Origin of the sequence: Streptomyces antnestii (genome assembly GCF_004005495.1) — a bacterium.
GTDB lineage: Bacteria > Actinomycetota > Actinomycetes > Streptomycetales > Streptomycetaceae > Streptomyces > Streptomyces antnestii.
In genome coordinates this window covers 171809-282888 of record NZ_RZYA01000006.1, presented here as the reverse complement: position 1 = coordinate 282888, position 111080 = coordinate 171809, and the positions used below count along the sequence as shown (strand labels likewise).

Genomic DNA, 111080 nt, shown 5'->3' with positions numbered 1-111080 from the left:
GCCGAGGGGGCCGTGGGCGTCCACGGCCTGGTCGAGGGTCGGCCCGGCGAGGAACTCGGTGGCGATCCACGGGCGCCCGCCCTCGGTCTGCGCCCCCAGTACCGCGGCGATACCCGGACTCCGGACGGCTTGCGCGGCCTGTGCCTCACGGATGAAACGCTGAGCCAGGTGGGTGTCATGGGCGAGTTCCGGGCGCAGCACCTTCACGGCCGCGAGCGTCCCGGCGTCGTCCTGGCCGACGTAGACCTTGCCCATACCGCCCTCGCCCAGGACGCCGAGCAGACGGTACGGGCCGAGGCGGACGGGGTCGCCGGTGCCGAGGGGTTTCATGAGAGCTGGCTTTCTGGGCGGGGGTGTTATGGGCTTCAAGAGATTTATGTGCTGGTCATGCGAGTGGGTACGCGGCCACGTAATTGTTGGCGACCGCGATGACGATGCCGTTCTGCTCGTCACCGAAGAACTGTTCGCCGGACGTGACATACGTCCGTGCGGCGGTGTGTGAGGCGAGGCTGACGGCTCGGAGCGTCACCCCGTTCTTGTAGTACGCGAACCGGGCGCCGATGACGGGACGGCAAGTCACGAAGGCGTTGCCCGGGGTGTCGCTCTTCTCCGCCCATCGCTGCTTTCCGCTGCGCGGGTCGACGGCGACCAGGCCGGCCCCGTCCACGACCGCGTACAGGACCCCGGATTTGAGGGTCGGAGGGCTGTAGGTCTCTCCGTACCCATGGGTCGGCCTGGAGGACCAGACCTGCCGGCCGTCACTCAGGCGCAGGGCCCGCAGCTGCCCGGCGCCCAGATAGACGTGCGACGTGTCCGCCGAGATGCCTTCACGTACGGTCTCGGGGTCGTCGACGGAATAGGGTGCTTCCCAACTCACGGCACCCGTACGGGTGTTGTGTAGTACGACGCGTACCGCACCCTCCTCGCGCTCCTGGAGCGTGATCAGGCGGTTGCCGACGACCCTCGCCGCGAGGAAGTGCAGTCGATTGCTGTCGTTGCGTCGCGACGGCAGAGGCCGCGTCCACAAGGTCTTCCCGGTGCGGCCGTCAACGGCCCGCAGGGTCCACTTCTGGCTCGCCCGGAACTCTCCCGCGCCGCTGGGCGGGTCCGCGCCGTCCCCGACGGCCAGGTAGAGGACCTCGTCGGCGACGCAGAGGAGCTGGTTGCCCCTGAGGCTGCCGTTGCTGTCGGAGAGGCGGGCGACGGTGGCGAGGGTTCCGCCGCTGTCACTGTTGACGCTGTGAATTGCGAGTGGTGGATGCTTCTGGTCCACGTCCGGATTGGGTTCCTCGATTCGGTAGACCTTGCCGTTGGCCACGGCGTACTGCCAACTGCCCGCTCCGCTGATGACACCCCACTTCGCGGCTCCGGTGCGCGGTGCCAGCCCCGCGAGGCCTCCTTGGTCCATCAGGACGGTGCCCGGAACAGGGTGGGGGACGAGCGGGCCTAGCTCATGCTGGCGGTTGCGGTCCGAAACCTTCCACAGGGGCGCGAGCCCCGTCGTTCGTTTGGCGCTCGCACCGTTGTCGGCATACTCGCCCTGACCTCCGGGGCCGGCTCCCGCCCCGGACTGGTCACGCCAGTACCAGAACCCTCCTGCTGCCGCGGCGACGCCTGCTGCCACACCACCCCCGAGGGCGAAGAGTCGGCGTCGCGAGACGGGGGTCGGCTTCGCCGGTGCCGGTGGACGTGAGCCCTCGGCCGGTGCCGGTGGAGGTGAGCCCTCGGTCGGCGCCGCCATCCGCTGTGCCGTCACCGCCCACACCTCACTCGCCCGCCGCCCGATCTCCGAGAGGACGGCGTCCGGCAGGTGGTCGGCGAACTCGCCGCTCCCGTCGTGCAGTTGGGACGCGATCTCGGATGTCGTGGGGCGTAGTCCGGGGTCCTTGGCCAGGCAGCGGGCCAGCAGGGGGGTGAGCGCCGGAGGTACGTCGCCGAGGTCCGGCTCGCCGTACCGCACCCGGTACAGCAGGTCCGCCGGCTGGCCCTGGCCGAACGGGCCGTGGCCCGTCGCCGCGAAGACCAGGACGCCCGCGAGTGCGAAGACGTCGCCGGCCGCGTCGTGCTCCTGCCCGGTCGCCTGCTCGGGGGACATGAAGGCGGGCGTGCCGACGGCGGCGCCGGTCCGGGTGAGCCGGGCGTCCCCGATCGCCCGCGCGATACCGAAGTCGATGACCTTCGGCCCGTACGCGGTGACCATGATGTTGGACGGCTTGAGGTCGCGGTGGACGACATCGGAGTGGTGCAGCTGACCGAGGGCGTTGGCGAGCGCGGCCCCAAGAGCCCGGACCGACGCCTCCGGCAGGGGACCGTTCCACTGGACGGCGTCGTCGAGCGGCGGCCCGAAAACGTACTCGGTGGCGAGCCACGGCGTCTCGGCATGCGGATCGGCATCCACGACCTGGGCTCCGTACCGGCCGCCGATGACCCGTGCGGCATCGACCTCGAGACGGAAGCGGGTTCGCGAGTCGGGATCGGCGGCGATGCGTGCGTGCATGGTCTTGAGCGCGACGGTACGGCCGCGGGCCGTGCGCCCGAGATAGACGGTGCCCATGCCGCCGCTGCCGAGGCGAGCCAGGAGCCGGTACGGGCCGAGGGCGACGGGATCGTCGTGCGTGAGAGGGGAGGGCATGTGGTCGCTGTCAGTCCTGGGTGCGGGCGGCCGGGGCGATCGGGCCGGGTTCGGCGGTGCGGGCGGCCGGGGCGAGAGAGTCGGGCTCCGCGGAGAGCAGCGCCGCCGACTGATGGGCGATGGCGGCGATGACGCGCGCCGGCAGCCAGCCGGGCCCCAGGAGGGCGGCGGCGCGTGACGCGGTCTGGGTGGCGACGGGCGAGGTGGACGCGGGGCTGAACGACTCCTGCAATTCCGCTAGTTGAGGGCGATCGCCCGGATCGCGGGCGAGACACCTCCCGATGACGGACCGCAGCGCGGGCGGCAGCTCCTCCCGTTCCGGTGCGGTGGTGCCGGTGGCGGCGTACGCGAGGGTCGCGCCCAACGCGTATACGTCGCCCATCGGGCGTGGCCGCCCGCCCGAGGCCTGCTCCGGCGGGAGGCTGCCCGGGTCGAGCCCGGGAAGACCAGTACGCGCGGTGCCGTCGGGAGCGGCAGCCCGCACGGCTCCGAAGCAGGTGAGGCGGGGGCCGTCGACGGCCAGGAGAACGGCGGCGGGGGAGACGCCCGCGTGCGTCAGGTTCTGACCGTGCGAGATGGCGAGCGTCTCGGCGAGAGCGGCACCGAGGGCGCGAACAGTGCGCTCGGGGAGCGGGCCGCCGTGCACGGCCAGCGCGGTGGGCAGCGGCAGCGCGGGGAGGTAGGGGCGGGCGTGCCATGGGGCTTCGCCGGGCCGTGCCAGGTCCGTGGCGGGGTAGGCCCACGGACCCAGGAGGTACCGGGAGGCGTCGGCTTCCACCATGAAGCGTTGGGGATCGGCTCCGGCGAGCGGAACGCTGACGAGCACCGTCCGGTCACCATCGGGGCCGCGGGCGATGTAGCGGGTTTCGGGGACGGGGACGGGGGCGGGAACGGGGAGGCGGGAGGCGGGGACATCGAGGCGGGTGATCACGGCATACGGACCCGTACCCCGAGGGGCCCGACTCTCGCTCGTCACCCCTACCTCTGGCGTGCGCATCTGCAACTGCCCCCCGTCCGTCTTAGCTGCCCGGCGAGACTACTAGAGAGGTTGGGAGGGGGTGGGTGGGCTGTGTGGCACTGCATGCCCGTCAGGGAAGTGTGACGCGCGGGCATGAGTTCCCTCGGCAGTGCGAAGCGCCTTTCACCCCGCACCCTTCAAGGACCCGAGCGACCCCAGCCCGGCCGGTGACGGCGGTTAGCAGGGATCGTGTCCAATCGTGATGGCAACGTGAAGGTACGGCACCGAGTACGTGCCGACCGTCACCAGGGTGCGCTGGCACCGGCTGGTTTCGGCCTGTTGTTGGTTGGCAAGGCATCGGTTCCTGAGCGCATTGCTAGGTTCGTCGATGGTGCGCCCGAACTAACAACGTATGCACGGGGGAAGGTCTCGCATGGCGTGGGAAGAGTGGGAGCAGCTGAAGGCCCAAGCGGTCGAGAAGCGCTCGACCGGGATGCAGTTGAACCAGTTGGCAGACCCGGGTGGTGGTGGGGCCGGGAACGAGCAGGGCGACCTTCGCGTGAATCAGACAGATCTTGCCGCAGTCGGGGACGCGGCGTATCGCCTGTACGGAGGACTCGATCACTATGGCGATCACGCCCGCATCGCATCCATGGCTGCCGCAGGAGGCCTGAAGTCGGAAGGCTTTGAGGTCGGTGAGGGTCTCGATCACGTGGCCGAGCGCTGGGTGGACCAGGTGCAGTCCCTTCTCGATGCGTGTGCGCACATCTCCAACCATCTGGATTACACGAAGGGTGCGCACGCAAAGGACGAGGTGTACATCGGGGGCACGATCAGCAGCATCTCCGTGTTGAACAAGGGATTCGACGACAGGGCGGGGCACTGATGGATCTCGACGCCCTGCGATTCGCTAACTTCTCCAAGTTCGGTGAGGCTGTTACCGATTGGGAGGAGATGGTTAAGAAGCTCAAGGACCTCCAGGAGGACGCTGAGCAGGACCTCAAGAAGAAGGCAGTCAAAGCTCGTTGGGCCGGCGTAAATGCTGGAGTGACCCGCGAGTTCATCGCTAAGACAGCGGCAGAGTTCGCCGATGCCCACACCCAGGCAGACACCATCGCGAAGATCCTCAAGGACACGCACGGTGAACTGAAGCGTTTCTCTGAGCAGCTCAATGATGCCGTTCATCGTGGAGCGAAAAAGAACCTGACGGTGACAGACACAGGTGGCGGCACATTTCGCGTGGAGATGAACATCCATCCCGACCGTGCCGGCAAGGGAACAGAAGTTCCTCACCACAGCCAGCAAGATGTGACCGACTTCAGGGATGAGATCGCCGGAATCCTGAGTAATGCCACCCAGTCCGACAAGTCGGCCAAAGAAGTCCTGAAGGCAATCGTTGATGCGGTCAAATACGGCTTCTCCGACGCCAATTATCCTGATAGGGATCACGCTGCTCAGGCTCTCAAGGATGCCGAGGCGATGGCCAACATGGCCAAGCATCCGAAGGACATGTCACTCGATGACATCGCCAAGTTCAACGGATACTTGAAGAAGTACCACGACGACCCCCTGTTCTCAGAGCGCCTCGCAACTCAGCTCGGCGCCAAGAAGACGCTTCAGTTCTGGACCGATGTAACGGATAAATTTGCAGGGGCTAGGGGTGCCGATCTCGACCAGTTGAAGAGCCTTCAAAAGAATATGAGCATGACTCTGGCCACCGCATCCTTCTCGGACTCGGGGGATATGCAGGACTGGAAGAAGAATATTCTCAAGGAGACTAATACTAATTTTTTGGTCGACCCCACAGATCCAAATAGGAGTCCGCGTGGGGCTCTCGGTGCTCAAGTTATGAGTAGCTTGATGCGTCAAGGGCAATTCGACACTGAATTCCTCGATGAATACCGTGCCAAGCTGTTCAAGGCGGACTTGGGGGCTGGCTCGTCGAGCACAAAGGAGCTCTGGGAAACCGGGAACCAAAGTGTGGATCTCGTCTTCGGTAAAGGTGACGGCCGGGACCCCCTGAATGGCCTGTTCGATGCGCTCTCTCATAACCCTGAGGCAGCAGTCAATGCGTTCCAGTCCAAGTCGGACCTCAACCACATGCTGGGCACCAGCAAGTACACAGACCGGGGAACGTCGCTGGGGCACGCTTTGGAGGCTGCAGTGACGGGAGTTGCTGCTGGCGATGAGACTCATGCTGCCCTTCCGCACAGCAAGGCGCAGGTTGAGATCATGCGGAACGTCATGCACGCCGTTGCCGATCCAGGGCGTGGGGTCCTCGATTCAGGAGGTGGGAGCCTGGTTGGCGAGGCAATCGGAGAGAGCTTCGGGCACATGGCAGCCTCATACATGCCAGAAATCAGCCGGGCGTTGGGTGGCCCCAGTGCTGAGAATGTCTTCCTCTCGACGAGCACGGATCCCACAGGCCTGGAGCGGACGGATGTGACTCGTTTCTTGACGGAGGTGGCTCACGACGCAAATGGCAGGGCCGCTATCCGATACGGCGAGACCATTTATACGGGAAGCCTTCTTGACGCCCATCTGGCCAATCCTTCACTGTTCGACGGGACTCGGCAGCAAGTCCTTAGTGATATCAGTCAGAATGCAGGGATCATTGAGGGAATCGTCGGTCATTCCGTGGCAGATGCGGATATCGGCAGCGCTCAAGATGCAGAGAAGGCTGAGAACGACGCTACTAAACAGCAGGGGGAGTTCTTTAAGGCCGTCCTGTCCGCGGGCGTTGGAGTCGGGTCTGTCGCGTTGGTTCCTGCAACGCCTGCAGGTGCATTGGCGGGAGCTATTGGGGGCGGATTCTTCGGGGGAGTTTCCAGTATGGCTGTCGACCGAATCTTTGATGGTCGAGAACTAGATTCAGCTACTGATCAAGCCCTTTATCGAACAGGCCAGGAACTCAACAAGACGCAGGACTCCGTCAACCAGCAGACTCAGTGGTCGGTTGAAGATGCGATGAAGCGACACCATGTGCAGTTGCCGAAAGACGGCACTATGGATTTCGTTCGAAACGCGGTCAATCATGGCTGGAGTGAAAGTGACAGGATCATGGAAGACGCGGAGAAGCGCCCTACCGCATGAATGAGGTCAGGAATAAATTCGTCGTGAAGAAGAGTTCGAGGGATTTCGTGATTGGCGTGGTGATTGTCTGCGGGTTGGCAATTGGTGGCCTGGTCGGTTATCAGCAAATATTCACCAAGGGTCTCGACAGGCTTCCGGATGAGGTGTGCGATGGGGCGGTCGATCGAGAGGTTGCGGCCCAAGTGCTACCGGATGCCCGTTCGGCAAGCGAAGACGGCAGCGTGACGGGAACGGGGGAGAACTTGTTCTTCGGTTGCCGTGTGGACACAACTGGCCACTCGCTCGTCTCAGGAGAAGTGAAGGTTCAAGCTGTGTCCGCAAAGAGCTGGAGCAACTTCTATGAGGGTTACGGTGGGGCAGAAGAGGGTAAGGCGCTACAAGTCGGCGTCGGTGAAGTGCGGGCGCTCTCGAAAACCCGCATAGCCTCCATCTATGCTCCCTGCGCACCGCGTGGTGTGAAGGCGTCCACTGCCAGGCAGCCCTATGCCCTGATTGCGGAGGTGAGGGTGCTAGGGGAGAGTCGAGTCAAGGGTGCGGCCCTGCGTCAGGATCTAACAAACTTCGCTTACCAGCTCACGCAGCATGCTTACAAGGTTGGCGAGTGTCAAGATGCCTTGACATTCCCCAAAGAAATTCCTAGCTACCCATCGGGTGCAAAGGGGTAGCGTTTCTCGGGTCGTGAAATCTGAAGGTAAGGCGAGCTCTGAGTTTGTTTTCATCCGACTGCAAATAAGGATTCTGGAAGGCTCAGTGCGGCACGGAGTCAGAGGTCGGTCTCGTGTCATTCATACCGGGGTAGACCCTCGGACGAGATGGTCCAGTCGGCGATCGTGACGTCTTCGCCGTAGACGAAGTCCTTACGCGTTGCGTAGCGCGGGCCCTGCGGGGTCGGGTGGATGTCTGTCAGGGCGGAGCCGGTGCCCGTCCGTGGGTCGAAGATGACGTAGACCGGGATACCCATCGTCGGGTAGTCCCGCATCTTGCCTACCCAGTCGTTGTCGGGGTTCGAGCGGGAGACAATTTCGACGGCGGCCAGAAGCGTGCGCGGGTCGAATGCGCCCTCGCCCTCCATGTCCGCTTCCGCGATCACCATGACGTCCGGGTGGCGCATGATGCCTTGCGGCGCGTCCTCCACATCCGGCGTGCCGGTGTGGGCGACCAGGTCGTCAGGCAGCACCTTGTCCAGGCGCTTCCGGATGCGCAGCGCGGTCAACTCGTGTGACTTCGCCGGCGACATCATGTCGTGGACGATCCCCTCTTTGGTGATCTCGAACTTGCCGGGGAGGGTGTCGTCCATCGCCTGAACGAACTCCCGCATCGTCCGGTAGGGGTGGTTTGCCGCGCGCGCGTTGCCGGGGGCAGGAGTCATGAGTTTCATGCTAGGCCGCTTCCTGTGTGGCGTCCTGGCACGAGCGGCACTTCCCCGCGGTGGCGGAGCGGAAGGCTCGGTCGCAGCCGTTGCAGTTTTGGAGGGGGGCCGGGCGGGGTGGGGGCGGGGGTGTAGGAGTGCTTGGGGGGAGGGGTGGGGGGAGTAGTTCTGTCAGGCGGTGGGACAGGAGGGCCGCTGGGTTGCGGAGGGGGTCCGTTGGGAGGCCCGCCGTCAGGGTTCGGCGGATTGCTTCCAAGGGGATGCCTCGGTCCAGCCATGTCGTCAGCGCGGGGGCCAGGCGGTGTACGTCGCGTGTTGAGAGTAGGAGGCGGGGGTCGTGGCGGCGTAGGTCTGTGAGGAGCGTTGCGGCCGGGCCCGTGGGGGCGGGGGCGGGGGTAGGCCGTGGTGGTGGGGGAGGCTGAGGGGTTGCCTGAGGCCTTCGGGGTGCTGGTGGCTCCGGCTGTGCGCAGGCAGCCGTCATCGCTGGTGGGTTGTTGTATGACGTCGTGTGCGTGACTACTCGGCCTGACGGGAGGCGTTCGCGGGTTCGGGCCAGGTAGCCGTGTGCTTCAAGTTCGCGTAACGCCGCCGCGATGCGGACCTCGCCCTCCGGGAAGCGGGACGCCAGGGACTTGATCGTCACGCTGGCGCCGGCTGGGCGCGACTGGATGTGCGCCGCGAGCCCGATCGCCGTGAGCGACAGATTGCGGTGCTGCGTCAGGTGGTTGCCGACGACCGTGTAGCGGTTGGCGTGGCGGCGGTTGACGTGGCGGATGCCGCCGGCGGGGGTCTTGTCCGGGGGAACGCCCGGCTTGGCGCACGGGGGCGCGTTAAGCTGCTGATCAGCCATCGGGAAGGGTTTCGCTTCCTTGGTGGTCAGGCCCTCGCCTTGGGATGCCAGTCCCTGCGGGGGCCGTTCTGTTTATTAGGTTGTTGTGGGTGAGCGTGGGGTGTGAACCCCGTGTAATGCAAGCTGAGTTGGGTGTGATCACTCGTGTGAGTGAGGGACCGGTTTTCGACGGTGTTCCGATTCCGCGGATTGGTGCGGGCGCCGGCGGCGTGCTGATGTGCACGCACGACGGTGGAGTCGACCGAGACCGTCAGGTCAACCCGCCCCATGACGGCTGACGGCACTCGGCGCGCGGCCTGTGAGCCAGACGGCGATCCGCTTCTGCAGCTCCTTGTCGGCGCGGGGATAGTCCCAATGTGCGTACCACTCCAGGTACTTCAGGATGTTCTCAGAGCGGGCCGGGTGGGCCACCGTAATCACGTCGACACCGATCTCGCCCGTTGAGCAGCTGATGTACACGCTGCTGTCGAGCGCCATCATCCCGAAGCCCGGGTGGCCTGCACGTATGCCGAGGAACGCCGATGCCGCGCCCCGGCCCATGATGTCCCAGCGGTCCAGGAGCCGGACCCGGGTCCAGACCGCCGGTGCGGCACGGGGGCCATAGCCCTGGTTCTGCTTATGCAGGACGGCTTGGTGCGTGTGGGCGCCGTGAGGAAGCAGGACGAGGAACTCGCGCCGGTGGTCGAGAAGGCCCGAGGAGACCGCCAGGTCGTACCAGTCCTCGTTGAGACGCTCGACGAGCCGTGGGGTTTTGTACCGGTGGGAGAAGCCGCCGACAATGTCCTCGCGTCCGTATCCGAAGACGAACGGCATCGTGCCGTCCGGCACGGCGTCCGGGATCACCTCGAGGCCGGCCCGCCGCAGCGGCCGGTACACCTTGCGCTCGCGCTCCTGGATACCCACCGGTCAGTGTTCTACCAGGGCTAGCGCGCCAAGAATCCCCCGGTCCGGCGCTTCCTCGTTTCCCGACCTCCCGGATCAGGCTGGTTCAGACCGGTTCAGACCGGTTCAGGATCAGCCGCATGATCGGCCGGACAGGCCCTAGTCGGGCTGCCGTCGGGCGGCGACGGGGGTTGGGGGAGGTTGGGGTGGGTTCTCTACCAGGGCTCTTGGTCTTTGATCGCGGGGGCGGCCGGGTATTCGTGCACCGCGTCGTGGATTCCTCGATGCGGACAGACTCATTTCGATACGTCCAATTCCGCCCAGACTGTTTTGGTCGGGGGCGGGCCCAAAGTCGTGCCCCAGCCGTCCGCCAGTGCGTCGATGAGGAGTAGGCCCCGGCCCGATGTGGCTGCCTCCGCGGGTGGGGATTGCGGGGTGCCTGGTGGCTGGACGTCACCCCTCGTGTCCGTCACCTCGATACGGAGGGTGTTCGCTTCCGTCAGCCTGAGCGTCAGGCGGAAGTCCCGGCCCTGTACGCGTCCGTGCGTGATCGCGTTGTTCGCCAGTTCCGCTGCAAGGTGTTCTGCTGTCTCGAACGGGCGTTGCCAGTCCATGAGTTGCTGCACTGTCAGGCGGCGCGCCAGGCGGGCGCCTCTGGGTGTTGCGGACAGGCGGATCGTGAAGGTGAGTTCGTCAGTCATGTCACTTAGCGTGGTCGTGTGTACGTACGCTGACTAGTGACGAGGCCGGTACTCTCCGTGGCTGTCCAGTCTCTGTACAGGGCTGTACCGGGTGTACCCGTGACCGGTGGGGATGGGGCGCGTATGAACGCGGAGTGGGCGGATCACGCGGAATCTGCGGAATCTGCGGAATCTGCGGAAAACGGGGGCGAGTCGGGGTGGGACGTCGATCCCGACGACGATGCGGGGGCCGTCGTAGAGGCGGTGGGGCGGCAGCTCAAGTTGTGGCGTGAGGCTGCGGGGATGCGGCCGGCCGAGTTCGGGGCGGCGGTCGGGTACGGCGAGAATCTCGTCTACGAGATCGAGCGTGGCGCCCGCATTCCGCGGCCCGAATTTCTGGAACGGGCGGACCAAGTCCTCGGTGCGGGCGGCAAGATCGCGGCGATGAAGGCCGACGTTGCCGAGGTGAGGTACCCGAAGAAGGTTCGGGAGTTGGCGAGGTTGGAGGCGAAGTCCGTCGAGCTGTCTCTGTACAGCAACCACAACATCCATGGGCTGTTGCAGACGGAGGAGTTCGCTCGGGCGTTGTTGCAGACCAGGAGGCCGACGTTGTCGGTGGATGAGCTGGAGCGGGCCGTGGCTGCACGCGTCGCGCGCCAGTCGATCTACGAGCGTTCACCAGGCCCTGAGATGAGCTTTGTCCAGGAGGAGGTCACGCTGCGCCGCCCGATTGGTGGTGCCGCTGTCATGCGTCGGCAGCTCGAACGACTGCTGAGTGTCGGTCAGTTGGCGAACGTCGCGGTCCAGGTGATGCCGACCAGCCATGCGAGTCACCCCGGAACGGGCGGGATGATCGAGGTGTTGAAGTTCGAGGACGGATCGGGAGTGGGGCGTTCCGACGGGGCATTCAACGGGCGTCCTGTTTCCGAACCGAGGCAACTCCGGATTCTCGATCTGCGCTATGGCATCATCCGGGCCGAGGCTCTCACGCCACAGGAGTCACTCGCATTCATCGAGCAAGTGCTGGGGGAGACATGATCCGAACCAAGGTCTTGGCCAGGGATGCCGGGGAGCTGGTCTGGTTCAAGAGCAGCTACAGCAGCAGTAGTGAACCCAGCGACTGTGTCGAAGTTGCCACGACGTCGGTAGCCGTCCACATTCGCGACTCCAAGGCACCTCAAAGGCCGTACCTCGCCGTGTCCTCGGCGGCCTGGTCCGTCTTTGTCGCTGCTCGGTGACCCTTACGCGTAGTGGTACCGCATGCACGTACCTTCGGCGCGGATGACGGGCTTGTTCGTGTAGTAGTCCGGGGCGAGCGTGAGTTGTGTGCCGTGGGCATCGGTCGTGCTGATGCCGGGGAGGCCGGCTTGGGGTGCGATGTCCCTTACCGTGCGGCCCTGCTCCTTCCAGTCCGCCTTGAGGTTCGCGAGTGCTGTGAGGTAGCCGTCGCGGTCGTCGAACTCGACGCCCCACGTGTAGATCGGCTGGTCCCGGGTGACGCCCGCGTCGTCGAAGCCGAAGTCGTCCACGCAGGACGTGCTGCCTTCCTTGTGCGCGTACGGCTCCTGGAGTGGTGCGGGGGCGAGGGCCGTGTATGTGTCCTCGCCTGCCTGTTGCGTTGCTTTTACGCGTTCCTTGAACTCGGCCGTCGACCGGACTTGCCCGCCCTCCACCGACTCGCACGCCTTCGCCGTGAAGCCCAGCAGCGCGACCAGGAGGACCGCCATCACGGTGGCCGTGAGCTGGCCGCGTGTGAAGAGGCGGGGCTTCGCCGGGGATGTGGGGGTCGGGGCGGGCGTCGTCTGCATGTGGACGATCGAAGCCGCCGGTGAGAGCGTTCGACACCGTCCGCGTACTCATGTCGGCTGCGTCGCGGGCTCAGTGCTGTCGTGGCCCGCCCAAATCAGCCACAGTTTTGCTCTGGCCCTGCCGGCAGCGGGGGTCCGTCGGCGGAGTCCCAGGTGGGAGCGGGTGCGTGCGGGGCTGCGCCATTGCCGACCTGGAACATTGGCAGATTCGGGCGCCCACGTGGTCGCGCATGAAGGTGTCTTCGGCGCGGATGCCCCCGGACGCGTTCCCTTGGGTGCGTTTCCTGCCCGAGCCTGACGTTCACGTTTTCGCCGTCGAATTGGTCGACACCATGAGGGCCGCCGACTCCGTGGGCAACAGTGCGTCGGTGGCCCTCATGCTCGCCGCCGGGCCGGGCGGCGGTGGGGTCAGGAGTGGACGTAGTAGTTGATCGAGCAGGCGCGCACGTAGTGGTTTTCCAGGCAGGCCTTGAGGCCGTAGCCCCGGTCTTCGGGGAGGTTTCCGCCCTGGCAGTCGGCGCCCGGTGACGGCTTGCCGTTCGTGCTGACCGTGCGGCCGGTGGTGAGGATGCCCTTGACGTAGTAGCCGTCGGACCTGTCGTCGACGGCACACAGGTACTCGCCCGGGGCGCCCCCGAACGGGTCGGCGACCCAGTTGACGCGGCCGGCCTGGTGGCCGTCGGCGTAGATGATGATCGTGCTCTGTTTGCCCGGGTACATCTTGAACGTGATGTTGGTGTAGTCGGCGGCCTGGGCGGCGACGGTGTTGGTGACCAGTAGTGCCGCGGCGCCTAAGAGGCCGGCCGCTGCCATGGTGAACTTCCGGCCGACGGTTCGGGCGGTTCGCATCGATCGCATCGTCTTGTGGCCTCTCTCTGGGATGCGGGAACGGGCCCGGGGGAGAGGTCGGTGTGGGGGAGGCTGCGCGCTTCGTTCGTGGCGCCACCGCTGTCGCGCGGCGTTGGCCGGCGCGGCAGCGGTGGCGATATCCCCCGTTGTGTGACCCGGGGTCCGGGTGAGACCCGTGGCTCACGTACCCCCGTACACCCAGCGCGACGCTAGGCGTTAACGCTTCTCGCCGCGCATTAAGGTGATCTCACGTTATCCGGAGGCCCGGTGGCCGTACCGTGCGAAAACGGTAGGAACGGATAGAACCGCACGTGAAGATCTGGTGCCCATTGCTCCGGCGTCTACATTGGCGTCGATGACTGAGCGACCACGGCCCGGCTCGGCGCGTCCCGGCGGACGCACGGCCCGCACCCGAGCGGCCGTCCTTGCGGCCGCGCTCGACGAGCTCGACGAGGTCGGATTCGCGGCGCTCACCCTGGACCGGCTCGCCGCCCGCTCAGGTGTTCACGTATCGACGATCAGGCGGCGCTGGCGCAGCGTCGAGGGCGTCGTAGTCGATCTCATGGCCCAGCACAGTGCGACGATCCCGACCCCGGACTCCGGTGAGTTCCGTCAGGACCTGTACGAACTGGCCGAGGCCATCGCCGGGTTTCACGCCTTGCCGCGCAGTCGCAATCTCGTCGAGGCGATGGTGGCGGCCGCCGCGTACGACCCGCACATCGCGGAGCTCGTGCGCGGTGCCTTCATGGCGCGCACCGATGTTGTGACGCAGATCGTCCACCGGGCCGTGGAGCGTAGCGAGGTCCCGCCGGACACCGACGCCTACGAAGTCATCGCCGCCCTGAGTGCCCCCTTCTATTACCGGCTCCTCATCCTGCGGCGCGATATCGACGAGCGACTCGTCCGTACGAGCGCCGAGGCGGCGTACCGGGCGGCGTGCGGGGGTGTTTTTGGTGGGGGCGAGTGATTGCCGCGTGGCGCCGCCCATTTGCTCCTCATGACTCGTTCATGGCGGTGACCAGCACAGACGGGGGTGTGGCGGTCGCGCGGCGGGCGTGCAGATCGAGCAAACGTCGGGCATCTGCGGGGTCGTGGGCGGTGATGCATGCCTACTGTTGAGTACGAGGGCCGCCCGGCCTCTCCCCCCGTGGTTGGGCGGCCCTCGTTGTTGTCCGTGGTTCGCGAAGTCGTACTTTGGTAGGGCGAACTTCGCGTCGAGAGGACGGCAGTGGTGACGACGACAGACGGGCCTTCGGGTCGCCAGGATGCGGCGGGCGAGCCCGAGCCGCGCTCCTACGAGCCGGGGCCTTCCGCCGGGAAACTGCTGCTGTTTGTGGCGGTGTTCGTTGCGTTTGCGGTGATTGTCGTGGGTGGGGGCGTGATTCTTACGACTGGGGGGTAAGGGGGCGCGGCGCTGTGCAGCCGACGGTTTTCATGGTGGCGGGCATGTAGGCGCGCATGAACTGTTCGATGTTCCGTCTGAGGTGGGGGATCTTTCGGTCGTGCGTGAGCTTGAGGGTCAAGGTGAAGTACTCCTTTGGTTCGCCCTGGCATCGCGTTGTGGCGATTGCTCCGTCATCGCCAAGCGCGGCGCGGTCTGCCAGATTTATGCGTTGAGGCTCCCATAGGCCAGTGACCGAGTTATTTGGTGACGCGTACTTCAAGGGATCGATAGCGTCTGCGTGCCACGTGAAGGTGATGTCGAGGGCTTCGGTTCGATCGACGGAAACGGTGCACACATCGCGCCCCTTTCCACCCCAACCCGCGGTGTGCCACTCGCTGACTTTTCCCGTGGATCTCAGGAGTGGTTTGGTGAACTCTGGCTCGACTAGAGTGCCGCAAACCTTCTTGGGGATCTCGGGAGTTGGGCCGCTGCAAGCGGCAAGGGACGTGAGCGCGATACAGGCGGCCGGTGCCGCTAACCTGATCCGTGTTCGCGATTGAGTCATTTGCTCATCTCCCCAGAAACGCCGCGGGCACAGTCGACCCCGGAGGTCGCGGCCCGGTCGATCACGTTCTTGGTGCCGTAGCTAGAGTCGTCGGTTTCATGAACCTTGCGCCACTGCTCCGCAATCGCCATCAGTTGCTCATTTCGATCCCTATAGTGGGCGACATTTTCGTCGGCTGCCTTGTCGTCGAGCTTCTTCTGCTCGTCAGCCAGCCACCTCTCCGTCACATAGTCGACGCCTGATTGGATTTCGTCGCCGCCTACGGGGATGTAGCCGATGGCCTGGTCAACCATCCATTTGTGTTTGAACTCTGCTGTCTTCGGGTCGCCGGCGGCGTCGACCCGAGCTTGCTCAAGAAACCCCACGGTTCGGCCTGCTCGGATCAGTGAGTCATCGGGGTGCTTTTGGTGTGGCGCATGGATATCGGCCACGACGGCGTGGTTCACGCCGCTATTGAGCGCCGTATAAGAGCCCTGGTCCTTGGAGAGCTGTTTCACGACCTCGTAGAGCTGGTCCTGCTTCAGCGGTGCTCTGTGCATGTCGACCGCGCTAGCCGCCGCATGCACCGTATCCCCGTGGTTGACCAGGATCTTCGCCATGGGTTCGCGGAGTGATGGGGGGAATTTGTCGCCCTCTTCTGACAGGTACTTCAGTGAGGACTTGAAAACCTTGTTGTTGTCCGCCGTGTGTTCGACGTATTTGGCGTCGGGGTTCGACGGGTCCAGGCCCGTTGCGCCTGCCTGGAGTGCCGCCGCCAGGCCCGCTCGGGTGTCCTTGTCCTGGGACGGGGTGTAGACCGTCGCCTTCGCCGCCTCTTCCGTGTGCAGCGTGACCTTCCAGTCGCGGTCGTGCGTCAGGTACTTCATGCGGTCGTCGTCACTGAGGTAATGCGCCGCCGTGGCCGGCTCGTGGCTCATGATGCCGAGGACGCCGTCCACTGGGTCGTTGGCGAACCAGCCGTCCCGCTTCCCGCTGTACTCGCCCTTCAGGTCCCAGATGTCGGGGTTCTTTCGCTCGGCCTTGATCATGTCGTCGCCGAGGTTCTCCAGGAATTCGCGCCCGTATCCGTTTCCTCCCCCATCCCCGTGCTGCATGAGCGTGACCAAAGACTGGTATCCGCGGATCTTGTCCAGCTTGGCTGCCTGGACGTCGGTTTCGTAGCGGGCTACTCCCGCCTTCCGCATTTCCGTGCGCCAGTTCTTGTACCACTGGGAATGGGGGTTGTTCGTGGCCGTCGCCAGGGAGTTGGCCAGGCCGGTTTCGAGGGACGCGTAGTTCGCCGCGTGGCGCGGGTCCGTTACGTGAGCCAGGTCGCCCAGGCTGTTCGTCAGGCGGATCGTGCCGCTCGGGCCGAGGCTGTCCAGGAGCGTGCGGCTGAATGTCGGATCATGGCTGTTGTCTCGGAACGATCGTTGCAGTTCCGAGAGTTGGTGAGGGGTGAGGCGATCGCCGTTGGCCAGTTTGAGCGCCGATTCCTTTGCCGCTTCGGCCTCATATCGTTCGATGTCGCCTTGGGCGTGCGCGTTGAAGCCGTTTCCCGTTCCGTCGGTCAGATCCGAGTCGAAGACGGCCGCGCTCAACGCGATCTCGACGCCCGCGTCGGCGTCCCCCACCGCACGCACCGCCTTGTCGATACGACCTTGCCAGGAATCGACCGCCCGTTGAACCTGTGCCCTGCTCGCCGGGTCGTGCATCGCCGAGCCCGACTCGCTCGCCGCCGCGCGTTCCTCGTCGTACGCCACCACGCCCCTGTCCGACACCTTTATGCCGGCCTTGACCGCCTCCCGGTGCTCGGATTTGAGGTGGCCTCGCAAGGTCGTGAACTGCGCGTGCGCGTCCCGGAGGAGTGAGGCGATCGCCCTGGCTTCTGTCTGGGCGTTCCGGAATTCGTGGAGGGTCACGTCGAAGCGTTTGCCGGCCGCGTCGGCGCTCACGCCGGTCCAGGCCGTCGGGGACGGCGGGCCCGGGGTGATCCCGTGCACATCCCGCTCGTAGTCCGTCTCCCGCTTTCCGAACTCCTTCGCCATTCCGTCCCAGCGGTCTGCTGCCGCGGTGAGCGTGGCGAGGTCGGTGGTCATGATCTCGTGGTACGTGGGCATGGACTGGTCGGGTCCTCGCGTCCTCGGTGGTCAGTAGTTGTCCAGTGGTGACGTCGTCCTGATGTGTGCTCCTACTCCGAAGTCCGTGCCTTGGAGTACTGCGGTCGTGGCGCGCAGCGACACCTTCTCCGAACTCAGCCTGTTCATCAGGGACTTCACCTGATCGCCCCAGGCCTTGTGCGCCTTCTTCAGTGACGACGACGTGACCCAGCCGTGGCCGTCCTTCGCGTCGAACGCCCTGACGGCGGCCCCCGTGTCCTCGTCCGCCCACTCGCCCGAGCGGCGCGTGTCGGGTTCGATGTGGTTTTCGATCGCCCGGACCGCGGCGTGTTTCCGTGCCGGTGACGAAGTGAGGTTCTGCTGCCCCTGGGCAGGTCCGATGGCCATGGTGTTGGTGTCCTCGCCGTAGTCGTTCCCCAGTCGTGTACTCCGCCTCGCCGTCAGGCCAACTGCCGTGCGGCCAAGCGGGATTCTGGGCAACGAGGGAGCGGAGGCGCTGGTCACCGGCGTCACCCGGATGAGGGAGAACGACGAAAGGGGCGCCCCGTGAATCGGAGCGCCCCTTTGTAGGGAGGCCGTGACCGGAATCGAACCGGCGTGCTTCGCTTTGCAGGCGAATCCCTCAACCACTCGGGCACACGGCCAGGTTGAACTGGATGACTTGACCGTACGGGGGCCCGGCGCTGGGGCTCAAGAGGGCTGTGAGGGCTGCAATGTGACTGCCATACGCCGTTCATCGGGGTTCATCGGGGTTCATCGGGGTTCATTGGGCGTAGGACCAAGGGACCAGGAGCAGGGTGACTCTTGACAGGGGCCAGCCGTGGTTTTGGCCCTTACTCTGACCGTATGACCGCCCTGGAACCGCGTGACGACACCGATGTTGTCGCCAACCCCAACCCCAACCCCAACCCCACCCCCACCTCCACCGATATCGGTACCGGTACCGGTACCGGTACCAGTACCGACCCCACCCCCGGCGTCCTCAGTCGTCCCTACCGTTCCCTCAGCATCGGCATCGTCTCCGTCGTGCTGCTGATCGCCTTCGAGGCGACCGCCGTCGGGACCGCCATGCCTGTCGCCGCGCGGGAGTTGGGCGGGGTGTCGCTGTACGCGTTCGCGTTCTCCGGGTACTTCACCACCAGTCTCTTCGGGATGGTGTTCTCGGGGCAGTGGGCCGACCGGCGCGGGCCGCTGGGGCCGTTGGGGGCGGGGATCGCGGCGTTCGCGGTGGGGTTGCTGCTCGCCGGGACCGCCGGGTCCATGTGGATGTTCATCGCCGGGCGGGCCGTGCAGGGGCTTGGTGGCGGGCTGGTCATCGTTGCGTTGTACGTCGTCGTCAGCCGGGCTTATCCGGAGCGGTTGCGGCCCGCGATCATGGCCGCCTTCGCCGCGAGCTGGGTGGTTCCCTCCGTCGTCGGGCCGCTCGCGTCGGGGGCCGTGACCGAGCACCTCGGGTGGCGGTGGGTGTTCATCGGCATTCCCGTGCTTGTCGTGTTTCCGCTGGCGCTCGCGCTGCCGCAGATACGGCGGCGGGCGTCTGGGCCCGCGGAGGGGGCGGGAGCAGGGGGCGTCGACGGTCGTCGGATCCGGCTTGCCCTCGGGATCTCGCTCGGAGCGGGACTGCTTCAGTACGCCGCCCAGGACCTGCGGTGGCTCTCGCTCCTGCCGGGTGCCGCCGGTGTCGCCCTGCTCGTGCCGGCCGTGCTCGGGCTGCTGCCCCGCGGGACGTACCGGGCGGCGCGCGGGCTGCCGTCGGTGGTGCTGCTGCGGGGGATCGCCGCGGGGTCGTTCATCGCGGCCGAGTCGTTCGTGCCGCTGATGCTCGTCACGCAGCGCGGGCTCACGCCGATGCTGGCCGGGCTCTCGCTCGCGGTGGGCGGGGCCACGTGGGCGCTCGGGTCGTACCTCCAGGCCCGGCCCCGCTTCGAGCCGTACCGCGAGCGGCTGATGGCGGGCGGAATGCTGCTGGTGGCGGCGGCCGTCGCCACCGCGCCGAGCGTGCTGATCCACGCCGTGCCGGTGTGGATCGTCGCCGTGGCGTGGGCCTTCGGATGCCTGGGCATGGGCCTGGTCATCGCGTCGACGAGCGTCCTGCTGCTCCAGCTGTCGGCGCCCGAGGAGGCGGGGGCGAACTCCGCCGCCCTCCAGATCTCGGACGGCCTTTCCAACGTCGTACTGCTCGCCGTGGGAGGAGCGGCTTTCGCGGCGCTCGGGGGCGGATCGGTGGGCGCCGCGCACGGTGCCGCGGCGGCCGGAGGGTCGCATCCGGCGGCGTTCGCGGCCGTGTTCCTGCCGATGGCGGCGGTCGCGCTGGTGGGGGTGTGGGTGGCCACGCGGGTGCGGGCCGCGGCGCGCTGACCGACCGGTGTGAGGCCGTGTGAGGCCGTGTGAGGCCTGTCGCATCCATGCCGTACGTCCCCGAGTCAGCCCCGGGAAGCGAGGGGCTCACCGGTAGGGTGGCCCGGTTGTCGTACGTACCCGATCGCTTCGATCATCCGTACCCGATCGCTCCGATCGTCCGTACTCCAACGCTCCGATCACCGCCCGTCCCGCGCACGTGACACGCCTCGTCGCCCCGTTCCCGCGCCCGTCGAACCCGGAGACCGTGACTACCACCGCCGCCGCCACCGCCTCTTCCGCCTCCTCCCACCACCTCTCACCCGCCTTCCCCGGCCGCGCCCCCTGGGGCACCGCGGGCAAGCTGCGTGCCTGGCAGCAAGGGGCCATGGAGAGGTACCTGCAGGAGCAGCCGCGAGACTTCCTCGCCGTCGCCACGCCGGGCGCCGGCAAGACGACGTTCGCGCTCACCCTCGCGTCCTGGCTGCTGCACCATCACGTCGTGCAGCAGGTGACCGTGGTCGCGCCGACCGAGCACCTGAAGAAGCAGTGGGCGGAGGCGGCCGCGAGGATAGGGATCAAGCTCGATCCCGAGTACAGCGCGGGGCCGCTCAACAAGGAGTACCAGGGCGTCGCCGTCACGTACGCCGGTGTGGGCGTACGGCCGATGCTGCACCGCAACCGCTCCGAGCAGCGCAAGACCCTCGTCATCCTCGACGAGATCCACCACGCCGGTGACTCGAAGTCGTGGGGCGAGGCGTGCCTGGAGGCGTTCGAGCCGGCCACCCGCCGCCTCGCCCTCACCGGTACGCCGTTCCGCTCCGACACCAACCCGATCCCCTTCGTCCAGTACGAGGAGGGGAACGACGGCATCCGGCGGTCGTCCGCCGACTACACGTACGGCTACGGCAGCGCGCTCGGCGACGGCGTCGTGCGGCCCGTCATCTTCCTCTCCTACAGCGGCAACATGCGCTGGCGGACGAAGGCCGGTGACGAGATCGCCGCCCGCCTCGGCGAGCCCATGACCAAGGACGCGATCAGCCAGGCCTGGCGCACCGCCCTCGACCCGCGCGGCGAGTGGATGCCGAGCGTGCTGCGCGCCGCCGACCAGCGGCTCAGCGAGGTCAGGAAGGGCATCCCGGACGCCGGCGGTCTCGTCATCGCCGCCGACCAGGACTCCGCCAGGGCCTACGCCAAGCTGATCCGGGAGATCACCGGCACGAAGCCCACCACCGTCCTGTCCGACGACACCGGCGCGTCGAAGCGGATCGACGACTTCTCCGCGAGCGACGACCGCTGGATGGTCGCCGTCCGCATGGTGTCCGAGGGCGTCGACGTGCCCCGCCTCGCCGTGGGTGTCTACGCGACGACCATCTCCACCCCTCTCTTCTTCGCGCAGGCCGTCGGCCGTTTCGTACGGTCCAGGCGGCGCGGCGAGACCGCGTCCGTCTTCCTGCCCACCGTCCCCGACCTCCTCGGCTTCGCCAACGAGATGGAGGTCGAGCGCGACCACGTGCTCGACAAGCCGAAGAAGGAAGGGGAGGAGGACCCCTACGCCGAGTCCGAGAAGGAGATGGACGAGGCGAACAAGCAGGAGGACGAGGACACGGGGGAGCAGGAGCAGTTCTCCTTCGAGGCCCTGGAGTCCGAGGCCGTCTTCGACCGGGTCCTCTACGACGGCGCCGAGTTCGGCATGCAGGCCCACCCGGGCAGCGAGGAGGAGCAGGACTACCTCGGCATTCCCGGGCTCCTCGAACCCGACCAGGTGCAGATGCTGCTCCAGAAGCGGCAGGCCCGGCAGATCGCGCACAGCAAGAAGAAGCCGGACAGCGAGGCGGATCTGCTGGAGATGCCGGCCGAACGGCGGCCCGTCGTCTCGCACAAGGAGCTCCTCGAACTCCGTAAGTCGCTCAACACGATGGTCGGCGCGTACGTCCATCAGAGCGGGAAGCCGCACGGGGTCATCCACACCGAACTGCGGCGCGTGTGCGGGGGGCCGCCGAGCGCCGAGGCCACGGCGGGGCAGCTGCGGCAGCGCATCGCGAAGGTCCAGGAGTGGGCCACCCGCATGAAGTGAGTCGTGTGCGCTGCGTGTAGACGTGGTGCACGCTCCGTCGATATCACCTCTGATAACGGGGTGAATCGGTACAGGTCGGGATAGTTACTGCCCGGATTCTGGACGTAGTCTTCCGCTGAGCGGGACGACCTCGCTACATTCCCGGCAACGCACACGCCCCGTGGCAGAGCCGCCGCGGAGCGCAGCCGGTGCGCCATGCGCCTCCGCCCGGGACCTCCGAACCCCGGGTCGATTGCCGACCGGCGGCCTCTGACGCGCGTCGCCCACGGGACCGGCGTCGCAACCGCCGTCGAGGGGGCCGCCGACCTCACCACTAAGGAGTGGGCGTCGTGACCGCGGAGACCTCCCAGACGCTGGACCGGGGACTGCGAGTCCTCAAACTGCTCGCCGACACCGACCACGGACTGACGGTCACCGAGCTGTCCAACAAGCTCGGCGTCAACCGCACCGTCGTGTACCGGCTGCTCGCCACGCTCGAACAGCACACCCTGATCCGCCGTGATCTCGGTGGGCGGGCCCGGGTCGGGCTTGGCGTGCTGCGCCTCGGCCGCCAGGTGCATCCGCTGGTACGGGAAGCTGCGCTGCCGGCGTTGCGCTCTCTCGCCGAGGACATCGGGGCGACGGCGCATCTGACGCTGGTCGACGGCAGCGAGGCGCTCGCCGTGGCTGTCGTCGAGCCGACCTGGACGGACTATCACGTCGCCTACCGGGCCGGGTTCCGGCATCCGCTCGACCGGGGGGCCGCGGGCCGCGCGATACTCGCTGCGCGGCAGGGGCTTGTGCCTGAGCCGGGGTACACGTTGACGCATGGCGAGCTTGAGGCCGGCGCGTGTGGGGCTGCGGCGCCGTTGGTCGGGGTGACCGGGGTCGAGGGGAGTGTGGGGGTCGTGATGCTTTCGGACTCCGTCCCCGAGCGGGTGGGGCCGCGGGTTCTTGATGCGGCGCGGGAAGTTGCCGACGCGTTGCGCTAGCGCTTGGCTTGGTGGGTGTTTGTGCGGGGAGCGTGGGTTTTTTGCGCAGTTCCCCGCGCCCCTTATAGGGGCTTGTTTTCGGGTGCGGGTTGGTTGTGGCTTGTCGCGCAGTTCCCCGCGCCCCTTATAGGGGCGTTTTCGTCTGCGGACCTCGTCGTGGCTTGTCGCGCCGCTCCCCGCGCCCCTTAAGGGGCGCGTTGGTGGGGGCGTTAGATTGGGGCCGTGCTTCTTTCTCGGTTTTCTCGGCCTGTGGCTCTTGGCGTTTGTGCTGTGCCGGTGGTGGCTCTGCTTGCTGTCGCGGGGTTTGCTCCGTTGCCGTTCGCCGTGGCGCAGCCGGGGCCGACCACCGATGTGCTCGGGGACTCGAAGGGGAAGCCCGTCATCGAGATCTCCGGGGCGCCGACCCGGGACACCTCGGGCAAGTTGCGGATGGTGACGATCGTGGCCACCGGGCCCGATGCGCAGGTGAGTCTGGGTGACGTCGTCGACGGCTGGTTCCGTACGGACCGTGCCGTCATGCCCCACGACTCCGTGTACCCGTCGGGCGGCTCCACCAAGGAGATCGAGCAGCACAATCTCGGCGAGATGAAGAAGTCGCAGGACTCCGCGACCGCGGCGGCCCTCGGCTACCTCGGCAAGAGCCCCGCCGACGTGAAGGTGAAACTCCAGCTCGGGGACGTCGGCGGGCCCAGCGCCGGGCTGTTCTTCTCGCTCGGCATCATCGACAAGCTGGACGGCAACGGCAGCGGCGGTGACCTCACGGGCGGCCGTTCCATCGCCGGTACCGGCACCATCACCGCCGGCGGGAAGGTCGGCGCGGTCGGCGGTGTCTCGCTGAAGACTCAGGCGGCCTGGCGCGACGGCGCGAAGGTGTTCCTGGTGCCGAAGGCGGAGTGCGGCGACGCCACGTCCGAGGCGCCGAAGGGCCTGCGCCTTATCCCGGTGACGAACCTGAAGGGCGCGGTCTCCGCGCTGACCAGTCTGGAGAGCGGCAAGGGTTCGGTTCCGCACTGCTGACCCGGCGCCCCTGGGAGCCCTGGGGTCACTGCGTCACGAAGCCCTCCTGCACCAGCCACGCCAACGCCACGTCGTGCGGGTCCTGGCCCTCGACGTCGACCTTGGCGTTCAGTTCCTGCGCCACCGTGTTGTTGAGCTTCTTCGTGATCGGTTCGATGACCTTCGCCATCGCCGGGTACTTCTCCAGCGCCTTCGTGTTGATCTCCGGCGCCGCGTTGTAGTTCGGGAAGAAGTGCTTGTCGTCGGCCATCACCCTGAGGTGCATCGCCCTGATGCGGCCGTCGGTCGTGAAGACCTCGCCGAACGTGCACGTGCCCTTCGCGGCCTGGGTGTAGATGATGCCGGTGTCCATCTGGGTCACATTGGCGGTGGGGATCTTCATCCCGTACGCCTTCTCCATGCCCGGCAGGCCGTCCGCGCGGTTGGCGAACTCGCTCTCCACGCACAGCGTGACGGCCTTGGGGTCCTTCTTCGCGAGCGCGGCCACGTCGGAGAGCGTCTTCGTGCCGTACTTTTTGAAGTTGGCCTCGTTCGTGGCCAGCGCGTACGTGTTGTTGAGCGCGGACGGCGGCAGCCAGGTGATGCCGTTCTTCAGGTCGGCTTCGTGCACGGCCTGCCACTGGGCCTGCGGGTTCGGGATGGGATGCGAGTTCCCGAGATACGTGATCCAGGCCGTGCCCGTGTACTCGTACATGGCGTCCGCGTCACCGTTCTTGACCGCCTCACGGGCGCCGATCGAACCCTGGATGCCGGTGCGGTCGAGCACAGTCGCGCCGGCCGCCTTGAAGACGATGCCCATCATGGCGCCGAGGATCAGCTGTTCGGTGAACTCCTTTGACGTGACGGTGAGATCGGCGCCCTTGAGGGGCTCGCCCCGGCCGACGGAGCCGGGCTTCACGTCGTCGACGAGCGGGCTGCCGCTGGTGAGCCCGCAGCCGGCGAGCAGGGCACCGACGAGGCCCGCTGCCGCCGCCGCACGGTACGTACGCCTCATGAACGCACCTCCAGGCCGCGCGGCCGCAACAGGAGTTCGGCGAGCGAGGCCAGCCAGTCCACGAGCAGGGCGAGCGCGACCGTCAGGATCGAGCCGAGCACCAGGACCGGCATGCGCTGGTTGGTGATGCCCGTGGTGATCAGGACGCCGAGCCCGCCACCGCCGCCGAACGTGGCGAGGGTCGCCGTGCCCACGTTCAGGACGAGCGCCGTGCGCACGCCCGCGAGGATCAGCGGTACGGCCAGCGGGAGTTCGACCTTGCTGAGGACGCCGAACGGCGACATGCCGATGCCGCGCGCCGCTTCGAGGAGCGTGGGGTCGTTGGCCTTCAGGCCCGCGATCGTGTTGGAGAGCACGGGCAGGATCGCGTAGATGATGATGCCGATGAGGGCCGAACGGCGGCCGATGCCCAGCCAGATGACGAGCAGGGCGAGGAGGCCGATCGCGGGGGTGGCCTGGCCCATGTTGGCGAAGGCGAGCGCGAACGGGGTCGCCCTGCGGAAGGCCTTGCGGGTCAGCAGGATGCCCAGCGGGATCGCGATGATCAGCACGAAGAACGTGGAGACCACCGTCAGGTAGATGTGCTGGCGCAGCAGCTTCCACACCTGGCCGCCCGCGATGGCGTTCTCGGAGATCGTGTCCAGGTTCGCCTGCTGGAACCAGAGCCAGGTGGCGAGCAGCACGGCCACGATCAGGGCCGGCAGGAACGTGAGCTTCTGCCAGGAGATCCGGCGCTTCTCACGGACCGGTGGCGGGGGCGCCTCCTGCTCGGCCTCGCCGTCGTCGCGGAAGGCGACGCCCTTGACCTCGTGCTCGCCCTCGGGACGCTTGTCCGTGGGCGACTTGGGGGTGTTCACGCGGCCGGCCCCCCGTCGCCTTCCTGCTCCTGGTGGGTCTGCTGGGCGCGCAGCTCCTCCAGCTCGTGCTGGTGCTCCACGGCCTCCAGGCGGTCGGCGTCCAGGAGTTCGTGCACGGAATTCATCAGCGTCTCCATGTCGACGACGCCCTCGTACTCGCCGCGCCGCCCGGTGACCGCGACCCGGCCCGCGTTGTCGGTCAGGACCGCTTCGAGGGCGTCGCGCAGGGTCGCGTCACGCGTCACCGTGTCGTGCACGAGGGTGCCCGCGCGGGCCAGCGAGCCCTTCGCGCGCATCAGGTCGCCGCGCCGCAGCCACTTGTAGGGGCGGCGCCGCCTGTCGAGCAGCAGCAGCTCGTTGGTGCCCGCGTCGCGCAGCTTGTCGAAGATGGTCTGGAGGGGGTCGTCGACCTGCACCGTCGGATAGTCGGTGACCTCCACGTCCCGTACGCGGGTCAGGTTGAGGCGCTTCAGGGCGGCGCCCGCGCCGACGAAGCCGGACACGAAGTCGTCGACCGGGTTGGTGAGGATGGCCTCGGGGGTGTCGAACTGGGCGATGTGCGAGCGCTCGCGCAGGACGACGATGCGGTCACCGAGCTTGATCGCCTCGTCGAAGTCGTGGGTGACGAAGACGATCGTCTTGTGCAGCTCGTGCTGGAGGCGGATCAGCTCGTCCTGGAGGTGGTCGCGGGTGATCGGGTCGACCGCGCCGAACGGTTCGTCCATCAGCAGTACGGGCGGGTCGGCCGCCAACGCCCGTGCCACGCCCACGCGTTGCTGCTGGCCGCCGGAGAGCTGGCGCGGGTAGCGGCCGCGGAACTCGGCCGGGTCGAGACCGACCAGGTCCAGCATCTCCTCGACGCGCGCCTTGATCTTCCCCTTGGGCCAGCCGACCATCTTCGGCACGAGGGCGATGTTCTGGGCGACGGTCATGTGCGGGAAGAGGCCGGAGGACTGGATCGCGTAGCCGACCTTGCGGCGCAGCTTCACCGGGTCCATGTCGGTGACGTCCTCACCGGCGATCCTGATGCGGCCGCTGGTCGGCTCGATGAGCCGGTTGATCATCTTGAGCAGGGTGGTCTTCCCGCCGCCGGAGGGGCCCACGAAGATGACGGTCTCGCCCGCCTTGATCTCCAGGCTGACGTTGTCGACGGCGGGGAGGGGCGATCCGGGGTAGCGCTTGGTGAGGTTCTCCAGCTCGATGGTCGCGCCGGTGGTGCTCGACGGGGTCGGGCCGGCGGGATCACTGGTCACCGTGGCGGTGGCCGTGGAAGTCGCGGACGCGGGCACGGATGCGGACACGGACTCGGGCGCGGATTCAGGCACGGATCCCCCTCGGGATGGTCAGGCGGCCGATGAGGACGTACGCGGCGTCGAAGAGCAGAGCGAGGATGATGATGCCGAGCGTGCCGGCGAGCACCTGGTTGAGCGCGTTCTTGCTGCCCAGGGACGCGATGCCGCGGAAGATCTCGTTACCGAGGCCGGGGCCCGACGCGTAGGCGGCGATGGCGGCGATGCCCATCAGCATCTGGGTGGAGACCCGGATCCCGGTGAGGATCGGCGGCCAGGCGAGCGGCAGCTCCACCTTCGTGAGCCGGGCGGCGCGGGACATGCCGATGCCCCGCGCCGCGTCGATCAGCGAGGGGTCCACGCCCCGCAGGCCCACGATCGCGTTCCGCACGATGGGCAGCAGCCCGTACAGGGTCAGCGAGATGACCGTCGGCGGGACGCCGAGGCCGACGATCGGGATCAGCAGACCGATCATGGCGAGCGAGGGGATCGTCAGGATGCTCGACGTCGTGAGGGTGGCGAGGTTGCCCGCCCACTCGCTGCGGTAGGTGAGGACGCCGATCAGCACGCCGATGAGGGTCGCGACGACCATGCACTGGAAGACGGCGCTGGCGTGCTGGTAGGCGTCCGCCAGGAGCTGCTGGTGGCGGTTGCTGATGTAGTCCCAGAAGTTCACGGGCGTCACCTCGCCGGGGGGACTTCGGTGCGCGTCAGGTATCTCCCGACGCCTGTTCCACCAGCGGGATGATCCGCAGCGGAACGGGATTTTCCATGACGATCGCCGTGGAAGCCCGGACGATGCCATCAAAACCCACGACCCGGTCGATCACACGTTGGAGATCGGCGTTCGAGCGGGCCACGAGACGGCACAGCATGTCGCCGCTGCCCGTGGTCGTGTGGAGCTCCAGGACCTCGGGCACGGTCGTCAAGTGCGCCCGGACATCGGCCCCTTGGCCCTGCCGGATCTGGAGCGTGGCGAACGCCGTGACCGGATAGCCGAGCGCCGCCGGGTCGACCTGGGGACCGAAGCCGCGGATGACTCCGTTCGACTGAAGCCGGTCGAGTCGCGCCTGCACGGTGCCGCGGGCGACCCCGAGGCGCCGGGACGCTTCAAGGACCCCGATCCGCGGCTCGCGCGCCAGCAGCAGGATCAGCTGCCCGTCCAGATGATCGATCGCCATACCGGCCTCCGGGGTGGTCATCATGTACACATCGCCCGCCCATATTGGCGATCCACTGAGCACATTGACCACCCGAAGCGCGAACTATTGCGCACCTTGTGGTTCGGAGAGAGCCTCAGGCCATGGCAGCTACTTCTGCGAACATCCACCCCACCCCCCACACCGCGCGCGAGGCCGATCCCTTCCCGGTCAAGGGCATGGACGCGGTCGTCTTCGCCGTGGGCAACGCCAAGCAGGCCGCCCACTACTACTCGACCGCCTTCGGCATGAAGCTCGTCGCCTACTCCGGACCGGAGAACGGCAGCCGCGAGACCGCCTCCTACGTGCTCACGAACGGCTCCGCCCGCTTCGTGTTCACCTCCGTCATCAAGGTCTCCACCGACTGGGGCCAGTTCCTCGCCGACCACGTGGCCGAGCACGGCGACGGCGTCGTCGACCTCGCCATCGAGGTCCCCGACGCCCGCGCCGCGTACGCGTACGCCGTCGAGCACGGAGCCCGGGGCATCACCGAGCCGTACGACTCCAAGGACGAGCACGGCACCGTCGTGCGCGCCCAGATCGCCACGTACGGCCAGACCCGCCACACCCTCGTCGAGCGCACCGGGTACGACGGCCCGTACCTGCCAGGCTTCGAGGCCGCCGCCCCGATCGTCGAGCCGCCCGCCAAGCGCACCTTCCAGGCCATCGACCACTGCGTCGGCAACGTCGAGCTCGGCAAGATGAACGAGTGGGTGGCCTTCTACAACAAGGTCATGGGCTTCACGAACATGAAGGAGTTCGTGGGCGACGACATCGCGACCGAGTACAGCGCGCTGATGTCGAAGGTGGTGGCCGACGGGACCCTGAAGGTGAAGTTCCCGATCAACGAGCCCGCCATCGCCAAGAAGAAGTCCCAGATCGACGAGTACCTGGAGTTCTACAACGGGGCAGGCGTCCAGCACATCGCGCTCGCCACGAACGACATCGTCGCCACCGTACGGACCATGCGCGCGGCCGGCGTCCAGTTCCTGGACACCCCCGACTCGTACTACGACACCCTCGGCGAGTGGGCCGGCGAGACGCGTGTCCCCGTCGAGACCCTGCGCGAGCTGAAGATCCTCGTCGACCGTGACGAGGACGGCTACCTGCTGCAGATCTTCACCAAGCCGGTCCAGGACAGGCCGACCGTGTTCTTCGAGATGATCGAGCGGCACGGCTCGATGGGCTTCGGGAAGGGCAACTTCAAGGCGCTCTTCGAAGCGATCGAGCGGGAGCAGGAAAAGCGCGGCAATCTCTGACCTGCCCTCCTAGTCTGGCCGCATGGCCAGGATCAACGACGTAGGCGGCATGACAGGGTTCGGCGTCATCGACACCACCGACGACGCCGAACCCTTCCACGCGGACTGGGAGGCGCGCGTCTTCGCACTGCAGCGCGCGCTCCTGGTCAAGAAGATCTTCAACCTCGACGAGTTCCGGGACGCCGTCGAGACGATGCCGCCGCAGGAGTACCTCGCGGCCTCGTACTACGAGCGGTGGTTCCACGCCATCCGCACGCTCCTCGAACGCAAGGGCGTCATCGGGGAAGGGGCGCTGGACGATGACTGACGAGTCCGCGCGGACCGGCCGCTTCGCGCCGGGCGCCCACGTCCGCACCTACCTCCACGACCCGCCGCACCACACCCGCCTCCCGCGCTACGCCCGCGGCAAGCGCGGCGTCGTCGTCGAGCCGGAGGGGCCGGCACCGCTCGCCGACGTGCGCGCGCAGGGGCGGGACGACGCCCCCGTGGAGATGATCTACGCGGTCCGGTTCACGGCGCGTGACCTGTGGGGCGAGGGCGACCACCACGTCGTGCTCGACCTGTCGGAGAGCTACCTGAAAGAGGCCGAGTGATGTCCGGTACCGACACGCACGACGACGCGGTGATCTCCCGTCAGGTACGGCGCCTGGAAAGCCTGTTGGAGGAGAAGGGCATCGTCGGCGGGGACACCGTCGACGAGGTCATCGACGGGTTCCTGGCGGGCGCCTCGCCGGTGAACGGCGCCAAGGTGACGGCCCGCGCGTGGACCGACCCGGCCTACCGGGAGCGGCTGCTCGCCGACGGCACGGCCGCCGTGGGTGAACTGGGCTTCTCCTCCGGGGGAGTTCAGAAGCAGCGGCTACGGGTCGTCGAGAACACCGCCGGCACCCACAACATCATCGTCTGCACGCTGTGCTCCTGCTATCCGCTGCGCCTGCTGGGCCCCTCGCCCGGCTGGTACAAGTCGGAGGCGTACCGCTCGCGCGTCGTCCGCGACCCGCGCGGCGTCCTCGCCGACTTCGGCGTGACGCTCCCGGAGTCCGTGGACATCACCGTCTGGGACTCCAGCGCGGAGACCCGCTACATGGTCCTGCCGAGGCGCCCCGCGGGCACGGACGATCTGAGCGAGGAAGAACTGGCCGGCCTTGTCACCCGGAACGGTCTGATCGGGACTGCTGTCCTGTAGGGGCGCCGCCGCTGTCGCCTGCCGGGGGCGTCGGCCTGGGCGGGGCGGAGGGGCGGGTCGCGGGGGCCGGGGCCGTGGGCTTCGCCGGGGCCGGCTTCTGGGGCGCGGGGCGTTCGGACGTGGGGTTCGCGGCGTCCGGGGAGGAGCCTGATGCCGGGTTCGCGGCGTCCGGGGCCGAGCCCGATGCCGGGTTCGCGGCCTCCTGGGCTGAGCCCGGCGCCGGTTCCTCCCCGCCCGCCTCCCGCGCGTCCTCGGGGCCGCCCGGCGGCGGCTCGCCCAGCGCGGCGAGAGCCTGCCCGGCCGGCCCGGACAACAGCGGTGAGAACTTCGGATTGAGCCGCAGGGCCTCGCCGAGGTGCCGGCGGGCCGGGCCGGCGAGCCCGAGCGCCCGCTCCACCTCGCCCCGGTGGTACGCGAACAGCGCGCTCCGCACACCGCCCCCGTGCTCCGGGTCCGTCGAGCGCCGCACGAACCCCAGCGCCTCCTTGTCGTCGCCGGCACGGTGCAGCGCCCAGCCGAGCGCGTCCGCGGTCCGCGCGCTCGGCGCCCGCTGCCACTCGGCCCGCAACCGGGTCACGGCCGCCCGGGGATCCCCGTGGTCCGCCTCGAACCGGCCGAGGGCGAGCGCGTCGTCGACCCCGTCCGCCCCGTCCGCCCGCACCCGCGCCCGCAGCACGTCGTACTGCGCGCGCGCCGCCCCGGCGAGCCCGATCGACTCGTACAACTCACCCAGTTCCAGGGCGTATTCGGGCCGTGGATACTTGTCGAGGGCACTCCGGTACGCCCGCAGCGCATCCGACGTACGGCCGAGGGACGTCAGTGCGCGGCCCTTCCCGGCGAGCGACGCGTGGTCGCCGGGGTCCGCCGCGAGCGCCGCGTCGAAGTAGTTCAGCGCCTGGGCGGGCTCGCCCCGCTCCCACGCCAGCTCACCGAGCCGGTACAGACACGCGGCCTGCTCGGCGGGCGTCGAGGCGAGCGCCGCCGCGTCGGACAGGGACGCGGTCGCGTCCTCGCGCCAGCCGCGGTCCCGGTAGACCTGCCCGGACTCCGCCATCACCGCCGCACCCGAGTGCAGCTCGGTGAGCCTGTCCAGGGCCTTGCCCACGGCCTTGTAGTCACCGAGCCCGCCGTACGCGTCGAGCAGGCCCGGATACGTCAGCCATCGCTTCGGCGCCAGCTTCACCGCCGCCTCGCCCCACTCCTTCGCGGCGCCGTAGTCGTGCCGCGCGTTCGCGAGCGCGGCGAGCCCGTTCAGGGCCTCCACGTTCCCGCCGGGCCGCGTCTTCAGCGAGGTCCGCAGGGCGCGCTCCGCCTTCGGGTAGTTCGCAGGGTCGGCCGTCCGCGTCCCGCGCTCCACGTAGGCGGCCCCGAGCACCGCCCACGAGCGGCCGTCACGCGGATGGGACCGCACACGCGACTCCCGCTCCGTGATGAGCGCCGACAGATCGGACAGTGCCGGGGCCGCCCCCGCGGCCGCCGCGAGCAACGCCCGGTCGGCGGGCCCCGGCGCGGGCGGCCCGGTGCGCTGCGACGAGGGCAGCACCAGCAGGACGCCGCCGAGCACCACGGACCCCGCGACGGAGGCGATGAGCACGCGCTTCGCCAGGGGGGACGGACGCCGGCCCGGCTCGGGAACGACGTCGGCCGGAGCCTGCTGCTCCTCTTCGATCTCCGCGATCTTCATGGCGCACACTGTGCGTCAATACGAAGAGCACATCACGGCAACATCCCGGCCAGTGGGAGGGCGTCGCCGACGGGTTCACACCGATGGCCCCGAGTGCGACGCTGTGATCATGAGCCGCACACTCGTCGAACGACTTCAGCAGGGCCTGCCGGCCGGCGCGGTCCTCACCGACCCCGACATCACGGCCTCGTACGCCCACGACATGGCGAGCTTCTGCGACGCCGGAGCACCCGCCGTCGTGGTCCTGCCCCGCACCGTCGAACAGGTCCAGCACGTCATGCGCACGGCCACCGAGCTGCGCGTCCCGGTCGTCCCGCAGGGCGCCCGCACGGGCCTGTCGGGCGCGGCGAACGCGTCCGACGACTGCATCGTGCTGTCCCTCGTCAAGATGGACCGGATCCTGGAGATCAACACCGTCGACAGGATCGCGGTCGTCGAGCCGGGCGTCATCAACGCCACGCTCTCACGCGCGGTGAACGAGAAGGGCCTCTACTACCCGCCGGACCCGTCCAGTTGGGAGATGTGCACCATCGGCGGGAACATCGGCACGGCCTCCGGCGGCCTGTGCTGCGTGAAGTACGGGGTGACGGCGGAGTACGTCCTCGGCCTCGACGTCGTCCTCGCCGACGGCCGGCTCCTGACCACCGGGCGCCGCACGGCCAAGGGCGTCGCGGGCTACGACCTGACCCGCCTGTTCGTCGGCTCCGAGGGCAGCCTCGGCATCGTCGTACGGGCCACGCTCGCGCTCAAGCCCGAACCGCCGCAGCAGCTCGTCCTGGCCGCCGAGTTCGCCTCCACGGACGCCGCCTGCGACGCCGTCTGCAAGATCATGGAGGGCGGCCATGTCCCCTCCCTGCTCGAACTCATGGACCGTACGACGGTGAAGGCCGTCAACGCGATGGCGAACATGGGGCTGCCCGAGACCACGGAGGCGCTGCTCCTCGCCGCCTTCGACACCCCGGACCCCGCCGCCGACCTCGCCGCCGTCGGCGCCCTGTGCGAGGCCGCGGGCGCCACCCAGGTCGTCCCCGCCGAGGACGCCGCCGAGTCCGAACTCCTGCTCCAGGCGCGGCGTCTCTCGCTCACCGCGCTCGAAGCGGTCAAGGGCACGACGATGATCGATGACGTGTGCGTGCCGCGCTCCCGGCTCGCCGAGATGCTCACTGGCGTCGAACGTATCGCCGATAAGTACGGCCTCACCATCGGCGTCTGCTGCCATGCGGGCGACGGCAACACCCACCCCACCGTCTGCTTCGACGCCCAGGACGCCGACGAGGGCCGCCGGGCCCGCGAGTCCTTCGACGAGATCATGGCGCTCGGCCTCGAACTCGGCGGGACCATCACCGGCGAACACGGCGTCGGCGTCCTCAAGAAGGAGTGGCTGGCGCGCGAGCTCGGCCCGGTCGGCGTCGAGATGCAGCGCGCCGTCAAGGCGGCCTTCGACCCGCTCGGCCTGCTCAACCCGGGCAAGCTCTTCTGACGCCCGCCACTCCCTGATATGCGCGTGACCGCCCCCGTGCGCCGCGCGCTCACTCACCGTCCTTGGACTCGTCCGAGGGCCACGGGTCGCTCAGCCACAGTTCGTCGACGCGGCCGGTGGTGGGTGCGAGCAGCTCGGCGAGGCCGTCGTCGATGCCGAGCCGCTCGGACTCAGAGCCCGGAGGAACCACCCGAAGCGTCCGCTCCAGCCAGGCGGACACGGCGGCGGCGGGCGCCTCCAGGAGCGCGTCGCCGTCCGGTGAACTCAGCGCCATGAGCACGACGCTGCGGCGGTCGACCTTCGTCGGCCACACCCGCACGTCCCCGTGCCCGCACGGCCGGAACACCCCCTCGACGAGCAGTTCACGGGCGAACGTCCAGTTGACCGGGTGCTCGCTGCCGATGTGGAAGGCGATGTGGACGGCGTACGGGTCGTTCGTCCGGTAGGTGAGCCTGGCGGGGACAGGGATGCTGCGCTCGGGCGACAGGACGAGCCTCAGCTCGAGTTCGCGTTCCACCACGGTGTGCATGAGTGCGGTTCCTCTCCTCGTACGGAGTCGTGCGCGTCGTACCGGGCCTGCGAGAGCGGGCCCGTGCAAGGAGAGAGGGGGCGGGGCGCGGAGCATTACGCGACTTCTGAAAAGTTTTTTCTGGGGTTTTTCAGGGTCCCCGGAAAGTGGTCCGTACGGGTGGACCCGCCCGGTGCCGGGCGGTGGTCTGATAGATGTGGACCCCCAACAAAACCCCGAGCAGATACGGGACGACGGACATGAGCGCCCCAACTCCGGCCCCCGGCGACGACAGGCCCCGCGAGGGGTACTACCCCGACCCGTCCATTCCCGGATATGTCCGGTACTGGAACGGTGCCGCGTGGGTGCCGGGTACGAGCCGCCCCGCCCCGTCCGACGGCGAACCGCTCGCGGCTCCCGCCGGGACGGCCCCCGCACCCACCCCGGCCCCCGAGCCCACCCCGGCCCCCGAGCCCGCTCCGGCCCCCGAGCCCTCGCCGGCGCCGGTCGAGGAGACGGGTCCTGTCTTCCTCGACGAGGAACCCGAGCGGTACGCGGACGAGCCGTCCGCACCCGAACCGGCCACGGCCTGGCAGGCGGACGCCTCCCAGCAGGGCGGCTTCGGCGGCGAGCAGGACCGCCGGGTGTCGTGGGGCGCCGATCCGCGCGTGCCCGCCCCGCAGGAGGAGCGCACGGACGGCACGGTCACGATCCGCGCGGTGCCGCCGGGGCCGGCGAAGCAGCCGCCCACGGACGGGACGGTCACGTTCCGCCGCCCCGCCCCGCAGGCGGAGCAGCCCGAGGGCACGATGATGATGCGCGCGCTGCCCACTCCCCAGGCACCGGGCACTCAGCAGCCGCAGGCCCAGCAACCCCAGCAGCCGCAGGCCCAGCAGCCTCAGCAGCCGCAGCCCCAGGCGGGGTTCGCCCAGCAGGGACCCGCGCACGCTCCGGCGCCGCAGGGCCCCGCCCAGCAGGCCGCCGCCGCCCCGGCCCGTCAGCAGCAAGCTCAACAGGCCCAGCAAGCTCAACAGGCCCAGCGAGCCCAGCAGTCCCAGCAGGCCGCCCCCCTTCACCCGCACGCGGCGCAGGGCACCGTTCCGCCGGCCGCCGCCCCGGGGCAGCAGTCCCCGGCGGGCCGCCCGGCCGTGGTCCCGCCGCAGGCGTCCGCGCCCCAGGCCCCCGCCACCCCGATGACGTCGGGGCCCGGCGGCGGTTCCCCGTCCTGGGCGCAGCAGGTGCACCAGCTCGCGCAGCCCGCTCCGGCCGCCGGGCCCGCGGGGCCCGCCGCGGGCGAACCGGCCGGGCCCGAGGGGCCCGTGACGCCGTGGAAGCCCGTCGCCAGCGACCCGTTCCTCGCGGCGGCCCAGGCGCAGGCGTCGGCGCGGCCCGCGGGGATCGGCAAGCGGCTCGCGGCCCGGATCGTCGACACGGTCGTACTCGGCGCGGTCACCGCCGTGGCGGCCGTCCCGCTCGGCACCAAGGCCGTCGACCACATCGGCGCGAAGGTCGACGCGGCGAAGGCGTCGGGCCACCAGGTCACCGTCTGGCTCCTGGACGGCACGACCAGCGTCTACCTCGGCATCGTCCTCGCCGTCCTCCTGATCGGCGGTGTCCTCTACGAGGCGTTGCCGACCGCCAAGTGGGGGCGCACCCTGGGCAAGAAGCTGTGCGGGATCGAGGTGCGGGACATCGAGGAGCACGCGCCGCCCGCGTTCGGCGCGGCCCTGCGGCGCTGGCTGGTCTACAGCGTGCCGGGTCTCCTGGCCATCGGCGTGATCGGCGTCCTGTGGTGCCTGTTCGACCGTCCGTGGCGCCAGTGCTGGCACGACAAGGCGGCCCGCACGTTCGTCGCGGGCTGACGCGCACGGCCGCCGTACTCCGGACGGCGGCTCGCCGGATGCGGCGGCGGGGGGTTCGGGTTCGACTCGGGCCATGAGCACCGAACCGCCGCCCCCCGGCTCTGGTCAGCCCCCGGAAGACGACCCGTTCAGAAAGCGGCCCCCGTCCGAGGGCGCCGGCGGCTCGCCGTACGGCGGCCCGCAGGAACCGCACGGCGGTGCGCAGGGCCCGCAGGACCCGTACAGCGGGGGCGGCCCCTACGGCGGAGACCCCTACGGGGGTGGGCCCTACGGCGCCGATCCGCTGGCCGGGATGCCGCCCCTGGCGGACAGCGGCAAGCGCGTGCTCGCGCGGATCCTCGACATCATCCTGGTCAGCATCGTCGTGGGGCTGCTGTCCTGGGCGTTCGGCGTCGCCGAGTTCAGGGCCAACCCCGACAAGATCGAGTACGGCAAGCAGTTCGCCGAGTCCGTGCTCGCCGCGGTCCTCTACATGGGCTACGACACCTTCCTGACCGCGAAGACCGGCCAGACCCTCGGCAAGCGGCTCCTCAAACTGCGCGTGGCGAACCTCGACAACGGCGCGACGCCCAGCGTCCAGACCAACCTGGTGCGGTCCGCGGTCCTGTGGCTGCCCGCGGTGTTCTGCTGCGCCTGCGTCTGGACCGCGGTCTGCGGCGGCTGGAGCTTCTTCGACAAGCCCTACAAGCAGGGCCTGCACGACAAGGCGGCCAAGACGGTCGTGGTCAGCACCGGCTGAGTGGTCGGCACAGGTCGAGTGGTCAGCACCGGCTGAGCGCGAGCGGAGCGGTGGTGCCGGCGGCGGGTCAGTGGATCACGGGCCCGCCGGTCCGCGTGTGCCGGACGGCGTGACCTCGTACACGGACTCGGGCACGGCCTTGGGTCCCGCGGCACGCACGATCGTCTGCCGGCCCGGCACCCGCTCCTCGATGACGGCGGACGTGGCGGACGCCGTCCCGGGGGCCGGTGCGGCGGCGGGCCGCTGCCCCGGCAGGGGGACGGTCATGGCCACGAGGAGACCGAGGCCGAGTGCGGCCACGGCGATGACCGCGACTCCGAGGCCCGAACTCGTCCGGGACAACAGCAGCATGGCGAGGGTGGAACAGATCACGGTCGCGGAACCGTAGGCGAGCTGTGCGGCAGTCGGACGAGGCATGGCGATATCCGTCCTCGGGACAGCGGATGCTTACTGCATGGCGTATAGCAGGTGCTTTTGGCAGCTGCATATGTAAGGGGTGCGGAGCCGGGTCGACTTGGCCGTGGCGCGCCGTCAAATGACTCTAATCCGACGGATGCCCGAGAGGAACCGGCGGTAAGCGTGACCTAACCCACGGGGTCGGTGCACGGGGGGCGCACGGAGTCACCGAGTCCATGAAGTGGACGGTTCGGCGCGCCTGTTGACGGGCGGGTCCGCGTCCGAATAGCGGTGCCCGGCCCCTGCATAGTGCAATCCACTTGTCACAGTCAAGGTCTGGTAAATCTCCTTCACCTCCGGTCAAATGGCGTCACTTGTGATGCGTGGCTGAAACGCCACGGAGGAGGGGAACCATCAAGTGACCACCAAGAGACGGGCGTTGAGGTCCGCCGCCGTGCTCGTGACGCTGGCCGCGACCGCGGCCGCCGGACCGGTCCTCGCGACAGGCGCCCAGGCCGACACCCCGGCCGCGGGCGGCTCCACGTCGCACGGCAAGACCTACGGGGGCAAGGGCCACGTCATCGGCGGCCCGTTCAGCGAGCAGCAGGAGCAGCAGCGCAAGACCGCGCTGGAGCAGGTGCTCGCCGGCACGTCCGAGGTCGAGACGCGTAACGGCTCGCAGGTCGTGAAGCTCGGCAAGGACAAGTACGTCGAGCTGGGCCGCGAGCGCACCGACAAGATCTTCACGATCCTGACGGAGTTCGGCGACAAGGTCGACAACACGACCCTCGTCGACCGCGCCGACGACGACACACCTGACCTGAAGCCCAAGTACGGGGGTACTCCGGGCCCGCTGCACAACCGGATAGCCGAGCCGGACCGTGCCACGAACAACAGCACGGCCTGGCAGAAGGACTACAGCAGCAAGCACTTCCAGGACCTGTACTTCGGTACGGGCAAGGGCGTCGACTCGCTGAAGACGTACTACGAGAAGACGTCGTCGGGCCGCTACTCGGTCGACGGCGAGGTCTCCGACTGGGTCAAGGTCCCCTACAACGAGGCCCGTTACGGCTCCAACTACTGCGGCGCCGACAACTGCCCGAACGTCGAGGACCTGGTCCGCGACGGCGTCAACGCGTGGGTCGAGCAGCAGAAGGCGGCCGGCAAGTCCGACGCCGACATCAAGACGGACCTCGCCCAGTACGACCAGTGGGACCGCACGGACCACGACAACGACGGCAACTTCAACGAGCCCGACGGCTACATCGACCACTTCCAGATCGTCCACGCGGGCGAGGACGGGTCGGCCGGCGGCGGCGCGCAGGGCGGCGACTCCCTTTGGGCGCACCGCGGTTACGCCTACGGCCGTGACGACGGCGACACGGGCCCGGCCGGCTTCAAGGCGGGCGGCACCCCGGTCGGCGACACCGGCATCTGGGTCGGCGACTACACGATGCAGCCGGAGAACGGCGGCCTCGGAGTCTTCGCCCACGAGTACGGCCACGACCTGGGCCTGCCCGACCTGTACGACACCTCGTACAAGGGCGAGAACTCGGTCGGCTTCTGGTCCCTGATGTCGGCGGGCTCCTGGCTCGGCACCGGCAAGGACGCGATCGGCGACATGCCGGGCGACATGACCGCCTGGGACAAGCTGCAACTCGGCTGGCTCGACTACGACAAGGCCAAGGCGGCGACCAGGTCGACGCACACGCTGGGCGTTTCGGAGTACAACACGAAGCGCAAGCAGGCCCTCGTCGTCGAGCTGCCCGAGAAGAAGAACGTCACCACCGGCATCGTGCAGCCCGCCCAGGGCGCGAAGCAGTGGTGGTCGGACTACGGCGACGACCTCTCCAACACCCTTACCCGCACGGTCGATCTGACCAGCAAGGCGAAGGCGTCGCTCGAACTCGACGGCTGGTACGACATCGAGAAGGACTACGACTACCTGTACACGCAGGTGTCGACGGACGGCGGCGCCGGCTGGAAGACGATCGACGGCACCGCCGACGGCGTCACCATCCCGCGTGACGGCGGCGACAAGCCGGCCCTGACCGGCGTCTCCGGCAAGTTCCAGCACCTCGTGTTCCCGCTCGACGCCTACGCGGGCCAGAAGATCGGCATCCGCTTCCGCTACAAGACGGACGGCGGCGCGGGCGGCCTGGGCTTCACCGCCGACAACCTCACCGTGAAGGCGGACGGCCAGGCGCTGTTCACCGACAACGCCGAGGGCGACGACAACGGCTGGACCGCACGCGGCTTCTCGCGCGTCGGCGCCTCCGTCACGGGCGACTATCCGCAGTTCTACCTCGCGGAGAACCGCCAGTACGTCAGCTACGACAAGACGTTGAAGGTCGGCCCGTACAACTTCGGCTGGCGCGACGGCGGTTCGAAGAACAACTGGGTCGAGCACTACTCGTACCGGCCGGGCCTCGTCGTCTGGCAGTGGGACACCTCGCAGCGCAACAACAACGTCGGCGAGCACCCCGGCAAGGGCCTGATCCTGCCAGTCGACGCCCACGCCAAGCCGCTGTACTGGGCGGACGGCAAGACCAGGATCACGAACAAGATCACGCCGTACGACGCCGCCTTCGGCCGGTACCCGGTGCCCGGCATGACGCTGCACCGGCTCGGCGTCGAGACCAGGATCCCGGCGCAGGCCGGCGTCCCGGTCTTCGACGACCACACGGGCACGTACTGGTACAAGGAGAACCCGACCGGCAGTGTCCAGACAACTGACACCAACACCCGGATCTCGATCGTCCGGCAGCCGCTCGACGGCTCCTCGATCACGGTGAAGGTCGGCCCCTCGGCGAAGTAATCCACATCGTCGCAGGTCAGAGCATGATCGGCCGTCGCCCTCTAGCGGGCGGCGGCCGATCGTGTTTAGGTGCGTCCTGTGAGTTCCTTATTGACACTACGTCTCACGGGGGTGTGACAGTCATGTCCGCAGGAGGGTTCTGCAAGCTGCCGAACGGCACCGTGGTGGTGGCACTGACCGTGCCGAGCCCGGCGCCCGACGACGGCGCGGTCCGGCTACTGGTCCACGCGGCGAACCGGGCCCGCGCCCTGACCCGCCTACGAAACCTGGGCCTGAGAGCGATCTACCTCAGAGGCAACGCGGAACCTCCGACCCCGGACGAGATCACGGCGGTCCTGCACCATCCGGACGGCTTGGTGTGGAGAGCGGCACCCCACTGCATAACGGGCGAACTCTGGCACCCGATCAGAGCGCTGATGAGGCAAAGACCGGTCCATTCCAGCCCGGCCCATTCCAGCCCCTCCGGCGCTTGAGGAGCGGGGTCCGGGGCAGAGCCCCAGGGCTTTCGGGAAGGGGCGGGTTGGGGGAGAAAACCCCTGCTCAGACGACCGGCTTACCCGTGAGCTCAACCCCCGCCGCCCGCATCTCCGAAAGCGCCGCCGCAGTCGTCCCGGCAGACACCCCCGCCGTCAGATCAAGCAGCACCTGAGTCCGGAACCCCTCCCGCACCGCATCCAGCGCGGTGGCCCGCACGCAGTGATCGGTCGCGATCCCGACCACGTCCACCTCACTGATCCCGCGGGCCCGCAGCCACTCCGCCAGCGGCACCCCGTTCTCGTCGACCCCCTCGAACCCGCTGTAGGCGGCCGCGTACGCCCCCTTGTCGAACACCGCGTCGATGGCCCCGGACGCGACGGCGGGCGCGAAGTTCGGGTGGAACCCGACCCCCTCCGTGCCCGCGACGCAGTGCGCGGGCCAGGAGTGGACGTAGTCCGGGGACTCGGCGAAGTGGTCGCCGGGCGAGATGTGGTGGTCGCGGGTGGCGACGACGTGCCGGTACCCGGCGGGCGCCTGCCCGATCAGCTCCGTGACGGCCGCGGCCACGTCGGCCCCGCCGGCCACCGCGAGGCTGCCGCCCTCACAGAAGTCGTTCTGCACATCTACGACGATCAAGGCGCGGCGCATAGGAGGTGTCCTTCTGCTGGGAGACTTCGAGCCTAGTAACTCGGCGTGCGTTGCGGGAGAGGGCGTTTCGACCTCCCCCGCCCGTCGCGGCTAGCCGTGCGTGTTCACCAGATACTCCGTAGGAATCACGGCCTCCCCGCGCGACAGCTGCGTCGCCGAGAGGGGCAGCCCCGCGAGCGCCTCCGTGTGCCGCCGCCGCACCGCGTCCAGCGGTTCGCGGGCCACGACGGTGCCGCCCTTGATCAGCTCCACCAGGAGCTGGTGGTCGACGAGGGGAGCCGGGACGGCCCCCGTGCCGATCACCTCGGCCTCGGCGACGCCCCGCTCGTCGGGCCGCCGGGCGGCCCACTTGCGGCCGCCCACGGACGATTTGGCCCCCATGGACTTCTTCGCCACGGCCCGCAGCGGCGCCTTCGGGTCGCCGGACTCGGCGCGGGCGACGAGCTTGTAGACCATCGAGCACGTCGGGTGCCCCGAGCCGGTGACCAGCTGCGTTCCCACCCCGTACGCGTCCACGGGCGCGGCGGCGAGCGAGGCGATCGCGTACTCGTCGAGGTCGGAGGTCACGACGATCTTCGTCTGGGTGGCGCCGAGCTCGTCGAGCTGGTCGCGCACGCGGTGCGCGACCAGGAGCAGGTCGCCGGAGTCGATGCGCACGGCGCCGAGCCCGGGCCCGGCGATCTCGACGGCGAGCCCCACGGCCTCCGTCACGTCGTACGTGTCCACGAGCAGGGTCGTGCCCTCGCCGAGGGTGTCGACCTGGGCGCGGAACGCGTCGCGCTCGGTGTCGTGCAGCAGCGTGAAGGCGTGCGCGGACGTGCCGACGGTGGGGATCCCGTAGCGGAAGCCGGCCGCGAGGTCCGACGTGGTGGCGAAGCCGCCCACGTACGCGGCGCGGGACGCGGCGACGGCGGCCAGCTCGTGCGTGCGGCGCGCGCCCATCTCGATCAGCGGCCGCTCGCCCGCGGCGGAGGCCATGCGGGAGGCGGCGGCCGCGATCGCCGAGTCGTGGTTGAGGATGGAGAGGATCACCGTCTCCAGCAGGACGCACTCCGCGAACGAGCCCTCGACCCGCAGGATCGGGGAGCCGGGGAAGTACACCTCGCCCTCGGGGTAGCCCCAGATGTCGCCGCTGAAGCGGTAGGAGGCGAGCCATTCGAGGGTCGGCTCGTCGACGATGCCGCGCTCGCGCAGGAAGCCCAGCTCCCCGGCGCCGAACCGGAAGTTCTCGACGGCGTCGAGCACCCGGCCGGTGCCGGCCACGACGCCGTACCGGCGCCCCTCGGGAAGCCTGCGCGTGAAGACCTCGAAGACCGAGCGCCGGTCGGCCGTGCCCGCCCTGAGCGCGGCCTGGAGCATGGTGAGCTCGTAGTGATCGGTGAAGAGCGCTGTCGACGGAACATCCACCGGCAGGCCAAGGTCCGCTGTGTTCATATGCGGGATGCTACCCCCGATTAGCGTCAGTGTGACGATTTCAGTGGCTGATTTGTCGGTGGCCCATTTCGGTGGTGGCCCATTTGTGCGGCGGCCGCCCCCTAGTGGCAGCATGGGCTGTGTGACGGCTCCCGCACCCCTTGAGATCGAACGAACCGAGCCGGCGGAGGAGGCCTTCGCCGTGCCCGAGCCGGACGTCCCCTGGATCACGCTCGTGCACAACGACCCGGTCAACCTCATGAGTTATGTGACGTATGTCTTCCAGACGTACTTCGGCTACTCCAAGGACAAGGCCACGAAGCTGATGCTCGACGTGCATCACAAGGGCCGCGCGGTCGTCTCCAGCGGTACTCGTGAGGAAATGGAGCGCGACGTGCAGGCCATGCACGGCTACGGTCTGTGGGCCACCCTTCAGCAGGACCGCAAGTAGCGCCCGTGAGCAGCGCCGGCAAGCGGCGCCGGCAAGCAGCGCCCGTAAGCAGCACGCGTAAGTAGCGACGGAGTAGCGACGCACCTGATGCCAGGACACTTCGAACCGATTCCCGGCGGCGGCGCCGCCGTCGCGCTCGACGAGGTCGAGATCTCGATCATCCGCTCCCTCGCCGTCCAGCTCCTGGAGCTGATCGGCCCCGGGCCCGGCGGGGAGGCGTCCGACGACCCGCTCGCCGAGCTCTTCGCGGAGGGCCCGAGCGAGCCGCCGTCCGACCCGGTCCTCCAGCGGCTCTTCCCCGATGCCTACGGCGGGCCGGTGGACGAGGACGCGCCCGTGGACCAGGTGGACGAACAGCGCGCGCACTCGGCCGAGTTCAGGCGTTTCACCGAGAACGACCTGCGGGCCGGCAAGCGGGAGGACGCGCTCGCGGTGATCCGCTCGCTCGACGCCCTCGCCGCCGCCGGCGAAGGCGGCGCGGTCCTCAAGCTCACGCCAGAGGAGTCCGTGCGCTGGATGCGCGCGCTCAACGACCTGCGCCTCGCGATCGGCACCCGGCTCGACATCACCGACGAGGAGGACACGGACGTCCTCTACCGCCTCCCGGACGAGGACCCGCGCAAGCCGATGGTGATGGCCTACCTGTGGCTGGGCGGCCTCCAGGAGACTCTGGTCGAAACCCTTATGCCCTGACCTGTCGGGACATGTCGGCCGGAGGCTGAGCCTCCGGATGTAAGCGCGTTCGCTCAACGAACGCTCAATTCCGGATAACGATCCCGTCACTCGGGCGGCCTTGTATGCCGCGCGAGGTGTTTTTTGTCCGGTTTTCCTTGTGGTGTGCGCCACACGCTCCCACGCGATCAATGTTGCCGCCGTGATAAATCTTCACGATCGCCCGGCGGACGCCACCCCTGTCCCGCCGGGTGCGCCCCGACCGGCAGACCGCCGGTAGGCACAGCTCCATCCATCCAGGGGCCCAGACCCCGAGGATCGTCACAGTCGATCCGAGCCGCAGCGGCACGGATCGGCATGGAGAAAGGCGCAACACCATGACCTCAGTGCAGGTCGACAAGCAACACGACGGCAATGAGGCCGTGCAGGCCCCCGGTGAGTCCGGTGAGGGCGAGGGTTACCAGCGCGGTCTCGGGGCCCGGCAGATCCAGATGATCGCCATCGGCGGCGCCATCGGGACCGGCCTCTTCCTCGGCGCGGGCAAGGGCATCTCCAAGGCGGGCCCCAGCCTCATCCTCGCGTACGCCATCGCGGGCCTCGTCATCTTCTTCATCATGCGGGCGCTCGGTGAGCTCCTCATGTACCGCCCCGTCTCGGGCTCCTTCTCGGAGTACGCGCGCGAGTTCATCGGCCCCTTCGCGGGCTTCGTGACCGGCTGGACGTACTGGCTCTTCTGGGTCATCACCGGCATGACCGAGGTCACCGCGGCCGCCCAGTACATGAAGTACTGGACCCACGACAGCGTTCCGCAGTGGGTCACCGCCCTCGTCTTCACCCTCATCCTCTACGCCGTGAACCTGATCTCCGTGAAGCTCTTCGGTGAGCTGGAGTTCTGGTTCTCGATGGTGAAGGTCACCGCGATCGTCGGCATGATCCTCATCTGCGCCGGCATCCTCACCCTCGGCTTCTCCGACGCCGGCGACACCGCCTCCGTGACCCACCTGTGGGACCAGGGCGGCTTCTTCCCGCACGGCATCGGCTCCACTCTCATGACCCTCCAGATGGTCATGTTCGCCTTCCTCGCCGTCGAGCTCGTCGGCGTCACCGCGGGCGAGTCCAAGGACCCGAAGACCGTCCTGCCCAAGGCCATCAACACCGTGCCGTGGCGCATCGCCGTCTTCTACGTCGGCGCGCTGATCATGATCCTGTCGGTCGTGCCGTGGACCGAGTTCCAGCCGGGCGTCAGCCCCTTCGTGCACGCCTTCGAGAAGATGGGCCTCGGCGTCGGCGCCGCGATCGTCAACTTCGTCGTGCTGACCGCCGCCCTGTCCTCCTGCAACTCGGGCATGTACTCGACGGGCCGCATGCTGCGCGACCTGGCGCTCAACGGCCAGGGCCCGAAGTTCTTCACCAAGCTCACCAAGTCCGGCACGCCCCTCATCGGCACGACGGTCTCCGCCGCGATGATGCTGGTCGGCGTCTGGATCAACTACCAGTGGCCCGGCGACGCGTTCAACTACGTCGTCTCCTTCGCCACCATCTCCGGCATGTGGGCCTGGTTCGTCATCCTGATCTGCCAGATCCGCTACCGACTCAAGGCCGACCGCGGCGAACTGCCCCAGTCCACCTTCAAGGCCCCCGGCGGCATCTGGCCCAGCATCTTCTCGCTCGCCTTCCTCGTGATGGTCGTCGTGATGATGGGCATCGACAAGGACGCGCGGATCTCGCTGTACTGCGCCCCGCTGTGGGCCGTGCTGCTCGGCGTCTCGTACTTCGTGCTGCGCAGCCGTGACCCGCAGGGCGCGGCGTTCGCGAAGCGCAAGTAGTTCGGAGGCGGCCACCCCGACACCCCTGGGGCGGCCGCTCTCGTCTCAGCATCCGGGCCCTCCCGTACCGCACTCCGGTACGGGAGGGCCCGTCTGTCTATCCTGAGCCCCATGCTGACCCTGACCCAGGCCCTCTACGACCAGATCGTCGCCCACGCGCGCGCCGACCACCCCGACGAGGCGTGCGGCGTCGTCGCGGGACCGGCGGGCACCGGCAGGCCCGAGCGCTTCATCCCGATGCTCAACGCCGCCCGCTCGCCCACGTTCTACGAGTTCGACTCGGGCGACCTGCTGAAGCTGTACCGCGAGATGGACGACCGGGACGAGGAGCCCGTGATCATCTACCACTCGCACACCGCGACCGAGGCCCACCCCTCCCGCACCGACATCACGTACGCGAACGAGCCGGGCGCCCACTACGTCCTCGTCTCCACCGCCGACACCGACGACGCGGGCCCCTTCCAGTTCCGCTCGTTCAGCATCGTCGACGGCGTCGTCACGGAGGAAGAGGTCGAGGTCACCCCGTAGCCGTCTCGCTCATCGGACGGAAATCGACCACATCGTGAGATCACACTCTGGGATCCGGGCCGGGAATCGATACGATGAGCCCATGGTTCTTCATGACGTGAGTGACAAGACGCCGGGCATGCTGCTCGTGGCGCGCCTTCACGTCGACCTGTGCCGCCTCGCCAGCGCCATCTGTATCCGCTGAAGGGTTTCGCCGGACGGCAGTGAGCCGCGGCGCCGCACCCATGCACGACCACGTACCCCAGGCAACGCCCCGCGCCGCCGCGCGCCTACCACCTGACTTCTTCCGAACAGGAGCCCAGCCATGGCCATCGAGGTCCGCATCCCCACCATCCTCCGCACCTACACCGACGGCGCCAAGGCCGTCGAGGGCAGCGGGGACACGCTCGCCGAGCTCTTCGCCGACCTCGAGTCCCGCCACACGGGCATCCAGGCCCGCATCGTGGACGGCGACAAGCTGCGCCGCTTCGTGAACGTCTACCTCAACGACGAGGACGTCCGCTTCCTCGACGGCATCGACACCAAGCTCGCCGACGGCGACAACGTCACGATCCTGCCGGCCGTGGCCGGCGGCATGGCCTGATCGGGATGCGTTACGACTCCCCGCTCGCCGCGGTCGGCAACACGCCCCTGGTGCGGCTGCCGCGGCTCTCGCCCTCCGAGGACGTACGGATCTGGGCGAAGCTCGAGGACCGCAACCCGACCGGCTCGATCAAGGACCGCCCCGCGCTCCACATGATCGAGCAGGCGGAGAAGGACGGCCGGCTCACCCCCGGCTGCACCATCCTCGAGCCGACCTCGGGCAACACCGGCATCTCGCTCGCCATGGCGGCCCGCCTCAAGGGCTACCGCATGGTGTGCGTCATGCCGGAGAACACCTCGCAGGAGCGCAGGGACCTGCTCGCCATGTGGGGCGCCGAGATCATCCCCTCGCCCGCGGCCGGCGGCTCCAACACGGCCGTCCGCATCGCGAAGGAACTGAGCGCGCAGCACCCCGACTGGGTGATGCTCTACCAGTACGGCAACCCGGACAACGCGGGCGCCCACTACGCGACGACCGGCCCCGAGATCCTCGCCGACCTGCCGTCCGTCACCCACTTCGTGGCCGGCCTCGGCACCACCGGCACCCTCATGGGCGTCGGCCGCTATCTGCGCGAGCAGAAGCCCGATGTCAAGATCGTCGCCGCGGAGCCGCGCTACGACGACCTGGTCTACGGCCTGCGCAACCTCGACGAGGGCTTCGTCCCCGAGCTCTACGACGCCTCCGTCCTCACCACCCGCTTCTCGGTCGGCTCGGCCGACGCGGTGACCCGCACCCGTGAACTCCTCCAGCTGGAGGGCATCTTCGCGGGCGTCTCCACTGGAGCGGCGCTGCACGCGGCGATCGGTGTGGGCAAGAAGGCGGTCGCGGCGGGGGAGTCCGCCGACATCGTCTTCGTGGTCGCCGACGGCGGCTGGAAGTACCTGTCGACCGGCGTCTACACGGCGGCGACGACGGAAGAGGCGATCGAGACGCTGCACGGCCAGCTCTGGGCCTGAGGAATCACTTCTGGGCCTTGAGGAATCACTGAAGAGCCGCGAGGGTCCGGGGGCGGCGCCCCCGGACCTCAGCGCGCCAGATGGCGCACCTGGTCCCACACCGCCGGATCCACCAGGCCCGCCCTGCGCCGGAAATCCCCCACGGGAACCTCACGCAGCTCGTCCGGTTCCAGGAAGCTCGGCCGGCCGTGCGCGTCGCCCACCGACCCCGGCGGCAGCGCGATCACCCCGGCCCGCTCGTCGTGGTACTTGCTGGTGATCTTCGCGACCCGCACCCGCCGCCGGCGCACCGCCAGGACGAGGCACGGCCTGTCTTTCCCGCCCGGCCCGTCCTCGTACGGCACGAGCGCCCACCAGATCTCACCCGGCCGAGGCCGCGTCCCGCCCGCGCGCGGACCCCGGGGCGGGCGGGTCCGGCCGCCGGGCCGACGATGCCCGCGCCCCCAGCCGTCGACGAGCGTCGCCACGAGCGCGAGCAGCAGGACGGCGGCGAGCGCCAGCCACCAGGACGTGTCCATGAGGACGACGGTACCGGTGGCACCCGCGCCGCGCCGCACCGGGCGTACGCCCCCCGAACCGGTGACAGCACAGGTGAGTTCTCCCACAACGGCCCACGACGGAGGAGCGACCCGCCCTTTTGCGCCTTACGCTCGACGGACCGCTCGACCCCTCACCACATCAGTTCCCGCACCAGTTTCCCCACCCGCTCCCTGACCGCTCTCTGACCGCCAGCGCGGAGGTTCCGGCTCTTATGAAGCTCACCGTCGTCGGCTGCTCGGGGTCGTTCCCGTCCGCGGATTCGGCCTGCTCGAGCTACCTCGTCGAGGCCGACGGCTTCCGGCTGCTACTCGACATGGGCAACGGTGCCCTGGGCGAGCTGCAGCGCCACTGCGGTCTCTACGACCTCGACGCGATCTTCCTCAGCCATCTGCACGCCGACCACTGCATCGACATGTGCGGCTACTTCGTGGCGCGCTACTACCGCCACGACGGCGGCCGCTGCGCCCCGATCCCGGTCTACGGCCCGGAAGGCACGGAACAGCGCCTCACCACGGCGTACGCGGACACGCCCTCCGCGTCCTCGATGAGCGAGGTCTTCGACTTCCACACCGTCAAGCCCGGCCGGCACGAGATCGGCCCGTTCACGGTGCGCACGGAGCGGGTGTGCCACCCGGTCGAGGCGTACGGCATCCGCGTCGAGCACGGCGGCAGGTCGCTCACGTACTCCGGGGACACCGGCGCGTGCTCCGCGCTCGACGAACTCGCCGCGGACAGCGACCTGTTCCTGTGCGAGGCGGCGTTCACGTACGGCAAGGAGAACATCCCGGACCTGCACCTCAACGGCCGGGAGGCCGGCGAGACCGCGGCCCGCGCCGGGGCCCGCCGCCTGGTCCTCACCCACATCCCGCCGTGGACGGACCCGCAGATCAACCTCGCGGACGCCCGCGCCGCGTACGACGGCCCGGCCGAACTGGCTGCGGCGGGGCGGGTGTACGAGATCTGAGCCGCCCGGTACGAACACGGGCCCAGACATGACGAAGGCCCCCGGAACCGACTCGGTTCCGGGGGCCTTCGTCATGTCCGGGCGGCCGTATACCTGTGCGGCCGTGAGGCTCACGCCTTGGTGAGGTCCTCGATCTCCTCCTCGGGCTCGCGGCCCGGGGTGGTGAGGTTGAACTTGGTGATGGCGAAGCGGAAGAGCACGTAGTAGATCACCGCGAAGACCAGACCGATCGGGATGATCAGCCAGGGCTTGGTCGCGAGGTTCCAGTTCAGGGCGTAGTCGATGAAGCCCGCCGAGAACGTGAAGCCGGCGTGCACGCCGAGCGCCCAGGTCACGGCCATCGAGACCGCCGTGAGCACCGCGTGGATCGCGTAGAGCACCGGGGCGATGAACATGAACGAGAACTCGATCGGCTCGGTCACGCCCGTCACGAAGGACGTCAGGGCGAGCGAGACCATCATGCCCATCACGGCCTTGCGGCGCTCGGGCCGCGCGGAGTGCGCGATGGCGATGGCCGCGGCCGGCAGGCCGAACATCATGATCGGGAAGAAGCCCGACATGAACTGACCGGCGGTCGGGTCGCCCGCGAAGAAGCGGTTCAGGTCACCGTGCACGACCGCGCCGGTGGCGTCCGTGAAGTCGCCCAGCTGGAACCACGAGACGGTGTTCACGAACTGGTGCATGCCGACCGGGATCAGCGCGCGGTTGATCAGACCGAACAGGCCCGCGCCGCCGGCGCCCAGACCCGTCATCCACTCGCCGAAGCTGGAGATGCCCTCACCGATGGGCTCCCAGACGAGGCCGAAGAAGACGCCCATGATGACGCCGACGAAGGCCATGATGATCGGGACGAGGCGGCGGCCGTTGAAGAAGCCGAGCCAGTCCACGAGCTTCTTGCGGTGGAACTTCTGCCACAGCACCGCGGCCAGCAGCCCCATGATGATGCCGCCGAGGACACCCGGGTTGTTGTACGTCGCGGCGACGTCGACGCCCTTGTTCTTCGTCGTGTTGATGACGGCCTCGGTGACCGGGAACGCCTTCAGCACGTTGCTGTAGACCAGGAAGCCGACCAGGCCCGCGAGCGCGGTGGAGCCGTCGGCCTTCTTGGCGAAGCCGATGGCCACGCCTATGCAGAAGAGCATCGGCAGGTTGTCGAAGACGGCGCTGCCCGCGGTCGCGAAGACGGCGGCGACCTTGTCCCAGCCGAGGCCCTTGTCGCCGAACACGTCGGGCTGCCCGAGACGGAGCAGGATGCCGGCGGCCGGCAGCACCGCGATCGGCAGCTGCAGGCTGCGGCCCACCTTCTGGAGTCCCTGGAACAGGCCGGATCCCCGCTTCTTCGCGGGAGCCGCCGTAGCGCTGGCGGTGCTCATCAACTTCCTCCATGTGCGGGGGTGCTGCCGGGTCACGGAGTGGAAAGAGGGGGGTGGGCAGCAGCCTTATGGTCTACACCACTCAGTGGTGTAGACCTGTTGTAGCACGGTGAAGGTCAGATAAGGAACCTGCGAATTTGAGGGATCCCTGTGCGGTCGGTCATATGCGACAGCGCGAAACAAAACCCCCGGACCAGGTGGTCCGGAGGTCTATGTGGGGGACGGCGGGCGTCAGGCCTTCGTGACGTCCTCGACCTCCTCCGGAGGTTCGCGGCCCGGAGTCTTCAGATCGAACTTCGTGATCGCGAACCGGAAGACCACGTAGTACACCACCGCGAAACAGAGACCGATCGGGATGATCAGCCACGGTTTCGTCGCCAGGCTCCAGTTGATGACGTAGTCGATCAGACCCGCCGAGAAACTGAAGCCGTCGTGCACGCCGAGGCCCCATGTCACCGCCATCGACACGCCGGTGAGGATCGCGTGGATCACGTACAGCACCGGCGCCACGAACAGGAACGAGTACTCGATCGGCTCGGTGATGCCGGTGACGAACGACGTCAGGGCGACCGACAGCATCAGACCGCCGACCACCTTGCGGCGCTCCGGGCGGGCGGCGTGCGTGATCGCCAGGCACGCGGCCGGCAGCGCGAACATCATGATGGGGAAGAAGCCCGTGGTGAAAAGGCCCGCGTGCGGGTCGCCCGCCAGGAACATGTTGATGTCACCGTGGACCACCGTGCCGTCCGGCTTCGTGAACGACCCGAACTGGAACCAGATGGGCACGTTCAGGAACTGGTGCAGGCCGACCACGAGCAGCGCGCGGTTCGCCACACCGAAGATGCCCGAGCCCAGCCAGTCGAGACCGACGAGCCAGTCACTGAAGCTCTGGAGCGCCGAACCGATGGGCGGCCACACCCACAGGCAGAGCGCCGCGAACCCGATGCCGACGAACGCCATGATGATCGGGACGAGGCGGCGGCCGTTGAAGAAGCCCAGCCAGTCGACCAGCTTCGTGCGGTGGAACCGCGCCCAGAGGAACGCGGCGAGAAGCCCCATGACGATGCCGCCGAAGACACCGGGATTCTGATACGTGAACGCCGTGACCGAGTGGTCCGTCACCAACTGGCAGCCCGTGGCGACCGGCTTGGAGCCCTTCGCGCAGTCCTCCGGGAACTGGCGCAGCACGTTGAAGTAGACGAGGAAGCCGACGACCGCCGCGAGCGCCGTGGAGCCGTCCGCCTTCTTGGCCATGCCGATGGCCACACCGATGCAGAACAGGAGGGGGAGGCCGAGCGCGCCGTCGAGCAGGGCGGAGCCGGCGCCGACCATCACCTTGGAGACGTCGGTCCAGCCCAGGCCGTCGACGCCGAAGACGTCCGGCTGGCCCAGCCGGTTGAGGATGCCGGCGGCGGGCAGTACGGCGATGGGGAGTTGCAGGCTGCGCCCCATCTTCTGCAGCCCCTGGAACGCGTGGCTCCACGGGCTGGGTTTGTAGACGGCCGCACTGTCAGCGCTCATGGGCGTCCTCCCGGAACAGGCCACGTTTGGCGGTCGTTGAAAACTGGTGTAGACCAGTTGCGGGACCGGTCGGTGGGCACCGGTCCATGCGGGCATGGCGCCGTGATCGTCATCATTCGGTACGGGTCGCGCAACCGCCCGTGAAGATGGTCCAACCGTGGGTTACCGTGACAAAGCGGGCCCACGGCGGGCCGTGAGAAAAGTCAGGGAGAACACATGGCCAGCAAGGCTGAGAAGATCGTCGCCGGCCTCGGCGGTATCGAGAACATTGTGGAGGTCGAGGGCTGCATCACCCGCCTGCGCACCGAAGTCGAGGACCCCAGCCTGGTCGACGACGCCGCCCTGAAGGCCGCCGGCGCCCACGGCGTCGTCAAGATGGGCAGCGCCGTCCAGGTCGTCATCGGCACCGACGCGGACCCCATCGCTTCCGACATCGAAGACATGATGTGAGCGCCTGACCCGCTCACCCCAGACGTTGTCGAGGCCCCGCACCGGACACCCGGAACGGGGCCTTCGCCGTTCCCGCTAGGCTCGTTCCATGTCTCGCATCGACGGCCGCACCCCCGGACAACTCCGCCCCATCACCATCGAACGCGGGTGGAGCAAGCACGCAGAAGGCTCCGTCCTCGTCTCCTTCGGCGACACCAAGGTCTTCTGCACCGCCTCCGTCACCGAAGGCGTCCCGCGCTGGCGCAAGGGCAGCGGAGAAGGCTGGGTCACCGCCGAGTACTCGATGCTCCCGCGCGCCACCAACACCCGCGGCGACCGCGAGTCCGTCCGCGGCAAGATCGGCGGCCGCACCCACGAGATCTCCCGCCTCATCGGCCGCTCCCTGCGCGCCGTCATCGACTACAAGGCCCTCGGCGAGAACACCATCGTCCTCGACTGCGACGTCCTCCAGGCCGACGGCGGCACCCGCACCGCGGCCATCACCGGCGCCTACGTGGCCCTTGCCGACGCCGTCACCTGGGCCCAGAACAAGAAGCTCATCAAGCACGGCCGCCAGCCCCTCACCGGCACCGTCTCCGCCGTCTCCGTCGGCATCGTCGGCGGCATCCCCCTCCTCGACCTCTGCTACGAGGAAGACGTCCGCGCCGACACCGACATGAACGTCGTCTGCACCGGCGACGGCCGCTTCGTCGAGGTCCAGGGCACCGCCGAGGCCGAGCCGTTCCACCGCGACGAGCTCAACTCCCTTCTCGACCTGGCCGTCACCGGCTGCGCCGACCTCACCGCCGCCCAGCGCGCGGCACTCGAGGCCACCCTCGAACGGTAAAGAGCGCGCCAAGCGGGGTAGCAACCCCGAAGACGCGGACAGCGTCACTACGGACGGGCGTACGGCACCTCGCCGTGCGCCCGTCCGCACACAAGGGGAGGGACCGTTCCATGGCCGCGCGCCCACGACACCGCCGCCGCACCGCCGCACTCGCCGTCACCGCGGCCCTGATCGCCGCGACGGCCGCCACCGGATGCGGCGCCGTCGACAAGGCACTCGACTGCGTCCAGACCGCCGACTCCATCGCCGACAGCGTCACGGACCTGCAGCAGGCCGTCGAGAACGCGGCGAACGACCCGACACAGGCCGACGAGGCACTCGACTCCATCGACAGGAACCTCGGCAAGATCAGCGACAAGACGGACAACGCCGACGTCTCCAAGGCCGTCGACGACCTCAACAAGGCCGTGGGGAACGTCCGTACGGCCATCAAGAACGGCGACGAGACCCCCGACATCACCCCGGTCACGGACGCCGCCGGCGAACTCACCAAGGTCTGCACCCCTTGATCCCCTTGATCCCCATGAGCCCCCTGACCCCGCCCGCGATACTGGGGGCATGACCCGCCTCATCCTCGCCACCCGCAACGCCGGCAAGATCACCGAGCTCAAGTCGATCCTCGCCGACGCAGGCCTGCCCCACGACCTCGTCGGCGCGGACGCCTACCCCGACATCCCCGACGTCAGGGAAACGGGCGTCACCTTCGCCGAGAACGCCCTGCTCAAGGCCCACGCCCTGGCTCAGGCGACCGGCCTCCCGGCCGTGGCCGACGACTCGGGCCTGTGCGTGGACGTCCTGAACGGCGCCCCCGGCATCTTCTCCGCCCGCTGGGCAGGGCGTCACGGCGACGACAAGGCCAACCTCGACCTGCTCCTCGCCCAGCTCGGCGACATCGACGACGACCACCACCGCAAGGCCCACTTCGCCTGCGCGGCAGCGCTCGCCCTCCCGGACGGCCGGGAACGCGTGGTCGAGGGCCACCTGAGCGGCATCCTCCGCCACGCCCCGTCCGGCACGAACGGCTTCGGCTACGACCCGATCCTCCAGCCGAACGGCGAAACCCGCACATGCGCGGAACTGACCCCGGCGGAGAAGAACGCGATCTCGCATCGCGGCAAGGCGTTCCGGGCGCTTGTGCCGGTGGTGCGGGAGCTGTTGGGCTGAGTCCCGGCCGCGCACGAGGAAGGGCGCTCCCTGCCGGGGAGCGCCCTTGTGTGTGCGGTCGGAGGGATTCGAACCCTCACGGGATTTCTCCCACGGGCACCTAAAACCCGCGCGTATCGCCTATTTCGCCACGACCGCGTCAAAACGGACATCTAGCTCGCTCGCTGTATTCCGCCTCGTCAGTGTACGGCGACGTTGGCCGCGACGGGGGCGTGCCTGCCGGTGCTGCGCCGAGTCCCGCTCATTGCGTGGCAGTTGGGGCACAGGTACCGCAGATTCTCGCTGCGATTGTCTTCGGGGATTCCGTTGATGTGGTCGATCTCCAGCACGAGCCGCTTGCCGAGCCAAGTCTCGCCCAGTCCGCACACAGAGCAGGCACGGGTGCGCCCGATGTCGTCGAGGGCTCTGCGCAGGAGTCGGGTCCGTACTCGTGGCGCTCCGGATTCGAGTCGCACAAGGATCTCGGAGGCGCTCCGTCGAGTGGCTGGGGTGTGGCCGGCGTTGTGGCTCTGGCCGACGAAGTGCTCGGTCGAGAGGCCGTATTCGTCGATACTCCGCTTGGCCTTGGTCCGGGCTGCGCCGCTGTCGGGTGATAGCCCCAGTCGCTGCATGAGTCCGGCCAGGCTGCGGGAGGCGGCGACTGCCCGAGTGATCTCCGGCTCGGGGAAGAGGCGTGTGCCGCGGGGCGGAGCGAAGTGACTGGTGTCGATGTCGAACCTCTCCAGCTTCCGTCTGATGAGCCCGTACGGCCCGTCCTCCGGTGGGATACCCATGTGGATGAACATCGCGCGGATGCTTGTGGAGCTGGTGGCTGCCTCCGCGAGCACTTCCCGGGAATACGAATAACGAGGGCGCTCGGGCAAGGGCTCGTCCTCGAAGTGTGTGGTGTCGATGCCGTAGTGGGTCAGCCGCTGCCGGAGGTAGGCGCTGGGCCTGCTGCCCATGGGCGTGCCGAGGCGCCGCATCAGATCCACCAGGCTAGTGGAGGCGGCCGCGGTGGCCTGGAGCTGTTCCCGCGGATACTTGCTCATGCCCGGCCTCGCTTCCGACCCCGGTAAGTGTCCGTCACCGCATGGCAGTTAGGGCACAGAAGCCGCAGGTTCTCGAGGCGGTTGTCCCACCAGTTTCCGTCGATGTGGTCGACTTCCAGCGGTATGGGTTCTCCGTTCCAATCGATGCCGCCGCAGAGGGCGCACCGGTCTGGCACTCCGCGCCGGACTAGTTCCCGGCGCAGCCGCACCCCGTGCACTCTTCCCTCGTCGGGGGATCGAAGTGTGAGGATGTCGCCGCGCGCAGTTCTTGGGCGGCGTGCAGCGCGAGAGAAGTGCGAGGTGTTGATGCCCAGCTGACGGATGCGGCGGCTGATGTGGGCTTGATTGCCGCCGACATTGCTGATGCCCAGCCGGTGAACGACTTCCTTGATGCTGGTCGATGCCTCGACGGCCGCACGTAGCGCTGACTCGGTGTGCCGTACTGATCGCGTCGGGAAGCGCGAGATGTCGATCCCCGCCTCCACCATCTTCTGCCGCACATACCGCCTGCTGTACCGAGTCGATTCACCCCCGCACCACCGCACCGCCTCGTCCCACGTGCGCGTCTCCCGAGCTGCCTCCTCCAGCAGCTCCCGCGTGTATCGCAATCCCGCCATCCGGTCCTCCCTCCCTGGTCACCAGTTCGTGACCTCGTACGGACTAACGATCCGAAAATCGGACCGTCACGCACGGAATGCGGAACGGCCCGCTCCGGAGTCCGGGGCGGGCCGTGTGCGGGAGGGCGGGGGTGGGGTCAGATACCCAGGTCCTTGATGATCTTTGCGACGTGGCCCGTGGCGCGGACGTTGTAGAGGGCTCGTTCGACCTTGCCCTCCTCGTCGACGACGATCGTCGAGCGGATCACGCCCATGTACGTCTTGCCGTAGTTCTTCTTCTCGCCGAAGGCGCCGTACGCGTCGAGGACCTTCTTGTCGGGGTCGGCGAGGAGCGTGACCTTGAGGTGCTCCTTCTCGCGGAACTTCGCGAGCTTCTCCGGCTGGTCGGGGGAGATGCCGATGACGTCGTAGCCCGCGCCCGCCAGGAGCTCCAGGTTGTCGGTGAAGTCGCAGGCCTGCTTGGTGCAGCCGGGCGTGAGGGCGGCGGGGTAGAAGTAGACGATCGTCTTGCGGCCCTTGTGGTCGGCGAGGGAGACCTCGTTGCCGTCGGCGTCGGGCAGCGTGAAGGCGGGGGCGGTGTCGCCGGTCGTCAGTCGCTCGCTCATGGTGGGACTCCTCGTACGGGATACGGGTACGGGACCTGAGCGTAATGGGGGTGCCGTGGGGTGCGTCGGGCGCCGAGCTGACAGACTGTCCACGACCAGTGCCACAACAGCGACCATGGAGGCAGCGCGGTGTCGGACACGTCGAGAACGTCGGATACCCGGACCCCGGCGCAGATCGAGGCGGACATAAAGCGCCGTCGCGAGACGCTGGCCGAGACGCTCGACGAGATCGGGGTGCGGGTGCACCCGAAGACGATCGTCGGGGACGCCAAGGCCAGGTTCGTCGCCGGCATCGACCACACGCTCGGACGGGCGTACGTCGGCGCCAACCGGCTGGTGTCGGACGTGAAGGGGCAGTTCGTCTCCGAGGAGGGCGCGCCGCGTCTGGAGCGCATCGTGCCGGTGGCGGTCGTGCTGGTCGGTGTCGTCGGCCTGCTCGCCGTGAACTCCCGTCGCCGAAAGGGCTGACCCTTCCGCGTACGGGTACGGCTGCGACAGGTAGGTTTCGGGGCGTGAGCGAGAAGAACCAGCACGACAAGCTGCCGATCCGCATGCTGCACGACCGTGTGCTCGTACGGCAGGACACCGCCGAGGGCGAGCGGCGCAGCGGTGGCGGCATCCTGATTCCGGCGACCGCGGCGGTCGGGCGGCGCCTGGCCTGGGCGGAGGTCGTCGCCGTCGGGCAGAACGTGCGCACGGTGGAGCCGGGTGACCGGGTGCTGTACGACCCGGAGGACCGGGCCGAGGTCGAGGTGCGGGGTGTCGCGTACGTGCTGATGCGCGAGCGCGACCTGCACGCGGTGGCCGCGGACCGGTTCGAGGGGTCGGAGGACTCGACCGGCCTTTATCTGTAGACAGCGCTGGTGGTCAGAGGGGCTGGTGACCGTTGTCACCAGCCCTTTTTGCTTGTCCCTTGCCGTTCCGTTGCTACTTTTGAGGGACCCCGACGAGACGCGCCGTACCGGGTTCCGCAAAGACGACGCACCCCCTGTTGATCCAACTGACGGAGGTGCCTGTCATGGCCTGGGTTCTCATCGTGATCGCCGGACTTCTCGAGGTCGGCTGGTCGATCGGCATGAAGTTCACGGAGGGGTTCTCCCGCTTTTGGCCGAGTGTGTTCACCGGCGCGGGCATCGTCGCGAGCATGGTGCTGCTCTCCTATGCCGCGAAGACCCTGCCGATCGGTACGGCGTACGGCGTGTGGGTGGGGATCGGCGCGGCCGGTGCGGCCGTCGTCGGCATGCTGGTGCTGGGTGAGCCGGCGACGGCCGCGCGGATCTTCTTCATCGTGCTGCTGATCGTGGCGATCGTGGGCCTGAAGGCGACGTCCGGCCACTAGAAGCGCTGCTAGAGAAGCCACCAGATGCGCCGGGTCAGTCACTGTTCTGAGTCGCCGAAGAGGTCGTCCACCGTCCCGGTCGCGGGTTCCGGTACCTGGGTCGGGAGTTCGGGGGTGGGTGCCGCCGGGGTGGGTGCCGTGGCCGGGGGGCCGGACGAGGCGGGCTGCGAGGGCGGTTGGGAGGAGGGCCCGCCGGGCGTCGGCCCCGTCCCGGGTGAGTCCGGCGCGGCCGACGGGTCCGGGGGCTGGTCGGCACCCGACTCCAGTTGCAGGTCGAAGTCCCTGGCCGGGGTGCCCTTGAGCGCCGCCCTCGTGAACTGGGCCCAGATCTGCGCGGGGAAGCCGCCGCCATTGATACGCGCCAGGCCGAGCGCCCCGTAGAGCGGGGTGTGGGCGCCGGTGGCGGGGTCCTGGCCCATGACGGCGACGACGGCGGCGAGGTCGGGGGTGTAGCCCGCGAACCAGGCCGCCGTGTCCTCCTCGGCGGTGCCGGTCTTGCCGGCGGCGGGGCGGTTCGCGGCCTGGGCCGCGGTGCCGGTGCCGCCCTCGACGACGCTCTGCAGGACGGACGTGGTCGTGTCGGCGGACTCGCGGCTCACGGCCCGTTGCGTGGACCGCTTCGGCAGGCCGAGCTTCTCGCCGTCCTTGGCGACCTCGGCGACGAGGGTGTACGTGGCGCGTCTGCCGTGGTTGGCGAGGGTGGCGTAGGCCTCGGTCATGTCGAGGACGGAGGCGGTGGAGGGGCCGAGCGCGATGGAGGGGGAGGCGTTGAGGTCCGGGGTGTCCGGCGGGAGGCCGAGGCCGACGGCGGTCTGTTCGACCTTGTCGGAGCCGACGTCGACGGCCATCTGTGCGTAGACCGCGTTGACGGACTTGTCGGTGGCGGTGCGGACGGTGAGGGGGCCGTAGTCGACGTTGTCCTCGTTCTCGGGGGCGTAGTGGCCGCCGTTCCAGCCTTGTACGGGGCGCTGGTCGGTGCCGTCGTAGACGGTGTTGGGGGTGATGGTGCGGCCGTCCTGGGTGGTGGAGGCGTTCTCCACGGCCGCGGTGAAGACGAACGGCTTGAAGGTGGAGCCGACTTGATAGTCGCGGCGTGTGGCGTTGTTGACGTACTGCTTCGTGTAGTCGATGCCGCCGTACATCGCGAGGACCCTGCCGGTGGCCGGGTCGATGGCGGCGCCGCCGGCGCGGACGTTGCGGTCGGCGGGGCGGTTCTTCTTGTCGAGTCCGGACATGAGGCGGTCGTCGACGGCTTTGACGAAGGCGTCCTGCTTCGTCTTCTGGAGGGTGGTGGTGATGCGGTAGCCGCCGGTGGCCAGGGTGTCCTCGTCGATGACCTTGTGGGCCGTGAGGTAGTCCTTGACGGCCTGGACGAGGTAGCCGCGCTGGCCGGACATCCCGGCGGGGCCCCTGGCGTCGGCGGGCATCGGGAACGTCATGCCGCGCCGGTCGGAGGCGCTGATCCAGCGCTCCTTCGCCATGCCGTCGAGAACGTAGTTCCAGCGGGCGACGACCTGCGGCCTGCTCTCGGGGTGGGCGACGACGTCGTATGCGCTGGGGGCGTTGAGGAGGGCCGCGAGGTAGGCGCCCTGGGCGGTGGTCAGGTGCTCGACGTCGACGCCGTAGTAGGCCTGGGCGGCGGCCTGGATGCCGTAGGCGTTGCGGCCGAAGTAGCTGGTGTTGAGGTAGCCCTCGAGGATGTCGTCCTTGCTCTCCTCGCGGTCGAGCTTGATCGAGATGAAGAACTCCTTCACCTTGCGGGTGACGGTCTGTTCCTGGCCGAGGTAGTAGTTCTTCACGTACTGCTGGGTGATCGTCGAGCCGGACTGTCTGCCCTTGCCGGTGAGGGTGTTCCAGGCGGCGCGGACCATCGCCATGGGGTCGATGGCGGACTCGCCGTAGAACTCGCGGTCCTCGGCGGCGAGTACGTCGCGCTGGACGGCTCTGGGGATCTGGGTGAGGGAGACGTTCTCGCGGTCGACCTCGCCGTCGCGGGCGAGCTGGCTGCCGTCGGCGTACAGGTACACGTTGCTCTGCGCGGTGGCGGCGGCGTTGGCGGGCGGGATGTGGACGAGGAAGTAGCCGAGGGCGAACAGGCCGGCGCACACGAGCAGGACGCCCAGGACGGTGCCGAGGAGCAGGCGCCAGGTGGGGATCAGTCGGCGCAGGCCCTTGCGCCGGGGGCGTCTGGGTTTCCTGCCCTTCTTGGCGGGCTCGCCCGGGGTGGCAGGCTGTTGCGGCTCGTCGCTCATGCCCTGTGGAACTCCCGTTCCGCCCCGTACGTCACGTATGTCGCGGCCGAAAATGCGTGGCAGGGTGCCCCCTTCCTCGCTAGGCTCCTGCGTTTTGGCCGGGAGCGGAGGTGTGTCTGTGGGGACGTCGGGGGCGTCGGGAACGCTGCGGCTGTACGCGGCCGTCGTCGCCGGAGGGTTCCGCCGGTACGCGACGTACCGCTCGGCCACCGCGGCGGGCGTGTTCACGAACACCGTCTTCGGGTTCATCGTCGCGTACACGTACATGGCGCTGTGGGACGAGCGGCCGGGGCTCGGCGGGTACGACGAGGCGCAGGCGCTCACGTACGTGTGGATCGGGCAGGCGCTCGCGCAGGCCCTGTCGATGTTCAACGCGGGGTTCGCCGTCGACATGGTGGCGCGGATCCGCAACGGGGACATCGCGGTGGACCTGTACCGGCCGGTCGACCTCCAACTGTGGTGGCTGGCCAGCGACTTGGGCCGGGCCGGTTTCCAGTTGTTCAGCCGGGGCGTGGTGCCGCTGACGGTGGGCGCGCTGTGTTTCCCGCTCGCGCTGCCGGGCGATCCGGTGGTGTGGCTGGAGTTCCTGGTGGCGGTGGCGCTCGCCGTGGTGGTGAGTTTCGCGATCCGGTACGTGCTGGCGCTGGCCGCGTTCTGGCTGATCGACGGGACGGGGGTCCTGCAGTTCGGGGGTGTGGTGGGGATGTTCTTCACGGGCCTTCTGCTGCCGCTGAACGCGATGCCCGGCGCGCTCGGCGACCTCGCGCGGGTGCTGCCGTGGGCGGCGCTCCTGCAGATGCCCGCCGACATCCTTCTCGGCGCCCGCTCCGGCGCGGACGGCCTCCTTCGGGCGTACGCCTTCCAGGCCGGATGGGCCGTCGTCCTGCTCGCGGCCGGGCGGCTCCTGCAGTCGTCCGCGACCCGGAAGGTGGTCCTCCAAGGTGGCTGACGTCAGCGGCAGCGTGCGGGTCTACGGCCTGATCGCCGGGATGTGGATCCGCTCCACCCTGGTCTACCGCACGTCGTTCGCGCTCGCGCTCCTCGTCAACTTCCTTGTCACAGCACTCGACTTCGTCGTGATCTGGATGATGTTCTCGCAGGCCACGTCGCTCGGCGGATACAGCTTCGCGCAGACCGCCTTCCTGTACGGGACCGCCTCGGTCTCCTTCGGGATCACGACCTTCGTCCTCGGCTCCGTCGACGATCTGGGTATGCGGGTGCGCGACGGCACCCTCGACGCGTTCCTCGTACGCCCCGCCCCGGTACTCGTGCAGGTCGCCGCGGACCGCTTCGGCCTGCGCCGCATCGGCCGCCTCCTCCAGGGCGTCCTCGTCCTCGGCTGGTCCCTCGCCCGCCTCGACGTCGACTGGACCCCCGCGAAGCTGCTCCTGATGCCGGTGATGCTGCTCAGCGGCGCGGCGATCTTCGGCGCGGTGTACGTGGCCGGGGCGGCGTTCCAGTTCTGGGCGCAGGACGCGGCGGAGGCGCAGAGCGCGTTCACGTTCGGCGGTGTGACGCTGCTCCAGTACCCGCCGACGGTGTTCGCGAGGGACTTCGTGATCGGCGTGACGTTCGTCGTGCCGCTGGCCTTCGTGAACTGGCTGCCCGCGCTGTACGTGCTCGGCCGCCCCTATCCGCTCGGCCTGCCGTGGTGGCTCGCCTTCGCCCCGCCGCTGGTGGCCGCCGGGAGCTGCGCGCTCGCGGGCCTGGCCTGGCGCGCGGGTGTCCGTTCGTACCGCAGTACCGGGAGCTGACGCGTGTGACACAGGACTTCACAGAGAACTTCATCGACGTCGAAGGGGTGGAGAAGGTCTTCGACGTACGCCGCAGGGCGGGCCTTCTGCGGCGCGAGCGGCACCAGGTACGGGCGGTCGACTCGCTCACCTTCAGCGTGCCGCGCGGCGAGATGGTCGGCTACATCGGGCCGAATGGCGCGGGCAAGTCGACGACGATCAAGATGCTCACCGGCATCCTGACGCCGAGCGCCGGCCGGCTGCGCGTCGCCGGCATCGAGCCCTCCCGGGAGCGGACGCGTCTCGCGCGGCGGATCGGTGTGGTGTTCGGGCAGCGGACGACCCTGTGGTGGGACCTGCCGCTCATCGACTCGTACCGGCTGATGCACCGCATGTACCGGATCCCGGACGCCCGTTACCGCGAGAACCTCGACCGGTGTGTCGAACTCCTGGAACTGGGCGGCCTGTTGGAGACCCCGGTCCGGCAGCTCTCCCTCGGGCAGCGCATGCGCGGCGACATCGCGGCGGCCCTGCTGCACGACCCCGAGGTGCTGTACCTCGACGAGCCGACCATCGGCCTCGACATCGTCTCCAAGGCGAAGGTGCGCGGCTTCCTGCGCGACCTGAACGCCGAGCGCGGCACGACGGTCCTGCTCACCACGCACGACCTGACCGACATCGAGCAGCTGTGCCGACGCGTGATGGTCATCGACCACGGCCGCCCCATGTACGACGGCGAGCTGAGCGGGCTGCACGCGTTCGGGGACGGGGAGCGCACCCTCGTGGTCGACCTGGAGCGCGAACTGCCGCCCGTTCAGGTCGAGTCGGCGCGTGTGGTGAAGGTGGAGGGGCCGCGGCAGTGGCTCGCGTTCCCGGCCGCGCAGTCGGCGGCGCCGCTCGTGGCCCGGATCGCCGCCGCCTATCCGCTGGTGGACCTCTCGGTGCGGGAGCCCGACATCGAGGCCGTCATCGCCCGGATGTACGCGCGGGCGCCGTCGCCGGAGAGGCCCGGCGAAGCGGGTGCCCCGGTCGGCCGGTGAAGCGGGTGCCCGGTCGGCCGGTGAACCTGTGGCGAACGGGCGTTCCCTCGTAGGCTGGGACGTATGACGGACGAACGCCCGGACGAACGCCCCGACCTGCCCATGCTGCGCGCCTCCGACGCCGACCGCGAGCGGGTCGCCGAGGCCCTCCGGGACGCCGTCGCGGAGGGCCGGCTCGACATGGAGGAGTTCGAGGAGCGGCTCGAAGCGACGTACAAGGCGCGCACGTACGGCGAGTTGGAGCCGATCACGCGCGACCTGCCGGTCGCGGGCGGCGCCCCGGCGCCCGTGAACATGGTGAAGTCGCCGCTGCCCGAGGGCGCCGTGGACTGGTCCTCGCGTATCGGCGGGGAGCCGACGTCGACGTGGGCCGCCGCGGTGATGTCGGGGTTCCAGCGCCGGGGGCGGTGGACGGTGCCGCGCCGCTTCACCGCGTTCACGTTCTGGGGCGGCGGCGAGCTCGATCTGCGCGAGGCGGACTTCGCGGACGGTGAGGTCGTCATCAGCTGCGTCGCGATCATGGGCGGGATGAACATCGTCGTACCGCCCGGCGTCGAGGTCGTCGTGCGCGGCATCGGCATCATGGGGGGCTTCGACCACCGCGAGGAAGGCGTGCGGGGCGACCCGGGCGCGCCCCGCGTCGTCGTGAACGGGTTCGCGTTCTGGGGCGGCGTCGGCGTCGAGCGCAAGGTGACGCGTGAGGAGAAGCTGCGCCTCAAGGAGGAGCGCCGGCAGGAGAAGCTGGAGCGTAAGGCCGGGCGCCCGCGCGGGATCGAGGGGCGCCACGACCTGCGCGCCGACCGCCACGAGCGCCGCCATGAACGGCACGAGGAGCGGCGCGAGCGGGCCTGGGACCGGGCGGAGGAGCGCCGCGAGCGCCGCGAACGGGGCGATCGCTGACGCGGTGACCGGTGGCGATCGTTGACAGGGCGACCGGTGACAGGGTGATCGCTCACAGGGTGACCGGTGGCGGGGCGAGCGGTAACGGCGCCCGCGCCCGGCGCGAAGGGGGCGAGCGATAACGGCGCCCGCGCCTGCCGACCCGCCCTACAGCTCGGCCGGAGTCGATCCCCGCAGCGCCGCCAGGTTGAACGTGTCCGCCATCCGGTGGAAGCCCGCGTCGTTCGGGTGCAGGTGGTCGCCCGAGTCGTACGAGGGCAGGAGCCTGCGCGGGTTGTACGGGTCGCGCAGCGCCTTGTCGAAGTCGACGAACTCGTCGAAGACCTTGCCCGAGCGGATCTGCGCGTTCACGGCCTGGCGCACGCCGTCGAGGCGCGGCTCGTAGCCGCGGTGGCCCTGGAACGGCATGAGCGTCGCGCCGACCACGTGCAGGCCGCGCGTGTGCGCCTGCCGGGTCAGTTCCCGCAGGCCCTCGACGATCTTGTCGGGGTCGGTCTGGTGCGGGTTGCGGAGGATGTCGTTGATGCCGAGCGCGATCACGACGGCCTTCACGCCGGACCGGCCGAGGACGTCCCGGTCGAAGCGGGACAGGCCGCTCGGGTTGTTCGCGGGGCGGCCGAGGCCGTCGGACAGGATGCGGTTGCCGCTGATGCCCTGGTTGACCACGCCGTAGCGGGCCGCGCCGGTCTCGTCGCGCAGCCGGCCGGCGAGGACGTCCGTCCAGCGGTGGTTGGCGTCGAGGGTCGAGGTGACGCCGTCGGTCAGCGAGTCGCCGATGACGACGACCGTGCCGTACGACTCGTTGCTGAGGACGTCGAGAGCGGTGACGTAGCGCCAGTACGGGGTCTGCTCGGTGTACGCGAGCCCGCCCGCGTCCTCCGTGCGGTCGCCCTGGGCGACGTACGACGTCTGGCGGGCCTGCGGGTGGTAGGTGACCGGGCCCGACGGGGTCGGCGAGTAGCTGGTGACCAGCATGTCCGCGTCGTGCGGGACGCTCATCCGTACGGCGTCGGTGACGGTCTGGGCGCCGGGCGGGATGACGACCGAGGTGTTGCCGCCGAAGGTGAGGCGGCGCAGCGTGCCGGGTGAGGCGGTCGGGCTGTCGGGCGCGGCGGCGACGGCGACCGAGGCGTGCGTGATGCTGAGGGGCTGCTGCCCGTAGAGGTTGGAGAACGTGACGCGGGCGCTGGTGCCGCCGATGCTGGTGTGCACGATGTTGCGCACGGAGCGGCCCGCGAGGCCGAAGGTCTCCGTGCCGGGCTCGCCGCCCGCGGGGGAGGCCGACCAGCTGCCCGACCAGGTGCCGGTGGAGGCGGGCGCCGCGGAGTTCTGCGGGTGCCGGGGACCCGCGCTGACCGTGCTGCTCGATCCGTCGTAGGCGCCGGAGACGCCCAGGTAGATGGCGGCCGAGATCATGAGGACCACAGCGGTGAGTGCGGCGAGCAGGGCATAACCGTGTCGCTTGGTCATGCGGGGGTGTCTCCTCGGGCAGCGGGAGCCCCAGGCTCCGGTGTGATCATCCCATGATGCGTCATGGGCCGGGAGGAAGCCGACAGTGCCCCCCTCCGCCTTTTGAGACGCCGGGAACTTGTCGTCCGTTCCGGGAGTCCGTCAGGTAGGGACAATGTGTGAGAGGGATGACAGTGGCAGCGGGGGCGACCGGTGAACTGGCATGGTCTGGCATGAACTGGCATGTGACGGGTGGAGTGAGCTGAGTGAGCGAAGTGGAGGAAGGGGAGGAAAGGGGCGTAGTGGCCATTGACGAGCATGCCCGCGCGGGGGGCTCCTCATTCGGAACACGCCCGGCCCCGTTCGGGGCGGGCCCCGGCTCCTTCAGCCCCGCCGACATCGAGAAACAGCGCGGCGTACGCCGGATGAAGTCCACGGCCACGGGCCTGCTGCTGCTCGTCGCCGTCATCTACGTCCTCGCGAAATGGGGCGAGCACGCGGGCGCCGGAGCCTGGACCGGTTACGTCGCCGCGGCCGCGGAGGCGGGCATGGTCGGCGCCCTGGCCGACTGGTTCGCCGTCACCGCGCTCTTCCGCCGCCCCCTCGGCCTGCCCATCCCGCACACGGCGATCATCCCCACCAAGAAGGACCAGCTGGGCGTCTCGCTCGGCGAGTTCGTCGGGGACAACTTCCTCTCCTCCGACGTCGTACGGCAACGGCTGCGCGCCGTCGGCATCGGCAGCCGGCTCGGCACCTGGCTGGCCGAACCGGACCACGCCGACCGGGTGACCGCCGAACTCGCCACCGCCCTGCGCGGCGCCCTCACCGTCCTGCGCGACTCGGACGTCCAGGCTGTCGTCGGCGAGGCCATCACCCGCCGGGCCGACGCCCAGGAGGTCGCGCCCGGCCTCGGCAAGATGCTGGAGAAGGTCGTCGCCGACGGCGGCCACAAACGCGTCGTGGACCTGATCTGCGTACGCGCCCACGACTGGCTGGTGCGGCACGCCGACTCCGTGATGGACGCGGTGCAGGGCGGCGCCCCCGGCTGGACCCCGCGGTTCGTCGACCGGAAGGTCGGCGACCGCGTCTACAAGGAGCTCCTCCGCTTCGTCACCGAGATGCGCGACATGCCGGAGCACCCGGCCCGCGGCGCCCTCGACCGCTTCCTCGCCGACTTCGCCTCCGACCTCCAGTCCGACACGGACACCCGGGCCCGCGTCGAGCGCCTGAAGTCCGAGGTCATCGCCCGCCCCGAGGTCCAGGACCTGATCGCCTCCACCTGGGCCGCCGTCCGCTCCATGATCGTCGCGGCGGCGGAGGACGAGCGCAGCGAGCTGCGCCTGCGCGTCCGGGCCTCGCTGCTCTCCCTCGGCGCCCGCATGGCGACCGACGCCCGCCTCCAGGACAAGGTCGACGGCTGGATCGAGGGCGCGGCGACGTACGTCGTGACGACGTACCGCAAGGAGATCACCTCCCTGATCACGGACACCGTGGCCGGCTGGGACGCCGAGCACACCTCGAAGAAGATCGAGGCACACATCGGCCGTGACCTGCAGTTCATCCGTATCAACGGCACGGTGGTGGGCTCGCTGGCAGGGCTCGTGATCTACGCGGTGTCGCGGGCGCTGGGGGCGTGAGGGGGTTTCCGTGTCCCGCGCGGCGCACCGTCAGTGCGAGCAGCGCCGCCCCCGCGCACAGCGCGCCCGCGCCCACCCACACCGGGTCGTACGAGCCGAACGCGTCCCGCGCCACCCCGCCCGCGAACGCCACCGCCCCCGCCCCGACCTGGTGCGCGGCACTCACCCAGCCGAACACGACCGGCGCGTCCGCCCCGTAGAGCGCGCGGCACAGCGCGATCGTCGGCGGCACGGTCGCCACGTCGAGCAGCCCGAAGACGACGGTGAACGCGACGAGCGGCGCGTCCACGGCCGAGGTCAGGAGCAGCGGCAGAGCGACCAGGGTGAGGCCGCGCAGGGCGTAGTACGCGGCGAGCAGGCGGCGCGGATCGGCCCGGTCCGTCAGCCATCCGGACGCGACCGTTCCCGCGACGTTGAAGATCCCGATGAGGGAGAGCAGCGAGGCGGCGACGGTCACCGGCATCCCGTGGTCGTGCGCGGCGGGCGCGAAGTGCGTCCACATCACCCCGTTCGTCGAGGCACCGCAGACGGCAAAGGTCCCGGCGAGCAGCCAGAAGGGCCCGGTGCGGGCGGCGCGGGCGAGGGTACGGAGGGCGTGGCGGGCGGCGCCGTGGGTGGGGGCCGGCTCTTTTCGTGGGTCGGCGCCGTTGGTGGGGGTCGGCTCTTTTCGTGGGTCGGCGCCGTTGACGGGGGCCGGCTCTTTTCGTGGGTCGGCGCCGTTGGTGGGGGTCGGCCCTTGTCGTGGGTCGCGTACCGCCGCCCACACCACGGGCAGCGCGCCGGCCGCGGCGAGCGCGAGAGCCCCGGCGGCGGCCCGCCACCCGTATACGTCGATCACCCACGACAGCACGGGCAGGAACACGAACTGCCCCACCACACTCGCCGCCGTGAGCAGCCCGGTGACGAGCCCGCGCCGCGCGACGAACCACCGCTCGGTGACCGTCGCCGCGAAGGTCGTCGCGGTCGCGCCCGTCCCCAGGCCCACCAGGACGCCCCAGTACAGGACGAACTGCCAGGGCGCGGTCATGGTCGTCGCGAGCGCGGCCCCGGCCCCGACGAGCCCCAGGGCGCCGACGGCCACCCGGCGCATCCCGAACCGGTCCATCAGCGCCGCCGCGAAGGGCGCGGTCGCCCCGTACACGACCATGTTCACGAGCGAGCCGAGCCCGACGGACGCCCGTGACCAGCCGAGATCCTCGTTCAACGGTCCGACGAGCAGCCCGGCGAGCGTGCTGAACGCTCCCGCCGTGACGATGGCGAGCGCGGCACCGGCGGCGACGGTCCAGGGGCTGACCGGGGCGCGGTTACGGGGGCGGGAACGGGGTCGGGAACGCTTCATGGGATCACCCTGCGCCGGGTCCGCACCGGACGACGACTGGCCAGATGGCCACGACCTGAAAGAATCTGGCCATGACGGCTATGACTACTGACGGGAGTACGACACCGGAGCGCGGCCGCCGTCCTCGCACCGTCGCTGTCCTCGTCCGTGACGGCGTCCTGCCGATGGAACTCGGCCTGGTGCACCAGCTGTTCGGCAGCGCACGTTCCGCGCGGGGCGAGCCGCTCTACGACGTCCGCACGTGCGCTCCGCGCCCCGGCAGGATCCGTACGGACGCGGACTTCCCGATCTACGCGGAACACGGCCTGGCGACCGTGGCGGCGGCGGACACCGTCCTCGTCCCGGCGTCGCACGAGACGGACGAGGGGCTGCGGCGGGGCGTCCTGCCCGAGGAGCTGAGGGAGGCCCTGCGCACGACAACGGAGTACGGGCCTCGCCCTCGCCCCCGCCGCATCGCCTCCATCTGCACGGGCTCGTTCGTGCTCGCCGCCGCCGGACTTCTGGACGGCCGGCGCGCGACGACGCACTGGATGTCGGCCGGCCTCTTTGCGCGTACGTTCCCGTCCGTGACGGTGGACCCCGGTGTCCTGTTCGTCGACGAGGGCCGGATCCTCACCTCCGCGGGCGAGGCGGCGGGCATCGACCTGTGTCTCCACATGATCCGCCGCGACCACGGTGCCGCGGTCGCGGCGGAGGTCGCGCGCCGTACGGTGGTGCCGCCGCACCGCGAGGGCGGACAGGCGCAGTACATCCAACGGCCCGTGGAATCAGAGGGGTTGACGTCCACGTCCGCGTCGCGCGCCTGGGCCCTCACGCGCCTCGCCGAGCCCCTCACCCTCGCCGAACTCGCCGCGCACGACGCGATGTCCGTCCGCACGTACAGCCGCCGCTTCCGCGAGGAGACGGGCCTCACCCCGATGCAGTGGCTGACGCAGCGCAGGGTGGACCGCGCCCGCGAACTCCTCGAACAGACCGACCACACCGTCGACCGCGTCGCGACAGAGGCGGGCTTCGGCACGGGCGCGTCACTGCGACAGCACTTCCAGGCGGGCCTGGGGGTGTCGCCGGGGGCGTACCGGTCGACGTTCAGGGGTGCGGGACGGGCGTCCGGGTCCGGCCAGGCGGACGAGTAGGGGAGCGCAGGTCAGGGGGGCGCAGGTAGAGGAACGGGTACGCGGATGAGTACGCGTACTCTGCCGCGGCCCGCGCCACTTCCCGGATCCTCGTCCCTATGACTGCCCCTATGACAGCCGGAAACGCAAGCGCACGCCTTCTCACTCCACTGCCCCGCAGCCCCTGGCCAAGGCGCTGGCTGCCCCGTCTGCTCCTGTCGGGCCTGTCCGCGGCGGCGTACGCCCTGTGCATGCCGTGGGACGTGGGCAACCGCCCGGCCACCCCCGACGCGATCAACGCGACGACGCCGGTCACGACCCTGGGCGTCACGATCCTCGCCGTGGCCCTCCTCGCCCTGGGCGCGTACGCGGGCCGCCATGACCGGCTTCCCTTGGCGGCCCTGCTGGTCGCGGCCCCGCCGGCCGTCCTGCTCTACGCGTCTTTCGCGTCGCACGACGACCCGGGCGGGATCTTCCCGTGGCAGCTGGCGTGGGCGTTCTTCTCGATGCTGATGGCGGGTGCGGTACTGGCCGCGGCGGCGGTCGGGCGAGCGTTCCGCAAGGATGCAGGGGAGAACTCAGTATGAGAGTGAGAGCGAGACCCCGAACACCGCCCCGCGATCTCCCGGGAGCCCCGATGACCATCCGTAGGATCGTCCCGAACCTCACGACGAAGTCGCCGGAGGCGATGGCCGAGAACCGCGACTTCTACGGCCGGCTCGGCTTCGAGGAGGTCATGGACATGGGCTGGGTCACGACCCTCGCGTCCCCCTCCAACCCGACTGCCCAGGTCAGCTTCCTCACCCACGACGAGACCGCGCCGGTGATCCCGGACCTCAGCGTGGAGGTCGAGGACGTCGACGCGGTCTACGCGCGGGTGCTGGCGTCAGGCGCCGAGATCGTCCACGGCCTCCGCGACGAGGAATGGGGCGTACGCCGCTTCTTCGTACGCGACCCCGACGGACGCGTGGTGAACGTTCTGAGCCACCGGCGGTAGCGGGTCAGGCCGTCAGGCGCGCCGGTCGACGAGGACGTACGACGCGGCGGCGACGCCACCGGCCACCCCGAACACGGCCGGCCACGGGCCGACCTTCTTCGCGAGCGGGTGCGACCCGGCGAACGCGGCGATGTAGGCCCCGGTGAGCGCCCCCGCGACCTTCCCGCCGGCCACCTGCTTCCACTGCGCGGCGGCAGCGGCCCCGGCCACGGCGAGCACGACCCCGCCGAGCTGCCGCTTCTTGGTGAACCGCGCGACGGCATACCCGCCGACAAGCCCACTCGCCGCCACCGCCGCCGCAGGAACCTTCACCATTGCCGCCTCGCTTCGTCGTCGTATGCAGTCGTCGTAAGACGTCGCCGTAAGTCGTACTTGTCCGGTCCGAGGTTAACGCGCGGGGAGGGCGCCGGGATCGCCGACGCCTGTTGGGGCGGGTCAGCCCTCGGAGATGGCGCCGGAGGGCTCGTCGTCTCCGTCGGGAGCGGCGAGTCGGTTGCCCCTGCTGCGGGCGATGCGGTGCACGTCGCGCAGCGACTCAACCAATCTGCTGACGAGGAAGCGCAATTGGGGTTCGGTGGCTTTGCCATCGCCGTCGCCGAGGAGGTCAGCGCCGTCGCCGAGGAGGTCAGCAGCGTGGCCGAGGAGCTCGTCGGCCATTTCTAGCTGAACGCACTCGACGTTGTCGGCCACGCGGGAGAGGTAGCTGTTGGCGGTGCCGTCGCCGAGGAGGTAGCAGGGCTTCCCGTCCAGGTTGGACCAGGGCAGGAGGCGGGCCCAGCTGACGGTTGTGGCGTCATGGCTCTGGTAGATCACGCGACGACCTCGATGCCGTGGATGCGGCGCGTGCCGATGTCTACGCCGTGCACCGCGAGCCAGAGAGCGCGACGGCGGCCACGTTGCCGTTTCGCCTGCTCGCGTTGCTCGTGGGCGAGGAGGTAGGGGCGTACGAGTCGCGAGTCCTCGCCGCGGAGAAGGGCTGTGTGCGGGGAGGGGCGGCGAGGCGGGATGGGTGTTGCGGGCTCGGGGCTCAGTGGCGCCCCCGTGTGCTGCCGGTGCCGCCCGGAAGCGGGCCACGCAAGCCGCAACAGCGGCTCGATGAGGCGGGCGATAGGGTTCAACACGTCATCGACTCCTGTGAAGTTGGTGGCCATGCCCCCGGGCCGTTTCGAGGACGGTCGCGGGGGTCTTCCGTGCCTGAGGGCAGGTAGAACTGCATGGACATCGCTGTGTAGCGATCCACTTACAGAGTGAGATGACTCGGGTTAGCCTCGCTAGGGGGTCAGAGGTGACAAAGCATCTGTCGCACGGGAGTTGACGATGAGCAACACCTATGGGGAATGGTTGAAGGCGCAGCGTGAGGCGGCGGGCGTAACGCAGCAGGAGCTGGCCACGGCGGCAGTCATGACGCGTTCGCACATCTCACACATCGAGGCGGGGCGAAGGCTTCCGTCGAAGGTGGACGCGCAGCGGCTCGACAAGGCTCTGAACACCGGGAACGTGCTGAGCAGCTTCCTCCCTGACAGCGACGGGGCGGTGGCTGAGCACTTCGAGTCAGCCCATGCGCTCGAACAGCAGGCGGTTGAGCTAAGGGAGTTCGCGCTCTCCTTCGTCCCCGGCATCCTTCAGACGGAAAGGTACGCCCGTGCGGTTTTGAGCCCTTCCTACCCTCCCGTGAGGGGAAAGGAATGTGACAGGCTCGTTGTCACACGGCTTGAGCGAGCGAAGATCCTTGAGGATCCCGTATCGCCCGTAGTGTGGGCTCTCCTGGATGAGGCCGTGTTGGGTCGGCCCATTGGTGGCCCCGACGTTATGGCCGAGCAGATCATGCACATCGTCAGGCTGGCCGAGTCGGGACGCATCCGCGTGCATGTACTGCCGCGATCCTTGGGGTTCCACCCGTTGCTGGAGAGCATGCTGACGCTGATGTGGTTCGACGATCAGCCGCCGGTGGCGTACAGCGAGGGGGTACGGATGGGGAAGGTGCATGACTCCCCGGCCATGGTTCAGGAGCTGCAAGGTCGTTACGATCTTGCGCTGAGCGACGCACTGCCGCTCAAGGAGTCACTGGCCCTGCTACGGGCGACGGCAAAGGACTATGGGCATCATGACTGAAGCGATCATCTGGAACCCTGCCGGACTCAACGGCTGGCGGAAGTCGTCCTACAGCGGCAGCGAGGGCGGCAGCTGCCTGGAGGTCCTGGACAACCACCCCGCAGGCATCCCCGTCCGCGACTCCAAGACCCCGAACGGGCCCGCACTGGTCTTCCCTTCGGCTGGCTGGTCTTCGTTCGTCACAGCAGTCAAGGACGGAAACCTCCACTCCTGACCTCTCGCGCCGGCTCAGGTCTGATGGCTGGACTGGTCGCGAATGGTGGCCGGCTGTCTCTATGCCCACGACTTCTACCGCGTCCATCGCCGATTTCCGGCAAGTGCCGGTGAACGACGGGCCGGCCGCCGCCGCGTCGAGCGGGCGCGCATCATCCTGGAGCCGGGGACCGGTTGCTCCTGCTCGTCGCGGAGGCAGGCCGTCCTGCGAGCCCAGATCGGCGACGAGCGGGCAATGGCCGCCCAGCTCGGCTACCTGCTCACGGCGGGCGCACTGCCACAGGTGTCGCTCGGCGTCATATCGGCGGCTACATCGAACCGGTGCCGCTGGCCCATCGAGACTTTCCACGTGCACGACGACCGGCTCGTCTCGGTTGAGCTCACCTCAGCAGAGGTCAACAATCACGGAGCCGGCAGGGATCGCCGTGTACCTGCGGGCGTTTGAACAACTGCGGAGCATGGCCGTGTGCGGGGCCGGCGCGCGCCCTCATCGCGCATGCCATCGACGCGCTCGACCAGGGCCGGACATGAGGGCCGTGGCCGTCCCAGTGCTCGGGAGCTAGGCCTGCGGACAGGGCATGCTCTGCGCAGGGCGAATTCGCTTGCCGGCATGAGCTTCTAAGGGGCTGCTCTGCACCGAGGGAGGGCCGCAGGCCTCACGGCGTAGATGAGATCGCGGAGTTGAGCAGCAGCGTCGCTTCCTCGTACTGACGAGCCTCATGGAAGCTCGCGACTATCCGGAGCACGGCGTCAACGTCCCGGCGCGCGGCATTAGTGATCACGGCATCGGCAGCGTCGGACAGCCCGGCCGAGCGGCACGATGCGACCACGCGGGGGATCTCACCGGCGGGAAGGGTCATCGCGGACTGCCAGATCATGAAGAAGGCGTCCTGCGTCTGACGCTGCAGCAGGCGGCTCATTAGGGTTTCCAGCTCCGTCCAGCCCGCGTCTTCGTTCGCGTGGTGGTGCCGGTCCCCCTCCGGCAGGGAGACCGGCACCACCACGCGCTTGCGCGCCCGTAGTTGGCGTTGCCGGGCGAATGCGGCGGTGTGGCGCTGGCGCGAGATCCGGACGGCCGGCTTGGCCGCGGTACCCCTTGGCCTGTCTAGTTGGCCGGAAAGCATCGCAAGGAGCTCATCCAAGGAGTACGGGATCCTGACCCCAGCGAGGGCAGTGTCCTGCCGTACGGCTGCGTAGATCTTCCGGAGCAGCTCGGGCCTTGGCTGGTTCCTGCCGTTCAGGTAGCCGTTCAGCGTGCTTGTGGCTACTCCGCACTCTTCGGCCAGCTGCTCCTGGGTGAGGTCGGTGCAGTCCTTGACCCGCCGCAGGGCGTGGGTGAACGCGCACTTTTCATCGGAGTACTCGGGCCGGAACTCCTTCCAGGCCTGCGTTCTCTTGGCCATGACATCCTCTCCTCGGAAGGCGCGCTTGAGCAGCGTAAGTCTCCGATTGTGAGAGACGTTTGGGCCTTCAGGAAAGTGCCATAGGGCAGATGTGACTTACGAGCGCCAGTAAAAGTCTTGTGGGACTGGATTGCCTTGGGTGGCCAAGCCATGGTTGTGGAGAACGCCGGAGCTGGCCTCAACCCGCCTTCCTCCGGCGCGTCTTCTGACCAACCGATCCAAGGGGGCACGGTATGGCTATTCCGGCGTGGGACGATCCGGAGCTCGGCACGATGAAGCGCGCGGCGCTCTGGCTGATCACGGTAATCGGCGAGGGCAACACCTTCACGAAGGCGGACGTGGCTGAGGCGTTTCCTGGTGTGACCCAGGCTGACCGCCGCGTACGTGACCTGCGTTCGCACGGCTGGCAGATCGACACGCACCGCCAGGATCCGAGCCTCGGCCAGCACGAGCAGCGCTTCGTGGCGGCCGGCGAGCCGGTGTGGGAGCCCGGTAAGGGCAGCGGCCGTGCGAGCTCCACGATCTCGGAGACGCGCCGCCGCGAGATCCTGCTCGCGGACGGCAACATGTGCCGCTCCTGCGGTATCGCGGCGGGTGGTGAGTACGGGGACGGATTCGACACCGCGCAGATCGACATCGCGCGCCGGCCGGTTGTGCGGGCGGACGGCTCCGAGCAGGTCGAGCTCGTGGCCGAGTGCAACCGCTGTCGCATCGGCGGGCGCTCGAAGAAGGTGGACTTCGGGCAGATCGAGGTGGGCATCTCGGGGCTTGGTAGCTTCGAGCGCGACGTGCTCGCAGGGTGGATCGAGAAGGACCAGAGGGAGTTCAGCAAGGTGGAGCGGCTTTGGGCGGTGTACCGCACGCTTCCCGCGGAGTCTCGCGAGCGGTTCCGTGAGGCTCTCGCGACGTCTGGCATTTAGTTCCCGTCGCTTGGGGTGGGGCCGGCCGGCCCCACCCCCTGGTACGTAGCTCAACTCTCAGGAGGAGATCATGAGCAAGGACTTCGGCACCCCGCCGCTGGCCGCAGACAACCGCGAAATCGTGGACCAGCGCCTAAAGGAGGCCGCCGCCGGCCAGGGCCTGCGCGAGACGCTGACCATTGAATGGCGAACCCAGCCGCAGGTGGTCGAGGTCATCGACATGCCCGTGGAGGCCCTCTACTTCAACCCGGCGACGCACCGGATCCGGGCGCAGCGGAGCTTCAGTCCCGAGCGGGACCGTCTGCTGGATGAGAATCCCTGGAGCTCCGAGAGCCAGGACTACCTGCAGTACCTCCTGCAGGCCAAGCCGGACGACCCGTCCAGGCGGGACCCCGCCTTCGCTGACCTGAAGGAAAGTCTCCAGGAGTACCGGCAGAACGAGCCCGGCCTCATCACCAGGGCAGGCATTCTGGTCAACGGCAACACCCGTGCGGCCGCGCTCAGGGAGCTGGGCGTACCGAACATCCGCGTCGGTGTGCTGCCTGCTTCGTGCACGTGGGGGGACATCAACTCGGTCGAACTCTCGCTGCAGCTCCGGCAGGACAAGCGGCGCGACTACTCGTATATCAACGAGCTCATCGCCATGCAGGAGCAGATCGATTCGGGGCGCCAGGTCGCTGACATCGCGAAGGCTTTCCACAAGCGTGCCGCCACGGTCGAGGCCGACTTGTGGATTCTGGCCACGCTTGAGGACCTGCGGCGGCGGTCCCGCGCCGGCTCGGCGCAGCTCCAGCTGCTCGATTTCGAGGATGCCAAGGAAAAGCTTCATGAGCTCTACCGGGCGTGGGTGAAGGAGTCGAAGAAGAACCGCGATCTCGCGGAGCTGATGAAGGAGAACCGCCTCGCTGCGATCTCGCTGAAGTTCTCCAAGACCGACATCCGTCTCATCGAGTCGGACTTCCGGAAGCGGTACTTGGAAACTCGCCTTACGCCGGCGCTCCAGCCGGATGTCTCCGCCCCGCAGGAGCGCCGTATCCCGGGCATGACGCGTGTGGTCAGGCCCGCGGCCCAGCCCTATGCCGAGGCGCAGGCCTTTACCAATCAGGTCCTGCAGGCGAAGGCTCTTGAGCGCGCTGGTGCCGGAGAAGCATCCGAGGTCGCTTCCGGGATCGTCGAACAGGCTCGTACCGCGATCGAGGACGCTCTGGAGCCGGCTGGCAAGGACGCCCGCGTGCGCAAGCGCAAGCAGGCCGCGTCCGACCGTCTGAACGATGCCTGCCAGGACATCGAGCAGTGCATCCTCGACATCGGCCTCGCCCGTGCGTCGAACAGCCTGGACGAGGAGGCCCTCGACGACTCCGTGCTGAAGCTCAAGGCGACCTTGGAGAAGCTTGCGCGTGAGACCAAGCGCAGCGTCGGGGAGCCCGGCGACGGTGTGGCATGGCTGCTCGACGCGGTCGCAAAGGAGCAGGCGTGACCGTGGCGGAGGAACGTTCGCTCACCATCGGCTTCGACACCACCCGAACCAAGGTGGTGCTCCGCGCCGCACAGCAGTTCCAGCGCGATCTCGCCTCGCTGGCCACCCGGTTCTCGGTGGGGGGCCAGCGCAGCCTGCTTACGGCCGAGGTTGGGCTGGACGACTTCCTCGCCGGCATTGAGGCGCTGGCTGACTGGCCCGATGACGGGGTCGATTGGGATCAGGAACTCCTGGCACTCGTCGAGAGCGTCATGGACGACTCGGACTTCGCGGAGCGCCAGCTCCAGGGCGAGTCTGTGCGGCACGTTGACGCCGACGATGTTGAGAGCCTGCTGGGTGTCGGCTGGAAGGCCGATCTCACCAGCTTTCAGCAGCGGGACATCGCGCACTTGCTGTCCATGCAGCACGGGGCGAATTTCAGTGTCCCTGGAGCGGGCAAGACACGCGTCGGCCTCGCGGTGTACGCCGCGATGAAGGAGCGGGGAGATGTCCGACGCCTGCTCGTTGTGAGTCCCAAGTCGGCTTACGAGTCATGGCTGTTCGAGGCAGACGAGTGCTTCAAAGAAGCGCCCGTCACCCGGGTGATGGGAAGTACGCCAGACCCGTCCGCGGAAATCCTCATCGTGAACTACGAGCGTCTCGACAAGTCCCTCAACGCGCTCGCGTCGTGGCTGCGCGCCGCCCCCTCCATGGTCATCCTCGATGAGGCGCACCGGATGAAGCTCGGCGCGCGGGGGATTTACGGGAGTGCCTGCATGGCGCTGGGGCCGCTGAGCCGGCGTCGCCTGATTCTCACCGGAACGCCGGCGCCGAACGGGGCGAGGGACCTCGAGAACCTCCTCTCCTTCGTCTGGCCCGGCCAGGGCCGCAGGATCGTGACCAGTGCGGTCGACGGAGGAGACCTCGCCTACGCGAGCCAGGTGCTCCGGCCGATGTTCACCAGGACCACCAAGCACGAGCTGGGGCTGCCCCCGTTCCAGACACGGATCCGGTACGTGCCGCTTCCGGACGGGTCGCTCCACCGCGAGATCTATGACGCCCTGGTCGGCCGGTACTCCGCCCGGGCGTCAGCGGAGCGGGACGATTTCGACGCTCTCGGCAAGGCGATGCTGCGCCTGCTCATGGCCGCGACGAGTCCGGCTCTGCTCGGGGAAGGGGAGAGCCGCTACGAGCCGCTGGCCTACCGGGTACCTCCCTTGGAGGTGCCGGCCGGCGATTCGCTGTTCACACTGATGCGCGATCTGCCCGCGTACGAGCTCTCACCGAAGTACAAAGAAGCGCTGAAGATCGTCTCCGAGAACGCCGCGGCCGGCCGCAAGACCCTGGTCTGGACGACGTTCGTGCGGAGTCTGACAACCATGGAGCGCCTGTTCGCGGCCTATGAGCCGGCAGTGGTCCACGGGGGCACTCCGGACCGCGAGGACCAGATCCGGCGATTCCGCACCGATCCCGACTGCATGGTGCTGCTCTCTAACCCGGCCACCCTCGGCGAGGGGATCAGCCTGCATCACGAATGTCACGACGCGGTGTATGTCGACCGCGACTTCATGGCGGGGCGTTTCCTGCAGAGCCTGGACCGGATCCACCGTCTCGGGCTCGCTCCGGACACAGAGACCAGGGTGACCGTTCTGGCAGCCGAAAAGACCATCGACGAGGTAGTGGCGCTGCGGCTCGAACAGAAGCTGGAGTTCATGGGGAAGATCCTCGACGACCCCTCGGTACAGCAGCTCGCGGATCTGCAGGAGGAGCCCTCGATCGCCGCGGGCATGGATATGGGAGACGTACGGGCGCTGATGACTTACCTCGACGATGCAGTACGTAACTGAGAGCACCCGCAGGGCGGCGTACCGCTGGCTGGCGAAGCTGCAGGAGTCCGAGGTCCGCCGATTGCGGGTGGTATTCAGTAACGGCCCGTCCTACGCGGACCTCACCCCGGGCCAGTACGACCAGGGGCTTGTCTGGCTCCGCAGTCTGGGACTGGTGACACCTCAGGGGACGGCCGCGGGCGCCCTGCGGGTGAAGGACCTGAGCGACGCGGAGGCGGCCGTAACCCGGGTGCTGGCCAAGAGGGACCTTGAGGCCAGAAAGGCCACGGGCGATGCCGGTGAACGGGCACTGCTGGAATTGCTCAGGGAATCTGGCGCGCAGGATGTCTTCCACGCCGCGGCCGAATCCGACTCCTACGGGTACGACGTCGCCGCGACCGTGGCGGGCCGCCGGCTGCATATCGAGTGCAAGGCGACGACCGACGCACGACAACTGACCGTGCACCTCTCGCGCAATGAGTTCGAGACCATGCGGATGGACCCTCTGTGGATCCTCGTCGCGGTGCTCGTGGGGGAGGACGGACAGGCGCGGCAGGTTGTGACCGTCGACAGGGCGTGGCTCAGGGCCGCGGCACCGGCCGATACCACCGGAGACGTCCGGTGGGAGTCGGCGCGCTTCCGCGTGCCGTCGCAGATGATGGCTCCGGGGATCACGGCTGGATCCGAGAGGGTGCTCGCCCACCACGGGCAGGAAGCGGCTGGCCTTCGTGTCTGGGGAAGATCGGGGGATCTTGCTCTGCTGAGCTGATGCGGCCAGCATGAGCCGTCGGAACGGGCGGCTTAGCGCTCTCGTGGGTGTGACGGGCCTGCTGGGAGGGGAAGTTGTCCGGTCCCGCGACTCCTGCCTGGCCGGGATGCGACACTTGCATGTCTGCCAACGCCGCACACCAGGAGAAGCCGAGAATGAGCACCGCCGACAGGCTGACCTCAATTGAGATCTGCGCCGGTGCCGGCGGCCAGGCGGTCGGGCTCCACGCGGCGAAGTTCCGGCACTTGGCGCTCGTGGAGATTGATCGGCATGCTGCCGCGACGCTCGCTCTGAACGTCCGGGAGAACCCCGCGTGGAAGTGGGAGCGGGAACACTGCGTCATCATCAACCGCGATGTGAATACCTTCAAGCCACTCGAAGAGGTTCCGAACCCCTCCAGGAAGGGGAAGAAAGGCAACTCTGGGAAGCATGGCGAGGAAGGCGATTTCCTTAAGCCGGGAGAACTCGACCTCCTTGCGGGCGGAGTGCCCTGCCCCCCATTCTCGGCCGCCGGAAAGCAGCTCGGGCGTGATGATGAGCGTGACCTCTTCCCGAAGATGCTGGATCTCGTTGATCAGCTCCGGCCGCGCGCGGTGATGATTGAGAACGTACGTGGCCTGGTCGAGCCGGAGCCGAAATTCCGCTACTACCGCAACCACATCAAGAACCGGCTGCGTAAATCCGGCTACGTGATCTGCGGCTGGAATGTCCTGGAAGCCCAGGACTTCGGTGTTCCGCAGCTCCGTCCGAGGGCGATCCTGGTGGCTATCCGGAAGGACCAGTACAGGGGCTTCGACTGGCCGGTTCCCCGGAAGAAGATCACGACAGTGGCGCAGGCGCTCGAGGAATCCATGGCCCGGCGTCTTGGCGGGAAGGACTCACCGCTGTTCAAGCAGTGGTGGGACAAAGCGAGCCTTGGCACCGTCGCGCCGACTCTCGTGGGCGGCTCGAAGAAGCACGGCGGTGCCGATCTCGGACCGACCCGGGCGAAGAAAGCGTGGAACGCCCTCGGGGTGAACGGCATGGGTGTGGCCAATGATGAGGACAAGACCATTGACCGGGACCGCGACCTGGGGAGCCTGGCGCAGGAGCGCGGCCCCATGCTGACGGTCGAGCAGGCGGCGATCATCCAGGGATTCCCCAAGGACTGGCGCTTCGAGGGCAAGAAAACGGCCCAGTACAGGCAGGTGGGGAACGCATTCCCGCCTCTGGTTGCCGAGGCCGTCGGGCGCGCTATCGCGGAAGCTCTCCAGCGCACGGGAGAGCTGCGAGAAGACCCGGACCCCGAATTCGAGCCGGAGGAAGACCCCTCACTTACGGCGGTCCAGGAGAGCTTTCCGCCGAGCTAGGACGGCTTGCGAGACAACGGCCGCGCACTCGTCCGCTGGCTGGTGCTCCCAGAACCGCAGCACCAGCCAGCCCGCTTCCTCCAGGCGCTGAGTGGTGTCGCGGTCTCGCGCCACATTGGTGGCGACTTTGCCGGACCAGTAGCCGGGGTTAGTTTTCGGCGCTACGTAGTGCTCCGGGCAGCCATGCCAGTAACAGCCGTCCACGAACACGGCCACCCGGACCGGTCGGAAGACGATGTCGGCCGTCCGGCGCAGCCCGGGCAGCGGGCGTGCGGCCACCCGGTACCGCAGCCCCTGAGCGTGCAGGAGACGCCGGAGCAGGCGTTCTGGCTTCGTGTCGCGGCTGCGGATCGCCTGCATGTTCCTGCGGCGCGCGGCCGAGGAGGCCCAGGATCCTTCCGGGGCCTCCCAACCAGGCTTGTCTGGCTGCACTGGCTCTGCGCCTCCCTCTAGCGGAGCTGCTCAGCTGACGTCGATGACCGGAGAGTCCTTCTTTGAGTCGATCGTACGGAATGTGAGGTACGGGACCGGCTTGGCCGCGGGATCGGTGGCGGGGATGATGGCCGCCACGATGATCACCTTGTCCGGAGCGACGGCCCCGCCGGCCACCAGGCCGTCCAGTGAGCCGTCGGCTTGGTTCCCGACCGCGTAGAGCAGCACGGCGCCGCGCCGGGGCTGGTGTAGCTGGGTAGCGAAGGGGTCATCGTCGCTGAGGGCGCGGGCGCCAGCGATGCGCTCCGCGGACTGGCGGTGGGCCACACCGGAGAGACGGTTGAAGACGCCGTGCTCGTCGCGCCCACGCTTGACGAGCGTGAGGGGCACGGAGCCGAGAATGCTTCCCGCGGCGCTGTCTCCGTCGGACGTCTGCGGCGCGATCACGACCCAGTCATCCGTGGCACAGCCCAGCTCCCCCGGGTCCCGCAGGTACTCAAGGTGCGGGGCCACCAGGTCAGGGCGCCCCCAGGTCACGCTGTCCAGCGTATTGAGTAGCTGGCTGTGACTGATGACAGCGGTCTTAGCGGCATAGCGGGTGAAGCTGCCCCGGTCACCGCCGAGGTGCACGAACACGGAGGGGTCGTTGTCCAGCGCGCCGAGCACAGGGCGCCAGGCCTCGTTGCTGTGCCGGAGCTTTTCCCGGTCTGTCGGGTAGGCGAGCGGCTCGATCCAGTCACCCGGGGACCGCACCGCGACCAGCTCCGCGTTGAACATCTTGTTCTTCGCCGACGGCGGGAGAGTCCGTAGATGCTGCGCCACCAAGGGCGGCACCTTCGCCGGGGTAAGGCGCGGCTGACCGTCGACCAGGCCGGAGTACTTGGCGAGCTGCTTGCGGAACAGCTCCTCGTCCCGGCAGATCGCCTCGAACCGCTCGTAGAGGTCGGCGGTCTGCTTCCGGCCGTAGGCCTCCTCACGGCCGATGTACAGCCGGACCAGATCCCGGTAGCCGTGCCGGAAGCCGAACCAGCGGCCCATCTGCATCAGCGTGTCGGCCTGATGTGTCGTACGGCGGTAGTACGTCACGGTCAGGCCCTCGACCGTGAAGCCCCGGGAGAGCTTGGTGCCCCCGACCAGGATCTTCCAGACCGGCACCGGACCGTGGAAGTCGAGGTCGAGCGCGGCGAAGTAGGCGTCGGAGTCACCGTTGACGACGATCACCGGACGCCCGCCAGAGGTGATCCGCTGCCGGGCGTCGCTGACGTATCCGCGCAGCTCGCCGTAAGTGGCCGGCGTCGGCAGGGCAGGGGCCTGCGCCGCTGACACCGGGGCGAAGTCCTTCTCGTACAGGGCAGCCAGGCGCTCGTGGCCCGCGGAGGAGGAGTAACCGGACTCGTGCCACATGGTGTTGATGCGCAGCGCCAGCTCCGCGTGGTCGTCCGTCTTCAGCGACTCGTGGACGAGCATCGTGTGGTGGCGGAAGTCAGCGTCCGTGACCCCGTGTTCCGTGCGGTACAGCTTGAGAGCACCAGTCAGGAGGAACGCGTCCAGCGCTTCCTGCAGGCGGTCGTCGTCGTAGGTGTCCGCGTAGATGCCGCGTACGTGCGCCTTCTCCTGAGAGTTGGTGATGTCGCGTTCGGCCTCGGGGACCGGGCTGTCAAGGTCATGGAAGTCCTGGACGCCCATGTAGTCGGCAGGCCGGGGAAGCGAGATCAGGAAGTCGGTCGGGAAAATGTCGTGGGCGTCAGACGGGTCCACGAAGACGTTCGCGAACGGGGTCGCCGTATAGCCGACGTACTGCGCACGCGGCAGCAGCCCGAGCAGCTGGGAGATCTGGTCGTTGATCGCCGTGCGCTCCTTGCTGCCAGCCGCCCACTTCTTCGGGTTCGATGTGTTGAGGGACGCCTGGTCGGACTCGTCGTCGATGATCAGAGTCGGCAGCTCGCCGAGCAGCGACCTGATCTGCTTGAGATCCTTCACCAGCTTGCTGAGTACGGCTTTGTTCTTCTTCACGACCATGACGCGGGCCGCCGCGTGGTGCAGGTTGGCGGGGTCGTGCAGTGGACGGGTCTGGTCGCGCTTCTCGTACTCAAGGGCGCGGATGCCCGTGGCGAGGGTCTTGTAGTCGTTGTCGCGGGTGGTGAGGCGCTCGATGTCGAACGCGCCGCGCAGGGACGGACGGCCGCCGTGCGAGACGAACTTCGGCCAGTCCGGGTCGTCGTCGCCTACGTAGTCGACGCCGACGAGCGAGTCTAGGTCGTCCGGGTCGGCCCCGCGCAGGATGTTCTCCTGGCCGATCAGCTCCATGTCGATGCGGCGCTGGGTCTGGGCCCGCAGCATGTTGAGGGTGCCGCCGAGGACGATGACCAGGCGGTAGCCGGCGTCGATCGCCTTCGCCGTCACGCCCGTGAAGTTGGCGGTCTTGCCGGACTGTACGTACCCGACGACCAGCCCCTTCGCCTGGCGCGCCGCGATCTGTTCGGGGTCGGTCAGCCGCTCAACGACGGCACGGCTTGCTTCGTCCAGGCTGGCGATCGAGGCGGCGGACCACCCCTTTGACTGGAGCTTCTCCTCGTAGGCACGCCAGTAGAAGGAGCGGGCGGCGGCACGTTCCGGGGTGTACCAGTCGTGGAAGTCCTTGGTGACGATCGTCGGCGCCGGTATCTCGGAGATCGGCACCACCGTGTCGAGAACCTTCCTCAGATCAGTTCCGAGGGCGAGCTTGACGTATGCGGCGTCGCGCCGTGCCCGGGTGCGCGGGCTGGCGCCGTCGGCCCATGCGGCCTCCAGGGCGAAGTCCCAGTTGTTCAGATGGCGGGTCCAGAGGGCGACAAGTTCGTTGTCGCCCTTGAGTATCAGGGCACGGAACGTTTCCTCGGAGAGGTCCTCGTCCGGATGCCCGTCATCGGCGATGAAGGCCGCCATCCTGCCGAAGTGCCGGGGTGTGCTGCCCATCCCAGCGAGGGCGTTCGTGTGGATCTCAAGCAGAGTGTCGTCCGTCGTCATGGTGGCTCGGCTTCCTTGGCGAAGTGAGGAGACGTGGGTGCGTCTGGCGGTGGCGACGGCAGGTCAGCTGTCGGACCGCATACGCCGTTCACGCTGGGAGCGGGCCGACGCCAGCAGGATCGTGTTCCAGTAGTCGACCCGGTCCTGCCGTGTCTTCTCCCAGCGGCCGAGGCCGAAGCAGTCCTCCAGGAGCAGGTACAGGAGGGTCTTGGTGACCGGGGCGTCGTTCGTGCCGCCTCGGCGGCCGTCGTTGAAGTCCTCGCGGTACGTCTTGTTGAGGAGAACGGCGTTGGATTCCCGGTCCAGGGCGAAGAAGACGTCATCGGCCAGCGTCGTCCACGTGAACGCGATGGGGTCCTCGCCCGGCTTCTCCGGGAGCTCCTCCTTGATGACCCGCTTGATCGCCGGGTCGAGCCCCTTGCCGGGCGGAGTCACCGCCTTGCGGCTGATGTCGGAACGCTTCGAACCTTCGCGGTACGCGGTCTCGGCATGCCCGAGGAACTGCTGGAACGTGGCGTCCTGCGCATCCACCGCCTTGTCCACGGCTGAGGTGAAGGCGGGCGTGACGGTGACCGTCTCCTTCTTCACGTCGAGGCTGAAGACGCTGTTCGCCACCAGCGGCAGGTCCACCGCGACGCGGGCCAGGACGAGATGACTCTCGGCGTTGCGCAGGTTGTTCCAGCCGCCGGCCTGGACGAGCCGGTCGTTGCGGTAGAAGTAGAAGCCCTGCCGGTCGGAGAGCGAGCCGATCTGGCGGAATCCGGCCTGCTTGGACCTGGCCGGCCACACGTGAGTGGTGAGCGTGAGGTCTCCGACGCCTTCGACGGGAGCCGAGAATGTACGCGGATAGCCCTTGCTGCCCGGAACCTTGTAGCCGAACGGGTCCAGCGGCTCGACGGCGATGTGGTCGACCTCCTCGCCGAACCCCGCGCCGGCGCCGGTGACGTCCCAGACGGCGATGTCCAACTGCAGACCACGCTGCAGGAAGCGATGGAGATACAGGCCGAGGTGGGTCTCCAGACGCGCTATCGCCTTGGACAGGAACGCCTCGCTGTGCCCGCGCGCGACCGTCTCGAACGCGCGTACTCCGTCCCAGCGCACGACCGTGCCCTGCCACTCGATGACGCCGTCGTAGCGGTCGACCATGTCTTGCGCGTACCGCTGGTCGACGGTGTCGCAGCGGAACGAGTCCTCGATGCCTTCGGCGGTCAACCGGCGCCCGGCGGCCCGGCTGCGCTTGGTGCGGCTGATCACCGTCAGCGCCGACGCATTGGACAGAGAGGCGGCCTTCAGGCCTGTGCCGTACATGCCGAGTGCGCCTTCGCCGTAATCCCGGCGGCGGCCGACGGTCATCGCGGCGTCGAGTCCGGCGTCGTCCATGCCCGTGCCGTTGTCGATGATCAGCAGGGTCAGGATGCGGTCCGCGTCGCGCAGGAAATGCACGACGACCTTGTCCGCTCCGGCGTCGATCGAGTTGTCGATGAGGTCGGCGACGGCGACCTCGAAGCCATAACCCTGGTTGGAGAGGGCCTTGCCGTATCCGGCGTCCGGGTGCAGGTGCGTGCTGCCCGTCGTGGGTACGTCGTACTGCCACGCGGTGCCGGATTCGTAAGGCATGTCATTCCTCGTGCACACAGGTCGGGGCTTGCGTGGGGGATGGGCGGCCCGACAGCTCAATCGTAAATGTGAAGGTACTGCAAAGGTCTACGTGCCCTCTAGCCCGCCCTTGCCGCCCAACCCCCTTCCCCCGGACGTCAGTCCGTCCCCTCAGACGTCAGTCCGCAGCCCCCACCCCATGACACTCCCCATAAGTCCGCCCCGACCCGCACCAGCACTCCGCGCTTCGCTCCGGGGGCCACGGGACCGCTCGGCCTCGGGCCGCCAGTGTTGTGGCGTACTGGGGGAGCAGGGAGGCGTCTGTGGGGGAGGAGGATTCTGAGGCTGCGAATGCCTCGTAGGAGGGGACCGTTCCTGTGACGATGCCCAGGTTCGGGGTGCCGGAGGCCGCGAGTTCGCGGAGGGAGGACTCTATGGTCGCCAAGTGTTCGGCGTGGGACGGGTATTCGGCGGTGAGGGTCGGGTAGGCCGAGACCAGTTCTGCGAGTTCGGCTTCCGTCCAGTGGAGTACGGCTACCGGGAACGGGCGCGAGAGTGCCTGGCGGTACGAGCCCAACTCCGCGCGCAGGAGCAGGATTTCGGCCATCAGTTCCGCCGGGTTGTCCGAGCCGAGCGCCCACGTCCGCTTCGGGTCGTGGAGTTCGTCCAGGGACACTGTTGACCTGTTGACCTGGTCCGCGAGCGCGTCCCACTCGTCGTGGGCCGCGCCCAGCATTCGGCGTACCCGGTGGCGGCCCACGATCAGCGGGTGCGTCTCGTACGGCGGGTTCGCGCGGTCAGCCTCCGGCAGGAGGAGCGTCAGGGCCTCGGTGAAGGTTTCGTGCGCCGCTTCCAGTTCGTCGTGCGACTCCAGGGCCTCCGCCACGATCACATACGCGGCCGGGTCCCTCGGAGCCGCCGTGCGGATGCCCGTGATGATCGCGCGGGCCTCGGCCTCGTGGCCGTACTCCCACAGGTTCGCGGCCATCAGGGCCTTCACCAGGTGCGGCTGCTCCAAGGCCGGCGGCGGGCCGGCGAGCAGGCCGTCGTACAGCGCGGCGGCGCGCTGTCGGGCGTCGGCGAGTTCGTAGTGCGCCGCGGCCTGGAGGAGCAGCTGCTCGGCGTCCTCCGGGTACAGGCCGGCGATGCGCTCCAGGCGCTCGGCTTCGGCGATGTGGTTGACAGGGTCTACGGGCTCGGCGGGCGTAGCAGGCGTGTCGGGGCGCATGAGTGACACCGTAGCGCCGACCACCGTCAGCGGGGCCAGGTCACCACGGGCTCGCGTATCCGTTACTCACGTTCATCACGTACCCCATCCGCCAGATCACCACCGCCAGCGTGCCGGCCCACAACGCCATGCCTGTCCACAGCCAGGCGACGCAGGAGCGGTAGCGGCCGTCGCCGTCCAGGGCGGCGAGCTCGGGGTGCGCCGGGTCGAAGCGGACGCGTATGCGGCGGCCCTCCGGGAGCACGTGGGGGCCCGCCTCGTCCGGCAGTGCCTGCTCGCGCGTCGTGCCGTCGGCCGGCGTCCAGCCGACTACCGGGTGCAGCACCGGGTACGTCGCCTCGTTCGACGCGACATGACCGGTCACGGTCGCGTCGACCATCGTGCCCGTGCTGCGCCGGAGCGTCTCGGTGACGAGTTGCAGGCCTTGCGTCGTCGCCAGGACCAGGCCCGCGACGAAAGGGATCAGCGCCAGTAACCAGAGGGGACTCATGGGGAGTGAGCCTAGGGGCGCTTCTTGGGATGGTCCGTTGTCTGGTGAGTTGAGGGGCGAGGCCCTATCTTGCGGCCGTGCGGGAGCGGGAGCGGGAGCGGGAGCGGGTGAAGGTGCAGGTGCGGGAGCGTGGGCCTGTTGTCGTGCGGCAGGGGCCGCACGCGCGGCGCCGCGCGTCCAGGCACCCCTCGGCTCGCCCCACCACACTGCGTCGCACCCTGTGGACCGGCGCCGAGGTCGCCGTGACGCTCGGGGCCGTCCTGCTGCTCCTCGTCGTCCACCAGCTGTGGTGGACCAACCGCGAGGCCCGGGCCGGCGCCGAGCGCAAGGTGCAGGCCCTGGAGCGCGAGTGGGCCGCCCCGCCCGCCCAGGGGCAGGGCGGCGGAGATCGGGGCGCACCCGCGGAAGCGGAACCGGCGAACGGCAACGCCCCCGCCGCGTCCGGCGCCCGCTCCGGCCGCCGCGCACCCGCCCGCTCCTCCGCCGCGGCAACCCCCAGCTGGGACCAGGCCTACGCCGTCCTCACCATCCCCCGCCTCGGCCTCCGCGTCCCCGTGGCCGAGGGCGTCGGGAAGGAGAACGTCCTCAACAAGGGGTACGTCGGCCACTACCCCGGCACCGCACAGCCCGGCCAGGCCGGGAACTTCGCGCTCGCCGGGCACCGCAACACCCACGGGGAGCCCTTCCGGTACATCACGCGCCTGCGAAAGGGCGACGAGGTCCAGGTCAGCACGCGCGGCGCCGTGTACACGTACGTCGTCGACAAGAGCCTCGCGCAGACGTCCGCGCGGGACGGCGGCGTCATCGAGCGCGTGCCGCGCAGCCGGGTCGCGCGGGGCGCCGGGTACAGCGAGCCGGGGTACTACATCACGCTCACCACCTGCACCCCCGAGTACACGTCCCGCTACCGGCTCGCGGTCTGGGGGAAGCTGCGGTCGATGCGGCCCCGGTGAGGTGCGGGGCGCTGTCACGCACCGGCACCGTGACGTCCGCCCTACAGCCCGCCGCGGTGATCCTGTATAACGGGCAGAACCACACACACGTACGGGACGAGAGAGGGAGGGGTAACGGACATGACGCGCACTTGGACCGCCGCGCTGCGGCCCGCCGCCCTGCTTCTGTTCCTCCTCGTCGAGACCGTGCTCGTCGACACCGGCAGCCTCACTGCCGCCGTCGCGCTCGCCGCGACCGCCGCCGTGGGTTCCGCGCTCGCCGTCTGCTCCCTGATCGCCGCGCGCTGCGCGCCCGCCGTGCCCCGCACCCGGGTCCGTACGGCGATCCGCGACCGTGAGCAACGCACCGCGTTCCTGCCCCAGCGCGACCCCGACGCCCCGGGTCGCAGGCGCCCCCGAGCGCCCGGCCGTCCCCTCCTGACGGCCGCGTAGGGGATCTGCTCCACACGAGCTCCACCCCTTACGGGCCGTCACGCCGATCGGCCGCCCTTCCCGGCGGTCTTCCGATTCCGGCACGACGGGACCCCCGGAGGGCTCACCCATGTCGACGTTCATGTCTGTCTTCGCCAGCCTGGTCGAGCACATCGCCGACCTGCTCGACCCGCTCTTCCACGCCTCGGCGACCGCGGCGGCGATCATCCTCTTCACCGCGTTCGTCCGCCTCCTCGTGCACCCCCTGTCCCGGGCCTCGGCCCGCGGGCAGCGCCAGCGCGCCAAGCTCCAGCCGCGTATCGCCGAGCTGCGCACGAAGCACAAGAAGAACCCCGAGAAGCTCCAGAAGGCGATCATGGAGCTGCACAAGGAGGAGAAGGTCTCGCCGCTGTCCGGCTGCCTGCCCAGCCTCTTCCAGCTCCCGGCCTTCTTCCTGCTCTACCACCTGTTCTCGAACACGAGCCTGGGCGGCGAGCCCAACGCCCTGCTCGGCCACACCCTCGGCGCCGCGCCCCTCGGCGGCCGCTTCAAGGACGCGCTCGCGGACGGCGGGCTCTTCGGCGCGCAGGGCGTCGTCTATCTGGGCCTGTTCGCGATCGTCGCGGCGGTGGCGAGCTTCAACTACGTCCGTACGAAGCGTCAGATGGCGGCCCAGCCGGTGCCGCCGACCGCCACCGCCGCCGCGGACGGACAGCAGGCTCCGATGGCCGGTGCCATGGCCTCGATGACGAAGATCATGCCGCTGATGTCGTTCATGACGCTGTTCACGGTGGGCTTCGTGCCGCTCGCCGCCGCCCTCTACGTGGTGACGAGCACGACCTGGAGCGCGGTCGAGCGGGCCGTCCTGTATCGCGACATGCCGTCCGCGGCGGCACTGGCTACTGCTGTGTAAAGCCACTCGCTACCGCCCGGTAAGGGTCCAGTCCGTGAACGCGGTATTGCGGACTGGACGGGGACCTTGGACGATCGACCAGTCCTCCGATGGCTGCACCCGTCGGGAGGCCCCTCGTCGATCAAGGAGTCTCACCAATGAAGCTGCTGCGAGTCGGTACCGCTGGAGCGGAGCGCCCGGCCCTGCTGGACGCGGACGGTGTCCTGCGTGACCTGGCCGGAGTCGTCCCCGACATCGACGGGGCGCTGCTCGCCGACGACGCCGCGCTCGCGCGCGTACGGGCCGCCGCCGAGTCCGGCGAGCTGCCGGAACTCGACGCCGCGGGCCTGCGGATCGGCCCGCCGGTCGCGCGGATCGGCAAGGTCGTGTGCATCGGCCTGAACTACCACGACCACGCCGCCGAGACCGGTGCCGAGCCGCCGTCGGAGCCCGTCGTCTTCTTCAAGGCGGCGGACACCGTCATCGGCCCCGACGACACCGTGCTCGTACCGCGCAAGTCCGTGAAGACGGACTGGGAGGTCGAGCTGGCCGTCGTCATCGGGCGTACGGCGCGCTACCTGGAGTCGCACGAGGAGGCCCTCGCGCACGTCGCCGGATACGCGGTCGCGCACGACGTCTCCGAGCGCGAGTTCCAGATCGAGCGCGGCGGCACGTGGGACAAGGGCAAGAACTGCGAGACGTTCAACCCGCTGGGCCCCTGGCTCGTGACGCGGGACGAGGTCGCGGACCCGCAGGCGCTCGGCCTGAAACTGTGGGTGAACGGGGAGCTGAAGCAGGACGGCTCGACCGCCGACCAGATCTTCCCGGTCGCGGAGGTCGTCCGGTACGTCAGCCAGTTCATGACCCTGTACCCGGGCGACGTCATCAACACGGGGACGCCGGCCGGTGTGGCGATGGGGCAGCCCGAGCCGAAGCCGTATCTGCGGGCCGGGGATGTCGTGGAGCTGGAGATCGAGGGGCTGGGGCGGCAGCGGCAGGCCCTCAAGGACGCGTAGGCGCTCTGCTGGGTTTTGTGGGGGACTGCGGGGGGGGGCCTGCACGTTGTTGTGCGTTGGCTGCGGGCCGTGGGGGCTTGGCGCGCAGTTCCCCGCGCCCCTTAAGGGGCGCGTGCTTACGGAGCGCGTGGTCAGTCCGTGATGAAGAGGTCCAGGGCCTTGATCACCAAGGCGTGGTCGTCCAGTTGGGGGAGGCCTGAGACCACCACAGCTCCGATGACTCCCGCGCCCTCTACCGCGATCGGGAACGCGCCGCCGTGGGCCGCGTAGGTGTCCGGGTCGAGTCTGGACGACTCCTCGAACGTCGTGCCCTTCGCCCGGAAACGGGTTCCGACCAGCAGGGACGAGCAGGCGTAGCGCTCCACGACGCGGCGCTTGCGGGCGATCCAGGCGTCGTTGTCCGGGGTCGATCCCGGGAGCGCCGCGTGGAAGAGCTGCTGGCCGCCGCGCGTGATGTCGACCGCCACCGGAGCCTTGCGCTCCCTGGCCAGCTCGACGAGCAGCGAGCCCAGTTCCCAGGCGTCCTCGTGGTCGAACTTGGGCAGGATCAGGCGGCGCTCCTGCTCCATGAGTTCGTCGACCGTCGGGGTGGCCGACGGAGTGGCCGACGGGTCGGCGGCGCTCACAGGGTCACCGTCACACCGTCGCGGGCCGAGCGGCGGGCCGCCTCCAGGACGTCGAGCGCGGCCGCGGCCTGCCCGGCGGTCACCGGGTTCTCGCCGGTTCCGCGCAAGGCCGCCGCGATGGCCGCGTAGTACGCGGGGTACGCGCCGGGGAGTGTCTCCACCGGCCGGCCGCCGCCCGTCAGCGGGGACTCCCCGGAGCCGATCCGGCCCCACATCGCCTCGGGCTCCACGCCCCAGGACTCGCCGGGTGCCGGACGCCTGCCCTCGCGCAGCGCCGCCTCCTGCGGGTCGAGGCCGTACTTCACATAGCCGGCCTGCGAGCCGAGGACGCGGAAGCGCGGGCCGAGCTGGGCCGCGGTCGCGGAGACGTACAGGTGGGAGCGGACGCCGTTCGCGTGCGTGATCGCGATGAACGTGTCGTCGTCGGCCGCCGCGCCCGCCCGCCGCACGTCCGACTCCGCGTACACGGAGACGGCGGGGCCGAAGAGGACCAGGGCCTGGTCGACGACGTGACTGCCGAGATCGTAGAGGAGACCTCCGATCTCTTCCGGGTCGCCGGACTCGCGCCAGCCGCCCTTGGGCTGCGGCCGCCAGCGCTCGAAACGTGACTCGAAACGCCATACGTCGCCGAGCGGGCCGCCGAGTTCGCCATCCGCGAGCAGGTGCTGGAGGGTCAGGAAGTCGTTGTCCCAGCGGCGGTTCTGGAAGACCGAGAGCAGCAGCCCGCGCTTCTCGGCCAGCTCCGCGAGCCCGCGCGCCTCGGCGGCGGTGCCGGCGAGCGGCTTGTCGACGACGACCGGGAGGCCCGCCTCGAGTGCGGCCGTCGCGATCGATACATGCGTCTTGTTCGGGGAGGCGATGACGATCAGGTCGAGCTCGCCCGCGCGCGGCCACAGCTCGTCGGGCGTCGCCGCGAAACGCACGCCGTCCCCGAACTCCGCCCGGGCCTGCGCCTGACGCTCCGGGTTCGAGGTGACGACCGTGTCGAGGACGAGGCCCTCGGTGGCGGCGATCAGCGGGGCGTGGAAGACGGAGCCCGCCAGGCCGTAGCCGACGAGACCGACACGGAGGGGACGGAGGGGACGGAGGGGGGAGCCGGTTGCCTCAGCCGTTCCTGATGTCGTGCCTTCAGTCGTGCCTTCAGTCATGCCTTCAGTCATGCTCTCCACTTAAGCAACGGTGTTGCCAAAGTGCAAGCGGGGCGGACAATGGGGGAGTGAACAGGGCTAACTCCGGGATCAATCTCGCGGCACTGCGCGGCCACAACGCCGCGCTCGTGCTCGATCTGCTGCGCACGGCGGGCGACGAAGGCATCAGCAGACTCGAACTCGCCGAGCGCACGGGGCTCACCCCTCAGGGCGTCAGCAAGATCACCGCGCGGCTCCGGGAGCAGGGGCTCGTGACGGAGGCGGGCCGCCGCGCCTCGACGGGCGGCAAGCCGCGCACCGTCCTGCGCCTCGTGCCGGACGCCGGGTACGCGGTCGGGCTGCACCTCGACCGCGACGAACTGACGGCGGTCCTGGTCGACCTCGCGGGCACCGTCGTCGCCGAACGCCGCTCCCCGCTGGCCTTCGGCGCGGGCGGCGACGCGGTCGTGGAGGCGGCGGCGACCGAGGTGGAGGGGCTGCTGGCGGAAGAGGGTGCGGCCCCGGAGGTGGATACGGCGACGGGAGCGGAGGCCGAGGCGGCCGCCGGCGCGCAGCCCCCGTACCCCTCCCCCCGCGTCCTCGGCGTCGGTGTCGCCCTGCCCGGTCCCCTCGATCACGCCTCCGGAGTCCTGCACCGGGTCACCGGGTTCCCCGAGTGGGACGGGTTCCCGCTGCGGGACGCGCTCGCGGGGCGGCTCGGCCTGCCCGTCGTCGTGGACAAGGACACCAACGCCGCCGCGCTCGGCCTCGCGCTCGCCGGGAGCGGCGACTCGTTCGCGTATCTCCACCTCGGCACGGGGCTCGGCGCCGGGCTCGTCCTGGGCGGCAGGCCCTACCGCGGGCCGCACACCGGAGCGGGGGAATTCGGCCACCAGGTGATCCAGTTGGACGGCCCGCTCTGCGGCTGCGGCAACCACGGCTGCATCGAGGCGCTGTGCCTCGCCGCCGTCGCGGCCGGTTCGGTGGACGAGGCCGCGCGGGTGCTCGGCGAGGGCGCGGCGAACATGGTCGGCCTTCTCGACATCGATCTCGTCCTGCTCGGCGGGCGCACGGTCGCGTCCGCCGAGGAGGGCTTCGTCGACGGGGTACGGGCGGTGCTGCGCGAGCGGGCGCGGCGCGCCGGCACGGTGGAGGTCCCCGTGCTGCGGGCGCCCGGCGCGGCGACGGCGGTCGTCGAGGGGGCCGCCCAGCTGGTGCTCGCGCCCCTGTTCGGCCGGGCGAACGGCCACTTCCCGGCGAACCGGGAAAACGGAACGGGAAGACAGAAACAGAACCGGAAAGACGGGAATCTGAGCTGATCGAGGGGATTCGCTCGGGCATCGGGCCGTACGGGCCGTGCTGGTCCCGGGTGCGGCGGGGCGCGCGTGACACGGTCGCGGCGGCCGTACCTGTGCCAATGCATCTACAGGCACAGGCACAGGCACAGGCAGGGCACCCGTCCCCGCGACCAGCAAAGGCTCCCCATGCGACCGCGTATCCCGCTCGCCGCCACCGCCGTGGCTCTGACCTCCCTGGCGATCGGGGGCTACGTCATCGCGGCGGAACCGGGCCGGGCGGAGGCCGCCCCGCGGGAGCCCACCTGCGCGTCCCCGCGCCGCGCCGACTTCCCGATCCGCACCCGGATCCACCCGGGTCCCGCCACCTATCGCCCCGGCGGCGGCTTCCGCTCCTGGTCCCTGGACCTCACCAACACGACCGACGCGGAGTGCGCCGGCATCCACCCGGTGCTCGTACTCGTCGACGAGAAGCGGACACTGGCACCGCAGCAGATCCGGCTGGAATTCTCCGACGGCACGCGCAGTCACCCGGTGCGTTTCGAGAGGACCGACCGGGACGAGAACATCGGCGTCTTCGACGACGGCTTCCCCGGTTTCCGGGTGGGCCCGGGCGAGACCGTCACCGTCGAGGCCCGCCTCACGTTCACCTCCGACGCCCGGCCGAACGCCGTCGTCGCCAACGCCGCCGTGGTGCAGCGCCGCGACGACGACGGCGAGTGGGTGGGGCAGTCCGGCGACTACCGGTTCAGGCTGACGGACGGGGGCCGTACCCCCGAGGACGCGCCCACGCCCACCAGCCCAAGCGCAAGACCAAGCACCGATACCGGCACCACCCCGAACGCCACCCCCACCCCCGAAACCCTCCCCCACCACCCCAGCCGCCCGTCCTCACCCCGTGAACTCGCCCGCACCGGGTCGCGTCCCCCGTACCCCCTGCGCGGGCTCGCCGCCGCCTCCGCCGCCCTGCTCGCCGTCGGCGCGGCCCTCATGGCCGCTTCGCGGCGGCTGCGCACCGGCCCGCGCTGAGGGCGCGTATTCGGCCACGTTCATCATCGTCTGCGAACATCCCTGGGTGGATTACCCGAACGACCAGGCACCTGGCGCACCCGTACGCTCCGGCATCCCCGAGCACGGCCGCATTCCGAAGTACTACGCGGTCAAGGCCCATGTCTCCGCGCTCCTCGACGAGTTGGGGGAGGGGGAGCCGCTGCCCACCGAGCGGGAGCTGGCCGTCCGCTTCGAGGTGGCGCGCGAGACCGTGCGGCAGGCGCTGCGCGAACTGCTCCTCGAAGGGCGGCTGCGCCGGCAGGGGCGGGCGACGGTCGTGGCGGGGCCCAAGCTGGAGCAGCCGCTGTCGCTCGCCAGCTACACCGAGGGCGTGCGCCGCCAGGGCCGCCGCCCGGGCCGTACGCTCATCGGCCTCGACCGCTTCCCGTGCCCGCCCGCCCTCGCCGACGAGATCGCGGTCGAGCGGGGCGAGCCGGTGTGGCACATGGAGCGCGTGCTGCTCGCCGACGACGAGCGCGTCGGCCTGGAGAGCACGTACGTGGCCGTCGCGCGGATGCCACGCCTCGACGTCGACTTCGACCCGGACTCGTCCTTCTACTCGTATGTGCACGAGCGGCTCGGGATCGACTTCGGGTCCGCCGACGAACGGATCGAGACCGTCCTCGCCACCCCGCGCGAGGCCCTGCTCATCGGGACCCCGCCCGCCCTGCCGATGCTCCTCATCCACCGGGTCTCGTACGACACCGGCGGGCGCCCCACGGAACGCGTGCGGACGCTTTACCGCGGGGACCGCTTCTCGTTCACCACGCGTTTGGGCAACTGAGCGCCGGGGGGCGCCAATTGACCCGACTCGACGCACGACGATAACGAGAACGTAACGGGTCTAGGCCAACCTTGGGTCGTCGTTCACCGTCCCGTTGCCGTGCGGACCGGCACGGGTCACCCGGCCCGAGGAGCGTTGCCGCCGTGAGAGAGAAGACCGACCCCATGGGGGTGGAGGGCTGATGGCCGACGGCATCCGCTTCGAGAAGGTGTCCGTCGCCTACGGCGGCAACACCGTCCTCGACTCCCTCGACCTGACCGTCGAGTCCGGCGAGGTCATGGCGCTGCTCGGCCCCTCCGGGTCCGGGAAGACCACGGCCCTGCGCGCCGTCGCCGGATTCGTGCGGCCCGCCTCGGGCCGCGTCCTGATCGGCGACCGCGACGTCACGGATCTGCCGCCCCACCGGCGCGGCATCGGCATGGTCGTCCAGCAGTACGCCCTCTTCCCGCACCTGCGGGTCGAGGACAACGTCGCGTTCGGCCTGAAGGCGCAGAAGGTCGCCAAGAACGAGATTCCCGGGCGGGTCACCGAGGCCCTGGAGATGACCGGGATGGCGTCCTACGCGAAGCGCTACCCGCGCGAGCTGTCCGGCGGCCAGCAGCAGCGCGTCGCCATCGCGCGCGCCCTCGCCATCCGGCCGGGCGTCCTGCTCCTCGACGAGCCGCTGTCCGCCCTCGACGCGCAGCTGCGCTCCGGCATGCTGGCCGAACTGGCCCGCCTGCACCGTGAGTTGCCCGACGTGTCGATCCTCTACGTCACCCACGACCAGGTCGAGGCGCTGACCCTGGCCGACCGGATCGCCGTCATGGACAAGGCGCGGCTCCAGGACGTCGGCACGCCGCAGGAGCTGTACCGCAGGCCCCGCACCGAGTTCACCGCGTCGTTCGTGGGCAACGCCAACCTCCTTCCCGTACAGGTGGGTTCGGGGTCGGTGTCCTTCGCCGGCGCCGAGCTGAAGGTGCCCACCGGCGACGTCTCCTCCGGAGTGTCCGCGACCCTGTGCGTGCGCCCGCACCTCGTCGGACTCGGCGACGGGCCCAACGCGCTCACCGGCTCCGTCGCCGAGGTCCAGTGGCGCGGCTCGACGCACCGCCTCTACGTCGACGTGGACGGGCACCGCCTCAAGGCGGACCTGCGTGAGCTGCGGACGCCTCCGGCGCTCGGCGACGAGGTCACCGTGCACTTCGCGCCCGAGGACGCGGTGCTGCTGTCCGCCGGGGTGAGCGCGGATGGCTAGCGCGACGCTCGGCGCACGGGCCGGGGTGAGGGTCAAGTCCCGTACAGAGATACCGAGATGGGTGTGGGCGCTGCCGCCCGTCGCCGTGCTCGGGCTCGTCTTTCTCTACCCGCTCGCCCTCGTGGTGCAGCAGTCCGTGACGCCCGACACCGGCGGCACCTCGCTCCAGCCGTACGCCGACGTCTTCGCGTCGTCCGCGTTCCGCGAAGCGCTCGGGACGACGGTGTGGCTGGCGGTCGGGGCGACCGTGGGATGCCTCGTCCTCGGGTTCGCGCTCGCGCTGGTCATCGCGTTCGTCCCGTTCCCCGGCGGGAAGGCCGTCGCCAAGTTCATCGACGTGTTCCTCTCCTTCCCGTCCTTCCTGATCACCCTCGCGCTGCTCTTCGTCTACGGCTCCGTGGGCATGGCCAACGGGCTGTGGACGGACGTCACGGGGGCGGCCACCGGGCCCTTCCAGTTCCTCGCCACCCCGTGGGGTGTGCTCCTCGCCGAGATCACGTACTTCACGCCGTTCGTGATGCGGCCGCTGCTCGCCGCGTTCTCGCAGATCGAGACCGCGCAGCTGGAGGTGGCGTCCTCGCTGGGCGCCCGGCCCGCGCGGATCGTGCGGCAGGTCATCCTGCCCGAGGCGCTGCCGGCGCTGGCCGCCGGCGGCAGCCTCGTCCTCGTCATGTGCCTCAACGAGTTCGGCATCGTGCTCTTCACGGGGGCGAAGGGGGTGACCACGCTGCCGATGCTTGTGTATGGCAAGGCCATCTTGGAATCGGACTACCCGGGGGCGTGTGTGGTCGCCGTCGTCAACGTGCTGATCTCCGTGGGGCTCTACGGTGTCTACAAGGTGGTGAGCCGGCGTGCTCGTGCATAGCCGTAAAGGCAAGTGGGCCGCCTGGGTCGCTTTCCTCGTCCTCTTTCTGCCCCTCTTCGCGTTGCCGCTGCTCGTCATCGTCGCCGCCTCGTTCGCCACGAGCTGGTCCAGTGCCTTTCCGACCGGGTTCACCGGTGGTCACTACCGGGCCGCCACCAGCGGCGCGTCCCTCCAGGCGCTGACCACCAGCCTCGTCACCGCCGTCAGCGCCAGCGTCCTCGCCCTGCTGATCGGCACCTGGGCCGCCCTCGCGGCCGCCGCGCTCAAGAAGGGCGGCCGCAGGGTGCTCGACGCCCTGTTCATGCTGCCGGTCGCCGTGCCGTCCGTCGTGGTCGGCCTCGCCGTCCTCGTCGCCTTCTCCAAGCCGCCGGTGCTCCTCAACGGCACCCGCTGGATCGTCATCCTGGCGCACACGATCCTTGTCACGGCGTTCGCCTATCAGTCGGTTTCGGCCGCGATCGTGCGACTCGACCCGGCGTACGAACAAGCCGCCGCGTCCCTGGGCGCCAGGCCCTCGTACGTCCTGTGGAAGGTGAAGCTGCCCCTCCTGCTGCCGTCCCTGAACGCGGCCGCCGGACTCTGCTTCGCCCTGTCCATGGGCGAGCTGAGCGCCACGATGATGCTGTACCCGCCCGACTGGCTGCCGCTGCCCGTACAGATCTACTCGACCACCGACCGCGGCTCCCTGTTCACCGGGTCGGCGATCTCCGTGGTGCTGATGGCGACGACGCTGCTCGTCCTGCTGCTCGTCTCACGGATCCGCACCAAAGCCTCCTACCGCTAGCCCTCCCTCAACCACTTCATCACTGCTAGGAGTTCACCTCGCCATGCGCGGAAACATGCTCAAGCCGATCGCCGCCGTCACCGGAAGCATCGCCCTCGCCGCCACCCTGTCCGCCTGCGGCGGCAGCTCCGCCGCCTCCGACGCCAAGACCGTCACCGTGTACAGCGCGGACGGCCTCAAGGGCGAGAACGGCGACGGCTGGTACGACCAGGTCTTCAAGGACTTCACGAAGAAGACCGGCATCAAGGTCGAGTACGTCGAGGGCGGCTCCGGCGAGATGGTGCAGCGCGCCACCCGCGAGAAGTCGAACACCCAGGCAGACGTCCTGGTGACGCTCCCGCCCTTCATCCAGCAGGCCGACGGCAAGGGCCTCCTGGAGAAGTACACGCCCCAGGGCGCCGACCAGGTCGATGGTGCCGACAAGGCGTCCGACGGCACGTGGACGTCCGTCGTGAACAACTACTTCTCCTTCGTCTACAACAAGAAGGAGCTGAAGACGCCGCCCGCCACGTGGGACGAGCTGCTCGACGGCAAGTACAAGAACAAGCTCCAGTACTCGACCCCCGGCGTCGCCGGCGACGGTACGGCCGTCGTCGTCAAGGCCATGCACGACTTCGGCGGCAAGCAGCCCGCCATGGACTACCTGAAGAAGCTCCAGGCCAACAACGTCGGCCCGTCCGCCTCCACCGGCAAGCTCGCCCCCAAGGTCGACAAGGGTGAGCTCCTCGTCGCCAATGGTGACGTGCAGATGAGCTTCGCGCAGGCCAAGACCATGCCGAACCTCGGCATCTGGTTCCCGAAGACGGCCGGCGGCAAGCCGACCTCGTTCGCGCTCCCGTACGCGGGCGGCCTGGTGAAGAACGCCCCGCACAGCGAGAACGGCAAGAAGCTCCTCGACTTCATGCTGTCCGAGAAGGCGCAGCAGCAGGTCAGCTCGATCGGCGGCGGTTTCGCGGCCCGCAAGGACGTCAAGGCGACCGACGAGAACGCCATCGCGCTCACCAAGCTGATGGACGGCGTCGAGATCTTCGAGCCGGACTGGAACGACGTCGACAAGAACCTCCAGGCGTACGTGGCGGACTGGAAGTCGGCGACCGGCAGCTGAACCGGCAGCTGAACCGGGTGACGCTGCCGGTTGAACCGGGGTGACGCTGCCGGTTGAACCAGGTGACCCCGCCGGTCGAACCGTCCTGACCCCGCCGGTTTCGCTCCGCGGATCGGCGGGGTCAGGATCAGCCGGTCCTGATTAGGGTGAGGGTGTCCGGCACATCGTGGTCCCGGCGCCCCCAGCTTTTTCTTCGCGTTACGGCAGGAGACCGGCACATGGCAGAGCGCAAGCCCATCGAATCGTGGCTCACCGACATGGACGGTGTACTCATCCACGAGGGCGTGCCGATTCCCGGCGCCGATGCCTTCGTCAAGAGGCTCCGCGAGTCGGGCAAGCCCTTCCTGGTGCTGACGAACAACTCGATCTACACGGCCCGCGACCTCCAGGCCCGCCTCAACCGCATGGGCCTCGAGGTGCCGGTCGAGAACATCTGGACGTCGGCCCTGGCCACCGCAAAGTTCCTCGACGACCAGCGCCCCGGCGGCACCGCGTACGTCATCGGCGAGGCCGGCCTGACGACGGCGCTGCACGACATCGGGTACGTCCTCACCGACCACGACCCGGATTACGTGGTCCTGGGCGAGACGCGCACCTACTCCTTCGAAGCCATGACGAAGGCCGTGCGGCTCATCAACAACGGCGCCCGGTTCATCTGCACCAACCCTGACGAGACCGGCCCCTCCACCGAGGGCCCGCTGCCCGCCACCGGCGCCGTCGCCGCGCTCATCACCAAGGCGACCGGCAAGCAGCCCTACTTCGCGGGCAAGCCGAACCCTCTGATGATGCGGACCGGCCTGAACGCCATCGGGGCGCACTCGGAGAGCAGCGCCATGATCGGCGACCGGATGGACACCGATGTCCTCGCGGGTCTTGAGGCCGGCATGAAGACCTTCCTCGTGCTGACCGGGCTCACCGGCCGGGCCGACATCGACCGCTATCCCTTCCGGCCTTCGCAGGTCGTCAATTCCATCGCTGACCTGGTCGAACTCGTCTGATCCGGCCCCCGGGGGCGCCCTTCTCCGGCGGCCCCGGGATGCGGATCGGGCCCGCGCGCGTGACCCTTCCAGTACAGGAGGTTCACCATGCGTACTGATCTGATCGCTCTCCGTGCCGCAGGGGTGGCGGCTCTACTGGTGACACTGCCCGTCGCCGCCGCCCACGCGGAGGGCGGCGGATCCGGCCGGCCGACCGGTTCCGTGACCGTCACCCCCGACGCGACCGTCCCCGGATCCCAGGTCGACCTGCGGGTCTCCGGCTGCAAGGAGGCCAGGGGCAAGGCCTTCTCGGACGCCTTCGAGGCGCCGGTCGACCTCGTCCCGTCCGCCGACCAGCCGACCCTCACCAACCAGGCCCGTATCCGCTCGTCCCTGACGCCCGGCACTTTCGAGATCAAGGTGACCTGCGACGGAGTCGACGGCAAGGTCAGGGGCAGCGTCCGGATCCTCGAACCGAACCGGCCATCGCCCCCGGCGACCCCCACCGCACCCGTGCACGCGGGCGGTGGCGGCACCGCCCGGCTCACCGCGGTCCACACCGGCGCGGTCATCGCACTGCGCGAGGACGGCCCCGGCACCCGGCACGCTGTGATCGGCCTGGTCCTCGCCGCCGTCGCCGCGGTCGCCGTCGCCCTGCGCAGCGTCCGCCGGCGCCGCTCCGGATGAGCGGGGTGCCGACATGTCGGACGGAGAACGACCGCAAGGCACCGCGTTGGACGGAGAACGACCGCAAGGCACCACGCCGGACGGAGAACGGCCGCACGGCACCGCGTCGGACGGAGAGCAGCCGCACGGCACCGCGTCTGGCACCACGTCGGACGGAGAACGGTCGCACGGCAACGGGCGGCTCGTGACCGGAGTGGCTTGGGCGGTGCTGCTGCTCGGCCTGTGGCTGTGGGGCCGCGACATCACCGACATCCACGGCCTGTCCGCGCCCACGACCGGCGACGCGGCGGCCGTGGGCCGGCCCCTCGGCGTCGAACTGCCGCCCGCGCACAAGCCGATGGCCGCCGCGGCGCCGCAGCGCGTCGACATCGCCTCCCTGAAGATCGAGGCGCCGGTGGAGTCCCGCGGGCTCGACGCGAACGGCGCGATCGACCCGCCGCCCTTCTCCCAGGCGGGCGTCGTCGGCTGGTACGGCGGCGGCGCCAAACCGGGCGAGCGGGGCACGGCCCTGCTCGTCGGGCACGTCGACACGGACACCCGGCCTGCCGTCTTCTACCACCTCAGCTCGGCCAAGCCGGGCGACAAGGTGCGCGTCGAGCGGGACGACGGCTCCGTCGCCGAGTTCACCATCGACGACGTGCAGGTCTTCAGCCGCACGCGGTTCGACGCGAAGAAGGCGTACGGGCAGCGGCAGTCCGACCGGGCCGAGCTCCGGCTGATCACCTGCGGCGGCACCTTCGACCGCGCCTCGCGCAGCTACACGGCCAACGTCGTGGTGTCCGCGTACCTCACCGCGGTGACCGCGGCGACCGCTCCCGTCCACTGACAACCCCGGCCCGGCACCTCCAACTCCCTTTCTCCCTTTGACATTTACGGGCCCCCGGCTGCGGTGGCCCGTATGTCAGGATCGAGTGTCGTACAGGGCACCCAAGGGGGAGTTGGCTGCTGATGTCCGGCTGTTCCTCGGGGGCCCGGATCGGTCCCCCAACTCCCCCCGCACGGCCTCCTGGTCGGAGCCGATTGCTCCAGGACGGGGTTCTACGCACCTCGGCATGATCGCAAGGGCGGAAGGGCGCGAAACTCAAGCTGTTTACCGGTCATATGGGAGATGTGGTGCGGCAGTTGGGGCGGACGGGGCGCTGAGCCGCTCGCGGATGTCACCGAAGTGCTCCCGCACGGCCCGCTCCGCCCGCAGGGTGTCGCCGGAGCGCACCGCGTCGACGATCTCCCGGTGCTGGATGCCGGTGACCTTCGGGTCGTGCGCGCGGGGGACGAGGTCGGTGCGCACCCGGTGGAAGGCGTCCCAGAACGCCTCCATGACCTCGCCGAGCAGCGGGTTCCCGAGGCCGCGGTAGAGCGTCGCATGGAAGGCGCGGTCGGTGGCCGGGCTGACGGCACCTTCGGTGGCCGCCTCGGTGTCCATCCGGTCGACCAGGGCGTCCAGTTCGGCGAGGTCGGCCTCGGTGACGCGGCCGATCAGGCGCCCGACGAGGCCGGTCTCGACAGCCTCGCGCAGTTCGAGGAGCTGGAGCAGGCTGTCCTCGCCGCGGTAGTGGCCGGCGACGGTGCGGAAGGTGAGGCCCTCGATCATCGGGGCCATGGACATCGGTCCGACGTAGGTGCCGAAGCCGTGCCGGATCTCCACGATGCCCATGGCCTGGAGGGCCTTGAGCGCCTCGCGTACGGAGTTCCGGCTGACGCCGAGGAGCTCCATCAACTCGGGCTCGGTGGGCAGGGAGGCGCCGGACGGCAGCCGTCGGTCGATGATGAGTTTCTTGATCTGCTCCTGGAGGTCGCGCGCCATGGGGTCACGGTAACGGCCCCGGCACCCGGCGTACGCCCCCGAGTAGCGGAAAGGTCTCCGGGCAGCGAGAGGGGGCTCCGGGCAGCAGAAAGGCCCCCCGCTTCCGCGAGGGGCCTTTCACTGTCTGTGCGCCGCCAGGGACTCGAACCCCGGACCCGCTGATTAAGAGTCAGCTGCTCTAACCAACTGAGCTAGCGGCGCCTGCTGACCTGGAGAACTCTACCCGAATCCGAGGGGTGCTCCGCACCACCCCACCCACCCGTATTGCCCTTTTTATCCGTTAAATCCATCATTCGGACCGTCAACATGCGATATCGCCAAAGAGTTGAGAGGCTCATGTATGTGCAGATAGTTGGACATTTCGGTATGGAATGTGAGGGGAATCGCATGGACGCTCCGGTGTTCGAGGAATTCGATCCTGCGAGCGACTGCGACTGCCCGGGGTGCGTTCACTGGCGGCGTGTCGCCCGGAGTTCCCCGTCGTCGCTGTCGATCGGACTCGGCGGCCACCCCGCCGCCCACGGCGCCCGGCGCGCCCTCGCCCTCGCCGCCGCGGCCGGCACCGTCCTCGGCGGCGCGCACGCGGTCCCCGCCGTCGCGTCCACCCACGGCCAGGCGAGACCGGGGCTCCCGGCGGCCGACGGGCCGCCGACCCCGCAGGGCGGGACCAGCCCCCTGCACGGTCCGACCGGCAGCCCCGGCTCGCCCCCGGCGCGGGTGAACGGCCTGCCCGCGACGACCCGCGCGGCGATCATCAACCGGGCCAAGCTCTGGCTCGCCGCCAAGGTGCCGTACAGCATGAGCAGCTACTGGGCCGACGGCTACCGGCAGGACTGCTCCGGCTTCGTCTCGATGGCGTGGAACCTCGGCGGCAACGAGTGGACCGGCAGCCTCGACAAGTTCGGCACCCGCATCACACGCGAGCAGCTCCAGCCCGGCGACATGCTGCTCTTCCACAATCTGGCGAACCCTCAGAAGGGCTCGCACGTCGTCATCTTCGGCGGCTGGACCGACTACACGCACTCGTACTACGTCGCGTACGAGCAGACGCCGCCCGCCACCCGCAGACAGTCCACGCCCTATGCCTACTGGAGCAACTCCGCCCGCTACGTGCCCTACCGCTACAAGGGGCTCAAGGAGGACAGCACGGCGGCCGGCGGGCCGACGTCGACGAAGTTCCCGGGCGCCAAGTCGTTCGGTTCCGGGACGGACAACCCGTACGTCACCCGGCTCGGGACGATGCTCGTCGACCGGGGCGGCGCGCGGTTCTACACGACCGGGCCGGGGCCGCGCTGGGGTGAGGCCGACCGGCTCGCCACGCAGGCGTTCCAGCGCGCCCAGGGCTGGACGGGCGCCGACGCCGACGGCCTGCCCGGGCCCACGACCTGGGCCTACCTCGTCGGCGGCAAGGGCAAGGACATCCCGGCCGGCGGCGCGCCCGGCCCCGCCGGCACCCCGCCCAAGGTGCCGCAGTCCAAGGTGCCGCAATATCCGGGGCGGGGCGTGTTCCGGCCCGGCGTGAGCAGCGACCACGTCACCCGGCTGGGCAGGCAGCTGGTGAAGAAGGGGTTCGGCAAGAACTACACGAAGGGCCCGGGCCCCCGCTGGGGCGAGGCCGACCGGCGCAACGTGGAGGCGTTCCAGCGCTCCCAGGGGTGGCGCGGCGGCGCGGCCGACGGCTACCCGGGGCCCGAGACCTGGCGACGGCTCTTCTCGTGACCCCGCGACTCGTCTCGTGGCACACCCCGAGTTCATGGCGCATGTACGGATCCAGCACGGAGGCAAGGATGAGTACGACCACGGAGCGCCCGGAGGGCCCTGACCTGCCGACGAACCCCGACGACGACACGGCGCGGGGCGCCGATGCCAGGGACACAGTGGTTGCCGCGCCGGGCTCGAAGACGCCGGGCGGCGGAGTGGGGGCGGAGTCGTTCGGTGGGGCTGGCGTGCTCGCTGGGTCGGAGGTGTCCGGTGGGCGGGGCGCGGACCTTGTCGGGGCGGGGCTGGAGGCGCCGGGTGGTGGGGTCGCCGGTCTCGGCGGGGGAGTGGGGGCGGAGTCGTTCGGTGGGGCTGGCGTGCTCGCTGGGTCGGAGGTGTCCGGTGGGCGGGGCGCGGACCTTGTCGGGGCGGGGCTGGAGGCGCCGGGTGGTGGGGTCGCCGGTCTTGCCGGGGTGGGGGCGGAGTCGTTCGGTGGGGCTGGCGTGCTCGCTGGGTCGGAGGTGTCCCGTGGACAGGGCGCGGATCTCGTGGGGGCGGGGCTGGAGGCCCCCGGCGGCAGGGGTGCCCGGCTGATCCATGGGGAGGCCACCACCGAGATCCCGGTTCATCTGCTCTTCCGGGACGGGCCCGATCCCGTGTCGGTGCCGTTGCGGCCCGCCGTCGTCGGGCGTCGGCAGGGCAGCGGGGAGCTGCCGCGGGTCCCGCGACGGGTGGTGCCGCGCGCGGACGCGCGTCCGGTGCCGGTCGTCGATCCGGACCTCGTTGAGCGCTCCGGGTGGATCCTGCCCGGCGCGGTCGGTGTGCTCGGCGGGCTCGCGGGCGCGGCCGGCGGTGCCGCGTCGCTGTGGTGGGGAGGGCTGCTGCCGCGGATCACGGTGCTGCCCCTGCCCGCGGCCGGGCTCGGGCCGGTGCAGTGGGCCGCGGTCGCGGGGTCCGGGACGCTCGCCCTGTTCGGGTTCGGCGGGCTCGCGCGCGGCCGGGCCGGACGCGCCTGGGTGCTCACCCTGTTCGGCCGCTACCGCGGCACGGTCCGCCGCACCGGCCTGATGTGGGTGAACCCCCTGTTCCTGCGCCGCCGCGTCGACGTGCGCCTGCGGCACTGGCGCAGCGAGCCCCTGCCGGCCGTCGACGCGAACGGGGTCGCCCTGCGCGTCGTCGTCCTCGTCGTGTGGCGCGTGCGGGACGCCGCGCGCGCCGCCCTCGCCGTGGAGGACCACCAGGAGTACCTGCGCGAGAACGTGGAGGCGGCGATGGCCCGGGTCCTCTCCCAGTTCCCCGCCGACGCTCCGCCGGTCACCGCTGGGGGGACCCCCATCTACGAGGACGCCCCCACCCTGCGCAACGCCGAGGCGGTCGGCGACGCGCTCACCAGACGGCTCGCCGCCGACGTGGCGCCCGTGGGGATCGAGGTGTTCTCGGCGCAGCCGACCAGGATCGAGTACGCGCCCGAGGTGGCCGCCGCGATGCAGCGCCGCAGGATCGCGGCGCTCGACGCGCAGCACCGCGACACCGTCCTGACGACGGTGGTCGACTCGGTCGAGGACACGGTGACCCGGCTGACGACACGGGGCCTGGTCGAGCTGGACGACTACGAACGCAAGGCGCTGGTCAAGGATCTGACGGTGGCGTTCTACACCGGCAGGAAGGGCGACGCGTCGTAGAGTCCCCGCCCATGGGGATCTCGAGACTGGCGGCCGACGCCTGGAAGCTCACCGCGCCGGGCCCGCGTGTCCTGCTGGGGATCGCGGGCCCGCCCGGCGCGGGCAAGTCGACACTCGCGCGCGGCCTCGTCGCGCGCATCGGTGCGGGGGCCGCGTATCTCCCGCTCGACGGATTCCATCTGGCCAACGCCCAGTTGGAGCGCCTCGGGCTGACCGCCCGCAAGGGCTCGGAGCCCAGCTTCGACGTCTGGGGGTACGTGGCGCTGCTGCGGCGCGTACTCGACGACACCGCCGCCGACATCTACGTACCCGACTACGACCGTGAGCTGCACGAGCCCGTCGCGGCCCGGCATGTGGTGCCCCCGGCGGCGCGGCTCGTCGTCACCGAGGGGAACTATCTGGCCTGCGACCTGCCGGGCTGGCGGGAGGCGCGGGCGCTGATGGGGGCGTGCTGGTACGTGGAGGCTCCACCGGAGGTGCGTCAAGTGCGGCTTGTGGCAAGGCAGTTGGCGGGCGGCAGGGACGCGGAAGGGGCCCGCGCGTGGGTGGCCGGCAACGACGAGCCGAACGGGGACCTGGTCGAGACGTCCCGGGGGAGCTGCGACCGGATCCTCTCGACCATTGGTATGGACATGTCTAATGGCTCGCAATAATCTGGCCTTGGTCTAGACCTGAAGTGGCGCTGTGCGTACGGCTCACCGGAACTCCCCCACGTTCTCCAGGAGCGGCAGCATGCGAAAAAGGATGTACGCGGCCCTGCTCGGCCTCACCACCGCCGGGGCCTTCGTGCTCTCCGCGGGCGGCGCGAGCAGCCATGGCTACACCGACCTCCCCATCAGCCGGCAGAAACTCTGCGCCAACGGCACCGTCACCGGATGCGGCGGCATCCAGTGGGAGCCGCAGAGCGTCGAGGGCCCCAAGGGCTTCCCGGCGGCGGGACCCGCGGACGGCACCATCTGTTCCGCCAATCACGCCGAGTTCGGCGCGCTCAACGGCGCGAAGGCGCCCGACGGCACCGCCTGGCCCACGACCAAGGTCACCGCGGGCGCGAGCCAGACCTTCCGCTGGCAGTTCACCGCGCGGCACTCCACCACGGACTTCCGCTACTACATCACTAAGAACGGCTGGGACGACAGCAAGCCGCTGACCAGGGCCGACCTGGACACCGCGCCGTTCCTGACCGTGCCCTTCAGCGGTCAGCCCCCGGCCACCCTCTCGCACACCGGCACCCTGCCCGCCGGCAAGACCGGCCACCACGTGATCCTCGCGGTGTGGACGATCGCCGACACGGGGAACGCGTTCTACGCCTGCTCGGACGTTCAGTTCTGAGCCTGACTTGAGGCTCCGGAGGCCTCCGCCCGGGTAGGTTCCGTGCACGCCGTTCCGACCAGGGCGGCGTGCACGGACCGTGGTGTCGGGGGATGGCCATGCAGGTGTTTTTCGTGATCGTGCCGGTGTTCATCGCGGCGGTGGCGCTCTTCATGGCGGTGACGCTGACGCGCCGTTCGATGCAGGTCAGAAGGGCCTGGGCGAGCGGCCTCACCGCGGAGGCCCGCTGCCTGCGCGCGTACACCACGACCAGCCGCGACAGCGACGGCCACCGGAGTACCACGCAGCACCACGTCTACGAGTTCACGCCCGACGGCGGACAGCCCGTCAGGTTCGAAGAGGCGTACGGGCCTGCGACCACCGTGCAGGGCGACGTCGTCACCGTGCACTACACCGCGGACCGCCCCGACCGGGCCACCGCACACGCCCCGACCCCGGTGCGCGCCACCCTGACCCTGCTGCTCCTGCTGGGTCTCCTCGGGTTCGTCGTCGCCTTCTGCGTCTTCTTCGTGGCTGTCGCCGCCCGCATGCCCTTCTGAACCCGGGGTGCGGGAATACCCCCACCGACCTCTCCACTTCTGACGAAGCGTCAATTATGGTGCGCGGTCATGGGTCCCATGAGCCGTACCGTCGCGGAACTCGTACACGAGAGATGGGGCGATCACCGCCCCGGGCTGTGGTGTGAGGACCAGGTCCTCACCCATCACGAGGTGGCCGCGGGCGCCGCCGCCCGGGCCGCCCTCCTCGCAGACCTGCTGCCCCGGGGGGCGGAGCCGCACGTCGGCGTACTCCTCGACAACACCCCCGAATTCCCCCTGTGGCTGAGCGCCGCCGCGCTTGCCGGGGCGGCCGTCGCCGGTATCAACCCGACCCGGCGCGGCCCCGAACTCGCCCGGGACATCCTGCACACCGAATGCGGGGTCCTCGTCACCGAGCGCGCCCACCTGCCGCTGCTCGACGGTCTCCAACTCCCCGGCGTACGCGTTCTGGTCACGGACACCGAGGCCTACGGCGCGCTCCTCGCGCCGTACGAGGGGGCCAGGCCCGACCCGGCGCGCGTGCGGCCCGACACCCGCATGCTGCTCTACTTCACCTCCGGTTCCACGGGCGCGCCCAAGGCGGCGATCTGCACACAGGGTCGGCTCGCGGCCGCCGGACAGTCCCTCGTCGACCACTTCGGCGTGCGCCGCGACGACGTCCACTACGTCTGCATGCCGCTCTTCCACGGCAACGCCGTGATCGCCGACTGGGCGCCGGCCGTCGCGGCGGGCGCGGGCGTGGCACTGCGGCGCCGGTTCTCGGCCTCCCGCTTCCTGAGCGACGTACGGGCGTACGGGGCCACGTACTTCACCTATGTCGGGCGGGCCGTGCAGTACATCCTGGCCACCGACGAGCACCCGGACGACCGGGACAACCCGCTGCGGACGGGCTTCGGTACGGAGGCCGGGGCCGTCGACGCGGCACGCTTCGCCGAGCGGTTCGGGGTGCGGCTCGTGGAGGGGTACGGGTCGTCCGAGGGCGGCGCCTCCGTCCAGCGCGTACCGGGCACGCCGCCCGGGGCGATCGGCCGCGCGTCGCCCGGCGACGACCTCGCCGTCGTCGACCCGGCGACCCGCGACGAGTGCCCCGCCGCCGAGTTCGACGCGGACGGCCGGCTCGTCAACGGGGCCGAGGCGATAGGGGAGTTGGTCAACCGCGGGCGCACCCCTTTCGAGGGCTACTGGCGCAACGAGGAGGCGTACGGGCAGCGCGTGCGGGACGGCTGGTACTGGACGGGCGACCTCTTCTACCGGGACGCCGAGGGCTTCCTCTACTTCGCCGGGCGCACGGACGACCGGCTGCGGGTCGACAGCGAGAACCTCGCGCCCGCGATGATCGAGAACATCCTGGCCCGCCACGAGCCGGTGGCCGCCGTCGCCGTCTACGGGGTGCCCGACCCGGTGGCCGGCGACCAGGTGATGGCGACACTCGCCCTGCGGGACGGGCCGGACGGCGCGCCCTTCGACCCGCTCGCGTTCGATGCGTTCCTGCTGGCGCAGGCCGACCTGGGGACGAAGATGGCGCCCCGCTTCGTCCGGGTGACCCCGAGGATGCCCGTCACAGCGACCAACAAGGTGCACCGGGTGGGCCTGCGCCGCGAGGGATACCGCTGCGAGGACCCGGTGTGGTGGCGCCCCCAGGGCGAGCCGTCGTACCGCCGCCTGACCAGGTCCGACATTGAGGAACTGGCCACCCAGTACGAGAAGCACGGCCGAACGGAACTGCTCGACCGGTGACGGCGCCGGTGCCGGTGCACCTGGGCGCTGGGTCACATGCGCTTAGCTCCGCGAGGCGCTGGATCACATGCAAAAGGCCCCCCGCTTCCACGGAGGGCCTTTCGCTGTCTGTGCGCCGCCAGGGACTCGAACCCCGGACCCGCTGATGCTGCGTCTCCCGGGGGACGACCCCCGGACCCCCAGCCGCCATCAGGGCACCGGCGAGTGTGCTTGCCGCATGCGAAAGGCCCCCCGCTTCCACGGAGGGCCTTTCACTGTCTGTGCGCCGCCAGGGACTCGAACCCCGGACCCGCTGATTAAGAGTCAGCTGCTCTAACCAACTGAGCTAGCGGCGCCTGCTGACAGGAAAATAATACCTGGTCCAGAGGGGTGCTCTGCACACCCCGGGGGCGGGGGCTAGATCGTCAGGGAGAGCAGTACCGGGGCCGCCCCGCGGTTGAGCGTGTCCGCCGCGTGGTGCAGGCGGTGGGCGTGCTCGACGGGGAGGGACAGGGCCAGGCAGCCCACCGAGGAGCCCGCCGTGATGGGGACGGCCGCGCACACCGTGCCCACCGCGTACTCCTGGAGGTCGAGGACCGGAACCGTCGCGGGGTGCGAGTCCAGCCTGGACAGCAGGACGCGCTCGTTCGTGATGGTGCGCGAGGTGAGGCGGGCCATCTTGTGGCGGGACAGGTGATCGCGCCGACCGTTGAGATCGAGCTGGCCGAGGAGGCTCTTGCCGATCGCGCTGGCGTGCGCGGAGGAGCGGAAGTCCACCCACTCGTTGACCGCGGGCGTAGTGACGCTCTGGGCGACCTGCGTGATGCGGATCTCACCGTCCACGTACCGGCTCAGATAGACCGCCGCGCCGACCGTCTCGCACAGCCGGTCGAGCGTGCGCTGGAGGCCCGCCGCGAGCGCGTCCTGGTGGCCCTGGGTCGAGCCGAGGCCGGCCAGCGTCTCGCCCGCGACGTACGCGCCGTCGGCGAGCTGCTCCACGTACCCCTCGCGCCGGAGCATGCGCAGCAGCGGGGCGAGCAGGGCCGGGCTCAGCCCCGTCTCGCGGCCGAGCTCGGTGTCGGTGACCCCGACGCCGCGGCGGGCGACGGTTTCGAGCACACGAAGGGCGTGCTGTACCGAGTCGCGCTGCGCGACCGGCTCGTGCTTCAGCGCCACGGCATCCCCCTGCAAGGACCGGTTCCGGACAGCTGGCCGTCGTCCACGATAACCGCCAAGAGGCTTTTGCGGGGCCCCTGTTGGGGACTTTGATGGCGCGCTCCGGGCCTGTCAGCAGGAGCGCGCCACCCTGGCATATGCCAAAGTCATGCCACAGGGGTGGGACCTCGGGACTTACCGCCGGTCACTGATCGCCGTCACAGGACGGCGCTCAGAAATTCCCGCGTCCGCTCGTGCGCCGG

The 111080-nt window shown here is 69.4% G+C and carries 111 protein-coding genes, 4 tRNA genes, 3 pseudogenes and 1 riboswitch (2 of these 119 running past the window's edge); of the genes and pseudogenes, 70 read left to right on the top strand and 48 right to left on the bottom strand.

Translation table 11 applies throughout. The annotated features are described in order from the left end of the window. The 3 genes in view from EOT10_RS15890 to EOT10_RS15880 are tightly spaced (at most 55 nt apart) and all read right to left on the bottom strand, a layout consistent with a single transcriptional unit that may run on beyond the window. Positions 1 to 330, bottom strand: the 5' portion of a protein-coding gene (locus EOT10_RS15890) for a protein kinase domain-containing protein (protein WP_127828840.1). The gene continues 1752 nt to the left of window position 1, outside the view; 330 of the gene's 2082 nt are visible here — the first part of the coding sequence; its start codon is at positions 328 to 330; the stop codon falls past the left edge of the window. 55 nt (positions 331 to 385) lie between these two features. Beyond that, positions 386 to 2632, bottom strand: coding sequence for a protein kinase domain-containing protein (locus EOT10_RS15885; protein ID WP_127828839.1), 2247 nt, complete (start codon positions 2630 to 2632; stop codon positions 386 to 388). A gap of 10 nt (positions 2633 to 2642) precedes the next feature. Continuing rightward, complete coding sequence (locus tag EOT10_RS15880) at positions 2643 to 3629, bottom strand: protein kinase family protein (RefSeq protein WP_223280990.1); 987 nt, start codon at positions 3627 to 3629, stop codon at positions 2643 to 2645. 394 nt (positions 3630 to 4023) lie between these two features. Here EOT10_RS15880 and EOT10_RS15875 point away from each other — a divergent pair, with 394 nt between their 5' ends. Genes EOT10_RS15875 through EOT10_RS15865 form a run of 3 tightly spaced genes read left to right on the top strand, consistent with a single transcriptional unit; the run spans position 4024 to position 7348 of the window. After that, positions 4024 to 4476: a hypothetical protein gene (locus EOT10_RS15875; RefSeq protein ID WP_127828838.1), complete on the top strand. Its 453-nt coding sequence runs from the start codon at positions 4024 to 4026 to the stop codon at positions 4474 to 4476. Then, positions 4476 to 6683, top strand: a complete 2208-nt coding sequence (locus tag EOT10_RS15870; protein ID WP_127828837.1) for a DUF6571 family protein — start codon at positions 4476 to 4478, stop codon at positions 6681 to 6683. The genes EOT10_RS15875 and EOT10_RS15870 overlap by 1 nt, the downstream gene beginning before the upstream one ends. Next, a complete protein-coding gene (locus EOT10_RS15865; protein WP_127828836.1) occupies positions 6680 to 7348 on the top strand; it encodes a hypothetical protein in 669 nt (222 codons plus the stop codon). The genes EOT10_RS15870 and EOT10_RS15865 overlap by 4 nt, the downstream gene beginning before the upstream one ends. A 116-nt stretch (positions 7349 to 7464) precedes the next feature. Here EOT10_RS15865 and EOT10_RS15860 read toward each other — a convergent pair whose 3' ends face one another. From EOT10_RS15860 to EOT10_RS15840, 4 genes and pseudogenes are all read right to left on the bottom strand, one after another. Continuing rightward, positions 7465 to 8052, bottom strand: a complete 588-nt coding sequence (locus tag EOT10_RS15860; protein ID WP_127828835.1) for a Uma2 family endonuclease — start codon at positions 8050 to 8052, stop codon at positions 7465 to 7467. A gap of 1044 nt (positions 8053 to 9096) precedes the next feature. Continuing rightward, positions 9097 to 9192, bottom strand: a pseudogene (locus EOT10_RS43115) (IS5/IS1182 family transposase); the annotation flags it as partial. After that, positions 9158 to 9805, bottom strand: a complete 648-nt coding sequence (locus EOT10_RS15845) for a hypothetical protein (RefSeq protein ID WP_223280989.1) — start codon at positions 9803 to 9805, stop codon at positions 9158 to 9160. The pseudogene EOT10_RS43115 and the gene EOT10_RS15845, both read right to left, overlap by 35 nt. Positions 9806 to 10080: 275 nt before the next feature. Continuing rightward, positions 10081 to 10485 carry an ATP-binding protein gene (locus tag EOT10_RS15840; protein ID WP_127828833.1) on the bottom strand — a complete coding sequence of 135 codons (405 nt, stop codon included), beginning with the start codon at positions 10483 to 10485 and terminating at the stop codon, positions 10081 to 10083. A 123-nt stretch (positions 10486 to 10608) separates the two neighbouring features. On the opposite strand from EOT10_RS15840, the gene EOT10_RS15835 reads away from it, so the two are divergent. Beyond that, on the top strand, positions 10609 to 11502 hold the full coding sequence (locus tag EOT10_RS15835; protein ID WP_127828832.1) for a helix-turn-helix domain-containing protein: 894 nt from the start codon (positions 10609 to 10611) through the stop codon (positions 11500 to 11502). Beyond that, on the top strand, positions 11499 to 11702 hold the full coding sequence (locus tag EOT10_RS15830; protein ID WP_127828831.1) for a DUF397 domain-containing protein: 204 nt from the start codon (positions 11499 to 11501) through the stop codon (positions 11700 to 11702). Before EOT10_RS15835 ends, EOT10_RS15830 begins: the two co-directional genes overlap by 4 nt. Before the next feature lie 3 nt (positions 11703 to 11705). Here EOT10_RS15830 and EOT10_RS15825 read toward each other — a convergent pair whose 3' ends face one another. Together EOT10_RS15825 and EOT10_RS15815 are read right to left on the bottom strand one after the other, a co-directional pair. Then, complete coding sequence (locus tag EOT10_RS15825) at positions 11706 to 12272, bottom strand: hypothetical protein (RefSeq protein ID WP_127828830.1); 567 nt, start codon at positions 12270 to 12272, stop codon at positions 11706 to 11708. Positions 12273 to 12680: 408 nt separating this feature from the next. Beyond that, positions 12681 to 13121, bottom strand: coding sequence for a hypothetical protein (locus EOT10_RS15815; protein ID WP_127828828.1), 441 nt, complete (start codon positions 13119 to 13121; stop codon positions 12681 to 12683). 355 nt (positions 13122 to 13476) lie between these two features. Between EOT10_RS15815 and EOT10_RS15810 the strand changes: the two genes are divergently transcribed. Beyond that, positions 13477 to 14088, top strand: coding sequence for a TetR/AcrR family transcriptional regulator (locus EOT10_RS15810; RefSeq protein ID WP_127828827.1), 612 nt, complete (start codon positions 13477 to 13479; stop codon positions 14086 to 14088). A 978-nt stretch (positions 14089 to 15066) separates the two neighbouring features. Here EOT10_RS15810 and EOT10_RS15805 read toward each other — a convergent pair. The 3 genes from EOT10_RS15805 to EOT10_RS15795 form a co-directional block, all read right to left on the bottom strand. Beyond that, complete coding sequence (locus tag EOT10_RS15805) at positions 15067 to 17148, bottom strand: hypothetical protein (RefSeq protein WP_223280988.1); 2082 nt, start codon at positions 17146 to 17148, stop codon at positions 15067 to 15069. Between the two features lie 51 nt (positions 17149 to 17199). Further along, positions 17200 to 17556: a hypothetical protein gene (locus EOT10_RS15800; protein ID WP_127828825.1), complete on the bottom strand. Its 357-nt coding sequence runs from the start codon at positions 17554 to 17556 to the stop codon at positions 17200 to 17202. A gap of 185 nt (positions 17557 to 17741) precedes the next feature. After that, positions 17742 to 17813 (bottom strand) — tRNA-Cys (locus EOT10_RS15795). Positions 17814 to 18015: 202 nt separating this feature from the next. On the opposite strand from EOT10_RS15795, the gene EOT10_RS15790 reads away from it, so the two are divergent. The 4 genes from EOT10_RS15790 (at position 18016) to EOT10_RS15775 (ending at position 23571) form a co-directional block, all read left to right on the top strand. Further along, positions 18016 to 19527 carry an MFS transporter gene (locus EOT10_RS15790; protein WP_127828824.1) on the top strand — a complete coding sequence of 504 codons (1512 nt, stop codon included), beginning with the start codon at positions 18016 to 18018 and terminating at the stop codon, positions 19525 to 19527. A gap of 247 nt (positions 19528 to 19774) precedes the next feature. Continuing rightward, positions 19775 to 21583: a DEAD/DEAH box helicase gene (locus EOT10_RS15785; RefSeq protein ID WP_127828823.1), complete on the top strand. Its 1809-nt coding sequence runs from the start codon at positions 19775 to 19777 to the stop codon at positions 21581 to 21583. Between the two features lie 329 nt (positions 21584 to 21912). After that, positions 21913 to 22554 carry an IclR family transcriptional regulator gene (locus tag EOT10_RS15780; RefSeq protein WP_127828822.1) on the top strand — a complete coding sequence of 214 codons (642 nt, stop codon included), beginning with the start codon at positions 21913 to 21915 and terminating at the stop codon, positions 22552 to 22554. A gap of 222 nt (positions 22555 to 22776) precedes the next feature. Further along, complete coding sequence (locus EOT10_RS15775; RefSeq protein ID WP_127828821.1) at positions 22777 to 23571, top strand: S16 family serine protease; 795 nt, start codon at positions 22777 to 22779, stop codon at positions 23569 to 23571. Positions 23572 to 23596: 25 nt separating this feature from the next. Here EOT10_RS15775 and EOT10_RS15770 read toward each other — a convergent pair whose 3' ends face one another. The 5 genes from EOT10_RS15770 to EOT10_RS15750 all read right to left on the bottom strand — a co-directional run bounded on the left by EOT10_RS15770 (position 23597) and on the right by EOT10_RS15750 (position 27892). After that, the gene (locus EOT10_RS15770) at positions 23597 to 24565 is read right to left on the bottom strand and encodes a glycine betaine ABC transporter substrate-binding protein (RefSeq protein ID WP_127828820.1); all 969 of its coding nucleotides are present in this window, start codon (positions 24563 to 24565) and stop codon (positions 23597 to 23599) included. Further along, on the bottom strand, positions 24562 to 25422 hold the full coding sequence (locus EOT10_RS15765; protein WP_127828819.1) for an ABC transporter permease: 861 nt from the start codon (positions 25420 to 25422) through the stop codon (positions 24562 to 24564). Before EOT10_RS15765 ends, EOT10_RS15770 begins: the two co-directional genes overlap by 4 nt. Further along, positions 25419 to 26675, bottom strand: coding sequence for a betaine/proline/choline family ABC transporter ATP-binding protein (locus tag EOT10_RS15760; RefSeq protein WP_223281000.1), 1257 nt, complete (start codon positions 26673 to 26675; stop codon positions 25419 to 25421). The genes EOT10_RS15765 and EOT10_RS15760 overlap by 4 nt, the downstream gene beginning before the upstream one ends. Positions 26676 to 26739: 64 nt before the next feature. Next, a complete protein-coding gene (locus EOT10_RS15755; protein WP_127828817.1) occupies positions 26740 to 27387 on the bottom strand; it encodes an ABC transporter permease in 648 nt (215 codons plus the stop codon). 34 nt (positions 27388 to 27421) lie between these two features. Beyond that, on the bottom strand, positions 27422 to 27892 hold the full coding sequence (locus tag EOT10_RS15750; protein WP_127828939.1) for an Lrp/AsnC family transcriptional regulator: 471 nt from the start codon (positions 27890 to 27892) through the stop codon (positions 27422 to 27424). A gap of 122 nt (positions 27893 to 28014) precedes the next feature. Between EOT10_RS15750 and hppD the strand changes: the two genes are divergently transcribed. From hppD to nthA, 4 genes are read left to right on the top strand one after another with little or no spacing between them, the layout of a single operon-like run. Further along, positions 28015 to 29169: a 4-hydroxyphenylpyruvate dioxygenase gene (hppD, locus tag EOT10_RS15745; protein ID WP_127828816.1), complete on the top strand. Its 1155-nt coding sequence runs from the start codon at positions 28015 to 28017 to the stop codon at positions 29167 to 29169. A 22-nt stretch (positions 29170 to 29191) separates the two neighbouring features. Further along, entirely contained in the window at positions 29192 to 29476 is a 285-nt protein-coding gene (locus EOT10_RS42990) for an SH3-like domain-containing protein (protein WP_127828815.1), read from the top strand. Next, positions 29469 to 29762 (top strand): SH3-like domain-containing protein, encoded by a 294-nt coding sequence (locus EOT10_RS42985; protein WP_348539243.1) that lies wholly within the window; start codon positions 29469 to 29471, stop codon positions 29760 to 29762. Before EOT10_RS42990 ends, EOT10_RS42985 begins: the two co-directional genes overlap by 8 nt. Then, positions 29762 to 30355 carry a nitrile hydratase subunit alpha gene (gene nthA / locus EOT10_RS15730; RefSeq protein ID WP_127828814.1) on the top strand — a complete coding sequence of 198 codons (594 nt, stop codon included), beginning with the start codon at positions 29762 to 29764 and terminating at the stop codon, positions 30353 to 30355. Before EOT10_RS42985 ends, nthA begins: the two co-directional genes overlap by 1 nt. Here nthA and EOT10_RS15725 read toward each other — a convergent pair. Continuing rightward, positions 30318 to 32039, bottom strand: coding sequence for a tetratricopeptide repeat protein (locus EOT10_RS15725; protein WP_189491590.1), 1722 nt, complete (start codon positions 32037 to 32039; stop codon positions 30318 to 30320). The genes nthA and EOT10_RS15725 overlap by 38 nt on opposite strands. A gap of 109 nt (positions 32040 to 32148) precedes the next feature. Here EOT10_RS15725 and EOT10_RS15720 point away from each other — a divergent pair, with 109 nt between their 5' ends. Then, on the top strand, positions 32149 to 33519 hold the full coding sequence (locus EOT10_RS15720; RefSeq protein WP_127828813.1) for an FAD-binding oxidoreductase: 1371 nt from the start codon (positions 32149 to 32151) through the stop codon (positions 33517 to 33519). Positions 33520 to 33568: 49 nt separating this feature from the next. Here EOT10_RS15720 and EOT10_RS15715 read toward each other — a convergent pair whose 3' ends face one another. Next, positions 33569 to 34048, bottom strand: a complete 480-nt coding sequence (locus tag EOT10_RS15715) for an SsgA family sporulation/cell division regulator (RefSeq protein ID WP_127828812.1) — start codon at positions 34046 to 34048, stop codon at positions 33569 to 33571. A gap of 239 nt (positions 34049 to 34287) precedes the next feature. Between EOT10_RS15715 and EOT10_RS15710 the strand changes: the two genes are divergently transcribed. After that, positions 34288 to 35889, top strand: coding sequence for an RDD family protein (locus EOT10_RS15710; protein ID WP_127828811.1), 1602 nt, complete (start codon positions 34288 to 34290; stop codon positions 35887 to 35889). A gap of 73 nt (positions 35890 to 35962) precedes the next feature. After that, on the top strand, positions 35963 to 36628 hold the full coding sequence (locus EOT10_RS15705; RefSeq protein WP_127828810.1) for an RDD family protein: 666 nt from the start codon (positions 35963 to 35965) through the stop codon (positions 36626 to 36628). A 75-nt stretch (positions 36629 to 36703) separates the two neighbouring features. Here EOT10_RS15705 and EOT10_RS15700 read toward each other — a convergent pair whose 3' ends face one another. Next, positions 36704 to 37045 carry a hypothetical protein gene (locus EOT10_RS15700; RefSeq protein ID WP_127828809.1) on the bottom strand — a complete coding sequence of 114 codons (342 nt, stop codon included), beginning with the start codon at positions 37043 to 37045 and terminating at the stop codon, positions 36704 to 36706. A 397-nt stretch (positions 37046 to 37442) separates the two neighbouring features. On the opposite strand from EOT10_RS15700, the gene EOT10_RS15695 reads away from it, so the two are divergent. Further along, positions 37443 to 39842 (top strand): immune inhibitor A domain-containing protein, encoded by a 2400-nt coding sequence (locus EOT10_RS15695; RefSeq protein ID WP_127828808.1) that lies wholly within the window; start codon positions 37443 to 37445, stop codon positions 39840 to 39842. 122 nt (positions 39843 to 39964) lie between these two features. Continuing rightward, entirely contained in the window at positions 39965 to 40315 is a 351-nt protein-coding gene (locus EOT10_RS41935) for a hypothetical protein (RefSeq protein WP_127828807.1), read from the top strand. A 67-nt stretch (positions 40316 to 40382) separates the two neighbouring features. Here EOT10_RS41935 and EOT10_RS15685 read toward each other — a convergent pair whose 3' ends face one another. Both EOT10_RS15685 and EOT10_RS15680 read right to left on the bottom strand, forming a co-directional pair. Beyond that, positions 40383 to 40967 (bottom strand): isochorismatase family protein, encoded by a 585-nt coding sequence (locus EOT10_RS15685; protein ID WP_127828806.1) that lies wholly within the window; start codon positions 40965 to 40967, stop codon positions 40383 to 40385. 90 nt (positions 40968 to 41057) lie between these two features. Further along, positions 41058 to 42401 carry a nicotinate phosphoribosyltransferase gene (locus EOT10_RS15680; RefSeq protein ID WP_127828805.1) on the bottom strand — a complete coding sequence of 448 codons (1344 nt, stop codon included), beginning with the start codon at positions 42399 to 42401 and terminating at the stop codon, positions 41058 to 41060. A gap of 112 nt (positions 42402 to 42513) precedes the next feature. Between EOT10_RS15680 and clpS the strand changes: the two genes are divergently transcribed. The 7 genes from clpS (at position 42514) to EOT10_RS15645 (ending at position 47396) form a co-directional block, all read left to right on the top strand. Continuing rightward, a complete protein-coding gene (clpS, locus tag EOT10_RS15675) occupies positions 42514 to 42831 on the top strand; it encodes an ATP-dependent Clp protease adapter ClpS (protein ID WP_127828804.1) in 318 nt (105 codons plus the stop codon). Between the two features lie 87 nt (positions 42832 to 42918). After that, positions 42919 to 43524, top strand: a complete 606-nt coding sequence (locus EOT10_RS15670) for a DUF2017 domain-containing protein (RefSeq protein ID WP_127828803.1) — start codon at positions 42919 to 42921, stop codon at positions 43522 to 43524. Between the two features lie 356 nt (positions 43525 to 43880). Further along, positions 43881 to 45329 carry an amino acid permease gene (locus EOT10_RS15665; protein WP_127828802.1) on the top strand — a complete coding sequence of 483 codons (1449 nt, stop codon included), beginning with the start codon at positions 43881 to 43883 and terminating at the stop codon, positions 45327 to 45329. A gap of 111 nt (positions 45330 to 45440) precedes the next feature. Further along, positions 45441 to 45857 (top strand): M67 family metallopeptidase, encoded by a 417-nt coding sequence (locus tag EOT10_RS15660; RefSeq protein ID WP_127828801.1) that lies wholly within the window; start codon positions 45441 to 45443, stop codon positions 45855 to 45857. Between the two features lie 82 nt (positions 45858 to 45939). Next, on the top strand, positions 45940 to 46041 hold the full coding sequence (locus EOT10_RS42860; RefSeq protein WP_317617344.1) for a putative leader peptide: 102 nt from the start codon (positions 45940 to 45942) through the stop codon (positions 46039 to 46041). 120 nt (positions 46042 to 46161) lie between these two features. Then, entirely contained in the window at positions 46162 to 46440 is a 279-nt protein-coding gene (locus tag EOT10_RS15650; RefSeq protein WP_127828799.1) for a MoaD/ThiS family protein, read from the top strand. 5 nt (positions 46441 to 46445) lie between these two features. Next, positions 46446 to 47396 (top strand): PLP-dependent cysteine synthase family protein, encoded by a 951-nt coding sequence (locus EOT10_RS15645; protein WP_127828798.1) that lies wholly within the window; start codon positions 46446 to 46448, stop codon positions 47394 to 47396. Between the two features lie 68 nt (positions 47397 to 47464). Here EOT10_RS15645 and EOT10_RS15640 read toward each other — a convergent pair whose 3' ends face one another. Further along, on the bottom strand, positions 47465 to 47914 hold the full coding sequence (locus EOT10_RS15640; protein WP_127828797.1) for a type II toxin-antitoxin system PemK/MazF family toxin: 450 nt from the start codon (positions 47912 to 47914) through the stop codon (positions 47465 to 47467). Positions 47915 to 48147: 233 nt separating this feature from the next. On the opposite strand from EOT10_RS15640, the gene EOT10_RS15635 reads away from it, so the two are divergent. Beyond that, a complete protein-coding gene (locus EOT10_RS15635; protein WP_127828796.1) occupies positions 48148 to 48900 on the top strand; it encodes an MBL fold metallo-hydrolase in 753 nt (250 codons plus the stop codon). 110 nt (positions 48901 to 49010) lie between these two features. On the opposite strand, the gene EOT10_RS15630 is transcribed toward EOT10_RS15635, so the two are convergent. Next, positions 49011 to 50273: a PTS transporter subunit EIIC gene (locus EOT10_RS15630; RefSeq protein WP_127828795.1), complete on the bottom strand. Its 1263-nt coding sequence runs from the start codon at positions 50271 to 50273 to the stop codon at positions 49011 to 49013. A gap of 231 nt (positions 50274 to 50504) precedes the next feature. Further along, positions 50505 to 51794, bottom strand: coding sequence for a PTS transporter subunit EIIC (locus tag EOT10_RS15625; protein WP_127828794.1), 1290 nt, complete (start codon positions 51792 to 51794; stop codon positions 50505 to 50507). 207 nt (positions 51795 to 52001) lie between these two features. Here EOT10_RS15625 and EOT10_RS15620 point away from each other — a divergent pair. The 4 genes and pseudogenes from EOT10_RS15620 to rdgB form a co-directional block, all read left to right on the top strand. Next, positions 52002 to 52244: pseudogene (locus tag EOT10_RS15620) on the top strand (PTS sugar transporter subunit IIB); the annotation flags it as partial. 88 nt (positions 52245 to 52332) lie between these two features. Continuing rightward, positions 52333 to 53070, top strand: coding sequence for a ribonuclease PH (gene rph / locus EOT10_RS15615; protein ID WP_127828792.1), 738 nt, complete (start codon positions 52333 to 52335; stop codon positions 53068 to 53070). 110 nt (positions 53071 to 53180) lie between these two features. After that, positions 53181 to 53579, top strand: coding sequence for a hypothetical protein (locus tag EOT10_RS15610; protein ID WP_127828791.1), 399 nt, complete (start codon positions 53181 to 53183; stop codon positions 53577 to 53579). 49 nt (positions 53580 to 53628) lie between these two features. Next, positions 53629 to 54234 carry an RdgB/HAM1 family non-canonical purine NTP pyrophosphatase gene (gene rdgB, locus EOT10_RS15605; RefSeq protein WP_127828790.1) on the top strand — a complete coding sequence of 202 codons (606 nt, stop codon included), beginning with the start codon at positions 53629 to 53631 and terminating at the stop codon, positions 54232 to 54234. A 53-nt stretch (positions 54235 to 54287) separates the two neighbouring features. Here the strand turns inward: rdgB and EOT10_RS15600 are convergent. The 4 genes from EOT10_RS15600 to bcp form a co-directional block, all read right to left on the bottom strand. After that, positions 54288 to 54372 (bottom strand) — tRNA-Leu (locus EOT10_RS15600). Positions 54373 to 54413: 41 nt separating this feature from the next. Continuing rightward, complete coding sequence (locus EOT10_RS15595) at positions 54414 to 55265, bottom strand: HNH endonuclease signature motif containing protein (protein ID WP_127828789.1); 852 nt, start codon at positions 55263 to 55265, stop codon at positions 54414 to 54416. After that, complete coding sequence (locus tag EOT10_RS15590) at positions 55262 to 55882, bottom strand: HNH endonuclease signature motif containing protein (protein ID WP_127828788.1); 621 nt, start codon at positions 55880 to 55882, stop codon at positions 55262 to 55264. Before EOT10_RS15590 ends, EOT10_RS15595 begins: the two co-directional genes overlap by 4 nt. A gap of 137 nt (positions 55883 to 56019) precedes the next feature. Next, positions 56020 to 56487: a thioredoxin-dependent thiol peroxidase gene (gene bcp / locus EOT10_RS15585; RefSeq protein WP_127828787.1), complete on the bottom strand. Its 468-nt coding sequence runs from the start codon at positions 56485 to 56487 to the stop codon at positions 56020 to 56022. A 129-nt stretch (positions 56488 to 56616) separates the two neighbouring features. Between bcp and EOT10_RS15580 the strand changes: the two genes are divergently transcribed. From EOT10_RS15580 to EOT10_RS15570, 3 genes are all read left to right on the top strand, one after another. Beyond that, a complete protein-coding gene (locus EOT10_RS15580; RefSeq protein WP_127828786.1) occupies positions 56617 to 56955 on the top strand; it encodes a DUF3618 domain-containing protein in 339 nt (112 codons plus the stop codon). 83 nt (positions 56956 to 57038) lie between these two features. Beyond that, positions 57039 to 57341 carry a GroES family chaperonin gene (locus EOT10_RS15575; RefSeq protein ID WP_086749165.1) on the top strand — a complete coding sequence of 101 codons (303 nt, stop codon included), beginning with the start codon at positions 57039 to 57041 and terminating at the stop codon, positions 57339 to 57341. 69 nt (positions 57342 to 57410) lie between these two features. After that, positions 57411 to 57473, top strand: a riboswitch (guanidine-III (ykkC-III) riboswitch). Positions 57474 to 57505: 32 nt separating this feature from the next. Continuing rightward, entirely contained in the window at positions 57506 to 57826 is a 321-nt protein-coding gene (locus EOT10_RS15570; protein WP_127828785.1) for a DMT family transporter, read from the top strand. A 38-nt stretch (positions 57827 to 57864) separates the two neighbouring features. Here the strand turns inward: EOT10_RS15570 and EOT10_RS15565 are convergent, their stop codons facing one another. After that, complete coding sequence (locus EOT10_RS15565) at positions 57865 to 60078, bottom strand: transglycosylase domain-containing protein (protein WP_127828784.1); 2214 nt, start codon at positions 60076 to 60078, stop codon at positions 57865 to 57867. Positions 60079 to 60223: 145 nt separating this feature from the next. Here EOT10_RS15565 and EOT10_RS15560 point away from each other — a divergent pair, with 145 nt between their 5' ends. The 4 genes from EOT10_RS15560 to EOT10_RS15545 all read left to right on the top strand — a co-directional run bounded on the left by EOT10_RS15560 (position 60224) and on the right by EOT10_RS15545 (position 63751). Continuing rightward, positions 60224 to 61027: an ABC transporter permease gene (locus EOT10_RS15560; protein WP_127828937.1), complete on the top strand. Its 804-nt coding sequence runs from the start codon at positions 60224 to 60226 to the stop codon at positions 61025 to 61027. Positions 61028 to 61067: 40 nt separating this feature from the next. After that, positions 61068 to 61832: an ABC transporter permease gene (locus EOT10_RS15555; RefSeq protein ID WP_127828938.1), complete on the top strand. Its 765-nt coding sequence runs from the start codon at positions 61068 to 61070 to the stop codon at positions 61830 to 61832. 5 nt (positions 61833 to 61837) lie between these two features. Continuing rightward, the gene (locus EOT10_RS15550) at positions 61838 to 62851 is read left to right on the top strand and encodes an ABC transporter ATP-binding protein (protein ID WP_189491587.1); all 1014 of its coding nucleotides are present in this window, start codon (positions 61838 to 61840) and stop codon (positions 62849 to 62851) included. A 63-nt stretch (positions 62852 to 62914) separates the two neighbouring features. After that, positions 62915 to 63751 (top strand): DUF1707 SHOCT-like domain-containing protein, encoded by an 837-nt coding sequence (locus tag EOT10_RS15545; RefSeq protein ID WP_127828783.1) that lies wholly within the window; start codon positions 62915 to 62917, stop codon positions 63749 to 63751. Positions 63752 to 63898: 147 nt separating this feature from the next. Here the strand turns inward: EOT10_RS15545 and EOT10_RS15540 are convergent, their stop codons facing one another. After that, complete coding sequence (locus tag EOT10_RS15540; RefSeq protein ID WP_127828782.1) at positions 63899 to 65221, bottom strand: SGNH/GDSL hydrolase family protein; 1323 nt, start codon at positions 65219 to 65221, stop codon at positions 63899 to 63901. A gap of 404 nt (positions 65222 to 65625) precedes the next feature. Here EOT10_RS15540 and EOT10_RS15535 point away from each other — a divergent pair, with 404 nt between their 5' ends. Then, positions 65626 to 66837, top strand: a complete 1212-nt coding sequence (locus EOT10_RS15535; RefSeq protein ID WP_223280999.1) for a DUF445 domain-containing protein — start codon at positions 65626 to 65628, stop codon at positions 66835 to 66837. On the opposite strand, the gene EOT10_RS15530 is transcribed toward EOT10_RS15535, so the two are convergent. Then, positions 66767 to 68176, bottom strand: a complete 1410-nt coding sequence (locus EOT10_RS15530) for an MFS transporter (protein ID WP_127828780.1) — start codon at positions 68174 to 68176, stop codon at positions 66767 to 66769. The two genes, EOT10_RS15535 and EOT10_RS15530, sit on opposite strands and share 71 nt — an antisense overlap. Positions 68177 to 68247: 71 nt before the next feature. Here EOT10_RS15530 and EOT10_RS15525 point away from each other — a divergent pair, with 71 nt between their 5' ends. The 3 genes from EOT10_RS15525 (at position 68248) to EOT10_RS15515 (ending at position 70285) form a co-directional block, all read left to right on the top strand. Next, positions 68248 to 69309 (top strand): GlxA family transcriptional regulator, encoded by a 1062-nt coding sequence (locus EOT10_RS15525; protein WP_127828779.1) that lies wholly within the window; start codon positions 68248 to 68250, stop codon positions 69307 to 69309. Between the two features lie 110 nt (positions 69310 to 69419). After that, positions 69420 to 69875 carry a hypothetical protein gene (locus EOT10_RS41295; protein WP_189491646.1) on the top strand — a complete coding sequence of 152 codons (456 nt, stop codon included), beginning with the start codon at positions 69420 to 69422 and terminating at the stop codon, positions 69873 to 69875. Between the two features lie 50 nt (positions 69876 to 69925). Continuing rightward, a complete protein-coding gene (locus EOT10_RS15515) occupies positions 69926 to 70285 on the top strand; it encodes a VOC family protein (protein WP_127828777.1) in 360 nt (119 codons plus the stop codon). Between the two features lie 12 nt (positions 70286 to 70297). Here the strand turns inward: EOT10_RS15515 and EOT10_RS15510 are convergent, their stop codons facing one another. The 3 genes from EOT10_RS15510 to EOT10_RS15500 all read right to left on the bottom strand — a co-directional run bounded on the left by EOT10_RS15510 (position 70298) and on the right by EOT10_RS15500 (position 71406). After that, complete coding sequence (locus EOT10_RS15510) at positions 70298 to 70600, bottom strand: hypothetical protein (protein ID WP_127828776.1); 303 nt, start codon at positions 70598 to 70600, stop codon at positions 70298 to 70300. 120 nt (positions 70601 to 70720) lie between these two features. Then, positions 70721 to 71098, bottom strand: coding sequence for a hypothetical protein (locus tag EOT10_RS15505; RefSeq protein WP_127828775.1), 378 nt, complete (start codon positions 71096 to 71098; stop codon positions 70721 to 70723). Then, on the bottom strand, positions 71095 to 71406 hold the full coding sequence (locus EOT10_RS15500; RefSeq protein WP_127828774.1) for a hypothetical protein: 312 nt from the start codon (positions 71404 to 71406) through the stop codon (positions 71095 to 71097). The genes EOT10_RS15505 and EOT10_RS15500 overlap by 4 nt, the downstream gene beginning before the upstream one ends. Positions 71407 to 71602: 196 nt before the next feature. Here EOT10_RS15500 and EOT10_RS15495 point away from each other — a divergent pair, with 196 nt between their 5' ends. The 3 genes and pseudogenes from EOT10_RS15495 to EOT10_RS15485 form a co-directional block, all read left to right on the top strand. Beyond that, the gene (locus EOT10_RS15495) at positions 71603 to 72397 is read left to right on the top strand and encodes a helix-turn-helix domain-containing protein (RefSeq protein ID WP_127828773.1); all 795 of its coding nucleotides are present in this window, start codon (positions 71603 to 71605) and stop codon (positions 72395 to 72397) included. Continuing rightward, complete coding sequence (locus tag EOT10_RS15490) at positions 72390 to 72611, top strand: DUF397 domain-containing protein (RefSeq protein ID WP_127828772.1); 222 nt, start codon at positions 72390 to 72392, stop codon at positions 72609 to 72611. Before EOT10_RS15495 ends, EOT10_RS15490 begins: the two co-directional genes overlap by 8 nt. A 120-nt stretch (positions 72612 to 72731) precedes the next feature. Then, positions 72732 to 73141: pseudogene (locus EOT10_RS15485) on the top strand (Scr1 family TA system antitoxin-like transcriptional regulator); the annotation flags it as partial. Between the two features lie 125 nt (positions 73142 to 73266). Here the strand turns inward: EOT10_RS15485 and EOT10_RS15480 are convergent. Continuing rightward, the gene (locus EOT10_RS15480) at positions 73267 to 74013 is read right to left on the bottom strand and encodes a helix-turn-helix domain-containing protein (RefSeq protein ID WP_127828770.1); all 747 of its coding nucleotides are present in this window, start codon (positions 74011 to 74013) and stop codon (positions 73267 to 73269) included. A 233-nt stretch (positions 74014 to 74246) separates the two neighbouring features. Here EOT10_RS15480 and EOT10_RS15475 point away from each other — a divergent pair, with 233 nt between their 5' ends. The 5 genes from EOT10_RS15475 to EOT10_RS15455 all read left to right on the top strand — a co-directional run bounded on the left by EOT10_RS15475 (position 74247) and on the right by EOT10_RS15455 (position 80333). Then, on the top strand, positions 74247 to 74933 hold the full coding sequence (locus EOT10_RS15475) for a hypothetical protein (protein WP_127828769.1): 687 nt from the start codon (positions 74247 to 74249) through the stop codon (positions 74931 to 74933). 70 nt (positions 74934 to 75003) lie between these two features. Beyond that, positions 75004 to 76410, top strand: coding sequence for a ParB N-terminal domain-containing protein (locus EOT10_RS15470; RefSeq protein ID WP_127828768.1), 1407 nt, complete (start codon positions 75004 to 75006; stop codon positions 76408 to 76410). A gap of 2 nt (positions 76411 to 76412) precedes the next feature. Beyond that, positions 76413 to 78236 (top strand): DEAD/DEAH box helicase, encoded by a 1824-nt coding sequence (locus EOT10_RS15465; protein WP_431313293.1) that lies wholly within the window; start codon positions 76413 to 76415, stop codon positions 78234 to 78236. Beyond that, on the top strand, positions 78220 to 78984 hold the full coding sequence (locus EOT10_RS15460; RefSeq protein WP_127828766.1) for a protein NO VEIN domain-containing protein: 765 nt from the start codon (positions 78220 to 78222) through the stop codon (positions 78982 to 78984). Before EOT10_RS15465 ends, EOT10_RS15460 begins: the two co-directional genes overlap by 17 nt. Positions 78985 to 79139: 155 nt before the next feature. Next, a complete protein-coding gene (locus EOT10_RS15455) occupies positions 79140 to 80333 on the top strand; it encodes a DNA cytosine methyltransferase (protein WP_127828765.1) in 1194 nt (397 codons plus the stop codon). Here the strand turns inward: EOT10_RS15455 and EOT10_RS15450 are convergent. The 5 genes from EOT10_RS15450 to EOT10_RS15430 form a co-directional block, all read right to left on the bottom strand. Beyond that, positions 80295 to 80765: a very short patch repair endonuclease gene (locus EOT10_RS15450; protein WP_223280986.1), complete on the bottom strand. Its 471-nt coding sequence runs from the start codon at positions 80763 to 80765 to the stop codon at positions 80295 to 80297. The two genes, EOT10_RS15455 and EOT10_RS15450, sit on opposite strands and share 39 nt — an antisense overlap. A 30-nt stretch (positions 80766 to 80795) precedes the next feature. Then, positions 80796 to 83771, bottom strand: coding sequence for a Z1 domain-containing protein (locus tag EOT10_RS15445; RefSeq protein ID WP_127828764.1), 2976 nt, complete (start codon positions 83769 to 83771; stop codon positions 80796 to 80798). Between the two features lie 63 nt (positions 83772 to 83834). After that, positions 83835 to 85388: an ATP-binding protein gene (locus EOT10_RS15440; protein ID WP_127828763.1), complete on the bottom strand. Its 1554-nt coding sequence runs from the start codon at positions 85386 to 85388 to the stop codon at positions 83835 to 83837. 157 nt (positions 85389 to 85545) lie between these two features. Further along, a complete protein-coding gene (locus tag EOT10_RS15435) occupies positions 85546 to 86595 on the bottom strand; it encodes an SEC-C domain-containing protein (RefSeq protein WP_127828762.1) in 1050 nt (349 codons plus the stop codon). Between the two features lie 40 nt (positions 86596 to 86635). Continuing rightward, entirely contained in the window at positions 86636 to 87085 is a 450-nt protein-coding gene (locus EOT10_RS15430; RefSeq protein WP_189491581.1) for a DUF3592 domain-containing protein, read from the bottom strand. 143 nt (positions 87086 to 87228) lie between these two features. Here EOT10_RS15430 and EOT10_RS15425 point away from each other — a divergent pair, with 143 nt between their 5' ends. The 4 genes from EOT10_RS15425 to EOT10_RS15410 all read left to right on the top strand — a co-directional run bounded on the left by EOT10_RS15425 (position 87229) and on the right by EOT10_RS15410 (position 90357). Further along, positions 87229 to 88038 carry a class E sortase gene (locus EOT10_RS15425; protein WP_431313292.1) on the top strand — a complete coding sequence of 270 codons (810 nt, stop codon included), beginning with the start codon at positions 87229 to 87231 and terminating at the stop codon, positions 88036 to 88038. A 120-nt stretch (positions 88039 to 88158) separates the two neighbouring features. Further along, complete coding sequence (locus EOT10_RS15420; RefSeq protein WP_127828759.1) at positions 88159 to 88470, top strand: DUF6412 domain-containing protein; 312 nt, start codon at positions 88159 to 88161, stop codon at positions 88468 to 88470. Positions 88471 to 88579: 109 nt separating this feature from the next. Beyond that, positions 88580 to 89362, top strand: coding sequence for a YidC/Oxa1 family membrane protein insertase (locus EOT10_RS15415; protein ID WP_127828758.1), 783 nt, complete (start codon positions 88580 to 88582; stop codon positions 89360 to 89362). 137 nt (positions 89363 to 89499) lie between these two features. Next, entirely contained in the window at positions 89500 to 90357 is an 858-nt protein-coding gene (locus tag EOT10_RS15410; protein ID WP_127828757.1) for a fumarylacetoacetate hydrolase family protein, read from the top strand. A gap of 131 nt (positions 90358 to 90488) precedes the next feature. On the opposite strand, the gene EOT10_RS15405 is transcribed toward EOT10_RS15410, so the two are convergent. Then, the gene (locus EOT10_RS15405; RefSeq protein ID WP_127828934.1) at positions 90489 to 90926 is read right to left on the bottom strand and encodes a heme-degrading domain-containing protein; all 438 of its coding nucleotides are present in this window, start codon (positions 90924 to 90926) and stop codon (positions 90489 to 90491) included. Positions 90927 to 90979: 53 nt separating this feature from the next. After that, on the bottom strand, positions 90980 to 92131 hold the full coding sequence (locus EOT10_RS15400; RefSeq protein WP_127828756.1) for a Gfo/Idh/MocA family oxidoreductase: 1152 nt from the start codon (positions 92129 to 92131) through the stop codon (positions 90980 to 90982). A 68-nt stretch (positions 92132 to 92199) separates the two neighbouring features. Between EOT10_RS15400 and EOT10_RS15395 the strand changes: the two genes are divergently transcribed. The 10 genes from EOT10_RS15395 to EOT10_RS15350 all read left to right on the top strand — a co-directional run bounded on the left by EOT10_RS15395 (position 92200) and on the right by EOT10_RS15350 (position 101720). Then, complete coding sequence (locus EOT10_RS15395) at positions 92200 to 93429, top strand: ROK family transcriptional regulator (RefSeq protein WP_223280985.1); 1230 nt, start codon at positions 92200 to 92202, stop codon at positions 93427 to 93429. Between the two features lie 165 nt (positions 93430 to 93594). Further along, positions 93595 to 94434 carry a hypothetical protein gene (locus tag EOT10_RS15390; RefSeq protein ID WP_223280984.1) on the top strand — a complete coding sequence of 280 codons (840 nt, stop codon included), beginning with the start codon at positions 93595 to 93597 and terminating at the stop codon, positions 94432 to 94434. A 46-nt stretch (positions 94435 to 94480) separates the two neighbouring features. Next, on the top strand, positions 94481 to 95239 hold the full coding sequence (locus tag EOT10_RS15385) for a GntR family transcriptional regulator (protein WP_127828755.1): 759 nt from the start codon (positions 94481 to 94483) through the stop codon (positions 95237 to 95239). 181 nt (positions 95240 to 95420) lie between these two features. Continuing rightward, positions 95421 to 96476, top strand: a complete 1056-nt coding sequence (locus EOT10_RS15380; protein ID WP_127828754.1) for an ABC transporter ATP-binding protein — start codon at positions 95421 to 95423, stop codon at positions 96474 to 96476. Next, entirely contained in the window at positions 96469 to 97341 is an 873-nt protein-coding gene (locus EOT10_RS15375; protein ID WP_127828753.1) for a 2-aminoethylphosphonate ABC transporter permease subunit, read from the top strand. Before EOT10_RS15380 ends, EOT10_RS15375 begins: the two co-directional genes overlap by 8 nt. Then, positions 97328 to 98125: an ABC transporter permease gene (locus EOT10_RS15370; protein WP_127828752.1), complete on the top strand. Its 798-nt coding sequence runs from the start codon at positions 97328 to 97330 to the stop codon at positions 98123 to 98125. Before EOT10_RS15375 ends, EOT10_RS15370 begins: the two co-directional genes overlap by 14 nt. Positions 98126 to 98168: 43 nt before the next feature. Then, complete coding sequence (locus EOT10_RS15365; RefSeq protein ID WP_223280983.1) at positions 98169 to 99230, top strand: 2-aminoethylphosphonate ABC transporter substrate-binding protein; 1062 nt, start codon at positions 98169 to 98171, stop codon at positions 99228 to 99230. A 218-nt stretch (positions 99231 to 99448) separates the two neighbouring features. Next, on the top strand, positions 99449 to 100228 hold the full coding sequence (locus EOT10_RS15360) for an HAD-IIA family hydrolase (protein WP_127828751.1): 780 nt from the start codon (positions 99449 to 99451) through the stop codon (positions 100226 to 100228). Between the two features lie 87 nt (positions 100229 to 100315). Beyond that, entirely contained in the window at positions 100316 to 100894 is a 579-nt protein-coding gene (locus EOT10_RS15355; protein ID WP_127828750.1) for a COG1361 family protein, read from the top strand. A 184-nt stretch (positions 100895 to 101078) separates the two neighbouring features. Next, positions 101079 to 101720 (top strand): class F sortase, encoded by a 642-nt coding sequence (locus tag EOT10_RS15350; protein WP_223280982.1) that lies wholly within the window; start codon positions 101079 to 101081, stop codon positions 101718 to 101720. A gap of 264 nt (positions 101721 to 101984) precedes the next feature. Here the strand turns inward: EOT10_RS15350 and EOT10_RS15345 are convergent, their stop codons facing one another. Both EOT10_RS15345 and EOT10_RS15340 read right to left on the bottom strand, forming a co-directional pair. Continuing rightward, positions 101985 to 102698 carry a FadR/GntR family transcriptional regulator gene (locus EOT10_RS15345; RefSeq protein ID WP_127828748.1) on the bottom strand — a complete coding sequence of 238 codons (714 nt, stop codon included), beginning with the start codon at positions 102696 to 102698 and terminating at the stop codon, positions 101985 to 101987. A 127-nt stretch (positions 102699 to 102825) separates the two neighbouring features. Further along, positions 102826 to 102899: transfer RNA gene (locus EOT10_RS15340), tRNA-Lys, on the bottom strand. 186 nt (positions 102900 to 103085) lie between these two features. Here EOT10_RS15340 and EOT10_RS15335 point away from each other — a divergent pair. From EOT10_RS15335 to EOT10_RS15310, 6 genes are all read left to right on the top strand, one after another. Then, entirely contained in the window at positions 103086 to 104417 is a 1332-nt protein-coding gene (locus tag EOT10_RS15335) for a peptidoglycan-binding protein (protein WP_127828747.1), read from the top strand. Positions 104418 to 104944: 527 nt separating this feature from the next. Beyond that, positions 104945 to 106078 (top strand): SPFH domain-containing protein, encoded by a 1134-nt coding sequence (locus tag EOT10_RS15330; protein WP_127828930.1) that lies wholly within the window; start codon positions 104945 to 104947, stop codon positions 106076 to 106078. Between the two features lie 11 nt (positions 106079 to 106089). Continuing rightward, on the top strand, positions 106090 to 106731 hold the full coding sequence (locus EOT10_RS15325; protein ID WP_127828746.1) for a nucleoside/nucleotide kinase family protein: 642 nt from the start codon (positions 106090 to 106092) through the stop codon (positions 106729 to 106731). Positions 106732 to 106810: 79 nt separating this feature from the next. Continuing rightward, positions 106811 to 107407, top strand: coding sequence for a lytic polysaccharide monooxygenase auxiliary activity family 9 protein (locus EOT10_RS15320; protein WP_127828745.1), 597 nt, complete (start codon positions 106811 to 106813; stop codon positions 107405 to 107407). Positions 107408 to 107505: 98 nt separating this feature from the next. Next, positions 107506 to 107946, top strand: coding sequence for a DUF3592 domain-containing protein (locus tag EOT10_RS15315; RefSeq protein WP_127828744.1), 441 nt, complete (start codon positions 107506 to 107508; stop codon positions 107944 to 107946). Positions 107947 to 108015: 69 nt separating this feature from the next. Next, positions 108016 to 109683, top strand: coding sequence for a long-chain-fatty-acid--CoA ligase (locus EOT10_RS15310; protein ID WP_431313289.1), 1668 nt, complete (start codon positions 108016 to 108018; stop codon positions 109681 to 109683). A gap of 261 nt (positions 109684 to 109944) precedes the next feature. Here EOT10_RS15310 and EOT10_RS15305 read toward each other — a convergent pair. The 3 genes from EOT10_RS15305 to ehuA all read right to left on the bottom strand — a co-directional run. After that, positions 109945 to 110018 (bottom strand) — tRNA-Lys (locus EOT10_RS15305). Between the two features lie 61 nt (positions 110019 to 110079). Beyond that, positions 110080 to 110838, bottom strand: a complete 759-nt coding sequence (locus EOT10_RS15300; RefSeq protein WP_127828742.1) for an IclR family transcriptional regulator domain-containing protein — start codon at positions 110836 to 110838, stop codon at positions 110080 to 110082. 197 nt (positions 110839 to 111035) lie between these two features. After that, positions 111036 to 111080, bottom strand: partial view of an ectoine/hydroxyectoine ABC transporter ATP-binding protein EhuA gene (gene ehuA, locus EOT10_RS15295; RefSeq protein WP_389863554.1) — the 3' portion only. Its footprint extends 726 nt past the window's final position; 45 of the gene's 771 nt are visible here — the last part of the coding sequence; the start codon falls outside the window, past its right edge; its stop codon occupies positions 111036 to 111038.

Coding starts and splice junctions, on each gene's coding strand:
- EOT10_RS15570 (WP_127828785.1), top strand. CDS start 57,506: ATGGCCTGGGTTCTCATCGTGATCGCCGGACTTCTCGAGGTCGGCTGG.
- EOT10_RS15460 (WP_127828766.1), top strand. CDS start 78,220: ATGCAGTACGTAACTGAGAGCACCCGCAGGGCGGCGTACCGCTGGCTG.
- EOT10_RS15410 (WP_127828757.1), top strand. CDS start 89,500: ATGAAGCTGCTGCGAGTCGGTACCGCTGGAGCGGAGCGCCCGGCCCTG.
- EOT10_RS15445 (WP_127828764.1), bottom strand. CDS start 83,771: ATGACGACGGACGACACTCTGCTTGAGATCCACACGAACGCCCTCGCT.
- EOT10_RS15380 (WP_127828754.1), top strand. CDS start 95,421: ATGGCCGACGGCATCCGCTTCGAGAAGGTGTCCGTCGCCTACGGCGGC.
- EOT10_RS15670 (WP_127828803.1), top strand. CDS start 42,919: ATGCCAGGACACTTCGAACCGATTCCCGGCGGCGGCGCCGCCGTCGCG.
- EOT10_RS15515 (WP_127828777.1), top strand. CDS start 69,926: ATGACCATCCGTAGGATCGTCCCGAACCTCACGACGAAGTCGCCGGAG.
- EOT10_RS15545 (WP_127828783.1), top strand. CDS start 62,915: ATGACGGACGAACGCCCGGACGAACGCCCCGACCTGCCCATGCTGCGC.
- EOT10_RS15880 (WP_223280990.1), bottom strand. CDS start 3,629: ATGCGCACGCCAGAGGTAGGGGTGACGAGCGAGAGTCGGGCCCCTCGG.
- hppD (WP_127828816.1), top strand. CDS start 28,015: ATGGCAGCTACTTCTGCGAACATCCACCCCACCCCCCACACCGCGCGC.
- EOT10_RS15310 (WP_431313289.1), top strand. CDS start 108,016: ATGGGTCCCATGAGCCGTACCGTCGCGGAACTCGTACACGAGAGATGG.
- EOT10_RS15355 (WP_127828750.1), top strand. CDS start 100,316: ATGCGTACTGATCTGATCGCTCTCCGTGCCGCAGGGGTGGCGGCTCTA.
- EOT10_RS15575 (WP_086749165.1), top strand. CDS start 57,039: ATGCTGCACGACCGTGTGCTCGTACGGCAGGACACCGCCGAGGGCGAG.
- EOT10_RS42985 (WP_348539243.1), top strand. CDS start 29,469: ATGACTGACGAGTCCGCGCGGACCGGCCGCTTCGCGCCGGGCGCCCAC.
- EOT10_RS15790 (WP_127828824.1), top strand. CDS start 18,016: ATGACCGCCCTGGAACCGCGTGACGACACCGATGTTGTCGCCAACCCC.
- EOT10_RS15360 (WP_127828751.1), top strand. CDS start 99,449: ATGGCAGAGCGCAAGCCCATCGAATCGTGGCTCACCGACATGGACGGT.
- EOT10_RS15610 (WP_127828791.1), top strand. CDS start 53,181: ATGGCCGCGCGCCCACGACACCGCCGCCGCACCGCCGCACTCGCCGTC.
- EOT10_RS15640 (WP_127828797.1), bottom strand. CDS start 47,914: ATGGACACGTCCTGGTGGCTGGCGCTCGCCGCCGTCCTGCTGCTCGCG.
- EOT10_RS15315 (WP_127828744.1), top strand. CDS start 107,506: ATGCAGGTGTTTTTCGTGATCGTGCCGGTGTTCATCGCGGCGGTGGCG.
- EOT10_RS15530 (WP_127828780.1), bottom strand. CDS start 68,176: ATGAAGCGTTCCCGACCCCGTTCCCGCCCCCGTAACCGCGCCCCGGTC.
- EOT10_RS15495 (WP_127828773.1), top strand. CDS start 71,603: ATGAGCAACACCTATGGGGAATGGTTGAAGGCGCAGCGTGAGGCGGCG.
- EOT10_RS15455 (WP_127828765.1), top strand. CDS start 79,140: ATGAGCACCGCCGACAGGCTGACCTCAATTGAGATCTGCGCCGGTGCC.
- EOT10_RS15365 (WP_223280983.1), top strand. CDS start 98,169: ATGCGCGGAAACATGCTCAAGCCGATCGCCGCCGTCACCGGAAGCATC.
- EOT10_RS15375 (WP_127828753.1), top strand. CDS start 96,469: ATGGCTAGCGCGACGCTCGGCGCACGGGCCGGGGTGAGGGTCAAGTCC.
- EOT10_RS42860 (WP_317617344.1), top strand. CDS start 45,940: ATGGTTCTTCATGACGTGAGTGACAAGACGCCGGGCATGCTGCTCGTG.
- EOT10_RS15335 (WP_127828747.1), top strand. CDS start 103,086: ATGGACGCTCCGGTGTTCGAGGAATTCGATCCTGCGAGCGACTGCGAC.
- EOT10_RS15415 (WP_127828758.1), top strand. CDS start 88,580: ATGTCGACGTTCATGTCTGTCTTCGCCAGCCTGGTCGAGCACATCGCC.
- EOT10_RS15435 (WP_127828762.1), bottom strand. CDS start 86,595: ATGCGCCCCGACACGCCTGCTACGCCCGCCGAGCCCGTAGACCCTGTC.
- EOT10_RS15710 (WP_127828811.1), top strand. CDS start 34,288: ATGAGCGCCCCAACTCCGGCCCCCGGCGACGACAGGCCCCGCGAGGGG.
- EOT10_RS41935 (WP_127828807.1), top strand. CDS start 39,965: ATGTCCGCAGGAGGGTTCTGCAAGCTGCCGAACGGCACCGTGGTGGTG.
- EOT10_RS15650 (WP_127828799.1), top strand. CDS start 46,162: ATGGCCATCGAGGTCCGCATCCCCACCATCCTCCGCACCTACACCGAC.
- EOT10_RS15480 (WP_127828770.1), bottom strand. CDS start 74,013: ATGGCCAAGAGAACGCAGGCCTGGAAGGAGTTCCGGCCCGAGTACTCC.
- EOT10_RS15595 (WP_127828789.1), bottom strand. CDS start 55,265: ATGAGCAAGTATCCGCGGGAACAGCTCCAGGCCACCGCGGCCGCCTCC.
- EOT10_RS15685 (WP_127828806.1), bottom strand. CDS start 40,967: ATGCGCCGCGCCTTGATCGTCGTAGATGTGCAGAACGACTTCTGTGAG.
- EOT10_RS41295 (WP_189491646.1), top strand. CDS start 69,420: ATGACAGCCGGAAACGCAAGCGCACGCCTTCTCACTCCACTGCCCCGC.
- EOT10_RS15800 (WP_127828825.1), bottom strand. CDS start 17,556: ATGGCCATCGGACCTGCCCAGGGGCAGCAGAACCTCACTTCGTCACCG.
- EOT10_RS15400 (WP_127828756.1), bottom strand. CDS start 92,131: ATGACTGAAGGCACGACTGAAGGCACGACATCAGGAACGGCTGAGGCA.
- EOT10_RS15490 (WP_127828772.1), top strand. CDS start 72,390: ATGACTGAAGCGATCATCTGGAACCCTGCCGGACTCAACGGCTGGCGG.
- EOT10_RS15630 (WP_127828795.1), bottom strand. CDS start 50,273: ATGAGCACCGCCAGCGCTACGGCGGCTCCCGCGAAGAAGCGGGGATCC.
- EOT10_RS15625 (WP_127828794.1), bottom strand. CDS start 51,794: ATGAGCGCTGACAGTGCGGCCGTCTACAAACCCAGCCCGTGGAGCCAC.
- EOT10_RS15540 (WP_127828782.1), bottom strand. CDS start 65,221: ATGACCAAGCGACACGGTTATGCCCTGCTCGCCGCACTCACCGCTGTG.
- rdgB (WP_127828790.1), top strand. CDS start 53,629: ATGACCCGCCTCATCCTCGCCACCCGCAACGCCGGCAAGATCACCGAG.
- EOT10_RS15390 (WP_223280984.1), top strand. CDS start 93,595: ATGCGACCGCGTATCCCGCTCGCCGCCACCGCCGTGGCTCTGACCTCC.
- EOT10_RS15430 (WP_189491581.1), bottom strand. CDS start 87,085: ATGAGTCCCCTCTGGTTACTGGCGCTGATCCCTTTCGTCGCGGGCCTG.
- EOT10_RS15555 (WP_127828938.1), top strand. CDS start 61,068: ATGTGGATCCGCTCCACCCTGGTCTACCGCACGTCGTTCGCGCTCGCG.
- EOT10_RS15750 (WP_127828939.1), bottom strand. CDS start 27,892: ATGGCGATCGATCATCTGGACGGGCAGCTGATCCTGCTGCTGGCGCGC.
- EOT10_RS15535 (WP_223280999.1), top strand. CDS start 65,626: ATGAAGTCCACGGCCACGGGCCTGCTGCTGCTCGTCGCCGTCATCTAC.
- EOT10_RS15565 (WP_127828784.1), bottom strand. CDS start 60,078: ATGAGCGACGAGCCGCAACAGCCTGCCACCCCGGGCGAGCCCGCCAAG.
- EOT10_RS15840 (WP_127828833.1), bottom strand. CDS start 10,485: ATGACTGACGAACTCACCTTCACGATCCGCCTGTCCGCAACACCCAGA.
- EOT10_RS15770 (WP_127828820.1), bottom strand. CDS start 24,565: ATGAGGCGTACGTACCGTGCGGCGGCGGCAGCGGGCCTCGTCGGTGCC.
- EOT10_RS15510 (WP_127828776.1), bottom strand. CDS start 70,600: ATGGTGAAGGTTCCTGCGGCGGCGGTGGCGGCGAGTGGGCTTGTCGGC.
- EOT10_RS15715 (WP_127828812.1), bottom strand. CDS start 34,048: ATGCACACCGTGGTGGAACGCGAACTCGAGCTGAGGCTCGTCCTGTCG.
- EOT10_RS15660 (WP_127828801.1), top strand. CDS start 45,441: ATGCTGACCCTGACCCAGGCCCTCTACGACCAGATCGTCGCCCACGCG.
- EOT10_RS15725 (WP_189491590.1), bottom strand. CDS start 32,039: ATGAAGATCGCGGAGATCGAAGAGGAGCAGCAGGCTCCGGCCGACGTC.
- clpS (WP_127828804.1), top strand. CDS start 42,514: ATGGGCTGTGTGACGGCTCCCGCACCCCTTGAGATCGAACGAACCGAG.
- EOT10_RS15835 (WP_127828832.1), top strand. CDS start 10,609: ATGAACGCGGAGTGGGCGGATCACGCGGAATCTGCGGAATCTGCGGAA.
- EOT10_RS15720 (WP_127828813.1), top strand. CDS start 32,149: ATGAGCCGCACACTCGTCGAACGACTTCAGCAGGGCCTGCCGGCCGGC.
- EOT10_RS15705 (WP_127828810.1), top strand. CDS start 35,963: ATGAGCACCGAACCGCCGCCCCCCGGCTCTGGTCAGCCCCCGGAAGAC.
- EOT10_RS15525 (WP_127828779.1), top strand. CDS start 68,248: ATGACGGCTATGACTACTGACGGGAGTACGACACCGGAGCGCGGCCGC.
- EOT10_RS15810 (WP_127828827.1), top strand. CDS start 13,477: ATGACTGAGCGACCACGGCCCGGCTCGGCGCGTCCCGGCGGACGCACG.
- EOT10_RS15860 (WP_127828835.1), bottom strand. CDS start 8,052: ATGACTCCTGCCCCCGGCAACGCGCGCGCGGCAAACCACCCCTACCGG.
- EOT10_RS15470 (WP_127828768.1), top strand. CDS start 75,004: ATGAGCAAGGACTTCGGCACCCCGCCGCTGGCCGCAGACAACCGCGAA.
- EOT10_RS15815 (WP_127828828.1), bottom strand. CDS start 13,121: ATGCGAACCGCCCGAACCGTCGGCCGGAAGTTCACCATGGCAGCGGCC.
- EOT10_RS15870 (WP_127828837.1), top strand. CDS start 4,476: ATGGATCTCGACGCCCTGCGATTCGCTAACTTCTCCAAGTTCGGTGAG.
- EOT10_RS15635 (WP_127828796.1), top strand. CDS start 48,148: ATGAAGCTCACCGTCGTCGGCTGCTCGGGGTCGTTCCCGTCCGCGGAT.
- EOT10_RS15590 (WP_127828788.1), bottom strand. CDS start 55,882: ATGGCGGGATTGCGATACACGCGGGAGCTGCTGGAGGAGGCAGCTCGG.
- EOT10_RS15645 (WP_127828798.1), top strand. CDS start 46,446: ATGCGTTACGACTCCCCGCTCGCCGCGGTCGGCAACACGCCCCTGGTG.
- bcp (WP_127828787.1), bottom strand. CDS start 56,487: ATGAGCGAGCGACTGACGACCGGCGACACCGCCCCCGCCTTCACGCTG.
- nthA (WP_127828814.1), top strand. CDS start 29,762: ATGTCCGGTACCGACACGCACGACGACGCGGTGATCTCCCGTCAGGTA.
- EOT10_RS15325 (WP_127828746.1), top strand. CDS start 106,090: ATGGGGATCTCGAGACTGGCGGCCGACGCCTGGAAGCTCACCGCGCCG.
- EOT10_RS15475 (WP_127828769.1), top strand. CDS start 74,247: ATGGCTATTCCGGCGTGGGACGATCCGGAGCTCGGCACGATGAAGCGC.
- EOT10_RS15405 (WP_127828934.1), bottom strand. CDS start 90,926: ATGGAGCAGGAGCGCCGCCTGATCCTGCCCAAGTTCGACCACGAGGAC.
- EOT10_RS15665 (WP_127828802.1), top strand. CDS start 43,881: ATGACCTCAGTGCAGGTCGACAAGCAACACGACGGCAATGAGGCCGTG.
- EOT10_RS15345 (WP_127828748.1), bottom strand. CDS start 102,698: ATGGCGCGCGACCTCCAGGAGCAGATCAAGAAACTCATCATCGACCGA.
- EOT10_RS15420 (WP_127828759.1), top strand. CDS start 88,159: ATGACGCGCACTTGGACCGCCGCGCTGCGGCCCGCCGCCCTGCTTCTG.
- EOT10_RS15700 (WP_127828809.1), bottom strand. CDS start 37,045: ATGCCTCGTCCGACTGCCGCACAGCTCGCCTACGGTTCCGCGACCGTG.
- EOT10_RS15440 (WP_127828763.1), bottom strand. CDS start 85,388: ATGCCTTACGAATCCGGCACCGCGTGGCAGTACGACGTACCCACGACG.
- EOT10_RS42990 (WP_127828815.1), top strand. CDS start 29,192: ATGGCCAGGATCAACGACGTAGGCGGCATGACAGGGTTCGGCGTCATC.
- EOT10_RS15885 (WP_127828839.1), bottom strand. CDS start 2,632: ATGCCCTCCCCTCTCACGCACGACGATCCCGTCGCCCTCGGCCCGTAC.
- rph (WP_127828792.1), top strand. CDS start 52,333: ATGTCTCGCATCGACGGCCGCACCCCCGGACAACTCCGCCCCATCACC.
- EOT10_RS15805 (WP_223280988.1), bottom strand. CDS start 17,148: ATGACCACCGACCTCGCCACGCTCACCGCGGCAGCAGACCGCTGGGAC.
- EOT10_RS15875 (WP_127828838.1), top strand. CDS start 4,024: ATGGCGTGGGAAGAGTGGGAGCAGCTGAAGGCCCAAGCGGTCGAGAAG.
- EOT10_RS15320 (WP_127828745.1), top strand. CDS start 106,811: ATGCGAAAAAGGATGTACGCGGCCCTGCTCGGCCTCACCACCGCCGGG.
- EOT10_RS15865 (WP_127828836.1), top strand. CDS start 6,680: ATGAATGAGGTCAGGAATAAATTCGTCGTGAAGAAGAGTTCGAGGGAT.
- EOT10_RS15825 (WP_127828830.1), bottom strand. CDS start 12,272: ATGCAGACGACGCCCGCCCCGACCCCCACATCCCCGGCGAAGCCCCGC.
- EOT10_RS15680 (WP_127828805.1), bottom strand. CDS start 42,401: ATGAACACAGCGGACCTTGGCCTGCCGGTGGATGTTCCGTCGACAGCG.
- EOT10_RS15830 (WP_127828831.1), top strand. CDS start 11,499: ATGATCCGAACCAAGGTCTTGGCCAGGGATGCCGGGGAGCTGGTCTGG.